At 47.0% G+C, this 115343-nt stretch carries 108 protein-coding genes, 6 tRNA genes, 1 other RNA gene and 1 pseudogene (2 of these 116 only partly in view); 58 read left to right on the top strand and 58 right to left on the bottom strand.

The features are described from left to right. The 5 genes from ACVLR6_RS03890 to sdhC form a co-directional block, all read right to left on the bottom strand. On the bottom strand, window positions 1–1477 hold the 5' portion of the coding sequence (locus tag ACVLR6_RS03890; protein WP_005176258.1) for a 2-oxoglutarate dehydrogenase E1 component. Its footprint begins 1349 nt before the window's first position; only the first 1477 of its 2826 coding nucleotides appear in the window; it begins with the start codon at window positions 1475–1477; the stop codon falls past the left edge of the window. An 817-nt stretch (window positions 1478–2294) separates the two neighbouring features. Beyond that, window positions 2295–3005 (bottom strand): succinate dehydrogenase iron-sulfur subunit, encoded by a 711-nt coding sequence (locus ACVLR6_RS03885; protein ID WP_005176256.1) that lies wholly within the window; start codon window positions 3003–3005, stop codon window positions 2295–2297. Between the two features lie 14 nt (window positions 3006–3019). Next, window positions 3020–4918 carry an FAD-binding protein gene (locus ACVLR6_RS03880; RefSeq protein WP_005176254.1) on the bottom strand — a complete coding sequence of 633 codons (1899 nt, stop codon included), beginning with the start codon at window positions 4916–4918 and terminating at the stop codon, window positions 3020–3022. 12 nt (window positions 4919–4930) lie between these two features. Next, entirely contained in the window at window positions 4931–5296 is a 366-nt protein-coding gene (gene sdhD, locus ACVLR6_RS03875) for a succinate dehydrogenase, hydrophobic membrane anchor protein (RefSeq protein WP_005176252.1), read from the bottom strand. Beyond that, window positions 5296–5694: a succinate dehydrogenase, cytochrome b556 subunit gene (gene sdhC / locus ACVLR6_RS03870; RefSeq protein WP_005176242.1), complete on the bottom strand. Its 399-nt coding sequence runs from the start codon at window positions 5692–5694 to the stop codon at window positions 5296–5298. Before sdhC ends, sdhD begins: the two co-directional genes overlap by 1 nt. A 1020-nt stretch (window positions 5695–6714) precedes the next feature. On the opposite strand from sdhC, the gene gltA reads away from it, so the two are divergent. After that, window positions 6715–7989, top strand: a complete 1275-nt coding sequence (gene gltA / locus ACVLR6_RS03865; protein ID WP_005176240.1) for a citrate synthase — start codon at window positions 6715–6717, stop codon at window positions 7987–7989. Window positions 7990–8108: 119 nt separating this feature from the next. On the opposite strand, the gene ACVLR6_RS03860 is transcribed toward gltA, so the two are convergent. From ACVLR6_RS03860 to ACVLR6_RS03840, 5 genes are all read right to left on the bottom strand, one after another. Then, a complete protein-coding gene (locus tag ACVLR6_RS03860; protein WP_168383302.1) occupies window positions 8109–9563 on the bottom strand; it encodes a flavin-containing monooxygenase in 1455 nt (484 codons plus the stop codon). Window positions 9564–9738: 175 nt separating this feature from the next. Beyond that, window positions 9739–10590 (bottom strand): SDR family NAD(P)-dependent oxidoreductase, encoded by an 852-nt coding sequence (locus tag ACVLR6_RS03855; protein ID WP_034597594.1) that lies wholly within the window; start codon window positions 10588–10590, stop codon window positions 9739–9741. 15 nt (window positions 10591–10605) lie between these two features. Next, window positions 10606–11562 (bottom strand): metal-dependent hydrolase, encoded by a 957-nt coding sequence (locus ACVLR6_RS03850; RefSeq protein ID WP_160243466.1) that lies wholly within the window; start codon window positions 11560–11562, stop codon window positions 10606–10608. 209 nt (window positions 11563–11771) lie between these two features. Continuing rightward, on the bottom strand, window positions 11772–13235 hold the full coding sequence (locus ACVLR6_RS03845; RefSeq protein ID WP_160243467.1) for a VWA domain-containing protein: 1464 nt from the start codon (window positions 13233–13235) through the stop codon (window positions 11772–11774). Then, entirely contained in the window at window positions 13223–14725 is a 1503-nt protein-coding gene (locus ACVLR6_RS03840) for an AAA family ATPase (RefSeq protein WP_160243468.1), read from the bottom strand. The genes ACVLR6_RS03845 and ACVLR6_RS03840 overlap by 13 nt, the downstream gene beginning before the upstream one ends. Before the next feature lie 154 nt (window positions 14726–14879). Here ACVLR6_RS03840 and ACVLR6_RS03835 point away from each other — a divergent pair, with 154 nt between their 5' ends. From ACVLR6_RS03835 to ACVLR6_RS03825, 3 genes are all read left to right on the top strand, one after another. After that, window positions 14880–15380 (top strand): hypothetical protein, encoded by a 501-nt coding sequence (locus ACVLR6_RS03835; RefSeq protein WP_016659914.1) that lies wholly within the window; start codon window positions 14880–14882, stop codon window positions 15378–15380. Between the two features lie 374 nt (window positions 15381–15754). Continuing rightward, the gene (locus ACVLR6_RS03830) at window positions 15755–17380 is read left to right on the top strand and encodes an NAD+ synthase (RefSeq protein WP_005176221.1); all 1626 of its coding nucleotides are present in this window, start codon (window positions 15755–15757) and stop codon (window positions 17378–17380) included. Between the two features lie 253 nt (window positions 17381–17633). Further along, window positions 17634–17906 (top strand): hypothetical protein, encoded by a 273-nt coding sequence (locus ACVLR6_RS03825; RefSeq protein ID WP_016659913.1) that lies wholly within the window; start codon window positions 17634–17636, stop codon window positions 17904–17906. Window positions 17907–18022: 116 nt separating this feature from the next. On the opposite strand, the gene ACVLR6_RS03820 is transcribed toward ACVLR6_RS03825, so the two are convergent. Then, window positions 18023–18099, bottom strand: a tRNA-Met gene (locus ACVLR6_RS03820). 186 nt (window positions 18100–18285) lie between these two features. Here ACVLR6_RS03820 and ACVLR6_RS03815 point away from each other — a divergent pair. Continuing rightward, entirely contained in the window at window positions 18286–18699 is a 414-nt protein-coding gene (locus tag ACVLR6_RS03815) for a hypothetical protein (protein ID WP_228148563.1), read from the top strand. A gap of 41 nt (window positions 18700–18740) precedes the next feature. On the opposite strand, the gene ACVLR6_RS03810 is transcribed toward ACVLR6_RS03815, so the two are convergent. From ACVLR6_RS03810 to coaD, 4 genes are all read right to left on the bottom strand, one after another. Beyond that, a tRNA-Met gene (locus ACVLR6_RS03810) sits at window positions 18741–18817 on the bottom strand. 73 nt (window positions 18818–18890) lie between these two features. Next, an RNA gene (rnpB, locus tag ACVLR6_RS03805) (RNase P RNA component class A) lies at window positions 18891–19269 on the bottom strand. A 27-nt stretch (window positions 19270–19296) separates the two neighbouring features. Then, window positions 19297–19560, bottom strand: coding sequence for a YfhL family 4Fe-4S dicluster ferredoxin (locus ACVLR6_RS03800; protein ID WP_034597403.1), 264 nt, complete (start codon window positions 19558–19560; stop codon window positions 19297–19299). A 1-nt stretch (window position 19561) separates the two neighbouring features. Next, window positions 19562–20053 carry a pantetheine-phosphate adenylyltransferase gene (coaD, locus tag ACVLR6_RS03795; RefSeq protein ID WP_005176208.1) on the bottom strand — a complete coding sequence of 164 codons (492 nt, stop codon included), beginning with the start codon at window positions 20051–20053 and terminating at the stop codon, window positions 19562–19564. Window positions 20054–20234: 181 nt separating this feature from the next. On the opposite strand from coaD, the gene smpB reads away from it, so the two are divergent. After that, complete coding sequence (smpB, locus tag ACVLR6_RS03790) at window positions 20235–20711, top strand: SsrA-binding protein SmpB (protein ID WP_005176206.1); 477 nt, start codon at window positions 20235–20237, stop codon at window positions 20709–20711. An 80-nt stretch (window positions 20712–20791) separates the two neighbouring features. On the opposite strand, the gene ACVLR6_RS03785 is transcribed toward smpB, so the two are convergent. The 3 genes from ACVLR6_RS03785 to rluD all read right to left on the bottom strand — a co-directional run bounded on the left by ACVLR6_RS03785 (window position 20792) and on the right by rluD (window position 23255). After that, window positions 20792–21355 (bottom strand): flavodoxin family protein, encoded by a 564-nt coding sequence (locus ACVLR6_RS03785; RefSeq protein WP_104500249.1) that lies wholly within the window; start codon window positions 21353–21355, stop codon window positions 20792–20794. Window positions 21356–21388: 33 nt separating this feature from the next. Further along, window positions 21389–22138 (bottom strand): peptidoglycan editing factor PgeF, encoded by a 750-nt coding sequence (gene pgeF, locus ACVLR6_RS03780; protein WP_005176194.1) that lies wholly within the window; start codon window positions 22136–22138, stop codon window positions 21389–21391. Between the two features lie 64 nt (window positions 22139–22202). Beyond that, entirely contained in the window at window positions 22203–23255 is a 1053-nt protein-coding gene (gene rluD / locus ACVLR6_RS03775; protein WP_104470400.1) for a 23S rRNA pseudouridine(1911/1915/1917) synthase RluD, read from the bottom strand. A gap of 71 nt (window positions 23256–23326) precedes the next feature. Here rluD and ACVLR6_RS03770 point away from each other — a divergent pair, with 71 nt between their 5' ends. Next, window positions 23327–24310: an outer membrane protein assembly factor BamD gene (locus tag ACVLR6_RS03770; RefSeq protein WP_104488034.1), complete on the top strand. Its 984-nt coding sequence runs from the start codon at window positions 23327–23329 to the stop codon at window positions 24308–24310. Between the two features lie 460 nt (window positions 24311–24770). After that, on the top strand, window positions 24771–26669 hold the full coding sequence (locus ACVLR6_RS03765; protein WP_163146057.1) for a DNA primase: 1899 nt from the start codon (window positions 24771–24773) through the stop codon (window positions 26667–26669). A gap of 36 nt (window positions 26670–26705) precedes the next feature. Here ACVLR6_RS03765 and hemA read toward each other — a convergent pair whose 3' ends face one another. Beyond that, complete coding sequence (gene hemA / locus ACVLR6_RS03760; RefSeq protein ID WP_016659909.1) at window positions 26706–27989, bottom strand: glutamyl-tRNA reductase; 1284 nt, start codon at window positions 27987–27989, stop codon at window positions 26706–26708. A 78-nt stretch (window positions 27990–28067) separates the two neighbouring features. Here hemA and ACVLR6_RS03755 point away from each other — a divergent pair, with 78 nt between their 5' ends. The 11 genes from ACVLR6_RS03755 to panD all read left to right on the top strand — a co-directional run bounded on the left by ACVLR6_RS03755 (window position 28068) and on the right by panD (window position 34149). Further along, entirely contained in the window at window positions 28068–29780 is a 1713-nt protein-coding gene (locus ACVLR6_RS03755; RefSeq protein ID WP_035363052.1) for a tetratricopeptide repeat protein, read from the top strand. Between the two features lie 5 nt (window positions 29781–29785). Then, window positions 29786–30364 (top strand): lipoprotein insertase outer membrane protein LolB, encoded by a 579-nt coding sequence (gene lolB / locus ACVLR6_RS03750; protein WP_168397300.1) that lies wholly within the window; start codon window positions 29786–29788, stop codon window positions 30362–30364. A 12-nt stretch (window positions 30365–30376) separates the two neighbouring features. After that, a complete protein-coding gene (ispE, locus tag ACVLR6_RS03745) occupies window positions 30377–31207 on the top strand; it encodes a 4-(cytidine 5'-diphospho)-2-C-methyl-D-erythritol kinase (RefSeq protein ID WP_005176175.1) in 831 nt (276 codons plus the stop codon). After that, window positions 31206–31280, top strand: a tRNA-Gln gene (locus ACVLR6_RS03740). The genes ispE and ACVLR6_RS03740 overlap by 2 nt, the downstream gene beginning before the upstream one ends. Window positions 31281–31309: 29 nt before the next feature. Further along, window positions 31310–31384, top strand: a tRNA-Gln gene (locus tag ACVLR6_RS03735). A 19-nt stretch (window positions 31385–31403) separates the two neighbouring features. Then, window positions 31404–31478 (top strand) — tRNA-Gln (locus ACVLR6_RS03730). A gap of 91 nt (window positions 31479–31569) precedes the next feature. Next, a tRNA-Gln gene (locus ACVLR6_RS03725) sits at window positions 31570–31644 on the top strand. A 36-nt stretch (window positions 31645–31680) separates the two neighbouring features. After that, window positions 31681–32634, top strand: a complete 954-nt coding sequence (locus ACVLR6_RS03720; RefSeq protein ID WP_005176171.1) for a ribose-phosphate pyrophosphokinase — start codon at window positions 31681–31683, stop codon at window positions 32632–32634. 99 nt (window positions 32635–32733) lie between these two features. Continuing rightward, complete coding sequence (gene rplY / locus ACVLR6_RS03715) at window positions 32734–33030, top strand: 50S ribosomal protein L25 (RefSeq protein ID WP_005176167.1); 297 nt, start codon at window positions 32734–32736, stop codon at window positions 33028–33030. A gap of 19 nt (window positions 33031–33049) precedes the next feature. Then, complete coding sequence (gene pth / locus ACVLR6_RS03710; RefSeq protein ID WP_016659905.1) at window positions 33050–33634, top strand: aminoacyl-tRNA hydrolase; 585 nt, start codon at window positions 33050–33052, stop codon at window positions 33632–33634. A gap of 134 nt (window positions 33635–33768) precedes the next feature. Further along, the gene (panD, locus tag ACVLR6_RS03705; RefSeq protein ID WP_005176160.1) at window positions 33769–34149 is read left to right on the top strand and encodes an aspartate 1-decarboxylase; all 381 of its coding nucleotides are present in this window, start codon (window positions 33769–33771) and stop codon (window positions 34147–34149) included. 76 nt (window positions 34150–34225) lie between these two features. Here the strand turns inward: panD and ACVLR6_RS03700 are convergent, their stop codons facing one another. Then, a complete protein-coding gene (locus ACVLR6_RS03700; protein WP_180056934.1) occupies window positions 34226–34843 on the bottom strand; it encodes a LysE family translocator in 618 nt (205 codons plus the stop codon). Window positions 34844–34892: 49 nt separating this feature from the next. Continuing rightward, the gene (locus tag ACVLR6_RS03695) at window positions 34893–35384 is read right to left on the bottom strand and encodes a DUF1289 domain-containing protein (RefSeq protein ID WP_075174416.1); all 492 of its coding nucleotides are present in this window, start codon (window positions 35382–35384) and stop codon (window positions 34893–34895) included. Between the two features lie 199 nt (window positions 35385–35583). Between ACVLR6_RS03695 and trhO the strand changes: the two genes are divergently transcribed. From trhO to ACVLR6_RS03670, 5 genes are all read left to right on the top strand, one after another. Next, a complete protein-coding gene (gene trhO, locus ACVLR6_RS03690; protein WP_005176153.1) occupies window positions 35584–36516 on the top strand; it encodes an oxygen-dependent tRNA uridine(34) hydroxylase TrhO in 933 nt (310 codons plus the stop codon). A 209-nt stretch (window positions 36517–36725) separates the two neighbouring features. Further along, entirely contained in the window at window positions 36726–37028 is a 303-nt protein-coding gene (locus ACVLR6_RS03685) for a hypothetical protein (protein WP_005176151.1), read from the top strand. A gap of 74 nt (window positions 37029–37102) precedes the next feature. After that, on the top strand, window positions 37103–37717 hold the full coding sequence (locus ACVLR6_RS03680; RefSeq protein WP_005176142.1) for a DedA family protein: 615 nt from the start codon (window positions 37103–37105) through the stop codon (window positions 37715–37717). A 39-nt stretch (window positions 37718–37756) separates the two neighbouring features. Further along, on the top strand, window positions 37757–38164 hold the full coding sequence (locus ACVLR6_RS03675) for an ABZJ_00895 family protein (RefSeq protein ID WP_075167535.1): 408 nt from the start codon (window positions 37757–37759) through the stop codon (window positions 38162–38164). A 282-nt stretch (window positions 38165–38446) separates the two neighbouring features. Beyond that, a complete protein-coding gene (locus ACVLR6_RS03670) occupies window positions 38447–39007 on the top strand; it encodes a glycine zipper domain-containing protein (protein WP_168397297.1) in 561 nt (186 codons plus the stop codon). A 59-nt stretch (window positions 39008–39066) separates the two neighbouring features. Here the strand turns inward: ACVLR6_RS03670 and ACVLR6_RS03665 are convergent, their stop codons facing one another. Both ACVLR6_RS03665 and ACVLR6_RS03660 read right to left on the bottom strand, forming a co-directional pair. Then, a complete protein-coding gene (locus tag ACVLR6_RS03665) occupies window positions 39067–39591 on the bottom strand; it encodes a YecA/YgfB family protein (protein ID WP_045796437.1) in 525 nt (174 codons plus the stop codon). 69 nt (window positions 39592–39660) lie between these two features. Next, window positions 39661–39867, bottom strand: a complete 207-nt coding sequence (locus ACVLR6_RS03660; protein WP_005176134.1) for a PA3496 family putative envelope integrity protein — start codon at window positions 39865–39867, stop codon at window positions 39661–39663. 374 nt (window positions 39868–40241) lie between these two features. On the opposite strand from ACVLR6_RS03660, the gene rpoD reads away from it, so the two are divergent. From rpoD to ACVLR6_RS03630, 6 genes are all read left to right on the top strand, one after another. Next, a complete protein-coding gene (rpoD, locus tag ACVLR6_RS03655) occupies window positions 40242–42134 on the top strand; it encodes an RNA polymerase sigma factor RpoD (RefSeq protein WP_127799634.1) in 1893 nt (630 codons plus the stop codon). Window positions 42135–42233: 99 nt separating this feature from the next. Next, window positions 42234–42521: a YbeD family protein gene (locus ACVLR6_RS03650; protein WP_168384047.1), complete on the top strand. Its 288-nt coding sequence runs from the start codon at window positions 42234–42236 to the stop codon at window positions 42519–42521. A 139-nt stretch (window positions 42522–42660) separates the two neighbouring features. Beyond that, a complete protein-coding gene (lipB, locus tag ACVLR6_RS03645) occupies window positions 42661–43320 on the top strand; it encodes a lipoyl(octanoyl) transferase LipB (RefSeq protein ID WP_005176127.1) in 660 nt (219 codons plus the stop codon). A gap of 81 nt (window positions 43321–43401) precedes the next feature. Then, window positions 43402–43935, top strand: coding sequence for a hypothetical protein (locus tag ACVLR6_RS03640; protein WP_005176124.1), 534 nt, complete (start codon window positions 43402–43404; stop codon window positions 43933–43935). Window position 43936: 1 nt separating this feature from the next. Next, window positions 43937–45121 (top strand): iron-containing alcohol dehydrogenase, encoded by a 1185-nt coding sequence (locus ACVLR6_RS03635; protein ID WP_005176121.1) that lies wholly within the window; start codon window positions 43937–43939, stop codon window positions 45119–45121. A 270-nt stretch (window positions 45122–45391) separates the two neighbouring features. Next, window positions 45392–46789, top strand: coding sequence for an APC family permease (locus ACVLR6_RS03630; RefSeq protein WP_005176119.1), 1398 nt, complete (start codon window positions 45392–45394; stop codon window positions 46787–46789). Between the two features lie 154 nt (window positions 46790–46943). Here ACVLR6_RS03630 and ACVLR6_RS03625 read toward each other — a convergent pair whose 3' ends face one another. The 7 genes from ACVLR6_RS03625 to rplU form a co-directional block, all read right to left on the bottom strand. Continuing rightward, the gene (locus ACVLR6_RS03625; protein WP_005176117.1) at window positions 46944–47423 is read right to left on the bottom strand and encodes a tRNA (cytidine(34)-2'-O)-methyltransferase; all 480 of its coding nucleotides are present in this window, start codon (window positions 47421–47423) and stop codon (window positions 46944–46946) included. Between the two features lie 243 nt (window positions 47424–47666). Continuing rightward, window positions 47667–49049: a siroheme synthase CysG gene (cysG, locus tag ACVLR6_RS03620; RefSeq protein WP_104470407.1), complete on the bottom strand. Its 1383-nt coding sequence runs from the start codon at window positions 49047–49049 to the stop codon at window positions 47667–47669. Between the two features lie 81 nt (window positions 49050–49130). Further along, window positions 49131–50402, bottom strand: coding sequence for a serine--tRNA ligase (gene serS, locus ACVLR6_RS03615; protein WP_016659896.1), 1272 nt, complete (start codon window positions 50400–50402; stop codon window positions 49131–49133). Window positions 50403–50521: 119 nt separating this feature from the next. Further along, entirely contained in the window at window positions 50522–51400 is an 879-nt protein-coding gene (locus tag ACVLR6_RS03610; protein WP_455995861.1) for an RsiV family protein, read from the bottom strand. 582 nt (window positions 51401–51982) lie between these two features. After that, a complete protein-coding gene (lolA, locus tag ACVLR6_RS03605; RefSeq protein ID WP_005176107.1) occupies window positions 51983–52675 on the bottom strand; it encodes an outer membrane lipoprotein chaperone LolA in 693 nt (230 codons plus the stop codon). Window positions 52676–52893: 218 nt separating this feature from the next. Continuing rightward, complete coding sequence (rpmA, locus tag ACVLR6_RS03600; RefSeq protein ID WP_005176106.1) at window positions 52894–53145, bottom strand: 50S ribosomal protein L27; 252 nt, start codon at window positions 53143–53145, stop codon at window positions 52894–52896. Window positions 53146–53164: 19 nt separating this feature from the next. Then, the gene (gene rplU, locus ACVLR6_RS03595) at window positions 53165–53476 is read right to left on the bottom strand and encodes a 50S ribosomal protein L21 (RefSeq protein WP_005176105.1); all 312 of its coding nucleotides are present in this window, start codon (window positions 53474–53476) and stop codon (window positions 53165–53167) included. A 445-nt stretch (window positions 53477–53921) separates the two neighbouring features. Here rplU and sdsA point away from each other — a divergent pair, with 445 nt between their 5' ends. The 6 genes from sdsA to adeK all read left to right on the top strand — a co-directional run bounded on the left by sdsA (window position 53922) and on the right by adeK (window position 63681). Beyond that, window positions 53922–54899, top strand: coding sequence for an All-trans-nonaprenyl-diphosphate synthase (gene sdsA, locus ACVLR6_RS03590; protein WP_104472144.1), 978 nt, complete (start codon window positions 53922–53924; stop codon window positions 54897–54899). 18 nt (window positions 54900–54917) lie between these two features. Then, window positions 54918–56969, top strand: a complete 2052-nt coding sequence (locus ACVLR6_RS03585; RefSeq protein ID WP_160241549.1) for a site-specific recombinase — start codon at window positions 54918–54920, stop codon at window positions 56967–56969. Between the two features lie 152 nt (window positions 56970–57121). Continuing rightward, a complete protein-coding gene (locus ACVLR6_RS03580; protein WP_005176089.1) occupies window positions 57122–57736 on the top strand; it encodes a phosphatase PAP2 family protein in 615 nt (204 codons plus the stop codon). A gap of 29 nt (window positions 57737–57765) precedes the next feature. Then, window positions 57766–59031: an efflux RND transporter periplasmic adaptor subunit gene (locus tag ACVLR6_RS03575; protein WP_005176086.1), complete on the top strand. Its 1266-nt coding sequence runs from the start codon at window positions 57766–57768 to the stop codon at window positions 59029–59031. A gap of 13 nt (window positions 59032–59044) precedes the next feature. Then, window positions 59045–62224 carry an efflux RND transporter permease subunit gene (locus ACVLR6_RS03570; RefSeq protein ID WP_455995858.1) on the top strand — a complete coding sequence of 1060 codons (3180 nt, stop codon included), beginning with the start codon at window positions 59045–59047 and terminating at the stop codon, window positions 62222–62224. After that, window positions 62224–63681, top strand: coding sequence for a multidrug efflux RND transporter AdeIJK outer membrane channel subunit AdeK (gene adeK / locus ACVLR6_RS03565; RefSeq protein ID WP_005176082.1), 1458 nt, complete (start codon window positions 62224–62226; stop codon window positions 63679–63681). The genes ACVLR6_RS03570 and adeK overlap by 1 nt, the downstream gene beginning before the upstream one ends. Window positions 63682–63707: 26 nt before the next feature. Here adeK and ACVLR6_RS03560 read toward each other — a convergent pair whose 3' ends face one another. Beyond that, on the bottom strand, window positions 63708–63980 hold the full coding sequence (locus ACVLR6_RS03560) for a hypothetical protein (protein WP_034597392.1): 273 nt from the start codon (window positions 63978–63980) through the stop codon (window positions 63708–63710). Between the two features lie 3 nt (window positions 63981–63983). Here ACVLR6_RS03560 and ACVLR6_RS03555 point away from each other — a divergent pair, with 3 nt between their 5' ends. Next, window positions 63984–64340: a YbjQ family protein gene (locus ACVLR6_RS03555; protein WP_005176080.1), complete on the top strand. Its 357-nt coding sequence runs from the start codon at window positions 63984–63986 to the stop codon at window positions 64338–64340. A 3-nt stretch (window positions 64341–64343) separates the two neighbouring features. Beyond that, window positions 64344–64778 carry a YbjQ family protein gene (locus ACVLR6_RS03550; RefSeq protein ID WP_455995856.1) on the top strand — a complete coding sequence of 145 codons (435 nt, stop codon included), beginning with the start codon at window positions 64344–64346 and terminating at the stop codon, window positions 64776–64778. A gap of 47 nt (window positions 64779–64825) precedes the next feature. On the opposite strand, the gene ACVLR6_RS03545 is transcribed toward ACVLR6_RS03550, so the two are convergent. Together ACVLR6_RS03545 and ACVLR6_RS03540 are read right to left on the bottom strand one after the other, a co-directional pair. Further along, window positions 64826–65629, bottom strand: a complete 804-nt coding sequence (locus tag ACVLR6_RS03545; RefSeq protein WP_075167550.1) for an SDR family NAD(P)-dependent oxidoreductase — start codon at window positions 65627–65629, stop codon at window positions 64826–64828. A 20-nt stretch (window positions 65630–65649) separates the two neighbouring features. After that, the gene (locus tag ACVLR6_RS03540) at window positions 65650–66345 is read right to left on the bottom strand and encodes a hypothetical protein (RefSeq protein WP_005176074.1); all 696 of its coding nucleotides are present in this window, start codon (window positions 66343–66345) and stop codon (window positions 65650–65652) included. 184 nt (window positions 66346–66529) lie between these two features. Here ACVLR6_RS03540 and ACVLR6_RS03535 point away from each other — a divergent pair, with 184 nt between their 5' ends. Continuing rightward, complete coding sequence (locus tag ACVLR6_RS03535) at window positions 66530–69424, top strand: valine--tRNA ligase (RefSeq protein WP_455995854.1); 2895 nt, start codon at window positions 66530–66532, stop codon at window positions 69422–69424. Between the two features lie 46 nt (window positions 69425–69470). Here ACVLR6_RS03535 and ACVLR6_RS03530 read toward each other — a convergent pair whose 3' ends face one another. From ACVLR6_RS03530 to ACVLR6_RS03510, 5 genes and pseudogenes are all read right to left on the bottom strand, one after another. Beyond that, entirely contained in the window at window positions 69471–70334 is an 864-nt protein-coding gene (locus ACVLR6_RS03530; RefSeq protein WP_455995852.1) for a hypothetical protein, read from the bottom strand. Window positions 70335–70357: 23 nt separating this feature from the next. After that, a complete protein-coding gene (locus ACVLR6_RS03525; protein WP_455995851.1) occupies window positions 70358–70993 on the bottom strand; it encodes a hypothetical protein in 636 nt (211 codons plus the stop codon). Window positions 70994–71195: 202 nt separating this feature from the next. Beyond that, window positions 71196–71522: pseudogene (locus tag ACVLR6_RS03520) on the bottom strand (endonuclease domain-containing protein). Between the two features lie 92 nt (window positions 71523–71614). Further along, a complete protein-coding gene (locus ACVLR6_RS03515) occupies window positions 71615–72799 on the bottom strand; it encodes a molecular chaperone DnaJ (RefSeq protein ID WP_127798727.1) in 1185 nt (394 codons plus the stop codon). A gap of 93 nt (window positions 72800–72892) precedes the next feature. Next, complete coding sequence (locus ACVLR6_RS03510; RefSeq protein ID WP_455995849.1) at window positions 72893–73924, bottom strand: molecular chaperone DnaJ; 1032 nt, start codon at window positions 73922–73924, stop codon at window positions 72893–72895. 255 nt (window positions 73925–74179) lie between these two features. Between ACVLR6_RS03510 and ACVLR6_RS03505 the strand changes: the two genes are divergently transcribed. From ACVLR6_RS03505 to ACVLR6_RS03485, 5 genes are all read left to right on the top strand, one after another. After that, entirely contained in the window at window positions 74180–74857 is a 678-nt protein-coding gene (locus ACVLR6_RS03505; RefSeq protein ID WP_160243482.1) for a DUF421 domain-containing protein, read from the top strand. A gap of 361 nt (window positions 74858–75218) precedes the next feature. Then, window positions 75219–76163 (top strand): transporter substrate-binding domain-containing protein, encoded by a 945-nt coding sequence (locus ACVLR6_RS03500; protein ID WP_016659882.1) that lies wholly within the window; start codon window positions 75219–75221, stop codon window positions 76161–76163. A gap of 63 nt (window positions 76164–76226) precedes the next feature. Further along, window positions 76227–76970: an amino acid ABC transporter permease gene (locus ACVLR6_RS03495; protein ID WP_005176049.1), complete on the top strand. Its 744-nt coding sequence runs from the start codon at window positions 76227–76229 to the stop codon at window positions 76968–76970. Further along, window positions 76970–77653: an ABC transporter permease subunit gene (locus tag ACVLR6_RS03490; protein WP_005176046.1), complete on the top strand. Its 684-nt coding sequence runs from the start codon at window positions 76970–76972 to the stop codon at window positions 77651–77653. Before ACVLR6_RS03495 ends, ACVLR6_RS03490 begins: the two co-directional genes overlap by 1 nt. Window positions 77654–77667: 14 nt before the next feature. Further along, window positions 77668–78393, top strand: a complete 726-nt coding sequence (locus ACVLR6_RS03485) for an amino acid ABC transporter ATP-binding protein (RefSeq protein ID WP_171304276.1) — start codon at window positions 77668–77670, stop codon at window positions 78391–78393. Window positions 78394–78453: 60 nt separating this feature from the next. Here the strand turns inward: ACVLR6_RS03485 and ACVLR6_RS03480 are convergent, their stop codons facing one another. Continuing rightward, window positions 78454–79191, bottom strand: coding sequence for a carbonic anhydrase (locus ACVLR6_RS03480; RefSeq protein WP_104472158.1), 738 nt, complete (start codon window positions 79189–79191; stop codon window positions 78454–78456). Window positions 79192–80110: 919 nt separating this feature from the next. Next, on the bottom strand, window positions 80111–81367 hold the full coding sequence (locus ACVLR6_RS03475; RefSeq protein WP_168391040.1) for an MFS transporter: 1257 nt from the start codon (window positions 81365–81367) through the stop codon (window positions 80111–80113). 154 nt (window positions 81368–81521) lie between these two features. Between ACVLR6_RS03475 and ACVLR6_RS03470 the strand changes: the two genes are divergently transcribed. From ACVLR6_RS03470 to putP, 5 genes are all read left to right on the top strand, one after another. Continuing rightward, window positions 81522–82148, top strand: a complete 627-nt coding sequence (locus ACVLR6_RS03470; RefSeq protein WP_005176034.1) for a 1-acyl-sn-glycerol-3-phosphate acyltransferase — start codon at window positions 81522–81524, stop codon at window positions 82146–82148. A 63-nt stretch (window positions 82149–82211) separates the two neighbouring features. Beyond that, complete coding sequence (locus ACVLR6_RS03465) at window positions 82212–83129, top strand: patatin-like phospholipase family protein (RefSeq protein ID WP_005176032.1); 918 nt, start codon at window positions 82212–82214, stop codon at window positions 83127–83129. Window positions 83130–83239: 110 nt separating this feature from the next. Then, entirely contained in the window at window positions 83240–83719 is a 480-nt protein-coding gene (locus tag ACVLR6_RS03460; protein ID WP_455995846.1) for an NfeD family protein, read from the top strand. A 10-nt stretch (window positions 83720–83729) separates the two neighbouring features. Further along, a complete protein-coding gene (locus ACVLR6_RS03455; RefSeq protein WP_005176027.1) occupies window positions 83730–84584 on the top strand; it encodes an SPFH domain-containing protein in 855 nt (284 codons plus the stop codon). A gap of 205 nt (window positions 84585–84789) precedes the next feature. Further along, complete coding sequence (gene putP, locus ACVLR6_RS03450; RefSeq protein ID WP_180087825.1) at window positions 84790–86283, top strand: sodium/proline symporter PutP; 1494 nt, start codon at window positions 84790–84792, stop codon at window positions 86281–86283. A 207-nt stretch (window positions 86284–86490) separates the two neighbouring features. On the opposite strand, the gene bfmS is transcribed toward putP, so the two are convergent. Further along, the gene (bfmS, locus tag ACVLR6_RS03445) at window positions 86491–88146 is read right to left on the bottom strand and encodes a sensor histidine kinase BfmS (RefSeq protein ID WP_253586878.1); all 1656 of its coding nucleotides are present in this window, start codon (window positions 88144–88146) and stop codon (window positions 86491–86493) included. Between the two features lie 33 nt (window positions 88147–88179). After that, window positions 88180–88896 (bottom strand): response regulator transcription factor BfmR, encoded by a 717-nt coding sequence (gene bfmR / locus ACVLR6_RS03440; RefSeq protein ID WP_168395937.1) that lies wholly within the window; start codon window positions 88894–88896, stop codon window positions 88180–88182. Window positions 88897–89490: 594 nt separating this feature from the next. Here bfmR and ACVLR6_RS03435 point away from each other — a divergent pair. The 3 genes from ACVLR6_RS03435 (at window position 89491) to ACVLR6_RS03425 (ending at window position 94027) form a co-directional block, all read left to right on the top strand. Beyond that, the gene (locus ACVLR6_RS03435; RefSeq protein WP_075167565.1) at window positions 89491–92322 is read left to right on the top strand and encodes a ribonucleoside-diphosphate reductase subunit alpha; all 2832 of its coding nucleotides are present in this window, start codon (window positions 89491–89493) and stop codon (window positions 92320–92322) included. Window positions 92323–92470: 148 nt separating this feature from the next. After that, complete coding sequence (locus ACVLR6_RS03430; protein ID WP_075167566.1) at window positions 92471–92602, top strand: preprotein translocase subunit YajC; 132 nt, start codon at window positions 92471–92473, stop codon at window positions 92600–92602. 141 nt (window positions 92603–92743) lie between these two features. Next, on the top strand, window positions 92744–94027 hold the full coding sequence (locus ACVLR6_RS03425; protein WP_005175999.1) for a ribonucleotide-diphosphate reductase subunit beta: 1284 nt from the start codon (window positions 92744–92746) through the stop codon (window positions 94025–94027). A 148-nt stretch (window positions 94028–94175) separates the two neighbouring features. Here the strand turns inward: ACVLR6_RS03425 and lysM are convergent, their stop codons facing one another. From lysM to ACVLR6_RS03395, 6 genes are all read right to left on the bottom strand, one after another. Further along, window positions 94176–94652: a peptidoglycan-binding protein LysM gene (gene lysM, locus ACVLR6_RS03420; RefSeq protein WP_005175989.1), complete on the bottom strand. Its 477-nt coding sequence runs from the start codon at window positions 94650–94652 to the stop codon at window positions 94176–94178. Window positions 94653–94849: 197 nt separating this feature from the next. Further along, complete coding sequence (gene acpP / locus ACVLR6_RS03415; protein ID WP_001279871.1) at window positions 94850–95086, bottom strand: acyl carrier protein; 237 nt, start codon at window positions 95084–95086, stop codon at window positions 94850–94852. A gap of 83 nt (window positions 95087–95169) precedes the next feature. Continuing rightward, the gene (gene fabG / locus ACVLR6_RS03410) at window positions 95170–95904 is read right to left on the bottom strand and encodes a 3-oxoacyl-ACP reductase FabG (protein WP_045796367.1); all 735 of its coding nucleotides are present in this window, start codon (window positions 95902–95904) and stop codon (window positions 95170–95172) included. Beyond that, a complete protein-coding gene (gene fabD / locus ACVLR6_RS03405) occupies window positions 95901–96878 on the bottom strand; it encodes an ACP S-malonyltransferase (RefSeq protein WP_411684060.1) in 978 nt (325 codons plus the stop codon). Before fabD ends, fabG begins: the two co-directional genes overlap by 4 nt. 192 nt (window positions 96879–97070) lie before the next feature. Beyond that, window positions 97071–97256, bottom strand: coding sequence for a 50S ribosomal protein L32 (rpmF, locus tag ACVLR6_RS03400; protein ID WP_005175977.1), 186 nt, complete (start codon window positions 97254–97256; stop codon window positions 97071–97073). A 76-nt stretch (window positions 97257–97332) separates the two neighbouring features. Continuing rightward, window positions 97333–97890, bottom strand: a complete 558-nt coding sequence (locus ACVLR6_RS03395) for a YceD family protein (RefSeq protein ID WP_005175975.1) — start codon at window positions 97888–97890, stop codon at window positions 97333–97335. Window positions 97891–97987: 97 nt separating this feature from the next. Here ACVLR6_RS03395 and ACVLR6_RS03390 point away from each other — a divergent pair, with 97 nt between their 5' ends. From ACVLR6_RS03390 to rluB, 6 genes are all read left to right on the top strand, one after another. Further along, a complete protein-coding gene (locus tag ACVLR6_RS03390) occupies window positions 97988–98650 on the top strand; it encodes an elongation factor P hydroxylase (RefSeq protein WP_016659870.1) in 663 nt (220 codons plus the stop codon). Window positions 98651–98734: 84 nt separating this feature from the next. Continuing rightward, window positions 98735–99352 (top strand): L-threonylcarbamoyladenylate synthase, encoded by a 618-nt coding sequence (locus ACVLR6_RS03385; protein ID WP_075167569.1) that lies wholly within the window; start codon window positions 98735–98737, stop codon window positions 99350–99352. Window positions 99353–99384: 32 nt separating this feature from the next. Continuing rightward, on the top strand, window positions 99385–99666 hold the full coding sequence (locus ACVLR6_RS03380) for a hypothetical protein (protein WP_168414488.1): 282 nt from the start codon (window positions 99385–99387) through the stop codon (window positions 99664–99666). Between the two features lie 268 nt (window positions 99667–99934). After that, entirely contained in the window at window positions 99935–100729 is a 795-nt protein-coding gene (locus ACVLR6_RS03375) for a segregation and condensation protein A (protein ID WP_016659867.1), read from the top strand. 20 nt (window positions 100730–100749) lie between these two features. Continuing rightward, complete coding sequence (gene scpB, locus ACVLR6_RS03370) at window positions 100750–101316, top strand: SMC-Scp complex subunit ScpB (RefSeq protein WP_370459243.1); 567 nt, start codon at window positions 100750–100752, stop codon at window positions 101314–101316. Window positions 101317–101357: 41 nt separating this feature from the next. Continuing rightward, window positions 101358–102398, top strand: coding sequence for a 23S rRNA pseudouridine(2605) synthase RluB (gene rluB / locus ACVLR6_RS03365; protein ID WP_005175954.1), 1041 nt, complete (start codon window positions 101358–101360; stop codon window positions 102396–102398). A gap of 49 nt (window positions 102399–102447) precedes the next feature. On the opposite strand, the gene bioD is transcribed toward rluB, so the two are convergent. The 10 genes from bioD to ACVLR6_RS03315 all read right to left on the bottom strand — a co-directional run. Next, the gene (gene bioD, locus ACVLR6_RS03360; RefSeq protein WP_455995841.1) at window positions 102448–103089 is read right to left on the bottom strand and encodes a dethiobiotin synthase; all 642 of its coding nucleotides are present in this window, start codon (window positions 103087–103089) and stop codon (window positions 102448–102450) included. Continuing rightward, complete coding sequence (bioC, locus tag ACVLR6_RS03355) at window positions 103089–103892, bottom strand: malonyl-ACP O-methyltransferase BioC (RefSeq protein ID WP_455995839.1); 804 nt, start codon at window positions 103890–103892, stop codon at window positions 103089–103091. The genes bioD and bioC overlap by 1 nt, the downstream gene beginning before the upstream one ends. After that, window positions 103874–105028: an 8-amino-7-oxononanoate synthase gene (locus tag ACVLR6_RS03350; protein ID WP_455995837.1), complete on the bottom strand. Its 1155-nt coding sequence runs from the start codon at window positions 105026–105028 to the stop codon at window positions 103874–103876. Before ACVLR6_RS03350 ends, bioC begins: the two co-directional genes overlap by 19 nt. Next, window positions 105025–106308 carry an adenosylmethionine--8-amino-7-oxononanoate transaminase gene (bioA, locus tag ACVLR6_RS03345; protein WP_016659862.1) on the bottom strand — a complete coding sequence of 428 codons (1284 nt, stop codon included), beginning with the start codon at window positions 106306–106308 and terminating at the stop codon, window positions 105025–105027. Before bioA ends, ACVLR6_RS03350 begins: the two co-directional genes overlap by 4 nt. Before the next feature lie 97 nt (window positions 106309–106405). Then, a complete protein-coding gene (locus ACVLR6_RS03340; protein ID WP_016659861.1) occupies window positions 106406–107125 on the bottom strand; it encodes an alpha/beta fold hydrolase in 720 nt (239 codons plus the stop codon). A 124-nt stretch (window positions 107126–107249) separates the two neighbouring features. Then, window positions 107250–107714: a heteropolymeric bacterioferritin subunit Ftn gene (gene ftn / locus ACVLR6_RS03335; RefSeq protein ID WP_005175934.1), complete on the bottom strand. Its 465-nt coding sequence runs from the start codon at window positions 107712–107714 to the stop codon at window positions 107250–107252. 346 nt (window positions 107715–108060) lie between these two features. Then, on the bottom strand, window positions 108061–110100 hold the full coding sequence (gene ligA, locus ACVLR6_RS03330; protein WP_455995834.1) for an NAD-dependent DNA ligase LigA: 2040 nt from the start codon (window positions 110098–110100) through the stop codon (window positions 108061–108063). A 93-nt stretch (window positions 110101–110193) separates the two neighbouring features. Further along, window positions 110194–111282: a cell division protein ZipA C-terminal FtsZ-binding domain-containing protein gene (locus ACVLR6_RS03325; protein WP_455995832.1), complete on the bottom strand. Its 1089-nt coding sequence runs from the start codon at window positions 111280–111282 to the stop codon at window positions 110194–110196. A 1-nt stretch (window position 111283) separates the two neighbouring features. Continuing rightward, window positions 111284–114736, bottom strand: coding sequence for a chromosome segregation protein SMC (smc, locus tag ACVLR6_RS03320; protein ID WP_455995830.1), 3453 nt, complete (start codon window positions 114734–114736; stop codon window positions 111284–111286). Window positions 114737–114746: 10 nt separating this feature from the next. Then, on the bottom strand, window positions 114747–115343 hold the 3' portion of the coding sequence (locus ACVLR6_RS03315) for a GntR family transcriptional regulator (protein WP_455995828.1). 99 nt of this gene lie beyond the right edge of the window; 597 of the gene's 696 nt are visible here — the last part of the coding sequence; the start codon falls outside the window, past its right edge — the gene reads right to left on this strand; it ends in the stop codon at window positions 114747–114749.

Below are 115343 nucleotides of genomic sequence, written 5' to 3'. Positions count from 1 at the left end.
GTACTAGTTGGTCTGCATACAAAGTACGTGTAGTGGCTTTCTTGTTGATCACCTGATACATCAGTGGCTGGGTTGCAGATGGCTCATCCGCTTCGTTGTGACCACGACGACGGTAACAGAACAGGTCAATCACTACGTCTTTACGGAAAGTATGACGGAAGTCGTGTGCCAATTGCGTTACGAAGATTACTGCTTCAGGATCATCACCATTCACGTGGAATACTGGCGCCTGAACCATTTTCGCGATGTCGGTACAGTATTCTGTAGAACGCGCATCACGTGGATCAGAGGTAGTGAAACCAACCTGGTTGTTAATTACGATGTGCACAGTACCACCCACGGTATAACCGCGTGTTTGTGACATCTGGAAAGTTTCCTGGTTCACGCCCTGACCTGCAAATGCAGCATCACCATGTACGATTAATGGCAATACGTCATCGCCACCAATGTCTTTACGACGTACTTGACGGGCACGTACCGAACCTTCAACCACAGGTCCAACAATTTCAAGGTGCGACGGGTTAAACGCCAATGCCAAGTGAACTTCGCCACCTGGGGTCATTACGTTAGATGAGAAACCTTGGTGGTACTTAACGTCACCCGAACCTTTCTTGTGTAAAGATTTACCTTCGAACTCGCCAAACAGGTCAGCCGGGTTTTTACCCATGATGTTAACCAGCAAGTTCAGACGGCCACGGTGTGGCATACCAATCACGACTTCTTTACAACCAACCGCACCGGCACGTTGAATCAGTTCGTTAACCATTGGAATGAAAGATTCACCACCTTCCACACCAAAGCGTTTTGCACCAACGTATTTATTACCTAAATATTTTTCCAGACCTTCAGCGGCAGTTAAACGCTCAAGGAAGTGTTTTTTCTGTTCTGCATTGAAGCCATACTGACCACGGGCACTCTCAAGACGCTGTTGAATCCAGCGTTTCTCTTTGGTGTCAACAATGTGCATGTACTCTGCACCAATTGAACCGCAGTAAGTTGCTTCCATCGCTTCAACCATTTCACCCAGCGTGGTATCTGTTTTACCAATCGCCAGGTTGCCTGTGTTGAATACGGTATCTAAATCAGATTTGGTTAAACCGTGCGCAGCAAGATCAAGATCTGGCACTTCTTCGCGTTTTGCCAAACCTAGCGGATCTAATTTTGCTTTTTGGTGACCACGATTACGATACGCTGCGATCAGTTGCAGGACGCCTATTTGACGACGTTCATGCTCAGAGCTTACCGCGCTTTGAGCCACAGACTGAATACGATTTGAGTTGCGACCCAATAAAAGGAATTGCTCACGTACATTGCTATGAGGTTGATCACCTTTTGGGAATTTATCGAAGTACACTCTCCAGTCTTCACCAACTGACTCTGGAGACGTTAAATACTGCTCATAAAGTTCTTCAATATACGCTGCACTATCAGCGGAAAGTTCAGTGTCAAGACGCAGAGCGTCAGCAACTTCTTGCATTTGTGGACCCATTTCCTATTGCAAAAACATTTTTCAGGATGCTTTTTAAGCAAAACCCATGATTGATAATGTCAAATTGGTAACATGACATTCGTCCCCATTCGACAACTGTCATGAGGCGTTATCACTACATTAGGACTACCCAATGTGAATAATGAATCATAACGCCCTGATTGGCATCATCACTCATTTTATACTCGGCCAAAACCGAGCAATTTTTTTGCAAATCGACTTAGAAAAATTAATTCGGCAAATTAGCTTTTCTAAATAGGTTTACTCTAATTTCTGGCTTTCTACATCTCTTTAAATGTTGAAAAAATGTACATAAATTCAACCTCAATTTTTAAATATAGAAGTTTATTAATCGTAACATGATCTCCAACTCTCAATTGATTTTTTTGACGTATACCTCCTATAAATTGGCGAAATACAAGAAACATATTTTGCTCTAACATATGGTGCTTTATTTAATAATTAGAAGCAATTAAGACCAAAGTCCAACGGCTTCTTTATTCCATAAAACAAAAGAGAGCACATCTTTCAATCTGCCCTCTTCAACTTGCGTTATATAATAACATCTTGCACCACTTTTTGCAGTCTCATGCCCCATTTCTGGGCGTATTAAAACAAAATACCATCACTCTATTACACTTTTGTAGAGGATTGATTTAAAACTATTCACCTGCACTTTTCATACCCAGTTTGTATGCAGCAATGCATCTCATCAGACCAACCCCACTCAAGTGTTCAATAAAGCAGCATAAAAAAAGCACATCCGGAGATGTGCTTTTTTGAGTTCACCAAACTGGCGTTCAGATTAACCCGCAGTATCCAGAAGCATGTTACGGATGTGACCGATTGCTTTGGTTGGGTTCAGACCTTTCGGACAAACTGACACACAGTTCATGATGCCTTTACAACGGAACAGCGAGAACGGGTCGTCAAGACGCGCCAGACGCTCTTGAGTTGCAGTATCACGTGAATCGATGATGAAGCGGTAAGCATTCAACAGCGCTGAAGGACCCAGGAATTTGTCCGGGTTCCACCAGAATGATGGGCATGAAGTTGAACAGCATGCACATAAAATACATTCATACAGGCCATCTAGGTGCTCACGGTCTTCCTGAGACTGTAAACGCTCTTTTGGTGGCGCAGGCTGGTTGTTGATCAAGAATGGCTGAATCTTGTTGTACTGGTCGTAGAACTGATTCATATCAACAACTAGGTCTTTGATCACTGGCAGACCTGGTAATGGACGAATGGTGATTTCATTTGGTAAATCGTTCAGGTTCCAAAGACACGCCAAACCGTTTTTACCATTGATGTTTACACCATCAGAACCACAAATACCTTCGCGGCAAGAACGACGGAACGTTAAAGTTTCGTCTTGTACTTTCAACGCCAAAAGTGCGTCAAGCAACATACGATGCTTATCAGTCAATTCCAGCTTGAATGTTTGCATGTACGGTGCTTTATCCTTATCAGGATCATAGCGGTAGATATGAAATGTACGAGTACCTCTACTCATCTTGTTTCTCCTGATTAGAATGTACGTGGTTTAGGTGGAATAGCTGCAACAGAAAGCGGCTTGTAACGTACTGGTTTGTACTCAAGACGGTTGTCTGCAGAGAACCACAGAGTGTGCTTCATCCACTCATCATCACGACGACCATAAGAATAAGTCGGGTGATCTGGTGGTAATTCAAAGTCTACAACAGTGTGCGCACCACGACACTCTTTACGCGCAGCAGCAGAAATCAAGGTTGCTTTTGCGACTTCGTATAGGTTTTCAACTTCTAATGCTTCTACACGTGCAGTGTTGAAGACTTTAGATTTGTCTTTCAGGTGGATATTGCGAACACGTGGTTCAAGCGCAAGAATCTGCTTCACACCTTCTTCAAGCAATGCTGAAGTACGGAATACACCTGCGTGATCCTGAACGATGTTACGAATTGCATCCGCAACTTCTTGAGCGTTTTCACCTGAAGTCGATTCGTCAAGTTTACGAATACGGTTCAGCGTGTTTTCAAGTACAGTTGTAGGTAGTGGTTCGTACTCGCCATCGTGCTGTTTAGTTACATACTCAATGATATGTTGACCAGCCGCTTTACCAAATACCACCAGGTCAAGCAGTGAGTTAGTACCTAAACGGTTTGCACCGTGTACAGATACACATGAACATTCACCAATTGCATAGAAACCTTTTACAGGTTTCGCAAAGTCACGACCTTCCGCATTTGTAGAATATGTGTCAGTATCTTTGTCGTAGTTGGCAACCAGTGGAGTCGTTTCACGAGATTCTGGAACAACAACCTGACCATGAATGTTGGTCGGAATACCACCCATTTGGTAATGGATTGTTGGTACAACCGGAATTGGCTCTTTAGTACAGTCAACGTTCGCGAATTTCTTGCCAATCTCGAATACAGATGGCAGACGTTTCATGATCGTGTCAGCACCCAGGTGCGTCATATCCAGCAAGATGTAGTCTTTGTTTGGACCACAACCACGGCCTTCTTTAATTTCCTGGTCCATAGAACGTGATACGAAGTCACGTGGCGCCAAGTCTTTTAAAGTTGGAGCATAACGTTCCATGAACGGTTCGCCAGAATCGTTACGAAGGATACCACCCTCACCACGACAGCCTTCCGTTAACAATACGCCTGCGCCCGCAACACCTGTTGGGTGGAATTGCCAGAATTCCATATCCTGTAATGGAATACCTGCACGAGCAGCCATACCAAGACCGTCACCCGTGTTGATATACGCGTTAGTAGATGCACGGTAAACACGACCTGCACCACCAGTAGCGAATAGCGTCGCTTTGGCTTGGAATACCGCAATTTTACCCGTTTCCTGGTCAATTGCAGTTACACCCAGTACGTCGCCTGCTTCGTTACGGATTAAGTCAAGCGCAATCCATTCAACGAAGAATTGAGTCCCCATTTTCACGTTGCTTTGATAAAGCGTGTGAAGCAGCGCGTGGCCTGTACGGTCAGCAGCAGCACATGCACGTGGCACAGCTTTTTCACCGTAGTTTGCAGAGTGACCACCGAATGGACGCTGGTAAATTGTACCGTCTGCGTTACGGTCAAATGGCATACCCAAGTGTTCTAATTCATAAACCACTTGTGGCGCTTCACGCGTCATGAATTCGATCGCGTCTTGGTCGCCTAACCAGTCAGAACCTTTAACTGTGTCATAGAAGTGGTAGTGCCAGTTATCTTCTTGCATGTTACCAAGAGATGCACCAATACCACCTTGCGCCGCAACCGTGTGCGAACGTGTTGGGAATACTTTGGTCAGTACTGCAACTTTCAAACCCGCTTGAGCAAGTTGGTAAGATGCACGCATACCTGAACCACCACCACCAACGATGACTGCGTCAAAAAATTGGTGTGGAATATTTGAATAATCTTCTTTAGGGTTAATCGCGCCCATGATATCTTCCTATCAATTCGCCCAGAAAATCTGGATTGCCCAGATTGCGTATGCAAAAACAGCAATAATCACTGCTGAAGTCAGCACTAGGCGTAAACCTGAAGCTGAAGGACCCATCTGACGAGTAGTCACGTAATCTGTGAATACCTGCCACATACCAATCCATGCGTGTGCAACAAGAGATAAGACTGCCAATAAAGATAAAATCTTCATTGGTAATGTCATCATAAAGCCGTACCACTGTTCAAAGTTAAATCCGCCATTCAGCAGAATCCAACCAAATACCACAACGGTATAAACAGCAAGAACAACAGCACTTACGCGTTGGATAAACCAGTCGCGAGAACCTGAACCCGTTAAACCTGTAGCACTTTTCATTAGAGAACAATCCATACAAAGGCTGCGAGAATACCAATCGCAGACAAGACTAATGCGATAGTAGCTGCAACACGACCACTTTGCAGTTCCTCTGCAACACCAAGGTCAGCAAGTAAATGCTTGACACCAGCGATGAAGTGATAGATTAATCCGGCTACAAATACCCATACGATAAAGCGGACAAAGAAACCGTTAAAGATTTCCTGTACTTCTGCAAAACCTTCTGGCGAAGACAAAGACTTGTCTAATAACCAAAGAAGTACCGGTACGAGTAAAAATACGATGACACCTGAAAGACGGTGTAAAATTGATGCAATAGCCACAGGTGATTTTAAGTTTACTGATAAAACTTGACCCATGGACAAATTGACAGGTCTGTTGCTTTTCACAGCGGGCATCCTGTAAGTAAAAACTCCATCCGGAGTTTGTTGGAATTAATTCGAAGGAAAGCTGGCATTGCTAGGCATTCGAATGCCTATATTCAAAACGACACTGAATTATAAAACGTCAACTATTAAAATACAAACAACCGCACTGGGCTTTTTGAACAAAAAATCCTTAAATAAGAATCATTAACAAATAGGTAATTTATGAAACACATCAACCGGATACATCTTTAAGGCATCATCTCACTGTTTTTTATTAATTTATTTTATATTTCTGCTATTGGTTTTAGCTATAATTGCAATTTTCACCGGACTGAAATATTTAGACTAAAGCAGCACAGTAAATGTCTAGACACTATATTATTGAATCTTTTCACTTTATCTTTGGGTGCCTGAATATTTTTTCCTTGAATATTTGCTATCAGGCAAACAACATGAAATATTTTCAGCGCCCTGCCCGTGCTTCCCGCTTCAGGCCGGCATTTGGATTTTGAGTCTTGCAAAAGCTGACAGATTGCTCTGACTTTACTTGCAATTTCAGCACATCAGAACAAGTTAACTGGCTGAATGGCTGATTTAATCAGCTATTTTTTAACCAGTTAAACCTAAAAAAATGACAGACTTAGCGCTTTTATTTATGAATAACAAAGCAGCAGCAGAACCGGCAAAGCCCAGCTAAGTTATGAAAAACAGATACATTTCGGAAAGCTTAAAATTCCAGCAGCCTGGCTTTTCAAGAGCTTTTAACGCTAAAAAATTGCTTACAATTAAAGCATTCCTATTATTTTTTTCTGCACCTGTCCGGGAATTTGACTTATTATAGCGCGTCGGTGCTGTGATTTTACTCAGTTTTTCATACGAATATTTTTTGACTAAGCTGCTGTGTCAGCGTCACTTTTTATCCATAAGTATAATTGACAAAATTTCAGTACACACTAATCTTATAGCAAATTTTCGATCCGTCTGATTCGCGCATTAAAAGATTGATACTACGAGTCAGATCAACATTCACCAGGACAGGAGATCTATTGAATGTCTGAAGCAACTGGCAAGAAAGCCGTTTTACAGCTTGATGGCAAAGAAATTGAATTACCAATTTACAGCGGCACATTGGGCCCAGATGTAATTGACGTTAAGGATGTGTTGGCTGCAGGTCACTTTACTTTTGATCCTGGTTTTATGGCGACAGCTTCTTGTGAATCTAAGATCACATTCATTGACGGTAACAAAGGTGTTCTGTTACACCGCGGTTACCCGATTGATCAATTGGCGACTAAAGCTGATTACCTGGAAACTTGCTACCTGTTATTAAACGGCGAGCTTCCAACAGCTGAGCAAAAAGAAGAATTTGACGCGAAAGTTCGTAACCACACCATGGTTCACGACCAAGTTAGCCGCTTCTATAACGGTTTCCGTCGTGATGCGCATCCTATGGCGATCATGGTTGGTGTTGTGGGTGCATTATCTGCGTTCTATCACAACAACCTGGACATCGAAGATGTTAACCACCGTGAAATCACTGCGATCCGTTTAATCGCGAAGATTCCTACTTTAGCGGCTTGGAGCTACAAGTACACTGTGGGTCAACCATTCGTTTACCCACGTAACGACTTAAGCTACGCTGAAAACTTCCTGTACATGATGTTTGCTACGCCTGCAGACCGTGACTACAAAGTGAACCCGATTCTTGCCAAAGCAATGGACCGTATCTTCACTCTTCACGCTGACCACGAGCAAAACGCGTCTACGTCTACAGTACGTTTAGCGGGTTCTACCGGTGCTAACCCTTATGCTTGTATCGCTGCGGGTATCTCTGCACTTTGGGGTCCTGCGCACGGTGGTGCGAACGAAGCAGTTCTTAAGATGCTGGATGAAATCGGCACTGTAGAGAACGTTGCTGGCTTCATGGAAAAAGTGAAGACTAAAGAAGTTAAACTGATGGGCTTCGGTCACCGTGTTTACAAAAACTTCGACCCACGCGCGAAAGTAATGAAAGAGACTTGCGACGAAGTTCTTGGTGCATTAGGTATCAACGATCCACAATTAGCGTTAGCAATGGAACTTGAGCGTATCGCGCTTTCTGACGAATACTTCATCAAGCGTAACCTGTATCCAAACGTAGACTTCTACTCTGGTATCATCCTGAAAGCGATTGGTATTCCGACAGAAATGTTTACTGTGATCTTCGCGCTTGCACGTACAGTTGGTTGGATCAGCCACTGGTTAGAAATGCACAGCGGTCCTTACAAGATCGGTCGTCCTCGTCAGCTTTACACTGGCGAAGTTCAACGCGACATCAACCGTTAATCCGGTTCGCGTTCAACGACGAAAAAACCACCCGTTTGGGTGGTTTTTTTATGGACATTCAAACTAAATGCGCGTTTCGACCAGACCGAGGCAACGCCAATATTCAGCGCAAAAGTACGTTAAGCTACCTGATAATGCTCCAGATCTAGGCGCTGTAAACGTCGCTTTAACTCGGCCAGTGACCACGGCCAGGCGGCAAAGTTGCGACCATTCTGGTCCAGATAATAACTTTGACAGCCGCCACGGTTAAACACAGTTTTCTGCACATGAGTCTGTACTTTGGCATTGTGGTATTTCAGCACATCCGGCTTGATTTCAATGCGCTTTAAGCCCTTGGCTTTCATTTGCAATAAACCACTGACAATATAGTCCAGTTGCGCTTCGGCAATGCCAATAAAGGAATCATAGACCAGAATATTCGGCCCGAGCACCAAAAAGGCATTGGGTAAATGCTGGATACTGGTGCCCAAAAAGGCTTCGGGTGAACTGCTCTGCCACAGCTCGGAAAGTCGTTGGCCTTGGGCATTCTGCACACGGCGACCAATCGGTGGATGTGACACCTCAAAGCCCGTTCCCCAGATAATCACATCGACCTCATGCCGGTCACCATTGGCGGAAATCACCGTATTGCCTTCAATTTCCACCAAGCCATGCGGAATTAAAGTGCTATTCGGGGCCTGCAAGGCCGGATAATAATCATTGGCAAACAGTAAACGCTTACAGCCGACCGAAAAATTGGGGGTAACCGCCTGACGTAAAGCCGGATCTTTGACCTGTAATTTTAACAGCTGCCGGCTGAGTACATTCACGGGCTCCAACAAAGGTGGATGACGCAGGCCAAAATTAATCAGATTCAAAGATTGCGATACCGCACCGCGCCAACGCTGCTGGATGACCGGAAACTTGGCCAGTGTACTTTTCATCACCTGATTCAGAGGCAGATCAGGCTTTGGCAGGACCCACGGCGCTGTACGCTGGAAAATATATAACTCTTTGGCCAGAGGCTGAATTTTCGGAATAAACTGAATGGCCGAGGCGCCGGTGCCAATGACCGCAATGCGTTTACCACGCAGGTCATAGGCATGGTTCCAGCGTGCCGAATGGAACATTTCGCCCTTAAAACTGTCGATGCCTTTAATTTTCGGCAGTTGCGGCTCGGTAATCGGGCCGGTAGAGAAAATCACGGTTCTGGCCCGATATCGCCCTTTGCTGGTGTTGAGCTCCCACATCTGTTCAGTCTCATTCCAGCGTGCATCTTGCAGTTCATTATGAAATTCAATCTTGGCATATAGCTGAAAACGGGTCGCCACATCTTCCAGATAACGCAGGATTTCCGGCTGCTTGGCAAATAAATGACTCCAGCCATGACTTGGCGCAAAGGAAAAAGAATATAAGGCCGAGGGCACATCACAACCACAACCCGGATAGGTATTGTCCCGCCAGGTGCCTCCTACCCGGCCGGCTTTTTCCAGCACCAGATAATCCTGATAGCCAGCCTGATTCAGTTTATAGGCCGCTGCCAGACCGGAAATACCCGCCCCAATAATAATGGTGTCATAGACCCGGCTTGGCATAGTAGTTGATCTACCGCGCTGCTCAGTTGTTTGAGAATTTGGCTGATTGGCCCCTGCTCTTGCTGATGCTGCACTGGCACTTTTGGCTTTTCGACTAGGCTTTTTGAGCACAAGATCGGCCGGCTCAGCGACCGTTTGCAACGTGACTTGATCATCTTGTTTCATTTTTTTCTACTCAGGATTTTTGTACATATTTATTGAATAATGGATAACCCACACCCAGCAGCTTGGTATATAAACGCGGCGCGGCACGCTTGAACCACCAGAACAGTTTGGCATCTGGCTGTGGAATGGTATACAGCTCGCCCCGGTCTAAATTGTTTAAGGTCTGCGCTACCACCTGCTCACAGCTGACAAAGGCATGATGGGTCAGCAAATGATCTGCCAGTCCCGAATAATGCGCAGGCAAACGGCCATTTTTCATGATATTGGTCGGCACCAGCGTTGGGCATAGCACATTGATGCGAATATTGGCGCCACGTAACTCGGCAGACAGGGTTTCAGACAAGGCCAGTACGCTGGACTTGCTGACGTTATAGGCGGTCATTTCCGGCGCTGCGGTATAACCAGCAGCCGAAGCGACATTAATAATCGCACCACCACCCTGCTGTTTCAGTTTCGGTACGAAATAATGACAACCGTGGATCACGCCCCATAAGTTGACCTGCATACACCATTGCCAGTCGGCCAGGCTGACTTCATCAAACTTGCCACCCAGCCCCACACCGGCATTATTGATCAGCAAAGTCACCGGATGACCCAACAGCTGTTCAGACTGTTCAGCCAGTTGCTGCACCTGCTCGGCCACACCCACATCACATTGCAACGCAAAGGCCGCAGTCGCAAACTGGTGTTCAATCTGCTTGGCGGTTGCTTGAGCCGCCGCCAGATTGATATCGGCACAGATCACGCTGCCACCACGCCTGGCCAGTTCCAGCGCAAAACTGCGTCCAATCCCACTGCCTGCACCGGTCACCACCGCATAGGCCTGCTGGCTCAGTCGTACTTTTTTTGCAAATAATCCCATCATCCTTCTTCATCCTTACACTTTGAGCGCCGGGGTAAATTCCTTGACGAAATACGGCGTTAACACCCCGCTTTCCGGATGCAGCAAACGTTCCTTGTAATAGGCTAAAAAGGCCGAAGTATCATGGTCATTCGGATGAAAACCGGGACGCAGATAATCCAGAATATGCGCCCAGCTACTGCCATACACGCCATCTTGCAGACCAAAAATCAGCTTGATGCTACGCGGCAGGTCTTTCCAGTAACTCAGGCTAAACAAATTAGACGGTTTGCGATAAAACGGCACCAGCAGCGAGGCAATGGAAATCAGCACCAGGATGGTGATGAGCGCCGGGAAGAAACCGGCAATGCGCAAGCCATAACTGTTGGATAAAGACTGGAACACATCATAGGCAATGTCTTTGTGTTCCGATTCTTCCAGCATGTGCCACATCCAGATGGCACGCTGCTTTTCATCATGCGACTGGAAGAAAATTTCCTCATGATTCATCATGTACTCGGCCAGCACCGCGGTGAAATGTTCAATGCCAGCCATCAGCGACAGTTTCATCGGCTGTGGCAAACGGTTAAAGCCGTGATCAAAGACAAATCTGGCCCAGGAACGGAACAGCTCAACCGGCAGATCGGCATCCCGAAAGGCATCATTCAGCTCTTCATGCAATCTGGAATGTAGCGCCTCCTGGCCAATTAGGGAGGTGACCCGCTGTTTCAGCACAGGATCATTTAACAGCTCACGATGATAACGCGCGGTATCAATCACCAGATCTTCACCATAGGTCAGGAAAATCGACAGCGAGGCAAAATAGGCACTGGCCAGTTCGGCATTCAAGTAAAATTTGGGATCAATTTCTTCGGCCTTAAAGTCGAATTTCATATGCCGGATTGGGATGGCAGCCGACTGTTTCTCGGCATCAAAAGGTGTCGCGCTGAAAAAATGGCGAACAGGCTGAGGTAAAAACTGAGCAATCTGCATGGCTATTCTCTTTGTTTTGTCCATTTGAGCCAGGTCAAGACACCGTGGTCATCGACCTGAATGAGACCAAAACTAAGCCAGCCCTGCATTGAAACCAGTTGCCAAAATCGTCATAAAATTGGCAAATCGTGACTTTAAAAAATATTGTCTGACAATTTGCTCACACTTTTTTCCGCAGAGCTCATTTCCTTGTCAATTGGGGTCAGCGCCTATTTGGACACTCTGTCACTGCGGTTACTGGGCAGATAACGCACTTTGCGTTCTTTGGACTGATAAATCCACTGATGATCGAACAGGCCCTGATTCAGATGTTCAAAACGGAAGTTACCAATCGCTACCGCATAAAAACCGGTGCCCTGCTGTTTCTGCTGCTCGACTTGGGCCATCAGTTCTGTCGGTAACTGCCCCATGATGAAATCGGACACCACCAGCACATCGGCATTGTGAAAATTTGGCTGGGCCAGCATCGACAGGGCATGTTCGATGGCGGGAATAACATCGGTGCCGCCATGAAAAGACTGGCTAAGAAAGTGAATCAGATCATCCAGCGAATAGCCTTCGAGTAAATTCAGGCTGGTCAGCTGGGTCGAGAAGTTAATTAAATACATCGGGCGTTTGGCTTTCATGGCCTGAATTGCCAGATACAGACTCATGGCTTTGGCAATCAGCTCCGGCTGGCCGTGCATGGAACCGCTGGTGTCCAGACACAAAATCATCGGGCCTTTTTGCCCCAGACGCTTGTGCCGTGCTGTTTGATCCTGAATTACCCGACTGCTGTGCTGACCTTGCAGGTTAAAGCTCATCAGGTTGGATTCAAGATATTTCAGGTCAAATAAAAGCGCCAGATCGGGATCGGCCAGTAAGGCCAGCTCGCTCGGCAGCGCCAGATTCAAATCCTGCGCCAGCTGAATACCGGTAATTTCTTCATGCCAGTGCTGCTCCAGCAATTCCAGCTCCTGCTCTGGCCGATGCTGCTGCACGGCCTGGCGCGGATAATGCGCAGGCTGGGCAGAACCGATTTTCTGGCACAAGGCTTGCAGCTCGCGATCGTCCTGCAAATAGCTGGCCCATTGCTCAAACTGCTGGATATCCTGTGGTTGTAACTGGCCTCTGGAATAGTCAATAAAAATACCGGTTTCGATGCCGGTGGCATCTTTGTATTTGGCCAGTCGCTGCATCTGGCTGAGAAAATCGCGAATCTCATCCAGAAAAGCATCCCGCTGCAAGGCCAGCTGCTCAAATTCCCAATGAGCAATGGCTTCGGTCAGTTTACGTTGCCATTTTTCTGTTAATAACTGTGCCTGTAGCTCGCGCTGTCCGGCAGAGAAAGTAGCGCTTTGAGTCCAAAACGGGCTTAAATCAGGCAGCCCCAGCTGAGCCTGAAAATCCTGATATTGCACCTGCATCTGCTGAAACTCGGCGCTATTGATGGAGGGCTGCGCCAGCCAGTGTTCCAGTTGCTGCTGCACTTCCCTATAAGGATGCTGCTGATCGAGACTGGATTTGGCCTGATAGGCCCAGGCCCGGACTTTATCATCCAGATGCTGACTGACTTTCTGATCATCCAGCCAGTGTTTTAAGGAGGAATCGGCCAGCTCCTGATACAGCTGTCCGGTCAACTGCTCTAACGCTGTACGCTGACGCTGATGCTGCTGCAGGTCTAGCCTTGACATAGCTGTTCCAGCCGCGCGCAGTCTTGCAGTTGCAGCTGATAGCGCTGTAACTGCTGCTGCACATGCTGTTGTAACTGGGCACTGTCGGCGGCGGCAACAAAGACTGAAGCAAAATGTGCTGACTGGGCATCAAAACGCTGCTGTAACAGGGCTAAATCTTCGCTCAGTGCATTTTGTAGCTGGGCAAGCTCTCCCCGCAACTGCTGCACCAACTTTTCATCAATGACACGGCGTGCGCTGCCTTTCGGGTATTTAATATACGGTGTGACCACTTCTTCCAGCCCATAATAGCCGCCTTTTAAGGTACAGACCCGGCCGCCATTAAAGTTACACACGATGCCGCGAATTTCCTCACCGGAAGCATCCACAGCAAAGAAATCCTGTTTGCTGTCCATTTTATTTAATAACAGATACAGCACTTTATCCTGATAATGATGATCCAGGTGAGTCACTGCTCTTAAGTATTCCTTGTCCTGAATCAGATAGCTTTCATAGACATCATCGGTATAGTAAAAGGCGTTCAGCATCTGCTGTTCCAGCTCGTCTTTGCGCTGAATTAGTGACTCCAATTGCAAATCGGCGTGCAAGCCAATCTCCAGAATGGCCTGATCAATCAGCTTGTGCATCTCCGGAATATCTTCCAGCTGATTCCACAGGCAGGATTTCAGGAGATACAAATCACTGACCAAGACCTGTGAGCGGCCATTTAAAAATGCCGCAGCTTTAAGCAGATAAGCCACACGTTGCCAGCGCCGGTCGGAAATATAGACCGACAGGCCATCGACATGCTGCTGTAAATACTGGCGAATCAGATCAATCACCTGTAATACCAAAGCCGGCAGCTCAATTTCATGAATCTGTTCGCGCCATTCGGCCAGCTCGGCCTGGGTAATTTTAAGTGATTCATCAAGCTGTAAATGAGCACTGCCCGGTTTGGCTTGTAGCAGCTGATGAAAATTGCCGGCCTGCTGAATGGGTTCGACCACCAGACGCAAAATAAAACGGTCATACAGCGCATCCAGTCCCTGATTCGGTTCAGGAATTTCATTGGATGCACCAATCAGCACACTTAAGGGCACCTGCTGCAGCTGCTCGCCATTTTTAAAGACTTTTTCATTCACCAAAGTCAGCAAGGTATTTAAAATGGCCGGGCTGGCCTTCCAGATTTCATCCAGAAAAGCAAAATCGGCACAGGGCAGATAATGCTCGGTTTTACGGATATAGTGATCTTCTTTTAGGGCTTTAATTGACACCGGGCCAAAAATTTCTTCGGGTGTACTAAAGCGGTTCATCAAATATTCAAAATAGGCATCGACCTCAAAAGCGGCTGCAACCCGTCTGGAAATCAGGCTTTTGGCCGTGCCCGGCAAGCCGTATAAAAAGGTATGACTGCCAGCCACAGCAGCCAGCAAGGTTTGTGCGATCACCTGTTCACGTTCATACATCTGCTGGGACATTTGCGAAATAAGTGTATGAATACGTGCTTTCATCGAATACCTGAACCTGCGCGAAAAACTGCATTGTAACGGTTTGCGGAAATGAAGAAAAACCGGCAAGCCACCGCAGATGAAATTTTTGCTACAAATTTACCTGCCAGTTTTGTTATAACTGGGAAAATTGAATGGCCCTACCTGATCTTTCACCATGCTGTTACTGAAACTGTTACCGCTACTGCTACGCCTGCTTAAACTGGAGCAGTTTCGCTGCCGGGCTTTAACCCCGGGCGAAATTGCGTTATGCCAGCGCGTGTTCGGGCAGCTGATTGATTACAGCCGGGTCAGCATCATGAATCATCCTTATTTGCCCTGGCAACCGGCGCATATTCTGATGGCGCCGCAAGGTTATATTCATGTGCGTGATCCGCTGTACCGGGAAGATTATAGCCAGGCACCGCTTGCCTTTCAGGCGGTGCTGATTCATGAAATGACACATATTTACCAGCATCAGCAGCAGATTAATGTGCTGCTGAAAGGTGCGCTGCTGCAAACCGCTTTTTATCTGTCTGCCGGGCGGTATAATCCCTACCGTTACCAGCTAATTCCCGGTAAGCCGTTTTTTGCCTACAACATTGAACAGCAAGGCGATATTGCCCGCGATATTTTTTTAAACAAGATTGACAATATTATTCTGCATCCACCGGCCTAAACTGCGCTGCAATAGCGCTTTCATGTTGCAAGCTGCCGGTTTTTTGTGCCATCAGGCCTGATTCACCGAACCCATGCTTTTGTTACTCAAGCTTACTAAATAAAGCATTATGCGCCTTCTCTCACGGCGCGAATTGCCGCTACTATGCAATTATCCTGAATATGCTCTAGCATCTGAATTAATTTAAGATAAAATAAACCCGTCTGATTTTTTGCATTGCAAAATAAGATTTTATCAAGTCGTATGCGTATTACTTTTTATACTTGAGCCAGTCGGCAGTACTTTTTAGTATCAGAATGCACCGCTGCCCGATCACCATAATTACAAGCGGCAGCCCGTGTATTCAAAACCCTATAGGAATAGGACGTAAATTAATGAAATCTTTTAAAATTGCCCTTGCACAGTTCTCTCCATACATTGGCAATCTCGAAGCAAATGCGCAAAAAATGCTTGAACAAGCAAATGAAGCGAAAAAACAACAGGCTGACCTGATCATTTTCCCAGAGCTTTCTCTGATTGGTTATCCAGCAGAAGATTTGCTGTTACGCCCAAGCCTCAAAAAACGCACGCAAAAGGCCTTTGAACAGCTCAGCCAGATTAAAGACATCGTCGTGGTATTTGGTTTTGTCAATGAAACTGAAGATGGCCAGCGTTATAACTCGGCTGCGGTAATGAAAGATGGCCAGATTCTGGGTATTTATAACAAGCAGAATTTACCGAACTACGGCGTGTTTGATGAAAAACGTTATTTTAACGAAGGTCATCAACATCTGGTCTTTGAATACTTGGGGCATAAATTTGGCGTACTGATTTGTGAAGATGTCTGGTCTTTAGCCACTGTACAGCAACTGGCCCAGCTGAATGTAGAAACCGTGCTGGTGCTGAATTCATCGCCATACGAAGTTGGTAAACCACAGCACCGTATTGATACCATGACTGCGCTGGCCAAACAGCTGAATCTGAACCTGGCCTATGTCAATCAGGTTGGTGGTCAGGATGATCTGATCTTTGATGGCACCAGCTTCCTGATCAGCAAAGACGGTGAACTGGCTTTACGTGCGCCAACCTATCAGGAAGGCCTGTTTGTGGTGGAGTATGAAGCCGAACAGCAGCGCTATAAAACGGGCGAACAGGCGGCAGCCCTCGACACCATGGCTGAAATTTATCAGGGTCTGGTGCTGGCAACACGTGACTATGTACAACGTTCAGGTTTCCCAGGCGTGATTCTGGGTTTATCTGGCGGGATTGACTCTGCACTAACCTTGGCCATTGCGGTTGATGCCCTGGGTGCAGACAAAGTACAAGCGGTGATGATGCCGTATACCTATACCGCGCAAATTAGTGTAGAAGATGCTGCACAGCAAGCCAAAACCATGGGTGTGACCTTTGGCATTGCCGAAATTCACTCGATTGTGAACAGCTTTATGCAAACCCTGTATCCATTCTTTGGCAATAGCCCGGTTGATACCACCGAAGAAAACCTGCAGGCCCGTGCCCGCGGTACGTTGCTAATGGGCTTATCCAATAAATTTGGCAACCTGGTCCTGTCGACTGGTAACAAATCTGAACTGTCAGTCGGTTACTGCACCCTGTATGGCGATATGGTTGGTGGTTATGCAGTTCTCAAAGATGTCTACAAAACCATCGTGTTTGAACTGGCCAAATACCGGAACAGTATAAGCGAACAGCCGGTGATTCCGGAGCGTGTAATTAGCCGTCCGCCATCAGCTGAACTGAGCCCGGACCAGAAAGATCAGGACTCTTTGCCACCGTATGATGTGCTAGATGCGATCCTGTATGCCTATATTGAAGAAGACCTGAGCCAGGACGATATTATTGCCAAAGGCTTTGATCAGGCTGTGGTTGAAAAAGTGGTGCGTCTGGTTGACCGCAATGAATACAAACGCCGTCAGGGCGCAATTGGTCCACGCATTACATCACGTTCTTTTAGCCGTGAACGCCGTTATCCATTAGTCAATGGCTGGAAACCGGGCCTATAAGCCCCTGATCTGATCCATCCTAAAAACCTCAAGCCAGTCTTGGGGTTTTTTATTGTCTGCTGGAATGAGGCTACTTAGAATACGCATCTTCCCCTGCCATCTAAACCGATCCTATATTTTTGAGTTCTACGTCATTCAAAAAAACCAATATCAATGAATCGTCTAGGTTGACTAAAAACAGATAGACAACGGTCTATGTTTAACCCTATGTTCAAGATATGCATGAGCTAAAATTGGATGCAATGGATTTCATATGACACTAAGAAATACCCTGCAGACTTTAGAACAGATTTATCATTATTTAACTGAACGTCCGCATTTTCATCGCTATAGCCAGTATGAGCGCCTGAACGCGTTTTTCGCCGAAATCCATGATACAGGCAGTATCGAGTTTGAAGCTGGGCAGTCTTATCTGTTTAAAGGTATATTTAATGGCAAGCCTAAAGTGATTGATGGTTCTAAAGCGCCAGCCCTTGCGCATAAACAGGAATTCTTAAGCTGGGTACAGCAACAGCTGAATTCCTAAGCCAGCATTTTATTCATCGCTGGTATCTAAATTGCGCGGAGAGTTTGCACAACATTTTTTTGGACTTTTTGAACAGACAAAAAAAGAGACCAAGCTGAGAGCTTGGTCTTTTAAAATGGTGGCTATGACGGGACTTGAACCTGTGACCCCCGCATTATGAGTGCGGTGCTCTAACCAACTGAGCTACATAGCCGTAAACTGTGTGCGCATTATCTAAAGTTCGGACTTTATCGTCAAGATATTTATCTACTCAAATGAACACTGTTTAAGCAAAACATGACGTTTTTATTAATTTTTAACCGGATTTGCAATTTTTTACTTGGGTCAAACCCTTTCGCTGACTATGATGAAACTTTCCAGGATCAATCATTTGAACACAATGCAGTTAAAAATATGGATCAGTAGTCTGCTAGTTGCGACATTATCGGGCTGTCAGCTGGTTGCCCCACTCATGGTGGACTATAACGGGGTACGCCGCGATGTCGCAGAATTTATTAATGGTCATCTCTGGTTCACCATTCCGCAAAAACGCATTCTGGTCGAGTATGCCAAAGGCCAGCAGAAGATTTTAACCGCAGATCGCCTAAGTCCTGAAGCACAACAGGCGCTTGCACAGGAACGCTATGAAGGCCGTTATTGTGCTGCACAAAAAATTGCTGTGTCCAAACTGGATCAGGTCGATGAGAAAATTTTTGTCTATGCCGACCAGCAGCAACGCTGGCAACAGATTCAACAGCTACAGCAGACGCTGAAGCTGGATGTGCAGCAGCTCAACTGCGAGCACAGATTTTAAAGACAAAAAAAAAGATCACATAAGGATGTGATCTTTAAAAATGGTGGCTATGACGAGACTTGAACTTGTGACCCCCGCATTATGAGTGCGGTGCTCTAACCAACTGAGCTACATAGCCGTAAACTGTGCGCGCATTATCTGCTGTAATGTTTATAACGTCAAGCCCTTCTACAGGCTAATTGTACAAAATTTGGTGAAGTGAACCGATAAGCCGGGTTCTGTCGAGAACGATCATTCCTCTAGGCGTACAATCACTCATACGCTCAAGCGACCTACCCGAATCCAGTACGGGCCGTACCTCAGGATTCCTATTTGGTCTTGCTTCTGGTGGGGTTTACCATGCCATGAACTGTTACCAGTCATGCGGTGCGCTCTTACCGCACCCTTTCACCCTTACCTTCGATTTCTTCCGAAAAAGAAACCTGAATGAAGGCGGTCTACTCTCTGCTGCACTTTCCGTCGGCTCACGCCGCCCAGGCGTTACCTGGCACCCTGCCCTATGAAGCCCGGACTTTCCTCCCCTGCTTTAGTCACGGAGACCTCCACAGCAGCGATCGTCTGGTTCACTTCGAGGGCGCATCTTAACAAATAAATGCATTAATTGCTCGTGCTTTTTTGATCAATCAGTTTTTGATACTTTTCCAGCAATTGTTCCTGGGTTTCGACATGATGGGGATCATGCGGAATACAGTCCACCGGACAGAATAACTGACACTGCGGTTTATCATGATGCCCGACACATTCGGTACACAGCGCCGGGTTGATTTCATAAATCAGCTCGCCCATGAAAATAGCCTCATTCGGGCACACAGGTTCACAGACATCGCAGTTAATGCATTCATCGGTAATATATAAAGACACGCTACCAACCTTGTTGATGTTTGCGTTCAAAGGCTTCGACCACGGTTTGCGGTACAAACTTGGTCACATCTCCTTTTAAACGCGCAATTTCACGCACCAGCGTGGATGAAATAAACGAATATTGCTCTGATGGCGTTAAAAATACCGCTTCAAAATTGGTATCCAGCTGACGGTTCATATTGGCCAGCTGAAACTCGTATTCAAAGTCAGACACTGCACGTAAACCACGCAGTACCGCCGTGGCCTGCTGTTCGCGGAAGAAATTCACCAGCAGGCCATCAAAGCCGACAAATTCCACATTGGGTAAATGGCTGAGTGAGGTTTTGGCCAGTTCTACCCGCTCATCTAGAGTAAACACCGGATTTTTATGATGACCAATGGCAATTGCGACCACCACTTCATCAAACATTCTGGCCGCCCGTGTTACTAAATCGATATGACCATTGGTGATTGGATCAAAGGTCCCCGGATAAATCACGCGAGTTTTAGACATCCATTTTTACTCTAGTTGGTTTTGTAGAGCCATATTTTAGCAAAAACTTGATTTATTGGTGAATAAACTCGGCCAATTTCACAAAAATCCTGCGATAGTGCTGTAATTCAGCGCTGATTTTGGAATTGTCAGCATGCCTGTGTTTGGGGCACAATAGGCCTAACGTTGGAAGTGACTCATTATGGCGAAAGCAACTGTAGTTAAAAAAAATACCAGTGGCACGATTGCACAGAACAAACGTGCACGCCACGATTATTTTATTGAAGAAAAATTTGAAGCCGGACTGTCCCTGCAAGGCTGGGAAGTCAAGTCTTTGCGTGCCGGTCGTATGAGCCTGACCGAAAGCTATATCACCTTTAAAAATGGTGAAGCCTTCTTATTTGGCGCCCAAATTCAACCTTTACTGTCGGCTTCGACCCATGTGGTGCCTGAAGCGACCCGTACCCGCAAGCTGTTATTGAACCGCAAAGAAATTGCCAAACTGCTCGGTGCGGTGAACCAGAAAGGTTATTCCTGTGTGCCGCTGGTCTGTTACTGGAAAGGTCCACTGGCCAAACTGGAAATTGCCCTGGTGAAAGGGAAACAGCTGCATGATAAACGTGCCACTGAAAAAGACCGCGACTGGCAGCGTGATAAAGCCCGTTTAATGCATAAATAAGCGCGTTTGAACACAAGTGCTTGATGTAAAAATGCCTCCAACATGGGAGGCATGTTTTATTGCATCATTGGAAAGCAAACTTATTTCTGTTTTAAGCCCACCAGATAAGCGCCAAACTTCACCGCTGTTTCCAGGTCACCTTCTGGCGGGGTAACGTCAACGCTGGCATTGTCAGACTGGGTCATTAGGCCCAGAAAGCTCGACATCCGGTTAATATCATGCGGGCTACGGCCAGTCGGCATAAACGGCAAGCCCGACCATAACATGCCATGCTGCATGGCAAATAAATTGATCTGCTGTAACACCGCCAGCTTGTCACCGCTTAAACCACCACCATTGGTAAAGCCTGCGGCAATTTTGCCCTGCCAGCTTCGTGCCAGCCAGCGCTTTGAAGATTGTTCCATAAACTGTTTCAGCGCCGAAGTCAGACTGCCCATATAGGTCGGACAGCCCATGACCAGAATATCGCTCTGATCCAGCACATCCCAATCGACCTCGCTCACTGCCATTAAATGTACTTCAGCTCCGGCTTTTTCGGCGCCCTGCACAATATGCTGTGCCACCTTGGCGGTATGGCCATAGGGACTATGATACACAACACAGACTTTTACTTGCGACACAGATGTTTGATCAGTAACAGACATGGAAACTTTAAAAACCCAATAATTCAGTCAAGTTTAGCATTGATCAGCGATAAAAACGAATGTTGCCATGCGTCCGGTTTTGGCCTGACGACGATAAGAATAATACTCCTCGGCCTGCCGATAGGTACACTGATCACCACCTAAAATGGTGGTTACCCCCTGCTCGGTCAGGATATAGCGGGCAATCGCATATAAATCGGCATAGAATTTTCCGGCCTGTTTCCCTGCCTGAAAGGCGCTGCTTAATGCGGGATATTTCTCACAAAATACCTGCTTTACTTCGGCCCCTACCTCAAAACACGGCTGGCTAATGGCCGCGCCTAACCAGGCCCAGGTCGGTGGGTGCTGCATGGCGGCAATGGTATTTTCAACAATACCCTGTGCCAGACCTTTCCAGCCGGCATGTAAATTGGCCACTTCAGTGCCATCCTGATTGCCCAGCACAATGGGCAGGCAGTCGGCGGTCATCATCATTAAGGCATGGCCTTTGCGCTGCGTGACCAGTCCATCGCCTTCCGGTGCATTAAAATGCAGCTCATCATTTATCACATGACACAAGGTGCTGTGGGTCTGGTTCATCCAGCTGATTGTATTAACACCGTATTCGGCCAGCTGTTCCAGTAACAGCATACGATGCTGCTGCACCCGTTCCGCTGCATCCTGCACATGCAAGGCCAGGTTAAAACCGGCCAGTTCCGGTACTTGCGCTGGCAAGGCCTGCTGATGCTGAATCCGCGTTTGCGCCACATAAACCTGTGCCGGTAATCCCTGAATAAATTGCATCTCAGCTCCTGTGTTCACTTAAAAGCGGCGTTGAGATCATACTTTCTCAACGCCGCAGAACGGTTTAATAGGCAGCGTTTTCGCTACGCAACACATCCACCAGCTGGCTGAAATCTTCCGGCCACGGCGCTTCAAACATCATGTCCTGTTTGGTACGTGGATGCACCAGCCCCAGTTTGGCCGCGTGCAGTGCCTGACGTTTAAAACCGCGCAAGGTTTCATTGAGCAGCTCGGAGGCTCCAGCCGGCACACGCACACGTGGCATATACACCGGATCGCCAATCAGACCATGACCGATATAGCTAAAATGAACCCGGATCTGATGGGTACGGCCGGTTTCCAGACGCGCCTGAACCCGGGTGAAATGCTGGAAACGCTCTTTCACGTTATAGTGGGTCACGGCGTCTTTGCCGCCCGGAAGCACTGTCATTTTGACACGGTCGACCGGATGGCGCTTGATCGGTTCATCAATGGTGCCGCCGGCAATGATATTGCCATATACCACCACGTCATAAATCCGGTACACCGACTTGTTGGCCAGCTGCTTGCTCAGGTCAAACTGTGCCTCCAGATTTTTCGCCACCACCAGCAAACCGCTGGTGTCTTTATCAATACGATGTACCAGCCCGGCACGTGACAATTCTGCCGATTTTGGATAATGGAACAGCAAGGCATTGACCAGTGTGCCGGTAATATTGCCCGCACCAGGATGCACCACCATGCCAACCGGTTTATTAATCACTAAAATATCATCATCTTCATAGACAATATCTAAAGGGATGTTTTCAGGCTGACTGTTGGTCTGTGCTTCAAGTTCAACATTTAAACTTAACAGTTCATTGCCTTCGCACTTGTACTTTGGTTTGACAGTGTTACCATTCACCAACAAATGGCCATCTTTTAGCCACTGCTTCAGTTTTTCACGTGAAAAATCACTCCAGATGAGGGCTGCAACCTGATCGATACGTTGCCCCAGATAGCTTTCATCCAGTTGAAATTGCAACGATAAACGTGTTGCAGTTGGGTCTGAAGTATGATTATCTGCATCCTCAGAATCATCAAGTAAATTGAAGTCAGTTTCAGGGATGTTGGAATTGGAAGATTGTGCTTGAGACATTTGATCATTCAGACAAAAGTGGTTTAATAGCGCAATTGTAGCTCATTGCCCGTAATAACAGAGGAATTTTTATGTCGCTACCACGTTATAAAATTACCATGCTAGCTCTTTCACTTGGCGTTGCATCTGCAATCGTGGGCTGTAGCAGTAATCCAAAAAAAGAAGTGGTCGATACAGGTCCGCAATCTAGCGAACAAGTTTATATTCAAAAAGCAGAACGAGCACTGGAACGCGGGCAATATACCGATGCTATCCAGCATCTTGAAGCATTAGAAACCTATTATCCTACCGGTGAATATGCCCAGCAGGCACAACTTGAGCTGCTGTATGCAAAATTCCAGCAAAAAGATTATGAAGGTGCAGTCGCACTGGCCGACCGTTTTATCCGGATGAACCCGCAGCATCCAAATGCTGACTATGCCTACTATGTGCGCGGCGTGGCCAATATGGAACAGAACTATGATGGTTTAATCCGTTATACCTCGTTAAAACAGGCGCATCGTGATGTCAGCTATTTAAAAGTGGCTTATCAGAACTTTGTCGATTTCATTCGCCGTTATCCATCAAGCACCTATGCTGTGGATGCTGCACAACGTATGCAGTTTATCGGGCAAGAGCTGGCAGAAGCGGAAATGAATGCGGCACGTTTTAATATTAAACGTAAGGCCTGGGTCGCCGCGGTGGAACGTTCACTCTGGGTAATCGAACATTATCCGCAAACCCCACAGATTCCGGAAGCAATTGCCACCGCAGCCTATGGTTATACCCAACTGGGTGACCGTGCCACTGCACAACAGTATATTGACCTGTTAAAACTGAACTATCCAAATCTGGTTAAAGCCGATGGCTCTGTAAACCTGCGTGCTGCACGGAATGAAGGTAGCTGGTTGAACCATGCGACTTTAGGTATTTTTGGTCGTGAAGCACAGGCCACCACCGAACAGCAGCAAAAACTGGCCAACCAGCAGGAAGAACCACGTAGCTGGACCAACCGTTTAAGTTTTGGTTTGCTGGACCGTCCTGAAAAACAGGAAAACAGTGAAGCGGCCGAGTAAACATAATTAACATCCATGACTGTCTTAAATTTGATTTAAACATTCCATTGGATACGCGGATGTGGCAGGGATGCCACACGTTCCCCATCACAACAAGGATGTTGTGTATGGGGAACAAAGACTTTTGCCTACTTTGGGTCTTTCCAAAGTAGGAAATTCTCCATACAAAGCCCTTAACAGGCCGAAGGGAAATAGAGGCCCGACACACTTAAAATAAAATTTGTCTCTTCCTTTTATTGTCCTAACATAAGTACAGCTTTGAAAAATAGCGAGTAAGGATAGAGCTTTTAACCTGTTTTTCAATTTTGCAAAATATAAAGCATACGTTACTATACTTGCCCTTTTATCTTGGCCACTTGCCTGAACACGCAAAACCGGATAGAAAGGAAACAATACACTGTAATCTCTATACCCTGTCGATCTGTTCGACCTACCGCTTAACCGACCCGATAAAAACAGTATGGCTATTCCTCAACACACGATTGATCAGATTCTGGATCGGACCGACATTGTCGATCTGATTGGTCAGCGCGTGAAACTGAAAAAAACCGGGCGGACCTATTCGGGCTGTTGTCCATTTCATCAGGAAAAAACCCCGTCTTTCCACGTTTATCGCGACAAACAGTATTATCACTGCTTTGGCTGTCAGGCCAACGGCAATGCAATTCGCTTTTTAATGGATATCGACAGCCGTAACTTTGTCGATGTCATGAAAGATCTGGCCAGTCAGACCGGTATCGAACTGCCAAAAGACAATCAGGACAGCAAAAAACTGGTCTATAAACGCGAGGCCAAAAAACCGGCGCCACCGGCCAAAACTGCACCCGCGCCAGTAACACCCACACCGACCGAAACTGATCAAGTCCCTGCTGTACATTTTGATCCTTTTGAGCAGTTCCAGCCAGCAGATGATCCCTTTGCCGGTTTTGAACAATATCCGGATTTTGATCAGGAGCCGATCCAGGAAGGCAACCTGTTTGATCTGCTGGAAAATGTGGCGCAGTTTTATGAACAGCAGTTACCGCACAGCCAGTCGGCACAGCAATATTTTCGCCAGCGCGGTTTAAGCGCACAGACCATCCAGTTCTGGCGTTTGGGCTATGCACCGGAAGACTGGCAGCATCTGGAAAAAGCCTTTCCGCAAGATATTGAAGGTTTAAAACTGCTGGGGCTGATTCGTACCAGCGATTCCGGCCGTGATTTTGACCTGCTGCGGGACCGGGTGATTTTCCCGATCCGCGATCACAAAGGGCGTGTGGTCGGTTTTGGTGGCCGTGCGCTCAATGACGAGATCAAGCCGAAATATATCAACTCGCCCGATTCGGAAGTCTTCCACAAAAACCAGCTGTTATATGGCCTATACGAAGGCCGCAAACAGAAAGCCCAGGACTGGCTGATGGTGGAAGGCTATATGGATGTGATTGCGCTGCAGCAATATGGCATTTATGGCGCCGTGGCAACGCTGGGGACTGCCAGTAATACCGAACACCTGAATATTCTGTTTAAGCAGAACTCGCGCATTACCATTGCCTTTGATGGTGATGCCGCAGGTCAGAAAGCAGCGCGACGTACGCTGGAAATTGCCCTGCCCCTGCTGAATGATGGCCGTGAACTGAAGTTTTTTGTACTGCCGGATGATCATGACCCAGACTCGCTGATCCGCCGTGAAGGTATTGAAAATTTCCGCCGCCTGCTCGATCAGGCACCGCTACTGTCTGATTTTGTGTTTGCGCATTTAAGTCAAAACCATGATATCAGCAAGCCCGAAGGCAAAAGTCAGGTGATGGGTGAGTTAAAACAGCTGACCGAACTGTTACCGAAAACCGGCTCTTACCGTTATCTGCTGCAACAGTTTTTCCGCGAGAAGCTCGGCTTTAACCGCAAATGGCAGCCACATACCAATAATGATGCCTCACTCAGCTTTAGCACCAAGGTTGATGCCGAAGAATATGTGGTGGCGATTCTGATCAACCATCCGTATTTATATATTCATTTTGAACCGTTACGCGCACTGATTCCGGCCGATCAGTTACTGGCCAAAATCCTGCAAATCTTTAACGGAATTTTTGATGAATTACCGGATGACCCAGAACTGGCCAAATACTATGTGCTAGGCGCCTGTGCGGCTTATCACTACGAATTACAGCGCATTTTACAGCAGGCCAATGTCGGCGATTACACCACTTCGCCGGAGAAAGCTGACAAGCTGGCCGAAGATTTTTCCATTAAACTGCAATACCATTTCTTACAGCAAAAAATCCGCTCGAAGAAATTTAGCAGTATTGAAGAAATGCGTAATCTGAAACATCAGATTTATCAGATTGATAAAAAACGTTCCCTGACCTTATTGGAAGAATAAGCGGCGTTAAACACCACGCTGAACCATCACAATGGCTTAGCGTTTAGATTTACGCCGTTTGGCACTGACCTGCTGCAGTTCGCTTTGCAGCATTTCAAAGTATTCCGGATCTTCGGCTTTGGCCGCCTGACGCAGCACAATCGAGGTGGGATGCAGCAATTTCTGGGTCAAACGGTAAGAAAATTCCTGTAACACCTGTGCCGCATTTTCACCTTTGGCAATTCGCGCCATCGCCAGTTGCAGTTCTTCCTGACGTAACGTTTCACCCTGCTCACGATAAGCCTGAATGGTACTGCCGGCACTTTTGACCTTTTGCTGGGTTACCAGTTCGGTCGCCAACTGATTCACCATCACCTCGGCTTCTACCGCGGCCTGACGACGCTGTGCCAGATTCTCATCAATCACGCTTTGCAGGTCATCGACACCGTATAAATACACACCATCTAGTGATTCGACTTTCGGGTCGATATCACGCGGGACAGCCAGATCGACCAGCAACATCTGCTGGTAACGACGCTTTTTCAGCGCGGCTTTGACTTCTTTATAGCCAATCACCTGATGCAGGCTGCCGGTACAGCTGGAAATCACATCGGCGCGATGCAAATGTTCTGCCAGCTGTTCAAATTCAATAATTTCAACCTCTACCCGATGGGCAATTTCCTGGGCCAGATTTTCAGCACGGGCACGGGTGCGGTTGCAGATCATGACCTTGGCCACGCCCATTTCCGCCAGATGCTTGGCCACCAGACTGTTCATTTCACCTGCCGCCACCACCAGCACGGTCAGCTTGTCCGGATGGCTAAACACCTGTAGCGCCAACTGTGCTACTGCATAGCCCATGGACACCGCATGACTGCCGACTGCCGTTTCAGAACGCACCCGTTTGGCCGCATAAAAGGCGTATTCAAAAATATGGTTTAAATCTTGCGAAACCGTGTGGGCATCTTTGGCCAAAGATAAGGCCGATTTGACCTGCCCCAGAATTTGCGGTTCACCGAGCATTAGGGAATCGAGGCCGCTGGCAACGCGCATTAAGTGGGTGACAGCCTGCGCATTTTCATAGCGATAAACGTGATTTTGTAGTTGTTTGACATCCAGACCATTTACCTGGGCGAGCCAGCCCAGCACCGTGTCTGCATGGTCAGACATGGCGTACACTTCAGTTCGGTTACATGTAGAAACCACCACCATGTCATTTAACAGGTGGCTCTGGCTTTGTTCGGCAAGTAATTGAGTTAACTTTTCAGGGTTAAAAGCAATTTGCTCACGCAATTCTACAGAGGCGGTTTGATGGTTGACACCCAATGCAAAGAAAGACATATCAGATCATCATTTCGCTAAATTTATGCTATTGTGCAATAACGGTGTCATAAAAAGCATTACTTGGATCAAGAAAAATTGCGTCAAACAACCAGCCGGCTTAGCGGCGCGACAATTAAGCAATATTCTACCACAATCTTACTCGTGGGTAGCATGGCTTCTAGTGCTCATATTAGAGCATCTGGAGATTTTTTCCATGCACCTACAAATCTGAATGCCATAAAACAAAGCATGGTGGCGGAATTTGCCCTCGCCTCAAATGACGTGGCCACCGCCTTACATAACTATACTGTACTGGCAATTAAAAGTAATTCAACCAGTATTAAACAGCGCGCACTGAATATTGCACTGGAACACAATGACTTAAATGCAGCTTTGGACATTGCCACCCACTGGGTGATTCAGGAACCGGAAGATGTTCCAGCCCTGTTTTATCTGGCGCATATTGCTCTGAAAGCGCATGAATATGACCTGGCCGCTGAAACCCTGGACAAGATTCTGGCCATTGATGCCACTGCCGATTTAGAACAGATTCTGGCCGGTATTGCCCCGGAGTCGCCAGAAGATCGTGAGTTTCTGATTCAGGCACTACGCACCAGCAAAGAAAAAGATAATCCCTCAATTCTGATTCTGATTGCCGGTTTAAAAGCCCAGAATGGCCAGTTAGAAGAAGCGCTGGAAACAGTCAACCGGGTGCTACGCAAACGTCCGAAAGTGACCGGTTATATCCTGCTCAAAGCCAGCCTGCTAAGTGCGCTGCAAGACTCGAAAGCTGCCCAGGAATGGTATGCCAAATCCAGCCGCAAACATAAAAACAATCTGGAAGTACGTCTGGCTGAAGCCAAATATCTGTTAAAAACCAATCAGCCGGAATTGGCCCTGACCAAACTGGAAGCGATGCTGGAAAAATGGCCAAAGGAAGATGAAGCCCTGTTTCTGGCTGGTCTGACCAGTATTGACTTGAAGCAGTATGAAAAGGCCGAGAAATATCTGGTCGAGTTGCGTTATTCCAACCAGTATCAAAATGAAGCCTATTACTATCTGGCGGTCAATGCCGAGCGTAAACAGCATTTTGAAACCGCCAAAGCCTATTACCGTCTGGTCGATGGCAGCCTGTATACCGTTTCGCGGCGCAGCATGATCAATATTTATAGCCAGCAAAGCCGCCAGCATGAAGCCTTACGCTTTTTAACCCAGGAACGGGTCAATTATCCACAGCATGCCAGTTTTTTATATCAGGCTCAGGCGGAAATTCTAAAGCGCATGAACAACAAGACTGCCGCCTTAAGACTGCTGGATGAAGCCATCCGCAATTTACCCGATGATCCGGAACTGCTGTATTCAGAAGTGTTGCTGCTAGACCCTTATCAGGACAAAGACAAACTGGATCGTTTACTGAAAAAGCTGTTACAGGTCGAGCCGAACAGTCCGACTTATTTAAATGCCTATGCCTATACCCTGGCGCTGCAAAACCGCCGGCTGGATGAAGCACGCCAGTATGTGGAACAGGCGCTGGAATTTGCTCCGGAACAGGCCTCAATTCTGGATACTTTAGGCCTGATCAGCTATCTGCAAAATGATTTTGACACCTCTGCCCAGGTGCTGGAAAAGGCTTTTGCCTTAAGTGCAACAGTCAAAATTGGGGTCCGTTATGCCAAGGCGCTGTATATGCAGGGCAATTTGACAAAATTTAGTCAAGTTTTACAACAACTCCAACAAAAATATCCAAATGATCCGCAATTAGAACAGCTTCATTCGTTATTGTTACCGCAACACAGCCCTCAGAGTTAATACGCATGCAACTTATTTCCAAACTCAGTCTTAGTCTTGTCACGGTCAGCACCCTGGTGCTGGGTGGTTGTCAGCAGTTCACCCAACCGCAAACACCCGCAAGCCCAATGGTTGAGGCAGAAAATCAGTTTCATCTGCAAGGAAAAATCGGGGTACGCACACCACAGCAGTCAGGCAGCGCCTTTTTTAACTGGCTGCAACAGCAGGAACAGTTTGATATTGAACTAAGCGGCATTTTAGGCGTCGGTAAAACACAGATTTCCGGCCAGCCGGGACAAGTCACACTGAATAGCGCCAAAACCGGCCCTATTCAGGCAGCAACAGCCGAAGAACTGCTGCAGCGGGCCACCGGCTGGCAAGCGCCAATCAGTCATATCATTGACTGGGTGCAGGCACGTCCGGCCACTACACAAGCCAAAGTCGCTTACGATAGCCAGCGTCGTCCAACCCAGTTTCTAGAAGATGGCTGGACCGTTGATTTAAGCTATAACGAACAGGCGCGTTTGCCAAACCGTTTAATTTTAAAGCAAACATTTGAATCCGGTCAGGAGAACCGTATTACAATGGTGATCCAAAACCGTTAATTTTGTGCTGTCATGATTCGTGTTCCCTCACCTGCCAAACTGAACCTGTTTTTGCATATTACTGGCCGCCGTGAAAATGGCTATCATGAACTGCAAAGCATTTTCCAGCTGATCGATCTCTACGACTGGCTTGAATTTGAGCCATTGGATACAGCCGAGATTCAGATCGACGGTTTAAATTCAGTCGATCTGGAACAGAACCTGATTTATCGGGCGGCGCAGATCTTAAAACCTTTTGCCCAAGCGCCGACCGGTTTAAAAATCCGGCTGGACAAACAGATTCCTATGGGTGCCGGACTTGGTGGTGGCTCATCCAATGCCGCCACCACCCTCATTGTGCTGAACCAACTGTGGCAATGTGGACTCAATTCTGAGCAGCTGGCCGATTTAGGGGTGCAACTGGGCGCCGATGTGCCGATTTTTGTCCATGGCCGCAATGCCTGGGCAGAAGGTATTGGTGAACACTTAACATTCATAGACTTAGAACAAAAACAGTACATAGTGCTAAAACCTGACTGTTTTATCAGCACTCAACTGCTTTTTTCACAAAAAACGTTGACAAGAGATACGAAGCCATCTAAATTTTGCGCCTATCAGTTGAAGCCATCTGATTTCGGAAACAACTTTGAGCCACTGGCCAGAGCCTTATATCCTGAAGTCGATGAAGCCATGCAATATCTGGATCAGTTCGGAGTTGCCAAGCTTACAGGTACAGGTGCCTGTGTTTTTATTGAAGTGACTTCAGAAATGAAGATTGATGAGATTCTGGCTCAGGCACCATGTAAAGCTTACCTGGTCCACAGTTTAGCCGAATCACCATTAATTCATTTCAAAGTTGAATAGGGGTATCGCCAAGTGGTAAGGCAGCGGGTTTTGATCCCGCCATCCGTTGGTTCGAATCCAGCTACCCCTGCCATTTTTCACCTGTAGATGTACTGTATTAGTAGGGGTATCGCCAAGTGGTAAGGCAGCGGGTTTTGATCCCGCCATCCGTTGGTTCGAATCCAGCTACCCCTGCCATCTTACAGTCATCAAATTTAGGGGTATCGCCAAGTGGTAAGGCAGCGGGTTTTGATCCCGCCATTCGTTGGTTCGAATCCAGCTACCCCTGCCATTTTCTCGAAAAAGACAGAGCATTGGTTTGCTGTTCTGCTGTTAATTTACCTTGACATCGACCAGCAAAAATATTAAAGTTCTGCCGCATTAGGGGTATCGCCAAGTGGTAAGGCAGCGGGTTTTGATCCCGCCATTCGTTGGTTCGAATCCAGCTACCCCTGCCATCTATTTCCATACATTCCAACCGCCAAGGGTGCTTCATGCCCAATCTTGTCGTTTTTAGTGGAACTGCGCATCCACAATTCGCCCAAAAAGTCGTAAGCCATCTTCACATTCCTTTAGGTGCTGCCTCAGTCGGTCAATTTTCTGACGGTGAAATTGCTGTAGAAATTACCGAGAATGTACGTGGTAAAGACGTTTTCATCGTTCAGCCTACTTGTGCCCCAACCAATGATAACCTGATGGAAATCCTGGTGATGGCAGATGCATTGCGTCGTGCAAGTGCTGGCCGTATCACTGCCGTGATTCCTTATTTCGGTTATGCCCGTCAAGATCGTCGTCCTCGTTCAAGCCGTGTGCCAATTACTGCAAAAGTGGTTGCAGATATGTTGACCACTGTCGGTATTGACCGCGTGGTGATGATTGACCTGCACGCTGACCAGATTCAAGGTTTCTTCGATATTCCTGTAGACAACATTTACGGTACGCCAGCGCTGCTTGCTGACTTACGCCAGCAGTCACACGACAACCTGATGGTGGTTTCACCTGACGTGGGTGGTGTCGTACGTGCCCGTGCTGTTGCCAAGCAAATGGGGGATATCGACCTTGCGATCATTGATAAACGTCGTCAAAAAGCCAATGAATCACAAGTGATGCATTTGATTGGTGATGTGAAAGATCGTGACTGCGTCATCGTGGATGACATGGTCGATACCGCAGGTACCCTGTGTAAAGCAGCAGATGCACTCAAAACTTTTGGTGCGCGTAAAGTGGTTGCTTATGCTACTCACCCGGTGCTGTCTGGTAAAGCGATTGAGAACTTAAAGAATTCTGTGATTGATGAACTGGTTGTTACTGACACCATTCCATTATCAGAAGAAGCTCAAAACCTTGGCAAGATTCGTCAGGTTTCAGTCGCAAGCATGGTTGCTGAAACAATTCGTCGTATTAACAACGAAGAATCTATTAGCGCAATGTTCGATTCTTATCTATAATAGTGCGCTAAATTTTCAAAAGCCCTGCTTTATGCAGGGCTTTCTATCACCAGATCGGTCGCAGGTCTGGTTTATTTAACCTGAAATAGGATGTCTATCATGGCAAACTTCGTATTAAACGCTCAAGCGCGTGAAGCAGCTAACCAAGGGAAAGGTGCGAGCCGCCGCCTTCGTCACGCTGCTCAAGTTCCAGCTATCATTTATGGTGGCGACGCTGAGCCAGTAGCAGTAACTTTAGAACTTCGTGAGCTTGTAAAAGCTTTAGAAAGCAATGCTTTCTTTGAAGAAGTTGTAGAAATCAAAGTAGGCGACAAAGTTGAAAACGTGAAAATCCAAGCGTTACAACGTCACCCTGCTAAAAACACACCAATGCACGCTGACTTCAAACGCGCATAAGTGTTAATGGTGTAAATTAGTGTCAAATATTTCACTGATTGTTGGTTTGGGCAACCCAGGTGCTGAGTATGCCCAAACCCGCCATAATGCAGGCTTCTGGTTTGTTGAACGCCTTGCAGATCAATATGGCATCTCTTTAAAAGCTGATCCGAAATTCAAAGGCATCAGCGGTCGCGGTAATATTGAAGGTCAGGACGTTCGTCTGCTATTACCAACAACCTTTATGAACCGTTCCGGTCAAAGTGTTGTGCCCTTCGCCAAATTCTATCAAATCGCACCTGAAGCCATGCTGATTGCCCATGATGAACTGGATATGAATCCGGGGATTATTCGCCTGAAAACTGGCGGCGGTCATGGTGGTCATAATGGTTTACGTGACATCGTTCCGCACACCGGTCCAAATTTCCACCGTTTACGCATTGGTATTGGTCATCCGGGGTCTAAAGAACGTGTTTCCGGTCATGTGCTCAGCAAAGCCCCAAGCCAGGAACAAGGCTTGATGGATGATGCTCTCAGCCACGCGCTGTCTCGCATGAAATTACTGGTCAATGGCGAGATTCAGCAAGCCATGAACCAGATCAATGCCTATAAACCCAACGAATAACCTAATAATTGTTGAACAATCCTGCTTGCCATCTGGCAAAATTGGGCGCAAAATGCGCTCGTCGGCTGATTCGGTCGCAGTGATTGATTCAACCATAAGATAAAGATCTTAGGTCCACTAAGGAGACGCTAGCCATGCTATCTCGTTTATTAAAATGCAAAATTCACCGTGCTTTCGTGACACATGCGGAACTTCATTATGAAGGTTCATGTGCAATTGATGGCAAACTTATGGATTTAGCTGGCATTCGCGAATACGAAGAAATTCACGTCTGGAACGTGACCAACGGCAAACGCTTTACCACTTATGCGATTCGTGGTGAAGACAATTCAGGCATCATTTCAGTCAATGGTGGCGCAGCACATCAGGCAGATGTCGGCGATATTATCATTATTGCTACTTTCGGTGATTTCACTGAAGTAGAAGCCAATGCGCATAAACCACGTCTGGTATATGCCAACCCGGACAACACCGTGAGCCACACCGCCAACTGTATTCCGGTACAAGTCGCTTAAGACCTAAGATCATCCTACGAAAAAGCCCGTATATTGAATTGCGGGCTTTTTTATGACGTCAATATTCATAGATCATTTAAAACAGATACTGTCCTGCTGTGCTAATCAGGCCATATAGCGCAATCAGAATTAAAAGAGCACCACACAGCGCCAGTACCGGCCGATAACCGCGTGACAGCGTTAAACGGTAAAAACCCAAATACAACAAAGACAAAGTCAGAAAATCCAGTACAATCCAGCTGGCGGTCAGCAAGATTAGACTATCATTAAAATGATCGGTGACCTGAATAAATTGCGGGAAAAAGGCACTAAAAAACAGAATATCTTTCGGATTGGAAATCCCGACCAGAAAACCCTGCCGAAATCCGCCTACAGCGCTGGCCGTCTCCTGTTTCGGTCCGGCCGCTGCCCGGCTTTCCTTGAGAATGTCCACCCCCAAATAGGCAATATAGACACAGCCTAGCAGCTTAATTAAATCCAGCCAGAAGGCCTGAATATTGAAGATGCCTTTTAAAATCAGCACCGAGCAGGCAATTAACAGCAAAGAAGCTAAATTAGTCCCGACAATGGTCTGAAACGCCCGCCGGTAACCACCTTTGAGTCCGGCACCAATCACCAGCATCATCACCGGGCCTGGGGTGGCAATCATGATCACCACCGCCAGACAGTACAACAGATATTCAGCCATATTGATCATCTGTGGTACTCCTGCGCTACTCTTGCTTAAACCTTAGGATGAAAAACTAGTCATCCTCTTCCAGACTGACTTTTAATAAATGCTGGCTAATGCCATCGGCACGTAAAAATGCCAGGTCATAACTCGCAGTCGCCAGTGCCAGTACCCGACGCTCAAACTCCTGCCACAGTGGTTTAACCTGCGCGGCCTGAATACCAAGACCACTGTCATCGGCCAGATGCTTGTTTTTTTCACATAATTTGAGCGCATGATATAACTTGCGGCCTGCGCTGGCATCGGGACGTAAACGCACCCGCTTTGACAGGACAAAATGCTCTACCTGCGGCAAGCGGGCAAATGGCAACATTGGTACCAGAATCTGGTCCAGCTGGGCATCCAGACGCTGCCAGACAGCCGTTTGCTGTTCGGGGGTATAGCCATTCCAGCGTATCACTTCATGATTAAAACGACGACAACCACGACACACTGAATCACCAAATACCGTAGAGCAGCGGCCTGCACACGGGGTCAAAGAGGCGATTCGACGATCCGTACTCAAAATATACTCCAGAAAAGCGCAGTAATGCCGGCCTGAATGCGGCCGTATTACTTTTGGTAAAATCATAGGCGAGGATAGGCATCATAGCCGACTCTATCGCAGATTTAAAACCATATTTCTGTTCTGGATTTCTCGCTATCTGGGCACTTTCACGCTAAAATATGCCCCTCAAATTTTTTATATCACATTGGAGTACTCCATGAACGCTACTGTAGAACAGCTTGCACCTGTAGAACAGCAAGCGACCTCTGGTTGGGTTGTTGCCGCACTTTATCAATTCAAAGAAGTTCAAGATCCTGCAGATCTACAACAACGTCTTTTAGACTTGGTAAACAGCATCAACCTGTGTGGTACTCTCATTGTGGCGGGTGAAGGAATTAATGGTACGGTGGCGGGCGACCGCGAAGCCATTGATCAGGTGCATCAGTTTCTTTTAAACGAAGGCTTTAGCGCGATGGAATATAAAGAGTCGCACAGCGCCGACAAGCCTTTCCGCAAAATGAAAATCAAGCTGAAAAAAGAAATTGTGACTTTGGGTGTAGAGGTCAAACCACGTGATCTGGTCGGCCATTATCTGGACCCGAAAGAATGGAATGAACTAATTGCACGTGATGACGTGATTTTAATTGATACCCGCAATGACTATGAATATAAAGCCGGGACTTTTAAAGGCGCGATTGATCCACAAACTGAAACCTTCCGTGAATTTCCAGACTATGTGAAAAAAGAACTGGAACAGCACAAAGACAAGAAAATTGCCATGTTCTGTACTGGTGGGATTCGCTGTGAAAAATCCACTTCGTTATTGTTACAAGAAGGCTTCCAGGAAGTTTATCATCTGAAAGGCGGTATTTTGAAATACCTCGAAGAAACCCCGGCAGAAGAAAGCCTGTGGGAAGGTGAATGTTTCGTATTTGATGGTCGTACTGCGGTTACGCATGGTGTGGAAGAAGGTCAAAATACCAAGTGTCATGCCTGCGGCTGGCCTTTACTACCAGAAGAAGTGGCAGAACCAAGCTATGAACACGGCGTATCTTGTAAATACTGTATTGATAAAACCACAGAAAAACAGAAAGCCGGCTTCCGTATGCGTCAATCTCAGATTGCAGCGGCAAAACGCAAACGTCTGTAATAATGTAAACCAGTACAAATAATTTTACAAAAAGCCCTATTTATAGGGCTTTTTTTACGTCTATTCACATACCAGAATCAATTCAATACCAAAGCACCCTCTGGTACTAACAGAAGCCAGTCATGCTTAGGCTAAACTCCAAATCACAACAAAAACAATGCAGTTTTATTTTGACGTACAGATTCTCACCCATGGACAAGGATTGACTTATGCAAAGAACGATAACAACACGCTATAAACACCAATTCCGTACTGCCTTACTGCAACGAGCGCATCAGCAGCAAGATCTGCAATTGCACCACCTGAAACAGCAGCTTGAACAGCGTTCACACTTGTTTATTGTGGGGTTTGGCACCGTGCTCGGCGCGATTCTGGCAATGTTTATTGCCTATCACCTTTCCAATATCTGGAGTGGTTACCTGATTGTCGCTGTCTTGCCGCTGCTGGTGGCGTATGGGCTTCGAAAAGTCTATGTGCACACCCTGTCGCATACCGCTGAGGAAGATTTTTAGTTACGTTTCAGCTCTTTACTGAAAAACCAATCCTCTTTAGCATGAAGGTCTAATTTTTAGGCCTTCTTGACTTTATGAACCTGACCGAATGGATTATTTCCATTATGGAACAGCTGGGCTACTTCGGTATTGCCCTGCTTATGTTTCTGGACAACGTATTCCCCCCTATTCCTTCCGAAATTATTATGCCTTCTGCTGGTTATTCGGCCTCACAAGGTGAATTACTGTTTGTTGGTGTCGTGGTTGCCGGCTGTTTCGGTTCGCTACTGGCCGCGGCCTTGCTGTACTGGGTCGGCTATAAATTCGAACATGATGCGATTTTCCGCTTTGTCGACCGCTACGGCAAATACCTGTTCCTAAAATCGGCCGATGTCAAAAAATCACTGGACTGGTTCGAGCAGTATGGACATCGCATTGTCTTTGCCGGACGCATGATTCCGGCGGTACGCTCTTTAATTAGTATTCCCGCCGGCATGAGCCGGATGCCCTTCTGGAAATTCATGTTCTACAGCAGCCTCGGCACCATCATCTGGACCACTTTTCTGGCTGCGGTCGGGTTTTATTTTGGCGAAAATCAGGCGCTGATGCAGAAAATTTTTAGCCAGGTCGGCTATGTCATTATTGCAATTGTGATTGCGATTATCGGCTGGATTCTATACCGTAGGTATATGCGTAAACGCGCTTCGTGATGTGCATTGGCCTGCCTATAGGCCAAACTTGGGGATTCAATGAAACACTATTTGCTGCATTTGGCTGCGGTCTACAGCATTGCGCTGGTCCTGCTGACCATGGTTCTGGTTTATGGTTTAAATCTTGGGGTATTAACCCTTTTTCCAACACTGGTGGTAGTCGCGCTGATCAATGCCAAACATTTTGTGAAACGTGAAAAACGCCTACCGACCTCAGATGAAAGAATTCAGCTGATTTGGGGCAGCAGTGCCGTGGCCATCATTATTGGCAGCCTGTTTATCTTTTTTATGGTGCTGATGAACCCCTATGCAGAGCAGATTATTCAATCGGCTGAGAAAATGGGACTGGCCCTCATGGCAGTGTTGATGCTGTGTATGGTGGCCATCCATGGTGCGGTATTTTATGCCGCCTATGTCTGGTATGCCGCTTATTGCGCCAAACAGTAGTTAGCAATTTCAAACACTAATCAAATATGCTTTAGAAATTCTGTTGTGCAGATGGGTGGCTTCCGGACAGCGCATCTGCATAGAAAATTTAACTGTATGTAAGTAAGCCCTGCTTTTCGTCACCAGAAACCGACATAAGTTATTTATCTTCACGTGAAAGGTGCAATTCTCCTGCCCGCGCCGGGTGCTGTCTGATCTAAGTTAAACCTCAAGAGATCCGCTTGATCTTAATTTTTTGATTCATTTTACTTAGATCATCATCAGACCCAAGAGGATGCAGACATGACGAATCCAGAAATAGAAACCCAGCGCCAGCAGGAACAAAAACGCGAACAGGTCAAACAGCTACCGAAACAGCAGCAGCAACAGCTGAATGCCAACCCGAAAACCGGTGAAACCGGCACCCATCCGGTGGGTACCAGTGTCGGTGCGGTCGGTGGTGCAGCCACAGGTGCCGCAGTCGGGGCCACCACCGGCCCGATTGGCGCAGTGGTCGGAGGTACCATTGGTGCCGTGGTGGGCGGTCTGGTTGGTAAAACCGCTGCAGAAGCCGAAAACCCGACCGAAGGTGATGAAGATATTTACTGGCATGAACACAGCCAGAGCCAGCCTTACTATACCAGCCTGCAAAACACACATCCGGACTTAAGCTATGAGCGCGATTATCAGGCCGCCTACCGGGTCGGTTATGCCCAGCGTTCACGCTATGAACCGGGTACACGCTTTGAAGATGTAGAACCCGATTTACGCAGCGAATGGGAGTCCACCAAGGGCGATACCCGTTTGGCCTGGGAAGATGCCAAACATGCGGTGCGTGATGCCTGGAACCGTATGACCCGCTAATGTAATCCGGCTATAAAAAAACACCTCCGAGGAGGTGTTTTTTATTTATTCGGTTTGCATCAGCTTGGGGTGTGATACATCAAATACAGTTCATTGAGGTTGTCCGGAATTTCTTCCGCCAGCTCATCCATTAACTGACCATTACGACGGAAGCTTTCCATTTGCGGGTCTTCTTCATCAATGCCGCTAAACACCATGATTGGTAAAGTCAGATCTACCAGCTGTTCTTCAAATTCTGGCGTGAACCAGGCTTCTTCATTCAGGAACATGGCATCCACAAAGCCCACACTCCAGTCGCCCAAGCTCGATTCTACATCTGCTTCTTCAATTTCGAATGGAAATTCGATGCCTTCTTCATTGGCCAGGTTTTGACGAATGGATTCGAGCCAGGTTTTCACCTGCGCTACGATTTCTGCCGGCACTTTTTTCTGGTTGCCTTCAAATAGTTCATCCAGCCATTGGTCAAATTGCGGGCCGACTGCAATGGCACACAAAAAACCATGAGTGGCAGCAAAATCTAGACCGTATTCGTTCTGGTCACCATCTAGATATTCACTCAACAGGTCTAAATCTAAAGCACTCATCTTAAATCCAAAAATCGTCTATACAAGGTATAGCATAGCATTTTCCGAAGACTTTACTGAACCCAAATTTCAGTCATCTTCGTCGTCAAAATCATCTTCGTCGAAGTCATAATCAAAATCCTTGAGATCACGCTCCAGTCGACGCTGTGCCAGCAGATCATCAATCAGGCGACGTTTTTCTAACGATTCTTTCGCACTGATTTTACCTGCCGCTTCATCGAAGCTGACATCATCATCACCGTAGTTATCATCTAGTTCAAAATCTGTTGAAGACACTAAAACTACCTCAGAATGAAAAAATGTGAATGGGTTTAGCCGCTATTTATCTGCCTTTGAAAAAGTTGTCAAGTTTTATTTATATTTTTTGTTTTTCCCGACTATTTTTGGCTTGTATTTCGCGCTAAAATTTGTGTATTTATGAAGACCTTATCTGAATAAGTATAGTTTAAAGCATATGACAAGAATATTTCGCGGACAAAACGGATGCCAGACTTGAAAACCGGGCAAGATGCCCCATATTCCTATTCAGTTTTGCTTTCAAACATTTTTATAAAATCATGCTTGATTGATCAAATCAGAAACTTTTACAGCAAATTGTGCTATCATGCACGGTTTTTCACTGCCACAGATTCAACGAAGAGTAAGCAAAGATGAGCGATATGACTTCCCCTACTTCGCAAGTAGCGGCTCTGATTAGCCGAGGCAAAGAGCAAGGTTACCTAACTTATGCCGAGGTTAACGATCATCTCCCAGACTCAATCACGGAAAGCGAACAGATTGAAGACATCATCCAGATGCTTCAGGACGTGGGCATTCCTGTGCATGAACGTGCACCTGAATCTGATGATGCGATGTTCGAAGACACCACAGAAGCTGCAGATGAAGTCGCTGAAGAAGAAGCAGCGGCAGTACTGGCTTCTGTAGAAAATGAGCCTGGCCGTACCACGGACCCTGTGCGTATGTATATGCGTGAAATGGGGACCGTTGAGCTGTTAACGCGAGAAGGCGAAATTAGTATCGCGAAACGTATTGAAGAAGGCATCCGTGATGTGCTGCATTCAATTGCGTACTGGCCAAATGCCGTTGAAGTGGTTCTACAAGAATACAAAGATTATGAAAATGGCGAACGCCGCCTGGCCGATCTGCTTTCAGGTTACTTAGATCCTGAAACCGATGAAGAAATTCCGGAAGTGCTGGAAGATGAAGCCGTGCTCGACGATGAAGAAGAATCGAGCAGCAAGAGCACCAAAACCAAAGATGTCAAACTTGATGACGACGATGAAGAAGAAGAGTCAGAATCGGATGATGATTCTGAAGCGGATTCTGGTCCGGACCCTGAAATTGCCAAAGTACGTTTTGCCGAGCTGACTGAAGCCTGGAAAAACACCAAAGACGTCATTGCAAAGCATGGCCGTAACAGCAAAGAAGCGGAAGCTGCGTTACAGGCTCTGGCCAGCGTGTTCATGATGTTCAAATTTGCGCCGCGCCTGTTTGATATTATTTCAGAAATGATTCGTGGCACGCATGACCAGATTCGTGCAGCAGAACGTGAAGTAATGCGTTATGCAGTACGTCGTGGCCGTATGGACCGTACCCAGTTCCGTACGACTTTCCCGGGTCAGGAATCTAATCCGGCATGGTTAGACGAACAGATTGCCAAAGCTCCTGCAGAGATGAAAGGCTACCTGGAAAAAGTGCGTCCTGACGTACTGGCCTTCCAGCAAAAAATTGCCGACATCGAAAAAGAGTTGGGTCTGAATGTTAAAGACATTAAAGACATTGCCAAACGTATGGCGGTGGGTGAAGCCAAAGCACGTCGCGCCAAGAAAGAAATGGTCGAAGCCAACTTGCGTCTGGTGATCTCGATTGCCAAGAAATACACCAACCGCGGCTTGCAGTTCCTGGATCTGATTCAGGAAGGTAACATCGGTCTGATGAAAGCAGTAGACAAGTTTGAATACCGTCGTGGTTACAAGTTCTCGACTTATGCGACTTGGTGGATTCGTCAGGCGATCACCCGTTCGATTGCCGATCAGGCACGTACCATCCGTATTCCGGTACACATGATTGAAACCATTAACAAGATTAACCGTGTTTCTCGTCAGTTGCTGCAGGAAATGGGCCGCGAACCGACACCGGAAGAACTCGGTGAGCGTCTGGAAATGGACGAAGTGAAGGTACGTAAAGTCCTGAAAATTGCCAAAGAACCGATTTCCATGGAAACGCCAATTGGTGATGATGAAGATTCGCATTTGGGTGACTTCATTGAAGACAGCAACATCACCTCTCCGGTCGATGCTGCAACTTCAGAAGGCTTAAAAGAAGCGACACGTGAAGTGCTGGAAAACCTGACTGAACGTGAAGCCAAAGTCCTGAAAATGCGTTTTGGTATTGATATGCCAACCGATCATACTCTGGAAGAAGTCGGTAAGCAGTTTGATGTGACCCGTGAACGGATCCGTCAGATTGAAGCCAAAGCCTTACGTAAATTACGTCACCCTTCCCGCTCTGAACACCTGCGTTCATTCCTGGAAAACGACTAAGTCAGCAGCGGCTTGAATTGGGATCAATCCATCCCCATTTAAGTAGCAATGCCAAAACGCCTGCGCCTTGCAGGCGTTTTTCAATCTTTTGAGGTAATTATGATTGACCACACTCCCTCTCGTGAATTACAAGAGCATCTTTGGGTTTTTCCGATGGATTACCCGATTAAACTGATTGGTCTGGCCGGTGCAGAGCTGCGTCAAGCGGTGAACGATATTTTCGTGAAACACTTCCCGGACTTTGATGGCGACAAAATGACCGTGACCCCGTCGCGTACCGGTAAATACCACTCGATTACCGCACAGCTGCGTTTCGAGGAGCTGGAACAGGTGCATGCGGTCTATGCCGATTTAGCTGCCTGCCCGCTGATTAAAACCGCGCTTTAAGTTTCAAAAAAACACGCTTCATGCGTGTTTTTTTATGGCGTGCCGTGCAAGCGCAGTAATTTAAAGCAGGCACACTCCTATTCCTATTCTGAATCATTATAATTCACATCAGCAGATTTCATTTTTAAGGACGCAGCCTGTGACCGATGCGCTTCAAAAACCGACCCTCATTATCCGTCAGTATTCGCAATTAACACCGTATCAAGACCGCTTTTTAGAGATGAAGCAGTTGACTGAACAGCGTGATGCCAATACCCCCGATGAGCTCTGGATTTTGCAGCATCATGAGGTGCTGACCCAAGGTCAGGCCGGCAAGGCAGAACATATTCTGATTCCCAGCCATATTCCGGTGGTACAAACCGACCGCGGAGGACAGGTGACCTGGCATGGTCCGGGCCAGCTGGTGGCGTATTTCCTGTTTGACCTGAACCGTTTGGGCTGGAATGTCCGCACGCTGGTATCGTATGCCGAAAACCTGATGATTGCGCTGCTCAAAAAATATGGTATTGAAGCTTATGCCAAAGCAGATGCGCCGGGTGTCTATGTCGCGGAGCGTAAAATTGGCTCATTGGGCTTTAAAATCCGCAAAGGCCGTAGTTACCATGGACTAGCGCTGAATATTGACTGCGATTTAAGCGGTTTTCAAACCATTAACCCCTGTGGGTATGCCGGTCTGGAAATGGTGCGCATTCAGGATTTAGTCCCAGACTATCCATCGTTTGAAACTTTATGCCGAGATATCATTGAAACTTTAGAGCACAGTGGTTACTTTAGTGAGGTTCAAACCATTCAAGCCTAAATGACTTTACTTTTGAATAAGAAATAAATTAGAGTATTTACTCTAAACCCAATAATAGATGTTAACAAAGGGACTCAGCGAGTGATTTCAAGCAAAACCGTGAAGCCCGCTTTGCAACAGGCCTATGTCAAACTCATGATGGATGTGATTGGCAGAGGTCTGGTGATGGCAAGCCAGGTCGATCAAGAAATAAAACAGGAAGTTGCAAAGTTTCCCGCAAATTTTATCCTGTCCATGAAAGTGTTTCCCAATGGACCTGCGTTCATTGCCCGGGTGACTGAAGATCATCAGCTCGAACTGCTGCCTGAACTGGATGGCAAACCCGATCTGGTCATTACCTTCAAGCATCTGACCCATGCCTTTTTGGTGTTCTCGTTTCAGGAAAGTACGGCACAGGCCTTTGCTCATGACCGCATGATTGCCGATGGTGACCTGTCTTATGCCATTCGTCTGGTGCGTTGCCTGAACAAAATGGAAGCCCTGATTTTACCTAAACTGCTGGCAGAGCTGGCTGTCAAACAATACCCATCCGAACTTAGCTTAAAAGAAAAACTCAGCGGAGCTGCCCATATTTACCTGAAAGTGGCTCAGTCCTATTTCCAACGGAGTGCATAACATGGCGAAGCCTTATTACGAATTTTTTTGTCCAGTCAAAGTCATTGCCGGCAATGCCGCACTGGAACACATTCCGTTTGAATTGGTGACTTTAGGCGCGAAACGCCCGCTGATCATTACCGATAAAGGGGTACGTGGTAACAACCTGCTGGCCCCGGTTGAAGCGGCTTTTGAATCAACCGATGCTGAAATTGGCTATATTTTTGATGATGTGCCGCAGGATTCAAGTCTGGACACGGTACGTAAAGCCGCGCAGCTGTATCGTGACCACAACTGTGATGCCATTATTGCAGTGGGTGGTGGTTCGGTGATTGACACCTCCAAAGCTACAAACATTCTGGTGACGGAAGGCGGCGATGACCTGCTGAAATATTCCGGTGCGCACAACCTGCCAAAACCGTTAAAGCCCTTCTTCGTGATTCCGACCACCTCAGGCACCGGTTCAGAAGTCACCATGGTCGCCGTGGTGTCAGATACTGAAAAGAATGTCAAAATGCCATTCGCTTCTTATTACCTGATGCCACATGCCGCGATTCTGGACCCGCGCATGACCCAGACCCTGCCACCGCATTTAACGGCAATGACAGCTATGGATGCCATGACCCATGCGGTTGAAGCTTATAGCTGCATGGCCTCGAATCCGATTTCGGATGCCTATGCCACCGCCGCGATCAAGAAAATCAGCAATAACCTGTTTAAAGTGCTGGATAATCCAAGCGATGCCTATGGCCGTCTGGAACTGGCGCAGGCCTCGACCATGGCTGGTATTGCCTTCTCCAATTCGATGGTGGGTCTGGTACATTCCCTCGGGCATGCCTTAGGTGCAGTGGCTCATCTGCCGCATGGACTGTGCATGAACCTGTTCTTACCCTATGTGCTGGAATACAACAAAGATGTCAATGGCGACAAAATTGCCGAACTGCTGCTGCCATTGGCCGGCCCGGATATTTATGCCCAGACTCCGGCGCATCTGCGTGCCGATAAAGCCATTGCTACCCTGCTGACCATGCGCGACCGTCTGTATGCCATGACCAAATTGCCACGCACCTTGAGTGAAACCGGCAAGGTTACAGAAGCACAGCTGGATGAAGTGGCCGAAAAAGCCCTAAACGATGGCTCGATCATTTACAACCCGAAAGAAGCCAGTCTGGAAGATTTGAAATCTATCTTAAAAAAGGCTTGGTAATTTCCAGCAAATAGGCGAATATAGCCAAAATTTCTAGAAGCCTGATGTTTTTTTAAGCATCAGGCTTTTACTATACCCAAGAAAAAGTTCTTATTTATTCAGATGATTGGCATATTTTCTGCTAAAAATTTCTGAAAAAGTTACTGACAAAAGCAACCATTTTGGAGTAGATTGGCGGACTTTTGTTTTATTGATAGGGGGGATCGTTCGTCTCAAACGATCCTTAGGAACATGACTGATCCTTGATCAACGATTAAGAGGATAACGCCGTTGACAAATATCTCTGGGACTCAATCGGCAGCTAAACTGCAAAAAACGCTAGGGCTCTGGCACATCATTATTATTGGTTTAGCATATATTCAGCCAATGACCTTATTTGACACTTTCGGTTTAGTATCGGAAGAAAGTCATTTTCATGTACCCACCTCGTATATTTTTGCCTTGGTTGCAATCTTGCTGACCTCGTTAAGCTATGGTCACATGATTCGCCGCTACCCATCTTCGGGTTCTGCCTATACTTATGCGCAGAAATCCATTCACCCCAATGTTGGCTTTATGGTGGGCTGGTCATCCTGGCTCGACTACCTGCTGTCGCCAATGGTGAATATTATTCTGGCCGTGATTTATCTGGAAGCGCTGTTCCCGGATGTTAATCATTGGGTCTGGGTCATTGTACTGACCGCGTTTATGACCGGCATCAACCTGCGTGGTGCGCGTTTTGTCGCCAACTTCAACAGTCTGATTGTATTTATCCAGCTTCTGGTCATCGCGATCTTTACCTGGATGGTATTTACCAAACTGCAGGCCGGTTTTAATGCCGATGGCCCGATTAGTGCCGAACAGCGTTATCAGCTCTGGAGCCTGGAACCGTTCTGGAATGAGCTGACCTCAGTCGGTGCGCTGATTACCGGTGCTACCTTACTGTGTTTCTCCTTCACCGGTTTTGACTCCTTAAGCTCGCTGGCAGAAGAAACCAAAGATACCGAAAAGACCCTGCCAAAAGCGATTTTCCTGACTGCGTTAATTGCCGGGATCATCTTTATTGTCAGCACCTACTTCATGCAGATTTACTTCCCGAATGAACCGGGCAGCTACTTCAAAAATATTGCTGAAACTCAGCCAGAAATTCTGATGCTGGTGGGTGGTTCACTGTTCCAGTCCTATGTACTGACCTTTGCAATTGTAACGGTGATGGCTTCGGGTATTTCTGCACATGCTGGTGTATCCCGCTTAATGTACGTGATGGGCCGTGATGGCGTGATTAACAAGAAAATCTTTGGTCATATCAGCCCTCGTAACTTCACACCGTCTTATAACATTCTGATTGTGGGTGCGGTGGCCTTAACTGCGGGCTTTATGGATCTGGATTTCGTGATTTCCCTGATCAGCTTTGGTGCCCTGACTGCATTCAGTTTCGTTAACCTGTCAGTCATTTCACGCTATGCGCTACGTGATGGCCGTACCCGCAATGTTAAAGACATTCTGAACTTTGTGGTGGTGCCGCTTTGTGGTTTTATCGCGGTGTTTGCACTGTGGCTTGAAGTTGATGAAACATCATTGAAATATGGTTTATGGTGGGCAATGGCCGGTATTTTATACCTGGGTTATAAAACCAAAGGCTTTAAACACCCTGCGCCACAACACAATGAATTTGACGATAAACTCTAAGTTTAAGTCATTCAAAAAGGTGCTTCGGCACCTTTTTTGTTTCCACATTTCAGGTCAAGTTTTGACGGCTTGATCCTGCTCACTGAAAAAATAAATAGCGATAAAAAACCAAGATCAGTGATCTTGGTTTTTTTATTCTTCGCGATGATCTGCCCTAGCTTAAAGGCTGAAAACCCTGCTGACGCCAGGCTTCATAGACAATGACCGCTGTGGCATTTGACAGGTTCAGACTACGAGAATTTTCTGCCATCGGCAAACGAATCCAGTGCTCTTGTGGGAACATCAAACGCACATGCTCAGGCAAACCGCGGGTTTCTGGTCCCATCAACAAGGCCACAGGACGGTTTAAATCCGAAGTATGCGGGGTTTCTGTACCCTTGGTGGTTAATGGATACACCGCATCCACGCCTATGCCTTTGCTGGCCAAATTGGCCAGACAGTCTTCAATTGAATCCCACAGTTGCATCCGTGCCCATTCGTGGTAATCCAGACCGGCACGTTTCAGCTTTTTATCATCCAGCTCAAAACCCAGGGGCTTGACCAGATGTAACTGAGCACCGGTATTGGCACAAAGCCGGATAATATTACCGGTATTGGCAGGAATTTCAGGCTCATATAACACAACGTGGATCACTTTTTACTCACTATCTGGTTGATTTAGGCAGTTTAAACTTGATTGATTGAACAGGAGACGCTGTCAAGGCTAAAGCGCTACGCGGTATTGCCCTTTTGCATCTCCGGCTACTATGATTCATCATGGCCACCGCTTTACTCAGGCGCAGCCTTCGCCTTGCGCTCGGGCAACGCAGTGCGTTGCTTTATCCTCTTTACTTAGGCATAGCCTTCGTCTTGCGCTCGGGCAACACGTTGTGTTGCTTTATCCTCGCTCATGCCATTGCAGTTGTTCGCGCAGCTTCACCACTTCACCAATAATGGTCAGAGTGGGTGCCTGAATTTGATGTTCAGTAACTTTAGATGCAATATCCGCCAAAGTCCCGACCACCACTTTCTGCTCCGGTGTGGTGCCTTTAGACACCAAGGCCACTGGCATATCCGGACGCTGGCCATGGGCAATCAGTTTCTGGCAGATTTTTTCCAGTCCCACCAGTCCCATATACAGCACCAGAGTCTGGTTTTCATAGACCAGCTCGCTCCACGGCAGTTCCGGTGAACCTTCTTTTAAATGCCCGGTCAGGAAACGTACGCTTTGCGCATAGTTGCGATGGGTTAAAGGAATACCGGCATAAGCTGAACAGCCCGATGCTGCGGTAATGCCCGGCACCACCTGAAAAGCCACGCCTGCAGCAAACAGCTCTTCAATTTCTTCACCGCCACGGCCAAAAATAAACGGATCACCGCCTTTTAAACGACAAACACGTTTACCTTCCTGCGCATACTTGACTAGCAAGGCATTAATGCCCTCTTGTGGCACAGCATGGTTGGAACGTGCTTTCCCAACATAAATTTTTTCAGCATCACGGCGGCACAATTCCATAATCGGATCGGACACCAGACGATCATAAATCACCACATCGGCCTGCTGCATCAAGCGCAGTGCTTTTAAGGTCAATAGCTCCGGATCACCCGGACCGGCACCGACCAGATACACTTCGCCTTTTGGCGTGGTCCATTCCTGCAAGGCCTGCTCAATCAAACGATTGGCTTCTTGCAGATTGTCATTAAAGACCTGCTCTTTAAGCGGACTGGCATACAGGTTTTCCCAGAAAATCCGGCGTTCATCCGGATTCTGGATTTTGGCCTTAACCGCAGCACGCCATTGACCGGAAAAACTCGCCAGTTTGCCCATGCCATGCGGAATGCTGGTTTCCAATTGGGTGCGAATCTGGCGCGACAACACCGGCGATGCACCATTCGTGGCCACTGAAATCAGCAAAGGCGAACGGTCGACAATGGCCGGCACCATAAAGCGGCAATGTGGCGGATCATCGACACTATTGACCAGCACATTTTCAGCTTCACAAGCCTCAAACACCTGACGGTTGATTGCTGCATCATCGGTGGCGGCAATCACCAAACGATACTGGCGCAGCGGAATTTCAGTATTGAAGGCAGCAGCCTCATAGTGCCCCTGGCTCTGCTGGACCAGTTCCAGTAAAGCGGCATCAATGGCCGGCGCCACCACATCAATAATAGCGCCTGCTTTTTGCAGTAAACCGGCTTTACGGTAGGCAATATGTCCGCCACCGACAATCAGACAGCGTTGCTGTTGCAACTTTAACGAGATTGGAAAAATATCCACACACTACCTCAGTAATTTAGTTCTGATTGTCTTAAGCAAATTTTGTGCACAAATTGGTGCATCCCGTACATCGACCTGAATTTAGTCGATATATTCTGCACCACCCATGTACGGACGTAACACTTCAGGCACTTCAATTGAGCCATCCGCGCGCTGATAGTTCTCCATCACGGCCAATAAGGTGCGTCCAACCGCCAGACCTGAACCATTCAAGGTATGGACAAATTCAGTTTTCTTCTGGTCGGCACGATAACGCGCTTTCATACGACGCGCCTGGAAATCACCCATGTTAGAACACGAAGAAATTTCACGATAGGTATTTTGACTTGGCACCCACACTTCCAGGTCATAGGTTTTGGTCGCACCAAAGCCCATATCACCACCACACAGGATGATTTTACGGTACGGCAAGCCCAGCGCCTGCAAAATGCCTTCTGCATGACCGGTCAACTCTTCCAGTGCCTGCATAGAATCTTCAGGTTTAACGATTTGCACCATTTCTACTTTATCGAACTGGTGCTGACGGATTAAACCACGCGTATCACGGCCATAAGAACCGGCTTCACTGCGGAAACATGGGGTATGCGCAGCATATTTCAGCGGTAAACGGTCGGCATCAATAATTTCGTCACGGACAAAGTTGGTGACTGGCACTTCCGCGGTTGGAATTAAATAGAACTCTTTTTCGCCCTGCAGCTTAAACAGGTCTTCTTCAAATTTTGGTAATTGACCGGTACCACGTAAAGAATCGGCATTGACCAGGTACGGTACATAGGCTTCGGTATAGCCATTTTTCAGGGTATGCGTATCCAGCATAAACTGGGTTAAAGCACGTTGCAGACGCGCCAATGGCCCTTTTAAAACGCTAAAGCGAGAACCGGTCAGCTTGGTCGCGGTTTCAAATTCTAGACCACCCATCCATTCGCCTAAGTCGGTATGATCTTTGATTTCAAAATCAAATTCGCGTGGTGTACCCCAGGTCAGGATTTCCACGTTATCGGCTTCATCTTTACCTTCCGGCACAGATTCATGTGGCAGGTTAGGAATAGTCAGTGATTTGGTTTCAATTTCCGCCTGTAATTCATTTAAAGCCACTTCGGCTGCTTTAATTTCATCACCAATGGCTGACATACGTGCCATGATTTCTGAAGCATCACCACCGGCTTTTTTAATCTGACCGACCTGTTTGGCACCGGCATTACGCTCGGCCTGTAGAGCTTCCGTTTTGGACTGGATTTCTTTACGGCGAGCTTCCAATGATGCCCATTCTTCTACATTGAGTTGCACACCACGTTTTGCCAAGGCTAAATTTACAGCCTCAATATTATTTCTGAGTAATTTCGGGTCGATCATAGCCAATCTTTTGTAAAGAAAAAAACTGGCTATAGTGTAAGCGCTTCGGGTTAAAAAATACAGTAATCCGCTTCACGGCTGGGGCTTATTACAGCAATCTGGCGCAGTTTTTTCACAATTTACTGGGCCGGATACTTCGGCAAACTTGGCAGATATTCAGGTTTAATCAGTTTGTCCACCGCATAATACGGCAGCTCCAGTTCCGGCATGCCTTCTGCATAGGAAGCCAGCTCATACAATGGATAGACAAACACCAGCCCATTGGCGCCATAATAAAAATTGTCACTCAGTCGCAGTTTGTCACGCTGGATGTCGTGCTCATTCAGCCAGTTGTAATTATGGTTAAACAGTTCTTGTACTAGTTTGGCTTCACTATTCGGCAGTAGAATATCCTGCAAGGCCAGACGTTTCTTGCTGTTTAAATCAAAGGTCACAAATTCCTGATGATGCATACCATGCGCCGCCCCGGCCGGATAACTATAGCTTTGCATGCTAAAGGTAGCCAGACGGCCATGCTGGCCAATATAACGTACATAGGTAGAACTCAGGCTAAGACGGTTAGGCTCCTCTGTGCTATTGGCCTCTGATGCTGACGATGCTGACGATGCTGACGATGCTGACGATGCTGACGATGCTGACGATGCTGACGATGCTGACGATGCTGACGATGCTGACGCAGTAGAAGCGGCATCTTCACTAAATGCAATCGGGTCAGCCTTTTTAATCCGCTGCATAAAATACGCATTGATCCACGGCACATTGGTATTGACCGTCTGAATATCGTATTCGGTACAGCCCTCTTCATCACAGCGCTGCTGCTGTTTCAATTCCACCGGCACCACTTTGGCCTGAATCACGGGAATGGCAGCTGCCTGAGTCTGACTTTGCTCGGCCTCCACCTGAGGTGCGGCATCCTGCTTCGGCTGACAGGCGCTTAACATTAATGCCGTGGTCAGTGCGATGGTCGTGGTGAGCAGATTTGATTTCAGATGTTGCATTGCATTTCCCCTATGTTCATGCTGCAATTTTCAGCAGTTTTCACCCCGCAAAGGCGTTGTATACGCTCAATTTAGCTATTTACCACTATATAAAACTCCTGCTGTTCGATCCTAGAGCAGTTCTGTAACCTGCAATAAAAAATGAAAAATCAACCAAAAACCATCCGCAGCGGTACATACCAAAATTTATAATATTCCATTAAAATTCATAATGATAATTTTAAAATAAAATCAAATCCTGACTGCACCCTAATCGTGCATCTGCGGCCCATTCAACGGGAAAAATAAATTATCCCAAGATTTATCCACAGAAATTGTGGATTCTTTCACAGGGCAAAAGCAGACAGATCAGCCGTGATTCTGGTTAACCCTTATTTTTGGTTAATTTTTAACCATTTTCAGGGAGGGCAATTTTTATTGCCATTTCGTGCATGTCCGCATGACCTAAGTCGCTCAATTGACTTTCCGTTCAATCCTACCATTGGACGATTATTCACCTAAAAATAAAGGAGCCATTAAAATGGCTCCTCTATATTTTTGCTTTCACAGATAAAATCTTTTTTAGGAAATGATCATCATCCCTTATTGATCAATAATATCTGTGCCTTTTGGCGGGGTGAAATTAAAGGTCGAGTTGGCAATGTTCGGGTTCACCTTCACATTGTTAAAACGTACATAGGTGGTTTGACCTAAAGAATCTTCCAGAATCATCAGGCTTGGTGCTTTGTTGGCACCGAAACTGATGGTCAGACTCTGGAAAGCCCCTTCATCACTTTTTGGATACAGGGTGTAATAGGTTTTGCCTTTGTTCGGCTGGGTCACCCGGTATGACTGCATAATCTGGTTGGTATTGCCCGACAATAACAGTGCTGGTGTATTGGCAACCTGCTCATCCAGGTTTTGACGCACGGCCTGCTGCAAGTCCGGGTCATAAATCCAGACGGTTTTCCCTGAGGTCACAATGGTCTGTTTGGCCGGACTGGTGGTTTCCCAATAGAATTTACCCGGGCGCGCCACTTTCATTACGCCTTTAAATTCCTGATTCATATGCTGGGCAGTCAGGCCCTTGTTTTTAGGCGCTTTGCCGCTGGTTTTGGTGGTCTGCTCAAAGTTAGCGGTCATACTTTTAATATGACTCAATTGTTTGACCAGATTGGCAGTGGCTTGCTGCTCCGATGCTGCCACAGGCGCAGCATACACAGTCGTACTCATCACTGGTGCCAGCGTTGCAGCACCCAATGCCATAGCACACATGGTTTGACGAAGCATTTTCATAGATTCACCTTTTATTGTTGCATATCGCAATGTATTCATGGACTCATCTTAAACCAAATAAAGTGCCTAAATTTAGAGAAAATAAGAAGTTTTGTATGTTTATTAATATCAAATGTTCTTTTTTATCCATCATCATGAAGATCAGGGTTGCTCTCTTTCCCGATGCGACATGCATAAAAAAACCCACAGAAAACTGTGGGTTTTTGTTCTATTGAATCTTATTCAACAGATACGTAGCGACGGCCAAATTGACCTTTCACTTCGAATTTTACTACGCCGTCAGCAGTAGCAAATAAAGTATGGTCACGGCCCATACCTACATTTGCACCAGCGTGGAATTCTGTACCACGTTGACGAACGATGATGTTACCTGCAGTTACAGTTTGACCACCGTAAACTTTAACACCTAACATCTTAGGATTCGAATCACGACCGTTCTTAGTAGAACCACCGGCTTTTTTAGATGCCATGTCTCATTACTCCTAGTGATTAGCCTGAAATACCAGTAATTTTCAACTCGGTGAACCATTGACGGTGACCTTGTTGCTTACGGTAGTGCTTACGACGACGCATTTTGATGATGCGGATTTTGTCGTGACGGCCATGGCCAACCACTTCTGCAGTTACTTTAGCGCCAGCTACAACTGGAGCACCGATTTGAATGCTATCACCGTTTACAAGCATTAATACGTCATCAAACGTAATAGTTGCGCCAGTTTCAGCTTTCAATAATTCAACTTTAAGGGTTTCACCCTCAACTACACGGTGCTGTTTACCACCGCTTTGGATTACTGCGTACATAATGTACTCCAAACATGCCCGTGTCGTCGTGCCGGTAAAGGGATATACCGATCTTAAAACGAACGCCACTGGGGTTATACAAGGGCAGAGATTTTAAGGGATAACGCTGCAAACAACAAGAGATTTAGCCAAAATATTGCATCAGCCGGCTGTTTATTTTATAAACATGCAACGAAAAGCAACAAAAATGGTCAAAACCCTACATTTTTCATTGATCTAATCAAATTGCTTGTTAGAATCGAAAACGCCAGCATGCTGATGCTATCACCGCTGCCTGTCACCGGGAGGCCATCAGCGCCAGCACGAACAGGAAAGCAGACCATTGCTTCGTACTTCATAACGACAACCACAATGGCCGCACCGCAGATTGCAGATTTCCTGTCCAGACGTTTTTCATTGTTACACTATATCGTTGTTACTTGACACAATTGAGGTTCTCCTTCACATGACCATCGACTTTAAGCAAGATATTCTCGCGCCTGTTGCTTCCGATTTTGCCGCGATGGATCAGTTTATTAATGAAGGCATTACCTCAAAAGTCGCACTGGTTATGGCGGTCAGCAAGCATGTGGTGGAAGCCGGCGGCAAACGTATGCGTCCGATTATGTGCTTACTGGCGGCCAAAGCCTGCGGCGCAGAAGATCTGGAACAGGCGCGCAGACTGGCGGCGATTATTGAAATGCTGCATACCGCAACCCTGGTGCATGATGATGTGGTCGATGAATCCGGCTTGCGTCGTGGTCGTCCAACCGCCAATGCCACCTGGAATAACCAGACCGCCGTATTGGTCGGTGACTTCCTGATTTCACGTGCCTTTGACCTGCTGGTCGATTTAAACAACATGACCTTGCTAAAAGATTTCTCGACCGGTACCTGTGAAATTGCCGAAGGTGAAGTATTGCAATTGCAATCGCAGCATCAGCCGGACACCACCGAACAGACGTATTTAGATATTATTCACGGCAAAACCTCGCGCCTGTTTGAACTGGCCACCGAAGGTGCCGCCATTTTAACCGGCAAGCCGGAATACCGTGAACCGTTACGTGTCTTTGCCGGCCATTTTGGTAATGCCTTCCAGATCATTGACGATATTCTGGATTACACCTCAGATGCCGAAACCCTGGGTAAAAATATCGGCGATGACCTGATGGAAGGTAAACCGACCTTGCCTTTAATTGCCGCCCTGAAAAATACCACAGGTGCGCAACATGAAATTATCCGCCGCAGTATTGCTACGGGTGGAACCTCCGAATTGGCGCAGGTTATCGAGATTGTACAGACCTCTGGTGCACTGGATTATTGCCAGCAGCGTGCCACGGAAGAAACCGAAGCCGCAATTGCGGCCTTAAATGCCTTGCCAGATACAATCTATCGTCAGGCCTTGGTCAATCTGGCCAAGCTGGCCCTGCACCGAATTCAATAAATAGCTTCATCCTTGCCTATGCATATAAAATTTTATGACCTATTCCTGAACATGCAGGATCAGCTGGAAACCACGCCCGCTGATCTTGACGAGCAACTGCTCATTGAGCTGGTCAACCGTATTCGACCAGCCAACACCGAAAATAGCGAAGAAATACAAGAAAAGTTTCAGGCCTTTTTACATGCCCTGCTGATTACGCCCAATGCCGCCAATACCTTACAAAGTTTTGTGCTCTGCTTAATCAGCCAGTACAAACAGACCAGCCTGTATGCCGATACCGGCATCCTGTCTTTAGATGGTTTCTGGAGCCAGCTGTTTCAGCGCCTAGGGGCGCATTTTTTACCGCTGATTAATGATCAGAGCCAGCTGCAAGACTTGCTGCGCCGCATTTTCCATCAGCGCAGCGATAAATACTGGCTGGATGATATTGAAGATCAGCAGTGGCAGCAGCTGTTTCGCCTGCTGAATCAGGGCCATCGTAATCAGGATGATAAAAAACTGATTCGTCAGGAAATCATTAAAGCCATTACCGTGCTGTCCTATCGGGTCAGCGGAATTGGTTTATATCCGGAATTTATTAATGCTCATCCGGAACTGACCGAATACGAATCACCATTTTTAGTGCAGAACCGTGAAATCAACGATTTCATTGTGCAGTATAAAAACCTGCATCAAAGTGCCGACAAATTTGAAGCGGTAATTCCACCGGATGCCTCACAGGCGCTGGTGATGATTGACCAGTGCCGTAACGTCAGCCATAAAATTCGCCGGGCCACCAAACGGATTGGGGTCAGTGTCAGCCTGACCTATTTGCTGTCCTTACTGGAACAGTGTCTGGACCGGATTGAACTGCTGCTAAACCTGATTGTTGAAGAAGATGATGTGCGTTATAGCGCCATGGGCGAGCTACTGGTCGATATTACCACCGCGCTGTATAGCGAACGCAGTGTCCGCTCCCTGCTGGCTACCAACAGTGAATTGATGGCCTTGCAGGTGACTGAAAATGCAAGCAAAACCGGTGAACATTATGTAAGTACCGACAAGGCCGGCTTTCTGGAAATGTATAAATCGGCTGCCGGGGCCGGGGTGATTATTGCCACCATGGCCACCCTTAAGGTGCTGGCGGCACGTTTAACCTTGGCGCCGCTGATGCAGGCCTTTATTAACAGCATGAACTACTCGCTGGGCTTTATGCTGATTCATGTGCTGCACTTTACTGTGGCCACCAAACAGCCGGCGATGACCGCTGCCGCACTGGCTTCGACCGTACAGCATCGCAAAGGCTCGAAAATGGCGCAAATTGCCGAGCTGGCCGCGCTGATTATCAATATTATCCGGACCCAGTTTATTGCCATTCTGGGCAATATCTCAATTGCCATTCCGGTGGCCGCCCTAATTGCCTTTATGTGGGATGCGGCGTTGCATGAGCCTTTAATGAACCATGCCAAAGCCAGCAAAATGCTGCATGACCTGAATCCGTTTACCTCTCTGGCAATTCCACACGCAGCCATTGCCGGTGTGTGTCTGTTTTTATCGGGCCTGATTGCTGGTTACTTCGATAATATGGCGGTGTATCGCAAAGTCGGACCACGGCTACAGGCGCATGCCAAACTGAAAAAATGGATGAGTCAGGAACGGCTGGACCGTTTTGCCGCCTATATTGAACGGAACTTGGGCGCACTGGCCGGTAATTTCCTGTTCGGGGTTATGCTCGGCAGTATGGGCACAATTGGTTATATTCTGGGTCTGCCTTTAGATATCCGGCATATTGCCTTTGCCTCGGCCAACTTTATTCAGGGTTTGATGAACGTCAACGGTAGTCCGGAAATTGGCCTGATTATTGTGTCTTTCCTGGGTGTACTGTTAATTGGCCTGACCAACTTATTTGTCAGCTTTACCCTCACCATTATTGTGGCCCTGCGCGCACGTCGGGTACGTTTTGAACAGTGGAAGCCATTGGCCAAACTGGTCATGACCCATTTCCTGACCCGGCCCAGTGACTTTTTCTGGCCACCGAAGCAACCTGTTGAAGTTGAAGAACAATCTGGCCCGGCCAAGGGTCATCATTAAGGAATTTGTTAATTTATTTTGTCATGTGTTAAAAAGAATTGAAAAAGAAATTAGCATAATTTATACAGGCTTGAAATGAAGTGTACTGGCGAGTACACTTTAATCCATTACCGGACTGCGCTCGGATCAGCTAAACTAACCAGGATTTCGGCATGCCTAATTTTTTGCTTTATCTCGGTGGTTTGTTGTGTTTTTTCAGCGTGTTAATGCTTTATGTTCCAGCGCTCACTGCCCTTGATTCGGCAATTGTAGACTGGTTCAGCCAGCACCGTAACGAGATGTTGAATTCACTAATGACGGGGTTATCTGTCGTTGGTGGCATGCCATTTGTATTATTTTTATCCAGTCTTTGGTGTCTGTATCTGGCCAGGCAGAAGGAATATGCAAATATCGTGCTGGTCAGCATTGGACTGATGGGGAGTTTTGCCACTGCCTGGATACTCAAGTATCTGATTGCAAGAGAGCGCCCGCCAGAAATGTATCATCTGGTCAATAGCTATGGTGCCTCATTTCCCAGCGCACACAGTTTTTATGCCGCAACGCTGGGCTGTCTTGCAATTTATGTGTCAATGCAACATCCCGCACATAAAGCCATTGTAATATGTGCTGTTATGTGGATGTTGCTGATGGGAATTTCAAGAGTGTATCTTGGCGTACATTTTCCCTCAGATGTCCTGTCAGGCTGGAGCATAAGTTTTATCTGGATCACGCTGCTCTATCTGATCTTGATCAAGTACAGCCAGCGCAAACCAATGAATAATTTTTAGATAGATAAAAATCTAATTGAGGTGGAAGAATGATGTCTGCAAAGCTTTGGGCCCCTGCCCTCACTGCTTGCGCATTGGCCACAAGCATCGCGCTTGTGGGTTGTAGCAAAGATCCAAATGATGCGCAGCAAGCTGCAGCCCAGCAGCAAATGCCTCCAACAGAAGTTGGGGTCATTGTTGTACAGCCACAAAGTGTCGAGCAGTCTGTTGAACTTTCCGGCCGTACCACTGCCTTTGAAATTTCTGAAGTTCGCCCGCAAACCAGCGGTGTGGTGCAGAAACGTCTGTTTACCGAAGGCAGCTATGTACGTGAAGGTCAGGCCTTATATGAAATTGATTCACGGACCAACCGTGCATCGGTAGATAGTGCCCGTGCAGCATTGGCACGTCAGCAGGCCAATCTGAACGTTTTACGTGTCAAAGAAGGCCGTTATCGTCAATTGGTGGGCAGCAATGCCATTTCCAAACAGGAATATGATGACATTGTGGCGCAGGTGAAACTGGCAGAAGCAGATGTCGCGGCCACCCGTGCCGAACTGCGCAATGCAGAAATTAACCTGGGTTACTCAACCGTACGTGCGCCAATTTCAGGTCAGACCAACCGTTCTACCGTGACTGCAGGTGCGTTAGTGACTGCCAGCCAGCAGGAACCGCTGGTGACGATTCAGCGTCTGGACCCGATTTATGTGGATATCAACCAGTCAAGTGCTGAACTGCTACGTTTACGCCAGCAACTCAGCAAAGGTGATTTAAACAGCAGCAACAACACCACAGTCAAACTGAAACTGGAAGACGGCAGCTATTATCCGGTTGAAGGCCGTCTGGCATTCTCCGATGCCAGCGTTAATCCGGATACGGGTACCGTGACTTTACGTGCAGTATTCCCGAATCCAAACCATCTGTTATTGCCAGGCATGTTTGCCACTGCACAAATTGTGCAAGGGGTAATTCCAAATGCCGTGCTGATTCCACAAGCTGCCATTACCCGCACCCCAACCGGTCAGGCCATGGCGATGCTGGTCAATGCCAAAGGTGTGGTTGAACCACGTCCAGTGACCACAGCCGGTATTCAGGGTAAAGACTGGATTGTGACTGAAGGTCTGCAAACTGGCGATAAAGTTATTGTAGAAGGTATTGCCAAAGTCAAGCCGGAACAGAAAGTGGTAGCCAAACCATATCAACCGCAAGCTGCCGCGCCACAAGGTGCCCAGCAACCTGCTGCATCAGATAAAGCAAAACAACCAGCAGATCAGGCGGATGCTCAAGCTGAACAAAAAGCTACTTCAAATACATAAGGGGTAGACTTCAATGGCTCAATTTTTTATTCATCGCCCGATTTTTGCATGGGTGATTGCACTGGTGATCATGTTGGCGGGTATTCTAACCCTATCCAATATGCCCATTGCCCAGTATCCGACCATTGCGCCGCCAACGGTCACCATTTCTGCGACTTATCCGGGTGCTTCGGCTGAAACTGTTGAAAATACAGTAACCCAGATTATTGAACAGCAGATGAATGGTCTCGATGGCTTGCGTTATATTTCATCGAACAGTGCCGGTAACGGTTCTGCGTCTATTGCGCTGAACTTTGAACAAGGCGTCGATCCTGACATTGCCCAGGTTCAGGTACAGAACAAATTACAGTCTGCCACTGCCCTGCTGCCGGAAGATGTCCAGCGTCAAGGGGTGAGGGTCACCAAATCAGGCGCCAGCTTCCTGCAAGTTCTGGCCTTCTATTCGCCTGATGGCAGCATGTCAGCAAATGACATCAAAGACTATGTTAACTCCAATATTTCTGAACCCTTAAGCCGTGTGGCGGGGGTCGGTGAGGTTCAGGTGTTTGGTGGTTCCTATGCAATGCGCATCTGGCTGGACCCAGCCAAAATGGCCAGCCTGCAAGTCACCCCAAGTGATATTGCCACAGCCATTCGTACCCAGAATGCCCAGGTCGCTGTCGGTCAGTTAGGTGGTGCACCCGCCATAGAAGGTCAGGTGCTCAACGCAACCGTAACGGCACAAAGCCTGCTGCAAACCCCAGAACAGTTCAGCAATATCTTCCTGAAAAATACTGCTTCAGGTGCACAGGTGCGTCTGGGTGATGTAGCTCGTGTAGAACTCGGTGCAGACAACTATCAGTTTGATTCCAAATTCAACGGCAAACCTGCCGGTGGTGTTGCGATTAAACTGGCAACTGGTGCCAACGCGCTGGATACCGCCCAAGCCGTTGAAGAGCGCTTAAAGCTGTTACGTCCAAACTACCCGCAAGGGATGGTCGATCAGCTGGCCTTTGACACCACACCATTTATTGAATTGTCGATTAAGAGTGTTGTTAAAACCTTAATTGAAGCGATTATTCTGGTATTCCTGGTGATGTTCCTGTTCCTGCAGAACTGGCGCGCCACTATTATTCCAACCATGGCCGTACCGGTGGTGGTCTTGGGGACCTTTGCCGTCATCAACATGTTCGGCTTCTCGATTAACACCCTGACCATGTTTGCGATGGTCCTGGCGATTGGTCTGCTGGTCGATGACGCGATTGTCGTGGTGGAAAACGTGGAACGTGTCATGGTCGAAGAACATCTCGACCCTGTGGCAGCCACTGAAAAGTCAATGAAACAGATTTCTGGCGCGTTAATCGGGATTACCTCGGTGCTGTCTGCGGTATTCGTACCAATGGCATTCTTCGGTGGTACGACCGGGGTAATTTATCGTCAGTTCTCGGTGACCCTGGTCACGGCAATGGTACTGTCGCTGATTGTAGCCTTAACCTTTACCCCTGCCCTGTGTGCGACCATGCTGAAACAGCATGATCCGAACAAGCCAGAAAGCAACGGTCTGTTTGCGCGTTTCTTCCGCTGGTTTAACCGCAGCTTTGACAAGCTGTCGGTGAAATATCAGGGCGGTGTGAACCGTATGACCCACAGCAAGATTTTCTCCGGAATTATTTACGGTGCAGTGCTGGTTGTGATTGTGCTGTTATTCCAGAAACTGCCATCTTCATTCCTGCCGGATGAAGACCAAGGTGTGGTGATGACACTGGTGCAATTGCCACCAAATGCCAGTCTGGAACGGACTGACAAAGTCGTCAGCACCATGACCAACTACTTCCTGGAAAATGAGAAAGAGCATGTCGAGTCTGTGTTTAGTGTGGCCGGCTTCTCCTTCACCGGGGTTGGACAAAACGCAGGTCTGGCCTTCATTAAGCTGAAAGACTGGTCAGAACGTACTTCGCCAGAATCTCAGGTCGGTGCGATTATCCAGCGTGGTATGGCACTGAACATGATTGTTAAAGATGCTTCTTACATCATGCCACTGCAATTGCCTGCCATGCCTGAACTGGGCGTGAGTGCCGGCTTTAACCTGCAGCTGAAAGATGCCAGCGGTCAGGGTCATGAAAAACTGACCATGGCACGTAACATCATTTTAGGTGAAGCAGCCAAAGATCCACGTCTGGCCGGGGTTCGTCCAAATGGTCAGGAAGATACACCACAGTACCGCGTGATTGTGGACCATGCGCAGGCCGGTGCCTTGGGCGTGAGTATTGCTGAAATTAACAGCACCATGGGCATGGCCTGGGGTGGTTCGTACATCAATGACTTTATCGACCGCGGTCGTGTCAAGAAAGTCTATGTTCAGGGTGAAGCAGGCTCACGTATGATGCCGGAAGACCTCAATCAATGGTATGTACGTAATAACCGCGGCGAAATGGTACCATTCTCGGCCTTTGCAACCGGTGAATGGACTTATGGTTCACCACGTTTAGAGCGTTATAACGGCGTATCCTCCATGAACATTCAGGGTACACCAGCGCCTGGCGTCAGCTCGGGTGATGCGATGGTGGCCATGGAAGAAATTATTGCCAAGCTGCCAGACATGGGCTTGCAAGGTTTCGACTATGAATGGACCGGTCTGTCACTGGAAGAACGTGAATCGGGTGATCAGGCACCATTCCTGTATGCCCTGTCATTGTTAATTGTCTTCCTGTGTCTGGCAGCGCTGTATGAAAGCTGGTCAATTCCGTTCTCGGTATTACTGGTCGTACCATTAGGTATTGTCGGTGCCCTGTTCCTGACCTTCAGCGGGATGGTGCTGTTCCAGAACCCGAACCTGTCGAATAACATCTACTTCCAGGTGGCGATTATTGCGGTGATTGGTCTGTCTGCTAAAAACGCGATCCTGATTGTCGAATTCGCCAAAGAGTTGCAGGAAAAAGGTGAAGACCTGTTTGAAGCCACTTTACATGCGGCAAAAATGCGTTTACGTCCAATTATCATGACCACTTTAGCCTTCGGTTTTGGTGTACTGCCGCTGGCCCTGTCTTCAGGTGCAGGTGCAGGTAGCCAGCACTCGGTCGGTTATGGTGTTCTGGGCGGCGTAATCAGTTCGACCTTGTTGGGTATCTTCTTTATCCCGGTATTCTACGTGTGGATTCGAAGTATCTTTAAATACAAACCAAAACAACAAAATCATCAGGAGCATGTATCGTGATGCAAAACTTATGGTCTCTTACAGGCCGTGGTATTGCGGTTTCTGCCCTTGCGCTTGCTTTGACAGCCTGTCAGAGTATGCGCGGGCCAGAGCCGGTTGCTCAGGCGAATATTCCGAGCAGCTATAGCAATGCTTCCGGAAGCTCTGTTGCAGAACAGGGTTATAAAGATTTCTTTGCCGATCAGCGCCTGCTACAGGTGCTGGATCTGGCCTTGACCAATAACCGTGATTTACGTACTGCGGCGCTGAACATCCAGCGTGCCCAGCAACAGTACCAGATTACTGAAAATAACCAGTTACCGACCATTGGCGCCAGTGGCAGCGTGTTACGTCAGGACACCATGAGCAATCAGGGTCGTGGCCCAAGCACCTCCTATAACGTAGGTTTAGGGGTCACCGCCTATGAGCTGGATTTCTGGGGTCGGGTCCGCAGCCTGCGTGACAATGCACTGGATAATTTCCTGGCCACCCAAAGTGCCCGTGATGCCACGCAAATTGCCCTGATTGGTCAGGTGTCTCAGGCCTGGCTCAGCTATTCCTTTGCCAATGCCAACCTGAAACTGGCCGAGCAAACTTTAAAGGCCCAGCTTGAATCGTATAACCTGAACAAAAAACGTTTTGACGTTGGCATCGACAGTGAACTTCCGGTACGTCAGGCGCAAATTTCAGTCGAAACCGCACGTAATGATGTGGCCAACTATAAGACTCAGGTGGCGCAGGCACAGAACCTGCTGAATCTGCTGGTGGGTCAACCGGTTCCGGCCAATCTGCTGCCGGCACAGCGTATTACCCGCATTACCTCCAATACTGCAATTGGTGCCGGCTTACCAAGTGATCTGCTGGTAAACCGTCCCGATGTTCGTGCAGCGGAATACCGTCTGTCTGCCGCAGGTGCCAATATTGCCGCAGCGCGTGCCCGTCTGTTCCCGACCATCAGCCTGACCGGTTCCGCCGGTTATGCCTCGGCCGATTTAAGTGACCTGTTCAAATCAGGTAACTTTGTCTGGTCAATTGGTCCAAGTCTGGATATTCCAATCTTTGACTGGGGCACACGTCAGGCCAATATCCGCATTTCAGAAACCGATCAGCAGATTGCGCTGTCAGATTATGAAAAGTCGATTCAGACCGCTTTCCGTGAAGTGAATGATGCCTTGGCAGTGCGTGAAAATATTGGTGACCGGATTGCCGCACAGCGCCGTCTGGTTGAAGCCACCAATACCACCTATCGTCTGTCGGAAGCCCGTTTCCGTGCCGGCATTGACAGCTATCTAACCGTACTGGATGCACAGCGTGCCTCTTATGCAGCCGAGCAAGGGCTGTTATTGCTGGAACAGGCCAATCTGAACAATCAGGTGGAACTGTATAAAACCTTAGGTGGCGGCCTGAAAGCCAACACTTCAGATCAAGTGACCCAGCAGCCGTCTGTGGCAGAACAACGCCGCGCTGCTCAGCAATAAGATTGTCTGAGTTGCAGCGTCAAGCATCAGGGTGATTTCATTCTTATCGCTTGATAATCAAGCCAGTGAGCCTCGCGCTGACTGGCTTTTTCTTTGCCTGATGATGTGCCTGGATCATCCATTAAATAAAAGTAGCTCGATAGAGTGATGAGCAAAGCAAAGAAATCCTGTTTTGCTTGTAGTGACTCGCCAAAGGACTGGATGCACATCTGCCCGTATAAAACTGTAAAAGAGATGTTTTGATTGCATTTTGCCCGCAGTTTTTCTATCTTCATCAGCAATCTATTGTTATTGGTCATCACATGTTACTGAGTAATTTGGAATCTGTACCCGGACACACCATTCGCCAGCAAATTGATGTGGTATATGGCAGCACGGTACGCAGCAAGCATGTCGGCCGTGACCTGCTGGCCGGACTGAAAAATATTGTCGGTGGTGAGCTGACAGCCTATACCGAACTGCTGGAAGAATCGCGTCAGGAAGCCATGAACCGGATGATCGACAAAGCGCGCAGCATGGGTGCCAATGCCATTGTCGGAATCCGTTTTTCCACCTCCAACATTGCCCAGGGTGCATCTGAACTGTTCGTTTATGGCACGGCGGTGATTGTCGATCCGATCATGCCGAAACTGCCTGATCCCTTCCCTGCGCAGGACTAAGTCATGGATGGATTGCTTCTGCAGCTGCTGATTTTTGCGGTACTGTTTGCCGTTGGCTTCGGTTTTGGCCGCTATAACGAACGCAAGCATTTTCAATATCTGGCCGAACAGGAACAGCGACTGGCCTATATCCAGCTCGACAGCAGCCGCTTTAAAAGCACCGACCTACCCGGCCAACTGGTCAGCAGCAATGTGGTGATTTCACATGATTACTTTAAATATGCAATTGCCAATGTGCAGAATTTACTCGGTGGCCGCCTGACCAGTTATGAAAGTGTGGTGGAACGTGCGCGCCGTGAAGCAATTGTACGCTTAAAGCTGGAAGCCGAGAAAATGGGCGCCACCCAGATTTTAGGCCTGCGTTTAAGCACCACCGAACTGGGGATACAAGGTGGGATGGTGGAAGTGTTTGCCTATGGGACGGCCATCAAAAAATAAGCTGATGGCCTGATCTGTCTTCATCTCGTCAAATGCTCTGGAACGTATTACTTCACCTTCATTTTACGGATCATTTTATAGAGCGTACTTGGCGATAAACGCGACACCCAAACCCCCAGTTTTTCCTTGGCGCCACCAACCACAATATATTCCTCTCCCGCCAGCAAGGCACTGACCGTGGTCTGGGCAAACAGGTCCGGCTCCAGACCATTTTCAATTGCTTCATCCTGATGGCCCTGCGGTTTGCCTTCGCCATTTAAGGCATTAAAGGACACATTGGTTTTGACAAAGCCCGGGAAAATTACCGAAACTTTGACACCCTCTTGCGCCACTTCCGCACGCAAACTGTTGGCCCACATATGAATTGCGGCTTTGGCCGCCGAATAAGAGGCACGGTACTGGGTGCCGAGCAAACCGGCGACACTAGAGACAAAGGCAATCCGTCCCGATTTCTGGGCAATAAAGGTCGGTAACACGGTTTTGGTCAGGAACACCTGCGAGAAATAATCGACTTCCATAATGGCACGTTCTGTCTGCATGGTGGTGTCCTGAATCAGCGCGCGCTGGCTGAGACCGGCATTGTTAATCAGCCAGTCTATCCGGCCTTTGGCCGCTAACACCTGCGCATAAGCATGCCGTACCTGTGATTCATCGGTAATATCGGCACAAACTGACACATGGCGTTCCGGGTTCAGTAAAGTCACGCGCACCTTTTCCAGTTCTTCATAACGGCGTGCGGTCAGAATGACGTCGGCACCTTGCAAGGCACATTCTTTGGCCAAGGCTTTGCCCAATCCGGAAGATGCCCCGGTAATCCACACCACTTTCCCTGTTAAATCCTGCTTGGCCATGAATCTGTCCCTCTATACGTTCATTTGTTGTGATGAATATCAGTGTAACCGCGCTCTGGCTGCGGGTCATTGCCCACAAAGCCCAGAAAATGATTGAAATACTGTTCCGTTATGCGGGTATCAAACTGGGTGCCGAGTTTTTCCAGCCGCTTATAGCCAAGCTGGGTAGTCAGCTGAATCACCCCGGTCAGGGTTTTATCGACCATAAAATTAAACTTCAGCATTTTCTTTGGCTCGCGGACCAGACTGGTCACGCCCTGATCGACAATCTGGGTAAAAGCCCGAAAGGCTGGCTGGATATAGGCACTATTGCCCTGCCGGATTTGTTCGACACAACCCAAGGTTTCTTTAATCAGCACATTATCGACCGGATAGGCCACATAGGCCTGCCCCTCTTTTTCATAGGTTTTCTGTTGCAGATAATTCACCATCGGCACCAGACGGTCATTGCCAAAAAATGACACCGACCATGGCATATATTTTTGCACGGTGTCCATCACCTGCTGCACAATCTTTTCCGATTCACGGTCGGGCGAGCTGCTGGTCCGGGCAATTTCACCAAACACCTGATCGACAATTTCACAGGAAATATGTGACAGCACCTCGCCTAAAGGCTTGGCCAGACTGTGCGGATTACCCTGGTTAAACTGTTGATGTAACTGCTGAAAACGCTGATAGGTAGCTGGGCTTAATTTTAGTGCGATTGAATAGGTCATTGTTGTTCTCGCTTTTTTTCGTCGTTGTTCTGCGAACTTTGCGCATTGTTATTTGCCTACATCATACGACGAGTAAGTGCTGATGCCAATTGCTTAAACAAGCCAATGATTCAGGCTGCCTAAGTCGCCATTTTTTTTGCTACAATAGATGCAATTTTTTATCTACTTTTGATCTGTTCGAACTATGACTGATTCAGCGCAAAATATTGCTACAACTTACGATCCGACCGAGATCGAGAAAAAATGGTACCAAACGTGGGAAGAGCGCGGTTACTTCAAGCCGTCTGAAAAAGGCGAGTCTTTCTGTATCATGATTCCGCCACCAAACGTCACCGGTAGCTTGCACATGGGTCATGGTTTTAACAATGCCATCATGGATGCCTTAACCCGTTATAACCGTATGTCAGGTAAAAATACCTTATGGCAACCGGGGACTGACCACGCCGGTATTGCAACACAAATGGTGGTAGAGCGTCAGCTCGGTGCACAAGGCATTAGCCGTCATGATTTAGGCCGTGAAAAGTTCATTGAAAAAGTATGGGAATGGAAAGAACAATCTGGCGGTAACATTACCCGTCAAATCCGTCGTTTAGGTTCTTCTGTGGACTGGTCACGTGAACGCTTCACCATGGATGAAGGTTTATCCAACGCAGTGAAAGAAGTGTTTGTAAAACTTCACGAAGAAGGTTTGATTTACCGCGGTAAACGCCTGGTCAACTGGGATCCTAAATTACAAACTGCCCTTTCTGACTTAGAAGTTGAGTCTGATAAAGAAGAACAAGGTTCACTTTGGCACTTCAAATATTTCTTTGAAGATAAGTCACTTCGCACGCACGATGGTAAAGATCACATCGTGGTTGCAACCACGCGTCCTGAAACATTGTTGGGTGATACAGCGGTTGCGGTTGCCCTTGATGATGAACGTTATGCGCACTTGGTCGGTCAAAATATCATCCTGCCAATTACTGGTCGTGCGGTTCCAATCGTTAAAGATGAATATGTCGACAAAGAATTCGGTACCGGCTGTGTAAAAATTACCCCTGCGCATGACTTCAATGACTATGAAGTCGGTAAACGCTGCGAATTGCCAATCATCAACATCTTCAACAAAAATGCTGAAGTGTTGGCTGAGTTTGAATACATCGCGAAAGCGGGCGAGCAAATTTCTAAAACCATTCCTGCCCCTGCAGACTACATTGGTTTAGAGCGTTTTGAAGCACGTAAAAAGTTAGTCGAACAAGCAGAAGCTGAAGGCTGGTTAGACCAAATTCAACCATACACCTTGAAACCACCTCGCGGTGACCGTTCAGGTGTCATCGTTGAACCGTTATTGACGGATCAATGGTATGTAAAAATTGCACCGCTTGCGAAACCTGCGATTGAAGCGGTTCAAGACGGTCGTATCAAATTCGTGCCTGAGCAGTACAGCAACATGTACATGGCATGGATGAATAATATTCAAGACTGGTGTATCTCGCGTCAATTGTGGTGGGGTCACCGTATCCCTGCTTGGTACGATGCAGAAGGTAATGTTTACGTGGGTCGTAACGAAGAAGAAGTTCGTGCGAAAAACGGTATTGCCCCTGAAGTTGAATTGAACCAAGACGAAGACGTATTGGATACATGGTTCTCTTCTGGTCTTTGGACATTCTCAACTTTAGGTTGGACAGGTGACGAAGCGAAAGACAAAGAAAACTATTTCTTAAATACTTTCCACCCGACTGATGTGCTTGTCACTGGTTTTGACATTATCTTCTTCTGGGTTGCTCGTATGATCATGCTTACGATGCACTTCATGAAAAATGAAGATGGCACGCCACAAGTACCATTCAAAACTGTGTATGTACACGGTTTGGTACGTGATGGCGAAGGTCAGAAGATGTCTAAATCTAAAGGTAACGTGCTTGACCCATTAGATTTGATTGACGGTGTTGATCTTGAAACTTTAGTACAAAAACGTACCACAGGTTTGATGAACCCGAAACAAGCGGCGAAGATTGAAAAATCGACCCGTAAAGAATTCCCTGAAGGGATTCAATCTTACGGTACAGATGCGGTTCGTTTCACATTCTGTGCGCTTGCCAACACCGGTCGTGACATCAAGTTCGACATGAAGCGTGTTGAAGGTTACCGTAACTTCGCCAACAAAATCTGGAACGCAACCCGTTTCGTAATGATGAACTGCGAAGATCAAGTAATTGGTCAAGACGTTCGTCAAGACCTTTGGGAATTGCCTGAGCAGTGGATTGTCAGCCGTCTACAAAAAGCGGAAGCTGCGGTTCAACAAGCCTTTGCGACCTATCGTTTAGACTTGGCTGCACAAGCGATTTACGAGTTCATTTGGAATGAATACTGTGACTGGTATGTCGAGCTGACGAAACCGGTTCTGAATGACGAAAACGTATCGGTTGAACGTAAAGCTGAAGTGCGTCGTGTTCTTCTTTCTGTGATGGAAGCATCTTTACGTTTAGCACATCCATTGATGCCATACCTTACAGAAGAAATCTGGCAAACACTTGCGCCGAAACTCAACATTTCTGGCGAAACGATTATGCTCGCACAGTACCCTGTTGCTGACCAAGCATTAATTAACGACCAAGCTGAAGCAGATATGCAGTGGCTACAAGGTTTGATTGGTGCGGTACGTAACATCCGTGGTGAGATGGGCTTAGGTAATGCTCGCTTGTTGCCTGTTCTTCTTCAAAACACAACGGATAGCGAGAAAGCGCAAATTGCACGTATTGAACCATTGTTTAAAGCATTGGCAAAAGTTGAAAGCATTACTTTCCTTAGCGATGCTGAACAACCGCCATTGTCTTCATCTTCTGTAGTGGGTCATGTGTCTGTATTTGTTCCAATGAAGGGTTTAATTGATCCTAAAGCGGAATTGGGTCGTCTACAAAAAGACTTAGACAAGGTTCAAAAACAGCATGACCAAATTGCAACTAAACTTGCAAATGAAGGTTTTGTGGCGAAAGCACCTGCGGCTGTGGTTGAAGGCGAGAAAGCCAAACTTGCTGAATTTGCTGATCAGTTAGCGAAGATTAAAGCGAATATGGAGCAAATTGCAGCGCTTTAATGCTGTAGTTTGATTCAAAAAAATCCCCTCTTTTGAGGGGATTTTTTTATTTCTTAACAAAGGATTTTGCCAATCTATTTTCTTTAGTAGCTGATGTAGTGTAGTAACGCTCTTGCAAAGCATAAATAAAGATTCTCAAATCTTCATCATTATTAATGATATATTTACCATTCTCATCTTTTGATAAATCAGCAATCTGCTCAATATAAGTATGCAATTCTGTTTTAATAGCGTCATCGTATGAATTATATTGCGATAAGACTAAAGCAATATGTTTGCTATTTACTATACTAATTTTATTAACATTAAAATCACTAGCAACATTTAAAAGTGGAAGATTCAAGAAAGTCTGTTTTTCTGGATTAGATGCTTCTCTATACAACAGGTTTAAATTATTAAAAACATTATTTAGACGGCTAATATTTTTAAAATACAAGGTATTTGTAGCAATATTATAAAGTGCATCTGGCTCTTCGTTAATGATTACAAAAGGTTTTGTAACCACCTGAGCTTGTTCAGAAAAAGTTAGGATTTTCTTCCCATAAACTTTAGATTTATTAGGAATTCTCTGTAAAACAAACCAATCACTGCCACTTTTCCTATAAACAATATATAGAATTTTTTGGTAATCAGACTCACCGATAGTTGGAAGACTTGTTTTAATTTGACGATTCAATCTTTCTAGCGGATCAGAAATCTTTTCATCTTCATCAGAATCCTCGCTCTCATCAGAATCGTCATCCTTTTTTAAAACATGATAAAACCATTCATCATCTTCAAGAGAGCTTGGATATGTATATGGAACAGCTTTTATGTTATTTGTATCTACTGATGTAAATAGATCAGGGCAATTATCATCAGACAATACAGTATAGAATTTAGAGTTCGCCCTCGCATAAAGACAATTCATAAAGTGAATTCCAATTTTCTCAATTAGCTATTTTTTAAAAGGTAAGTATGATTATTAATCTTAATTAAAGCAACCTCTTGCGTTTTATGTCCATCAGAATTTACAAAGAAATCAGATGCTACCTTTACTTCTTTTTTCGTAATAATCAAAATTCTAGACTTATCCTTGTTATTCACAAAATAAAATTTATATCCTAAAACTAAAAACAATGGATTAAAGTAAAAAAAACGAGTGTTATATAAAATAAATAACATCAAAATAAAAAATAAAATAAAAGATTTTATTGTCGGTAGACTAATAGCTACAAATGAATATCCCAAATACACTGGTAAATAAAAATCATTAGCTTGTTCAAAAACATCTATTTGTTCTTTCTCAAAACTGATTTTATCTAATTTAAAAATTAAGTATTTGATTGATAAATTAGTTAAAAAAACCAATAAAAGCAAAATAATAACATAAGTCACATAAGGGAAAATTAGCTTTAAAAAACTACCATCAATTTTATTAGTTATGAGAAAAGATAAAATTTCGGTATGATTAATATGTAACTTTAACTCATCAATCCATAATTTTTCATGTGAAATAAGAAAAATTAGAACTGCTAGTGCCATTGAAATCATTGTAAGGCATAAATGTACAATATTTCTTACTAACATTTTTTCATCCCTTACTTTAACGTCCTTTAATTATCATATCAAATTAATTATATTACATCTTATCAGAGACATAATTTGTCGCAATAATACTAAAAATATGATTTTATTGATTTTAAATTTAAGATTTCTTACTCTATGAATATTACTCTTACACTGTTGCGAAGCGGTACGTCTCACCCCACAGATAGAAGGAGCATCTCCATTATTCATTTGCTTTTATTTTAAAACACACATTCCACAAATCCTCTAACATCATATCTGTCCGACTCAACACATCATGATTCCAATACCGAACCACCGTTAAACCCAAAGCCTCTAAAAACTTAGTTCGTTCCGCATCATACTCTTCTCTCTCATCAGTTCCATGCTGACTACCGTCCAACTCAATCACCAAACCAATTTCATGACAGTAAAAATCTACAATATAGGGCTGAATCACATGCTGACGACGAAATTTAAGATTCATAAATCGCTTGGCGCGTAGAAGTTACCACATCAGGTCTTCTGCATCGGTGGCAGAGTGGCGCATGGATTTGGCGAAGGCGAATAATCAGCGGGTTAAAGTGCATAAAAAAGCATCGTCAAAATGACGATGCTCTGAATGACAATCAATGCTAAAAATTACTCAAATGACCAACTAAATGCTCTGCTTTTCAGTAAAATTTTTAAGTAATCAAAATCCTTATAATCATTTAAACGCTTTTCATCTCTTAACAGTTTTGCTTGAATATCTGCTAAATCGCGTTGATATTTTTTTATCAAATCAACAGGTTTAAAACGCTGTTTGTAAAAACCAGAGCCGATCCAATCAAATGAATAAATAATATCATCTATTTCAAATTGTAATTTCTCTACTTGCTCTTCCAACAATAAATTATAAGATTTCAAATGCTCATTCGCGATTTTTGTTGCCTGTTCCTGATCACCTTGCGCTGTAAAAACACGCAATTTCAAAAGAGTAAGCAAATCTTTTTCCTCTAATGCAGCATTTGCTTGCTGTAATAATTCGGTTTTTTCAATGCGCTTTTGTTCATCTTGCTCTCGATCAGGGTGAATTAAGGCAGCAATTTTTGAATAAATGCTTTTTAGAGATTGCCCTGCCATTTTTTTCGCTTCTTCAAGCTGTGTTTGCTTCTTTAAAATTTTCTTTTTTTCCTTTTCAGCAAACTTTTGATATTCATCACGCTCATCTTCATTAAGCTGATTTTGAATAAAATTTGCTTCTTCTCGATCTAATTTATCTTTTACTTTTTCCATAAACGCGTCGAGATTATTGAGATCCAAATCAAAGTCAAGCCAAGCTACGGGTACCCCGATTTGGTCTGCTATCATTTCTTTTATGGCTTGTTTTTGCATCATTTCATCAGCATCATGCGCTTGATGCGAATGATCATTTACATGAGAGCTGACTTCTTCAGCATCAGCACTTTCTTCTATCAGCTCATAATGTTGAGCAATGATAAGCGTCAACTCATGTTGTTGTTCAGAAAGATTCGGATTATTAAGCAGCTGACTCGCTAAAATTGAAATTTTTTCATCTAAACGCACTAAATATGTTTTTGCGATTTTATGCGTATTTTTATATTGCCAAAGCGTCTCTAATTGAGCGAACAAAACGTGGTGCCACTGACGATATAAAGGTAATAGCTCATCTCTTGCATCCTCTTGAACTTGTTTTTGCGCTTGTTGCCAGTCCGCCAATACCATTTGTAATTGCTCAATTTTCTCAAGCAATCGATTAAACTTTTTTTGTTGTGCCGATAATTTTTCACTCGTTTGATAAATGCTTAAATCTAAATTGCTCATTCACTGACTTCAATGCTAATCTCAATTTCTGTAATATTTTAGCATAATGAATAGCATACAAACCTTTTGCTTAGTTCAAAAAAACTATATTCTTTACAAAACCCCATGCTCCAACAACATCCCTAGCCCACTCTCTTTCCCCATAAAACTCAGCCGTTGCTTCTCCGCTTTTAACTGATGCTTCACGTTCGACACATCCGCATCAATCTGTTTATACAACTGCTCAATATTGAGCTGCCCTTTGGACTTTTGCACCGCAATTTTGGCTTTATTTGACCATACAAGCGAGTTAATCAATTCCTGCATCTGCTGTTTTAAGGACTGGCTTTGTGCTTCTAACGCCTGTTGGTAAAACTTGAATTGTTCTGTGCTTAAACCTTTGTTTGAACCGTTTTTACTTTGCTCAACTTCAAGCTGAAGTTTCAGTAAAAAGAATAAATCTTCCTGTTCGTATGCTTCATTGGTACGTTGTAAAAGCTCGGTCTTTTCCTCTTTTTTAGCTTCATCGGGCTCACGATCAGGGTGAATGATGGAAGCAATCTTGAGATACACAGTTTTGAGTGATTGATTCACCAGCATTGAAGCCTTAGCTTGTTTTTCTTGCTGACGTTTTAACTTGGCTTGCTCACGTGCTTGTTGGTATTGATCATTATTCCAATCTTCAAATACATCATCGGCTTGGACTGTTTCAGTTTCAGGCTCATCAAAAGTGTCTATATTTTTCTTCTTGTTTTTTTTCTTGCTGTATTCATCTGCCTGCTGATAATAGACATGCATTTTTTCCACTTCATCTAACTGCTTTTGACTCAGCAAATGTGAACCTTGTAGTAACCGCGCTAAAGTTTGGATTTTATCTTCCACCAATGCTGTATTTGATTTCGTGAAACTATAACTACTTAGACCATTCCAAAGTGTCTTCATCTGTTCATACAAAGTGCTATATAACTCACGATACGCAGGCATCAGCGCCTTTTGACTATAGGCACGAATGTCATCTTGGGCATGTTGCCATGCAAGCAATAACTGTTTCTGCTGTTCAATCTCATCAATTAAACGATTCAGCTTCTGATGCTGTGGTGAGACTTCAAGCACCATGTTTGGCATGGTTTTCAGCGCAAAAGGCATAGGGAAGATAAAAGCAAAAGAGAAATTATACCTGATTTATGTGAAAGTATTTTTTGACTCATCTCAGTAAAACCGAAGCAAAGCAAAATCCTGAGCAAATAAGCCTTAACATTACATGGCTTCAGATCAGGTAATTTTTTGAATTAACCAAGTCACTCAAATCATTGCAGTTCATTACGCAACTATAAACATTCAGCCGCCGCAATTCATGCATAGTATCAACAAAGACCAACAGATTATAAAAAGGACATTCACATGGATTGGGCCAGTATTTTTATTCATGACACCACCTGGGCTTTTGCGGCTGAAATTAGCGTGCGAGCCATCCTTATGTTCAGCATGATCATTATTTTTTTACGTCTGACTGGAAAACGTGGTGTGCGCCAGCTGTCAATTTTTGAACTGGCGATTATTCTGTCGCTGGGTTCAATTGCCGGCGACCCGATGTTCACCGAAGATCTGCCGCTGATTCAGGCCCTGCTAATCATGAGCATCGTGATTTTCCTGTATCGTCTGGTGACCTGGTTAATGATGAAATACCAGCCCTTTGAAGATCTGCTGGAAGGCAAGTCGCTGTATATTGTCGAAGATGGCGAGCTGGTCTTAGAAAAGATTAAACGCGGTAAAATGTCGCACGATGAATTCTTTGCCGAAATGCGCCAGCAAGGGGTCGAACATCTGGGACAGGTACGAGTCGGTTTACTCGAAAATGATGGTAAGTTCAGCATCCTGTTTTTCTCCAATGATCAGGTGCGGTACGGTTTACCCCTGTTTCCCAAAGCCTGTCAGGAAATCACCGACGTTAAACCGCATACCCATTACGCCTGCGTATACTGTGGCTATACCGATTTTTTGCAACGTGCCGAGCAGATCTGCCCGCGTTGTGACAGCTGTCACTGGACTGAAGCCATCAATACCTTACGGGTAGATTAATCGCGTGTTTTAAATCTCTGTGCCGGTTCATCCACCTTCGCCCAACCGTTTTATCTCAACTTTGGTCATATCTTGGTCTTTAATGGCCCAAGACTGGCACAGTTCCTGCTGTATTTTATTCATGCTTTTTGCTGTTATTTATCTAAAAAGTGGTTATTTCATAACGATTTATCATTAACAAAACGGTTAAAAATTTCGCTTGAGCAATGCTGGAAATCTCGCTTAAGATGAAGCTATGCCGTTGTGCAGAGATAATTAAAACAATCTCATTTGCTTCATTACCTGATAAATCAGTTCCAGGATTGGAATTGCCATGAATAACAGCAAATGACCAATAATCAATACAAAAGGAGTTTTGTACATGACCTCTAAACGCACCCTCACCTCCCTGTTTTGTGCCAGCGCATTCATGCTTGGCCTCAGTGCTTGTAGTGACAATAAAGCTCCAGCTGATGCCAATAGCAACACCAATGCCGCTGCCTCGAGTTCAGGCACCTTAGAGAAAATCAAAAAGTCCGGCACCATTGTGCTGGGTTATCGCGACTCATCCATTCCCTTCTCCTATATTGCCGATACGCCAAATCAGCCGGTCGGTTATGCGCATGACCTGCAACTGAAAGTGGTGGAAGCGCTAAAACAGAAACTGGAGATGCCAGATCTGAAAATCCGCTATAACCTGGTTACCAGCCAGAACCGGATTCCACTGGTCTCTAACGGGACGGTCGATTTAGAGTGTGGCTCGACCACCAACAATCAGGAACGCCAGCAGCAAGTGGCTTTCTCGGTCGGTTTCTTCCAGGTGGGTTCACGTTTACTGACCGCCAAAGATTCCGGCATTCAGGATTTTGCTGACTTAAAAGGCAAAAAACTGGTCACCACCGCCGGTACCACTTCTGAACGTTATATCCGCCAGCATGAAAAAGAACTCGGTATTGGCGAAATTATTTCAGCCAAAGACCATGCCGAATCCTTCCTGATGCTACAAAGTGGCCGCGCCGCTGCCTTTATGATGGATGATATTCTGCTGGCCGGTGAAAAATCCAAAGCCACCGATCCAGACAAATGGGTGATTGTCGGTACGGCGCCAATTCAGGAAATTTACGGGTGTATGCTGCGTAAAGGCGATACTGAATTTAAACAGGTGGTGGATGATGCCATTAAAGCCACCTATAGCTCGGGTGAAATCAACCAGATGTATAACAAATGGTTCCAGCAGCCAATTCCACCGAAGAACATCAACCTGAACTTTGAAATGTCCGATCAGCTGAAAGACCTGATTGCCAATCCGCACGATCGTGATCAGTAACACTCCAACATAAACCGGCTCAGGTAAACACGGATGCTTTACCTGAGTTTTTGAGGAGGACGTATGAATTATAGTTGGAACTGGGGTGTCCTGTTTCAGTCTACCGGCATTGGCGACAGTACCTATCTGCACTGGATTCTCGCCGGGCTGGGCTGGCTGCTGGTGATTGCCATTGTGGCCTGGAGTATTGCCATGCTACTGGGCAGCATTTTGGGGATTATGCGAACCCTGCCCAGCAAAACCGCCCGCACGATTGGCACCGCCTATGTCACCATTTTTCGTAATGTACCGCTGCTGATCCAGCTGTTTATCTGGTTCTATGTGGTGCCCAATTTCCTGCCAGCGCCCATCAAAAGCTGGTGGATGAATGATCTAGGCGCGCATACTTCAGCGCTGATTTCAGCCAGTATTGGACTGGGACTGTTTACCGCGGCACGGGTCTGTGAACAGGTGCGCACCGGTATTGAAGCCCTGCCACGCGGACAGATCAATGCCGGTTATGCCATGGGTTTTAGTACCGCGCAGTTATATCGCTATGTAATTTTGCCGCAGTCATTTCGCACCATTTTGCCGCCGTTAAGCTCGGAGCTGACCAACTGCGTTAAGAATACCTCAGTCGCCTCTCTGGTCGGGGTGGCTGAAATTATCTCGCAAATGAAAACCATCAGTGAGTACACGCAAAACACCATTGAAATTTATACCATTGTCACCGTTATTTTTATTGTGATTAATATTTGCCTGATTCAGGGCATGAACCTGCTGGAAAAACGTTTACGTGTTCCCGGCCTGATTGCAGGAGAAAAATAATGGAATGGCTCACTGCATTTTTAAATGATTTACAACTGTCCGGGCCAGCGCTATGGCATGGTTTTACCATTACCTTAAAAGTGCTGGTCATGGCGACCATTGGCGGTATTCTAATTGGCACCCTGCTGGCGTTAATGCGCCTGTCTTCTATTCGCGTACTGAATCTGTTTGCACAAGGCTATGTCAATCTGTTCCGCTCGATTCCCTTGCTGCTGGTGCTAATGTGGTTCTATTTTGCGGTACCATTTTTCTACACCGCCCTCACCGGGAATTACCTGACCATTGATACTGCACTGGTGTCGAGTATCGTGGCCTTTATGCTATTTGAGGCGGCCTACTTTTCTGAAATTGTCCGTGCCGGGATTCAGTCCATTCCCAAAGGCCAGACTGCGGCTGCCTATGCGCTGGGCATGACTTATGGCCAGTCGATGCGGCTGATTATCTTACCGCAGGCCTTTCGCAAAATGACCCCGCTGCTGTTACAGCAGACCATCATCCTGTTTCAGGACTCCACCATGGTTTATGCCATTGGCCTGCTGGATTTCTTCCGCACCAATTATGTCCGCGGCGATTTAATGGCGCTGCTGACCCAATATATTCTATTTGCCGGGCTGGTGTATTTTAGCGTGAGTTTAATCGCCACCTATGCAGTGAAAAAACTACAAAGGAGGCTGACGGTATGACCGAACCCAAGATTATGATTGACCTCCAGAATGTCAGCAAATGGTATAAGGATTTTCAGGTCCTGACCGATTGCAGTACCCAGATTCGTCAGGGAGAAGTGGTGGTGGTATGTGGACCATCGGGTTCGGGAAAATCGACCTTGATTAAAACCGTAAATGGTCTGGAACCGTTTCAAAAAGGCCAGATTCTGGTCGATGGGATTTCGATTAGCGACCCGAAAACCAATCTGAACAAACTGCGCAGTCGCGTCGGCATGGTGTTCCAGCATTTCGAGCTGTTTCCGCATTTAAGCATTACCGAAAACCTGACCATCGCCCAGGTCAAGGTACTGGGCCGCTCGGAAGCTGAAGCCAAACAGAAAGGGCTGGCCTATCTGGATCGGGTTGGTTTAAGTTCACAGGCCAACAAGTTTCCGGCGCAACTCTCTGGTGGGCAGCAGCAGCGGGTTGCCATTGCCCGCGCCTTAAGTATGGACCCGATTGCCATGCTGTTTGATGAACCAACCTCGGCGCTGGACCCGGAAATGATTACCGAAGTACTGGACGTGATGGTCGAGCTGGCGCGTGAAGGCATGACCATGATGTGTGTGACTCATGAAATGGGCTTTGCCCGCCAGGTCGCCAACCGGGTGATTTTTATGGATCAGGGCAAGATTGTCGAAGACTGCACCAAAGATGAATTCTTTAATACCCAGCGCGGTGAACGTGCCCAGCAGTTCCTGGATAAAATCCTGCATTAATCCATACGAACACCCTAAATTAAGAAGCAGATCAAACGATCTGCTTTTTTTCATATTCGATTATTCCAGTACCAGACGTGCATTGGTCGGCTGTACCGGCCGGTTATTCGGATGTTCCATCAGCTGTGAAAAAGCCTGAATCTGCTGTCTCGAGGCCTGCTGAATCTGTTTGAAGACAATCCAGCGCACGCCTTCGGTACATGGCGGCGTGGTTAAAGAGCCGTTAAAACGATAATAATCCCGTTGCTCCGGTAAAAATGCCGCGGCTACATCCTGATGGTTTAAAATAATGGCCTCACCGGGTTGCTGCGGTAACTCCTGCCACAGCTGTTTCAGCTTCGGATTTTCCTGACCTTCCTGAAACATAATTGCCAGCACCGCCAGCTCACCGGCAGGTGTAGCATGTACCAGATGCATCTCCATCGCAAAACTTTGCCCCTGAATGGTGTTTTCACTTGGACTATGCAAATGGAACTGCTTGAGTTCAAAGATTTTCTGGTCCAGTTCTAAATGGCTACCCTGCTCAAAATTGACCTGAACCGTGCGCTGGTTATTCACAATGGTTTTGGCCTTGGCCGCATAGTTCAGTTTTAACGGCGGCAACTGTGCCGGTGTGGTCTGGGCAATATTAATGGGCGCCTGATTCATGCCCGCGCAGGCCTGATATTCCGGTTTTAACTGGCTCCATTTATCCGGCGCAGTCTGTGCCGCATAGCTCCAGTCAAAATGACTGCCCTCGGCAGCAAAAGCCATATTCATACTCAAAAGTGCAGTCGCTGCAAAAATACTCCGTTTCATTCTTCAACCTTGAAAACACATCATCAAAAGAGCCTTGATCATCCGTAACCTGCGCCGGCAGGACAAAACCAAATCTTCCAACTGTTTATTGCTTTTGTATCTGATTAAAGCGGTTTTTGAGCGTTATAATTCAGCCTGATGGCCTGATAATGACTTGTTCGATTCTCCGACTTATCAAGTTGTACTGATCAATCACGGCGTTGCCACCCAAACCTACCTTGGTTTTCAGTTCGATGGTGATGCTTTTTTATAAGTCCGGTACTAACAGTTTTCTGGCTGCTGGATCAGCGACTTATAAAACTGATGACACTCTGCTGGAATCAACCGGCAACAACATGAGGCATTGAAGAAATAGATCAGTAATTTTTCTGGCACTATCTGATTTTTTAGCTCAGCTTTAGCATGGAATTTTCGCGGTCTTACTAGGTATGTTAAGTTTTCTACCGGGATGGATTGGCCTTGAATTTTAGCTGCACCAGCATGAAGCATGATTGATGCTGTGATTTGGCCAACGCCACTTGTCATTGGCGAGTTGATCACAGGATTCCTTATAGAACGAAGTGACTCAATCAAACCAGCTGATGAGTATCTTGCTTATTCAAAAGTCAGTCTTTCTGATCAGGAGCTTTGATCTATGAATTGATTGAACAGGAATTCGACAGTCTGCACGTCAGCGCCTGCATCTGTCTTAAATATGTCATAAACAGCCACTACACTGCTTGTCATCGGGATCGCACACCACTCCCTGCCCATATTCAGGGTCAATTCCAAGAAAGTGCCCTCCTCACTGTATAACATCAGCACAGCCACTATTCATTCAGCAAACGGCTGTGGGTCAAGGTGGAAGGCCATTATTTTTTATAAACCAGTTACGACTCCAGCGATTCCCTCCAGGATCGCTTTTTTTCTTTTGAAGGGTTTATTGGTGCTGAACTGCCTCATCTTTGGGCAGGCTTCTGGCCCAGACCAGAATCGGAAGCAGACACAGCAGCGCAATCCCGCTAATCATCATTAAATAGCGTGCATAACCAAGCTGATCGCCCAGTATGCCGCTGAGGCTATACAGCCCACCACTGACAGTAGCCATCAGTGCCACCTGAAAGGTAAAATCGGTGCCGGCCAGCTGTTTGCGGCTATAGTGCATCACCAAAGTGAGCATCACCACCAGCAGCATCGCCGAAATACCATCTTCCAGCGCATTAATCAGATAAATCAGCCACAGTGCTACCGCCTGCTGCTGTTCATACTGATAGGCCAGCCAGCTATAGGCGGCTAAAGCCAGTACTTTCAACACTGAAAACAGCACTAAAGCCCGAGCACGTGACATCACCCTGAGCAATAAGCCTGCCACACCTGCACCCAGTAACGCGGCAAACGCCCCCAGCATGGTCACATAAATACCAATCTGGGAAAAGCTCAGGCCCAAATCGACCATTAACGGTTTGAGTAATGGGCCAGACAGACCATCGGCAATTTTAAAACTGAGCAGCACCCATAACCACAGTGCCAAGCTGCGGCTCTGGCGAAAATAACCCAGATACTGGCGCACGACCTGCCAGGAAAAAGGCGTGGTCTTCTGCGCTGTTTTGGCTGCATGTTGCGGTTCTCGATACAGTAAAATTGGCAAGGTATTTAAAAATACCAGCAGTGCCAGCATCAGAAACGTGGCCTGCCAGTGCAGCCAGTCCAAAGCCCAGAGCATGGCGCCCCCACCAACAATAAAGCCCAGCCGTGAACCAATCACCTGAAAGGTATTGCCCCAGTGCTGCTGCTGGCCAGTTAAAATATTCACCGCCAGTCCATCGGTGGCGATATCCTGCGTGGCCCCAACCAGATTCATCAGCAACAGCCCGACAAAAAAGCCAAACAAATACAGCGGTTCATTCAGGGCCTGAATCGGGATAAATGACAGCCCGATTAACACCACGACACTCAGCAACTGAGTCGGAATAATCCAGGAACGGTAATGGCCCTGAGCGCTGCGGCCAAAGCGATCCACCCACGGCGCCCAGAAAATTTTAATCGACCAGGGCAACATTAACAGGCCAAAACCGCCAATATGCGCCAGCGATACCCCTTGCGCCCGTAAGATCACCGGCAAGGCATGGGTCATAAAGCCCACCGGCAGACCTTGCGCCCAATACAGGGAAAACAGCAACAGATAAAGATTCGGCATAGCAGCGGACATTCCTTTTTATTTCAGGCCAAGCGGATGGCTCCAGGCAAAACTGCTCAAACAAAAGCGTATTTTTGCTCTGCTTCCCCATTGAATAAAGTCGCAATATTTTGTAAAACTTGGCTAAGTTTCAGTAGGATAATACATAAAAACAATGACCAAGCAATTTCCTGTTTTACCTGATCAGGTGCCTGGCCGCGGCAGCGCCCTGAGTCGAGGCTTTTTTAAATCGCTCTTTTTGGCCCAAGGCTGGCAGCTGAAAGGCGAATTTCCAAACCTTCCCAAAGCGGTGGCAATTATATCCCCGCATACCTCCAATATTGATGCCTGGCATGGCTTCGCTGCTTTGCTCGGACTGGGGCTAAAAGTCACCATTTTTGGCAAACATACCCTGTTTAATACACCGTTAAAACCGCTGCTGGAGTGGATTGGGGTGGTGCCGGTAATTCGCCATGCGCCGCAGGGCCATACCCAGCAGATTATTGAAATTATCCGGCAACGTGAACAGATCTGGGTCGGGATGGCGCCGGAAGGCACGCGCAAACAGGCCGAGCAAATTCGCAGCGGTTTCTATCATATTGCCTATGGCGCACAAATTCCGATTGTGATGTTCTCTTTTGATTATGCGCATAAGACCATTCATATTCTTGGTGTGTTTCATCCGACCGGGCATTATGAACAGGATTTAGACGCGATTTATCAGCATTATGAAGGCAAGTTTTCTGCCAAAAATCCGCACTGGCTGGCCAAGCCGTTACAAAAACGCTGGCCCAAAGACTAGCCAAAACCGTATTTTTTTGCTGAGATGTGCGCATATTTTGTTGAATTAATCTCCTATCGAATCATGAAATTACTGCAATTTTCGACAGCCGGCCTGTTATTGCTGGCACTTTCCGGCTGTGATCGGGCGGTACAAACCCCAGTGACTCCAACGCCTATTCAGGCCCGTGAACCGGTGGTGGCCATTGCCCTAGGCGGTGGCGGTGCCAAAGGATTTGCCCATATTGGCGTACTGAAAGTTTTGGAATCACACGGCATTAAACCGAAAATTGTGACCGGCACCAGTGCCGGCAGTTTTGTCGGCAGTCTGTATGCCAGCGGCAAATCACCGTATCAGTTACAGCAACTGGCCCTGAACTTTAAAGAATCCGATATTCGCGATTTAACCCTGAACCGTCAGGGTTTTGTGCTGGGCCAGAAACTGCAGGACTATGTCAATCAGCAGGTGGGTAACAAAGCCATCCAGCAGTTCCCGATTCGTTTTGCTGCGGTCGCTACCCGTCTGGACAATGGCCGTAAAGCCGACTTTATTAAAGGCAATGCCGGTCAGGCGGTACGTGCCTCCTGCAGTATTCCAAATGTGTTTGTGCCGGCGACTATTGGCGGCACCAAATATGTCGATGGCGGCCTGGTCAGCCCGATTCCGGTCAAAACTGCCAAAGATATGGGCGCCGATCTGGTCATTGCGGTGGATATTTCCGCGCGTCCAACCGGTAATACGCCCATGAATATGTGGGGCCTGCTCGATCAGACCATCAACATTATGGGCCAGCAGAGTATTCATGAAGAGCTACGCCAGGCCAATGTGGTGATTCAGCCTAAAGTTGGTCATATTGGCACACTGGATTTAAAAGCCAGCAACCAGACCATTTTAGAAGGTGAAAAAGCTGCCCAGCTGAAAATCCGCGCCATTGAAAAAGCCATCAGCGATTTTAAAAAATCTCCGGCCGCTTTGGCACCACCACCCAAAGCCAAATTTTAACATCGGGGATTTTTTCATATCCAAGTCGGTTGTCATCTGCTACATTGAACAGCATACAGATTGATCTATATCAATGATTCTTTTTACAATCATTCGCGACGAGTCGATGTATGGAATTTGTTCTTGAACCTTGGCACTGGTTTGTTTTAGGCATTTTGCTGATTCTTTCCGAGCTGCTGCTGCCGGCTTTTGCTGCGCTCTGGTTTGGCGTGGGCGCGCTGATGGTGGGCGTTTTATATCTGCTGTTCCCGATGATGGGCACCACCACGCAGCTGGTGATGTGGATCATTTTATCGGTGCTGTGTACCCTGCTCTGGTTTAAATTCATTAAACCGCTGTCGATTGATAAAACCAAAGCCGGCCTGTCACGTGAAGCCACCATCGGCCAGATTGGCATGGTCATCCAGACCAATCTGGAGCATGACGAAGTGAAAGTCCGTTTTCCGATGCCGGTGCTCGGTTCTGATGAATGGAACTGCCGCACTCTGAGTCCGGTGCAGATTGGTGATCGTGTGCGTGTGGTCGATATTCTTGGTAATGATCTGGTTGTGCAGTTGCATAGCCTGCAGAATGACAACGAAAAACAGTGAGTAATATAAAATGAATGCTGGCTCCATTATTGTTTTAGCCCTGCTGGCCTTTGTGGCCATCACCATTTTTAAAGGAGTGCGTATTGTTCCACAAGGCTATAAATGGATTGTGCAACGTTTGGGTAAATACCACACCACCCTAAGTCCGGGTCTGAACTTCGTAATTCCCTATGTCGATGAAGTGGCCTATAAAGTCACCACCAAAGACATTGTGCTGGACATTCCGTCTCAGGAAGTCATCAGCCGCGATAACGCCGTCCTGCTCATGAACGCGGTGGCCTACATTAACCTGACCACGCCAGAAAAAGCGGTGTACGGGATTGAAAACTATTCTTGGGCCATTCAGAACCTGGTACAAACCTCGTTGCGTTCTATTGTCGGTGAAATGGATCTGGATGATGCGCTGTCCTCACGTGACCATATTAAGGCACGTTTAAAAGCCTCGATTTCAGATGATATTGCGGACTGGGGTATTACCCTTAAAACCGTTGAAATTCAAGATATTAAACCATCCAACACAATGCAGTCAGCAATGGAAGAACAGGCGGCAGCAGAACGTCAGCGTCGTGCCACCGTAACCAAAGCCGATGGTGAAAAACAGGCAGCCATTCTGGAAGCCGAAGGCCGTCTTGAAGCTTCACGCCGTGATGCCGAAGCACAAGTGGTGCTGGCCGAAGCTTCGCAACGTGCTATTGAAATGGTCACGACAGCAGTCGGCGATAAAGAAATTCCGGTGGCCTATCTGCTTGGTGAACAATATGTGAAAGCCATGCAGGATATGTCGAAGTCGCCAAATGCCAAGACGGTGGTATTACCGGCCGATATTCTGAATACCATTCGTGGGGTCATGGGCCGACAAAACTAAGCACCTTTTTAGCCAAAAATAGACAGCCTGGATGCTGTCTATTTTTATTGCCTGAAAGAAAAATCAGTATTTCATGCAAAATTATGGTTAAATTTCGCCTTCATTTTTTGAATCTTGCAGGACTTGTGAGTATCCATCAAGAATTTGCATGGAACGCATTGAGGCCATAAGTCCTTTACTGTCCAACATACTATATGGATACCGTATGAGCTCCCTAAATCCGACCTTAATCACCTTTCTGTTTTATATTGTCGCCATGATCGCGATTGGTCTGATGGCCTATCGCGCAACCACCAACTTTTCAGACTATATTCTGGGTGGCCGCCGTTTAGGCAGCTTTGTCACGGCCCTGTCTGCTGGCGCATCGGATATGAGTGGCTGGTTATTGATGGGTTTACCGGGAGCAATTTATCTGTCCGGTTTATCTGAGGTGTGGATTGCCATTGGTCTGATTATTGGTGCCTGGCTGAACTGGTTACTGGTTGCGGGCCGCTTACGGGTACATACCGAAGTGCAGCACAATGCCCTGACCTTACCGGATTATTTCTCCAATCGCTTTAATGACCAGAAAAAAGTGCTGCGTATTGTATCCGCCTTTGTGATTCTGATTTTCTTTGCGATTTACTGTGCCTCTGGCATGGTGGCCGGTGCGCGCTTGTTCGAAAGTATGTTTGAAATGTCGTATAGCACGGCCTTATGGATCAGTGCCATTGCCACCATCAGCTATGTTTTTATTGGCGGCTTCTTGGCGGTGTCCTGGACAGACACCATTCAGGCTGGCCTGATGATCTTTGCCTTAATCCTGACGCCTATTGTCACCCTGCTGACCTTTTCTGATTTATCTCAAGTGACGCTGGCACTGGAAGCTGCGCGTCCGCAAGCCATGAATCTGGTCGGTGATTTAAGTATTGTTGCGATTATCTCGTTACTGGCCTGGGGCCTGGGTTATTTCGGTCAGCCCCACATTCTGGTGCGCTTCATGGCGGCAGATTCGGTGAAGTCAATTCCAAATGCACGCCGTATTGGCATGACCTGGATGATCCTGTGTTTAGGTGGTGCGGTGGCGGCCGGTTTCTTTGGTATTGCCTACTTCCAGCAACATCCGGAACTGGCCGGGGTGGTGAATGCCAACCCTGAAACCGTGTTTATGGAGCTGACCAAAATCCTGTTTAACCCGTGGGTGGCTGGTATTGTACTGGCGGCAATTCTGGCTGCGGTGATGAGTACCCTAAGCTGTCAGCTGCTGGTGTGTTCAAGTACTCTGACTGAAGACTTTTATAAATCGTTCCTGCGAAAATCTGCCTCACAAAAAGAGCTGGTCTGGGTTGGCCGTTTAATGGTATTACTGATTGCCCTGCTGGCAATATGGATGGCCGGTAATCCTGAGTCGAAAGTGCTGGGCCTGGTGGCTTATGCATGGGCTGGTTTTGGTGCCGCCTTTGGTCCACTGATTATTTTGTCTTTATTCTGGAAACGCATGACTTTAAATGGCGCACTCGCCGGCATGATCGTGGGTGCGTTGATGGTGATTCTCTGGAAAAATGTCTGGGGCGATACCGGTATCTATGAAATTATTCCGGGCTTTGTCTGCTCGTTCATTGCCATTATTGTGGTGAGCTTGCTGGGCAAAGCGCCAAGCAGCAGCATTACTGAGCGTTTTGATGAAGCAGACCGCTTGTACAAAGAACAGACTCAATAATTGCTCCATGCAAAAACAAAATAGCCAGTGACATCACTGGCTATTTTTTTAGCAACTTAATTGATCAATTCAAAGACTGGACAGTAAGAGAGTACGCGGACCATTTTGGATGGTGACAATGGCTGATAACCTCTGCCCCAACCATCCCACCAAAGAACAGCAAACGCCCCTTGCTGCTGTTCTTTAGCTGAATCTTTGAAGCAGCGTTTAAGATTCCAGCCCTTCTTTATTGCCCTGCTTTTTACGCGACTTGCTAAAGCGCTGCGCCGGCCAGGACATAATAAAACGTGCACCGCCCAAAGTGGTGCTCTGATCCACCTCAATCTTGCCGCCAAACCAGTAGGCAATCCGGCTAACAATCGACAGGCCCAGACCATACCCCCCAGAGGCACGGGTACGGCTATCATCTAAACGGGCAAAGGCTTCAAATACGCGGCTCCGGTCTTCTTCTGGAATGCCCGGCCCATCATCTTCCACACAGACATAAGCCACGCCTTGTGCAGTCACGCCACCGCTGACCAGTACCTTGTGGTCACAATAACGCACCGCATTCCCGACCAAGTTCTGCACCACGCGGTGTAAATAACGGCGCTCGGCATCAATTTCCAGACTGGTCGACATGGTTTGCAGCTGGATGTCCTTACCGGTTTTCAGCGCATTAGTTTCATTGACCACCTGATCCAATACATCAAACAGCACCACTTTTTCAATTTCTAACGATGGCATGCCCTGCTCCAGTTTGGCATAGGTCATGATCTCGTCAATCAGGGTATTCAGCGCTTCAATGTCTTTATCAATCATGTCCAGCTGCTGAATCCGGTATTCATAATCATCTTCTTCGGCCAGCATTTCCATCCCAAAACGAATCCGCGCCACCGGGGTACGCAGTTCATGCGATACCGCGCGCATCAGCTCGCGCTGGGCTTCAATCAGACGCTGGATATGATCGGACATGCTGTTATAGCTGGAGGCCAGACTGGCCATTTCATCTGAACCATCAATGGGTAAACGCAGGTTTAAATCGCCGGTTTTCATACGGTTCAGGGCGAAATTTACTTCACGGATTTTGCGCTGCATCGGCAGAATCAGGCCATAAATGCCCAGACTCAGAATAAACAGACTTAGCAAGGTAATCCCGGCCGCCAGCTGGAATGGCATCCAGTTAAACAGCGGGACCGGACCAAGTACCAGCACCTCGGATGGTGAATTCGGCATTGGTGAAATAATGGAGATGGTGGTGCCACGTACGCTGGCATTATCCCGATACAGGATAATGCTGTGGTCCAGCCTTAAACGGCCAATTTGCTCGGAGTCGAGCGGTAAATCAGCAATGTTCTGAATGTCGATAGGATAAGAAAACTGATCCTGGATACGGGCCAGATACTCTTTTTCCTGTCCCGGGAAATAGACCAGATAATCCAGAATAAAGATCGGCAATGCCTTCATTTGCCGTTCGGTAATTTCATCGGCCTTGATATACAGATAGTGTTCCGGGTCATTTTTCAGACCCATAATAATATAGGCTGTGGTCGTTTCTGCATCGTAACGTACCGCAGCCTTACGCTCTTTAATCCGTTTCAGTTCGGCCCGTGACAGCTCGACCTTATCGGCAGCAATATAATAGATAGGCAGTTCCAGCAAATCTGAGGCATCTGAAATCCAGTCCTGCTTTTGCTGCTCATTGGGTTGTCGCGCCACCCCTTCACTAATGATATAAGCCATACCATCGGTCAGGGATTCACGATATTCTTGCGCGCGCTGATAGTTAATGATCTGAACCAGCAGATAGCCAAACACGGCCACCAATGCCACCAGAATCACCAATCCTGCATAAATCCGCAAGAATATGCTGTGTTTGAACACGAAAAACCGTCCTATCTCAGATACGCGCGACGATTATATACCATTCGTTTCTTTGACGAATAAGTATCCTTTGCTGCGTACAGTTTTAATACGCTTTGGATTTTCCGGGTCATCGCCAATTTTTGGACGGATGCGCGAAATACGCACGTCAATTGAACGGTCCTGACCGTCATATTCAATCCCGCGCAGGCGCTCGAAAATATCTTCACGTGACAGGATACGGCCAGCATTCGAAGCCAGTAACCAGAGCAGGTCATATTCTGCGCTGGTGAAATCGACCAGTTCACCATTCAAGGTTACTGAGCGGCCACCATTGTCGATGACCAGGTCATCAAATTCGATACGCTGTGCCACTTCATCTTCAGGGGCTTTGTCAGTACGGCGCAGCAAGGCACGAATACGCGCCAGCAGAACACGTGGCTGAACCGGCTTGGCGACATAGTCATCTGCACCCATTTCCAGACCCAGAACCTGGTCCATATCTTCGGTACGTGCAGTGAGCATCAGAATCGGTTGATGATAATGTGGACGAATCTCGCGGCAAATGGTCAAACCGTCTGCACCCGGCAGCATTACATCCAGCACCACTAAATCTGGCTGCTCCGCGATAATACGGCGGATGGCACGGTTCCCATCTGGCTCAACACCCACTTCCAGTCCGTTACGGATCAGGTATTCCTGGGTTAAACGTGCCAGACGCTCATCATCTTCAACAATTAAAATTTTTGGTAACTTTTCTTCTTGGCTCATGAACTGCCCCTTTATTTGATTAAACGTATTCTATCCTTTTAAAATCCGGGAGATACGTCGAAATATATTCTGCAATATACACACGTTTACATTGTAAACAAGATGCTATTCACTAAACTGATACATCAAAGTAGCTTTTTGTTATATTTTTATTAATTATTGAATTCCTTATACTTTTCTCTTTTTAACTGAATTCCATGAATTCAACAACATAAATCTTTTTAAAATGTACAATTTTTTTGCAGCTTTTGGCCATTGATCAGAATGTGACTGACTGTTCAAAGAGATTTTTAGTTATCCACAAGTTTATCTATAAGCAGATTATACCGGCTTTGTTATGCTATGCCCTTGTCCGATAAGGCTTATAGCCGAATGGACAAATCGGGGATTTTTTGCAAAAGATTTTATCCAAAAAACGCCAAAAATTTTAAAGAAAAGTCAATATTGATCTACCCTAAAATTTCCCGTATCTTGTGTTCAATTCAATTTTAAACCACTAAGTCTTGTGTTTATTCCTCAAACACTGTGGCCTATTTTTTGCCCGGTTCAATGGTCTATAAACATAACAATAGATGACAATGGAGCTATGCTGACATGAGCGTAATCACATCCACACCCGGTCAACTTCAGGTGATTAAACGCACCGGTGAAGTGGCCCCTTTCGATGCAGAAAAAATCTCTGTAGCGATTGGTAAAGCTTTCCTGGCGGTTGAAGGTCAGCAAAGCGCCGATTCCAGCCGTATTCATGACCGTATCGAACAACTGACTGAAATGGTTCTGAACACGTTTAAGCGTCGTTTACCATCAGGCGGCACCATTCACATTGAAGAAATTCAGGACCAGGTTGAGCTTGCGCTTATGCGTACAGGCGAACAGAAAGTTGCTCGTGCTTATGTCATCTATCGCGAACAACGTTCTGAAGCACGTAAGCAGATGGGTGCCAACCATCACCCGACCTTACAGATCACTGACAGCCAGGGCCAGTTAAAGCCACTGGATTTAAGTGCATTGACAGCAACCGTCACCACTGCAGCTGAAGGTCTTGAAGGCATTGATGTTCAGGCCATTGTCGATGAAACCGTGAAAAACCTGTACAACGGCGTAAAAGAGTCAGACATCTCAACCACCATGATGATGGCGACGCGTACCCGTATTGAACAGGAACCAAACTATACTTACGTTACTGCGCGCCTGCTGTGTAATGACTTAGTGGCAACAGGCCTGGAGTTCCTGGGTCTACCAGTAGAAACCCCTGAAGGCGAAGCTCTGGAAACCTTCCTGAAAAAAGGTATCGAGCTGGAGCTGCTGTCAGAAGACCTGCTGAACTTTGATCTGGCAAAACTGGCCGCTGCCATTCAGCCAGAACGTTCTAACCAGTTTACGTATCTTGGTTTACAGACGTTATTCGACCGTTACTTCATCCATAAAGATGGTATCCGTTTCGAATTGCCACAATTGTTCTTCATGCGCGTTTCTATGGGTCTGGCGCTGAACGAAGACAACAAAGAAGAACGTGCAATTGAGTTCTATAACTTGTTGTCGAGCTTCGACTACATGGCTTCTACGCCTACCCTGTTTAACTCAGGTACGCTACGTCCGCAGTTATCTAGCTGTTACCTCACCACCATTGGTGATGACCTGTACGATATTTATGGCGCAATGCGTGATAACGCAATGCTGTCTAAATGGGCAGGCGGTTTAGGTAATGACTGGACTCCAGTTCGTGCCCTGAACTCTTACATCAAAGGGACCAACGGTAAATCACAAGGTGTGGTACCATTCCTGAAAGTCGCAAACGATACTGCGGTTGCGGTGAACCAGGGTGGTAAGCGTAAAGGTGCGGTCTGTGCCTATCTTGAAACCTGGCACTTAGATATTGAAGAATTCCTGGAACTGCGTAAGAACACCGGTGATGACCGTCGTCGTACCCATGACATGAACACAGCCAACTGGGTTCCTGACTTATTCATGCAACGTGTGTTTGAAGATGCAGAATGGACCCTGTTCACGCCATCTGAAACACCAGACCTGCATGATCTGACTGGCCAGGCCTTCACTGAGCGCTATACGCATTACGAAGCGGTGGCGAAAGAACAGAACCTGCTGCACAAGAAAGTACGTGCCAAAGACTTATGGCGCAAAATGCTGTCGATGCTGTTCGAAACCGGCCACCCGTGGATTACATTCAAAGACGTATGTAACCTGCGTTCACCACAACAACACGTGGGCGTGGTGCACTCATCTAACCTGTGTACAGAAATTACCCTGAACACCAGCAAAGATGAAATCGCGGTCTGTAACCTGGGTTCAATTAACCTGGTACAGCACGTTCAAGGCGGCAAACTGGATCATGAAAAACTGGCACGTACCATCAAAACTGCGGTACGTATGCTCGACAACGTGATCGACATCAACTACTACGCGGTACCACAGGCGAAAAACTCGAACCTGCGTCACCGTCCGGTAGGTATGGGGATCATGGGCTTCCAAGATGCACTGTACGAAATGGGTATTGCCTATGGTTCTGATGCAGCAGTTGATTTTGCTGATGAATCAATGGAAGTGATTTCTTACTACGCAATTCAAACTTCAAGTGATCTGGCGGTTGAGCGTGGCACCTATGAAACCTTCAAAGGTTCATTATGGGATCAGGGTATTTTACCAATCGACTCTTTAGAGCTGGTAGCGAAAACCCGTCCTGAGCGCATGTTTGAAGTTGATCGTACCCAACGTCTGGACTGGGACACTTTACGTGCCAAAGTTCAAAAAGACGGTATGCGTAACTCGAACGTGATGGCCATTGCACCAACAGCAACTATTTCTAACATCTGTGGCGTGTCTCAATCGATTGAGCCAACCTTCCAGAACCTGTATGTGAAATCGAACCTGTCTGGTGAGTTCACTGTGATCAACCCTTACCTGGTACGTGCATTGAAAGAACGCGGCCTATGGGATGCGGTAATGGTCAACGACCTGAAACACTTCGAAGGTTCAGTACAAAAGATTTCGCGTATTCCTGAAGAGCTGAAAGCCATCTTCGCGACTGCGTTTGAAGTTGAGCCACGCTGGATTGTGGATGCTGCGTCACGTCGTCAGAAATGGATTGATCAGGCACAGTCACTGAACCTTTACATCTCTGGTGCAAATGGTAAAAAACTGGACATCACTTATAAGATGGCTTGGTTACGTGGTCTGAAAACGACGTATTATCTACGTGCTTTAGGTGCAACATCGGCTGAGAAATCAACCATTAACACGGGCGCACTGAATGCAGTAAAACCAACTACAGTTGCGGCGCCGGTTGCAGCAGTGGCACAGGAAACTGCACCTGCAGCAGCTCCAGCAGCGGAAGAAGGTTTTGAACAGGCGGCACCAGTGCCAATGGCATGTTCAATTGACAACCCGGATTGTGAGGCTTGTCAGTAAGCTTCGCTTGATAAAAGTCCCCCTAAATCCCCCTTTTCCAAAGGGGGACTTCCCAAAATCAGATTCGATATGCGGGAAGCCCGTTCTTTATTAAAGGAGGGGTTTGGGGCGGATTCCAAAGTATTTGAAAATAACACAGGAAAAGACCATGCCTCCTATGACTCATAACTATATGTTAGGACTCGCGGTTCTGGTCTTTTCCTTTATTTTCTTTTACACGCCGATGGTCTATGCCTTTTTGGCCATTCGCAAACAGAAGCGAAAGCAAAATAAGTCTTGAGGATCGTGTTCTACGTACATTTTTAGAACAAGCATCGGCAAAACTTAATTTTGCTTTCACAAATTAAGCGTATAGTAAGACATCTCCCCTTCGTCGTGAGATGTCCAATAAAAGATATAAAGCAACGAAGAGAGAATTGATATGTCTATCCTAAGTTGGGACGATTTCGAAGATGATTCGCAAAAACCGGCTGCTCCTGAACACCAGCCTACGCCCGTCGAACCGCAAAAAGCGGCTAATCCGCAAGTGGTACCTGCTGCAGAGCAACCACAGACGCATGTGGCAGCTGCACAACCCGCTGCAACCCCTCGAAGCGGATCAGCAAATTCAACCGATTCGCTGGCAAGAGCATCTGCTTCCCTAGAACAGCTTGACGTGGCGCCTGGCCTGGAAGAGCTGGAAATGGGTGCAGGACGTGTACAGGTTGATGACAAACGTATGATCAACTGCCGCGCTGACTTAAACCAGCTGGTGCCGTTCAAATACGAATGGGCTTGGCAAAAATATCTGGATGGTTGTGCCAACCACTGGATGCCACAAGAAATCAACATGAACCACGACATCGCGTTGTGGAAGTCTGAAAATGGCTTGACTGAAGATGAACGTACCATCGTGATGCGTTCACTGGGCTTCTTCTCAACTGCTGACTCACTAGTGGCCAATAACCTGGTTCTGGCGATCTACCGTCACATCACTAACCCGGAATGCCGTCAGTACATCTTGCGTCAATCGTTTGAAGAAGCGATTCACACGCATGCTTATCAGTACTGTATCGAATCTTTAGGCATGGATGAAGGCGAAGTCTTCAACATGTACCGTGAAGTACCATCAGTCGCACGTAAAGCAGCTTGGGGCCTGAAATACACCCAATCTTTAAGCGACCCGACTTTCAAAACCGGTACGCCTGAAAACGACCAGATTTTGCTGCGTAACCTGATTGCATTCTACTGCGTACTTGAAGGTATTTTCTTCTACTGCGGTTTCACGCAAATCCTGTCAATGGGCCGTCGTAACAAGATGAATGGTGTGGCGGAACAGTTCCAGTACATCTTGCGTGATGAATCAATGCACTTGAACTTCGGTATCGACATGATCAACCAGATCAAGATCGAGAACCCGCACTTGTGGACCGCTGAGTTCCAGCAAGAAGTGATTCAAATGATTCTTGAAGGCACCATGCTTGAGATTGAATATGCGCGTGACACTATGCCACGTGGCGTATTGGGCATGAACGCTGGCATGATGGAAGAATATCTGAAGTTCATCTGTAACCGCCGTTTAAGCCAGTTGGGCTTACCTGAGCAGTTTAGCGGTGTGACCAACCCGTTTGCCTGGATGTCTGAGATGATGGACCTGCGTAAAGAGAAGAATTTCTTCGAGACGCGTGTAACGGATTATCAGACGGGCGGTGCGTTGAGCTGGTAAAAGTTTATGATTAAACCCTCCGAAGAGGGTTTAATTTTTTCAGCACTATAAATAAGCTGAATTCATCTGCGAATAAAAAATATAAATTCGCACCCTCTTGAATACAAAAAAGACGCGATACGCGTCTTTTTATAAAAATTCTGAATCTTTAAGCCGGAATACGTAACACCTGTCCAGGGAAAATATCATCCGCATCTTTTAACAAAGGACGGTTGGCTTCAAAGATTTTATTATACTGATTAGCATCACCATAAAATTCTTTTGAGATTTTAGACAGGGTATCGCCTGATTTAACTGTATAGAATTTACTTTCTGGTTCTGGCGTTGCCACAGTCATCTGATCATCCACTTGCGCGACATGATCAATATTTCCCACCGCTAGTACAATTTTCTCACGATCGGCCTGGCTTTGTACCTGCCCTTTAATCGTGGCTAAATCGGTCTTGCCATTGTAGTTCACAGAAAGGCCCGTAATTGGTAAGCCTAAAGATTTAATATGTCCCAATAATTTATTGGCCATTTCCTGTGCAGACGGTTCTGCTGGCGCCGCCGGTGCTGCCGGTTGTTGCTCTGCCGGGGCAGTGTTTTTCTTACCAATACCTTTTACAAAATCAAAAAGTCCCATTGTTATTCTCCAGCTTTTATTTGATGCAATTGATTTTTATCAATCATTTGGAATTGCGTGCTTTCTTTTTATAACGAAAAAATACACAGGAGAGCGTTGCGCTTGGTTAGATAAAAGTAAGCTTATGTAATTTCGGCCGGCCATAAAAAAACCACCCAAAAGGGTGGCTTTTCTTAGCATCTGCTAAAAATCTTTAATTAACCAAGTTTTTTAGTCACATAGTCAATTGCAGATTGAACAGTTGTAATTTCGTTTGAATCTTCATCAGGAATTGTGATGTCGAAATCATTTTCGAAAGACATTACAAGTTCAACCAGGTCCAGAGAGTCTGCACCTAAGTCATCCATGAAAGATGCTTCGTTTTTAATCTCTTCAGCTTTAAGACCAAGTTGTTCAGCAACCGCTTGTTTAACGCGTTGTTCGATATCGCTCACAGGAATTCTCCTCATTGCTTGTGGCGTTTTTAATGCCGTTAGTTTAATTGAATCTATAAGTTTTTGAAAGTTTATACATGAGCTTAATTCATGTATAAACCACCATTTACATGTAACACTGTACCAGTGATGTAACTTGCTTTGTCAGAAGCCAAGAAACTCACTGCATTGGCGATATCTTGTGGATCACCTAAACGGTTTAATGCCACTTGCTCACTCATTTTTTTGCGAATTTCTTCACTTAACTGTTCGGTCATTTCTGTTGCAATAAAACCGGGTGCAACAGAGTTAACCGTAATTTGACGGCTGCCCATTTCCTTGGCCAGGCTGCGGCTAAATGCCTCAATCCCTGCTTTGGCCGCAGAGTAGTTGGCCTGTCCCGGATTGGCAAAGTGTGCCACCACTGAACTAATATTAATAATGCGACCGAAACGCGCTTTGGTCATGCCTTTCAGTACACGTTTAGACAAACGGTAAACGGCTTTCAGATGAATGTTGAGGATATCATCCCAGTCATCTTCAGACATACGCAGTAACAAATTATCTTTGGTAATACCGGCATTGTTCACCAAGACCAGTACCGGACCATAGTTTTGTTCGATGTCCGAAATGAGCGCATCAATTGCCTCGCCATTACGAACATCCAGGACTTTACCCGCACCCTGTTCACCAAAGCCTGTGCTTAGTTTTTCTGCACCTGCTTCAGAAGTTGCTGTCCCAACCACAAAATAACCGTCTTGAATAAGCTGCTGAGCGATGGCTGCACCAATCCCTCGGCTTGCACCTGTCACCAATGCGACTTTGCGTTCTTGTGTCATGCAATTTTCCCTTCAGCCACTAAAATGGCATTTAAGGCATCCTCCAGACGACTGTTACTGTCAATCGGGAATGCTTTTTCTATGTGAGGTAAGCGTTTTGCAAGGTTCGCCAATACGTTCCCTGGACCACATTCAACAATGTACTGAATGCCCTGGTCTTGCAGGTACTGCATGGTGTTTGTCCATTGCACAGACTGATACAATTGAGCAGTCAAAGCCTGACGCAATTGAGCAACATCAGTTGCTACAGCTGCGCCCACATTTTGTATTACAGGAATGCTTGGTAGCTCAATGGCAGTTTGTTCCAAAGCTTGTGCGAACTGTTCTGCAGCCGGTTTCATCAGTGAACAGTGCGATGGCACTGACACCGGAAGCGCAATGGCTTTGGCTGAATTTTCTTTGGCGAGTGCGATGACTGCATCTACCGCTGCTTTATCGCCAGCAACTACCACCTGACCTTGGGCATTGTAGTTGGCTGCTTCAACAGAACCGGCACCTTGTGCGGTAGCTTGCGCACACAGTTCAATCACTTTGGCATCTTCCAGCCCCAAAATGGCCGCCATAGCGCCCTGGCCTTGTGGCACAGCCGACTGCATGAGTTTGCCACGCAAATTCACCAGCTTTACGGCATCACCCAGTGATAACGCACCAGCCGCTACCAGCGCGCTGTATTCGCCCAGAGAGTGGCCAGCCAGATATTTGGGTGCTACACCACCCAGCTCCAGCCAGACACGCCACAATGCAATACTGGCGGTCAATAAAACCGGCTGGGTAAATTCTGTTTGATCTAAACCCTCACCACTTTGCGCAATGTGCCATAAATCAAAACCGATTGCGGCCGATGCTTCCGCAAAAGTTTCACGCACACCAGCAAACTGTTCTGCAAGTTCTGCCAGCATGCCGACTTTTTGTGAACCTTGTCCAGGAAACACAAATGCAGTTTTTGTCGCTTGCTCGAATCGTGTAGCAGACATATAAAAATCCTTTCGTGTAGAGCTGTTTTAAACAGGGTACGCCCCTTCAACAGTTCTTTTTTATGTAAGCTGATCGTTGGTGCGAAAATTTAACACTATTTTTCGGGTGAAGTAATTGCGAAAAACAACAAAAAAAGGGAGCTTACGCTCCCATTTTTTCCACTAAGCTTGACGCTTAATGCTTGTCAACAATTATTCAGCATCAGCTGCTTTAGCGAATAATTGACGACCACGGTAGATACCATCTTTAGATACGTGGTGACGACGATGAGTTTCACCAGTAGCTTGGTCTACAGTTAATGCATTCTCGGTTAAAGCGTCATGTGAACGGCGCATGTCACGGCGAGAGCGACTTTTACGGTTTTGCTGAACGGCCATGATGGCTCCTTACAAAGATCGAAAAAATGGATCAGAACAAATTCAGTTGTCTTAACGCAAAATTATAACATAATTTTTAGTTAAGTTTACCCTTCAAACTTGCCAAAACATCAAACGGATTATCCCGTTTTTCTTCGACATCGTTCTGAACGGCAGGTTGATGCTTGTGTTCGCAAGCGTCATGCTTAGGCGACAAAGGCAGCAACAATAACAGTTCATCTTCTATAAGTGCGAGTAAATCAGCCGTCGCCGGTGAATCATAATCACCTTTGCTGGTTGCTTCACTTTCACCCAGAACAATGAAATCAGCATCCTCATCCAAGCGCTCTATCAGTGACTCATCATCTACAAGCGCTAAATGGAAGTCTAAAACAAGGTCAATTTCCACGGTATCCAGACAGCGCTGGCATTCCATTGGAACTTGTGTTTCAACGTGACCATCTAGCCATGCAATGCGATGATAGGCATCCATTGATAGCTTACAGTCTATGTTAATCAATTGATCATCAATTGATCCAACAGCTTCACGAGCAATACGAGCAAAGCGAGACAATGGCAGGGTACCTGACCATGTAAAGCCCTGTTCAGCCCATTTAAACGGCTCAATCTGTGCCGGAAAGGTATTTGCTGACATAATTAAGGCGGCAATTCTACAAATTCATCAGTACTCTGTCAAAGATTAAGATACAATTTTGTACTTATTTAGACAGACCAATTGGGTAAATTAAGTCATGCATCTGTTGCAGCCGCAAACAGAAGTGAATGTTTCATCACTCGTTAGCACACTTTCAACGCTCGATTCTGACATTTCACCTGACCAAGTGCAACTCTCGGACTGGTTGAAATTATCGACAGAATCAGAATACGTCGATTGGCTCATCTTACACTTTAATCACTGGTTTTCCCACCACAATGTCAACCTGGTGCGTGGTGATTTTGAACCGGAGTATTTTCCCGCCACCGCAGACACCCCTGCTCGCATCCAGTTTGCGCATGGTTTCTTTAACAGTGCCCTGCATGAAATCAGTCACTGGACCATTGCCGGTGAGGAACGCCGTAAACAGCCCGATTTAGGCTACTGGTATGCCCCCGATGGCCGCACGGCTGAGCAGCAGGCCCTGTTTGAGCAGGTCGAAATCAAGCCGCAAGCCATTGAATGGATGTTTGCCACTGCATTTGGACGCAAATTCCGGGTTTCTTTAGATAACCTGACCGGTGAAGGCGGCGATGGTGCCTGCTTTAAAGACAATGTCTATGCCCAGGTGCAGCGTTATTTTCGTGGTGAAGCCAAACTGCCACGCGATGCCAAACGCTTTATTGACTGTATCTGTTTATGTACCCGGCATGGCAAAAGCTTACATAGCGATGAATTTGCAAGAGAAATGCTTGATTAAATTACATAAATCAACGCTCTGGATACACAGAGCTTTGTACAATGGTCTGAAAAGCGAATCATCATCAGATCAGGAGAAAAGAATATGCTGCATTTAAGAGTTCATCCTGAAAATCCTCAGCCCCGTTTAATTAGCCAGGCAGTAGAACGGATTCGTGCCGGCGATGTGGTGGTCTATCCTACCGATGCAGCCTATGCCATTGGCTGCCAGATCGGGAATAAAGCAGCCATGGAACGGATTGCCCAGATTCGTGGTCTTAGCCCTAAACATCAATATGCAATTTTATGTTGTGACCTGTCCGATATTGCCACTTATGCCAAGGTCGATAATGCCATGTATCGCCTGCTAAAAAACAATACCCCGGCAGTAACCACTTTTATTTTACCGGCCACCAGTGAAGTGCCGCGCCGTCTGATGCACCCGAAAAAGAAAACCATTGGCCTGCGTATTCCGAGCAATCCGGTTTGCCAAATGTTACTGAAAGAGCTGGATGAACCGCTCTTGACCTCCACCCTGATTTTACCGGGGCAGGATGATCCACTGGATGATCCTTATGATATTGAAATGCAGCTTGGTAAACGTATTGATGTATTTATTGATAGTGGCCTGGGGACTTTAACCACCACCAGTATTGTCGATTTATCTGGTGACCAGCCAGAAATTATCCGTCGTGGTATTGGTGATGTAAGCGCGTTTGAATAACAGCGCTCAGCGCCATCTCAGGAGGAAACGGTATGGATTTATTTTATCTGTTGCTCAACCTTCGCGAGTTTCCCAAAAGCCAGCTAATCTATGCGACCCAACCCTGGTCTCTGGAAGCTGAGGCTCTGCTGCTGGATGCAATGCCAAACCCGGCTGTCGTGTTCTCTATCGAACAACAGGCATATCATCTGCTGTCGAGTGTTGAAGAGGCCTATATCCTGTCCTTAAGATTAGGCCACCAGAACCTGTGCAGCCGTGAAATGTGTCAGCAACTGCTGGAACAGCTTGAGCAGTCCGCTTTATCACGTGTTTGATCTGAGGTGAGTTTTTCTTGCTAAAACCCTTATCTGTATGCGCTTTTAGGCCATATCTTCTACTGTATTGAACGTGATTTTTCCTGCTTTTTCGCTGCAGAATTGCCATCTACTTTTGCTTTTTTTCGCTTTTAGTCATTTGGGTAATTTATTTCATGGTCAATTTCCATTAAACTACGCGCAATTAACTCCATGCTTTCTTTTCGATGTGAGATCGAATGTAAAGCTCTTTTCATGCCTTTGAAAATTCGCGTGGCCTAAAACTGTAATGAATCAATCTGTGCATCCTGCTATGGACCAAGTCCCGCACATCCGCGTTTTGGATGAGTGGCAAGAGACGATTCCTGAGGATTTATATATTCCTCCTGCAGCATTTGAAATTCTGTTAGAGCATTTCGAAGGCCCGCTCGACTTTCTGATTTACCTGATTCAAAAAAACGGCTTTGACCTGCTACAGGTTGATATCGCACCGATTGCCTCTCAGTATTTGGCTTATATGGATGCGATGAAATCCCTGAATATTGAGCTGACCGCAGATTATATGGTGATGGCTGCCCTGCTGGCCGATTTAAAATCGCGTTTGCTGCTGCCGAAACCCAAAGCCATCAGCGAGCTGGAAAAAGATCCGAAGCAGGAACTGATTGACCGGCTGGAAAATTATTTACGGATTAAACAGGCGGCTGAACGTCTGGGGCAAATGCCGGTGTTAGAGCGTGATACCTTTAATACCCATGTCAGCCTGGGCCAAGTGGCGTATAGTAATGAGGGTCATGAGGCCAGCCTGTTACGTGATGCGCTATTTTGTGTATTTAACCGCCCCGAACCAGTGATTCACCAAATTCAGCAGGAACCGGTGTTACTGGAAGAACGGATTGCCTATATTGAAGCAAAGCTGCAAAGCGGTGAAGTGCTAGCGTTTGCCGAGCTGCTCAAGCCGAGCCAGGGCCGTATGGGCATGGTGGTAACGTTTATGGCGATTCTGGAACTGACCCGTCAGCAAAAAGTGGCAATTGTTGCCAGTGGTGTCGAAGCACCGCTGGCCATTCAGGGAGCACAGGCCTAATGTCAGAGCAAACCCTTAACATGTCCAGTGATGAACAGCATCATGAAGTGCTGATGCAGCTAGAAGCCATTATTTTTGCCAGTGATGCACCGGTATCGCTGGCACGTCTGAAAGAAGCATTTCAGGCACGCTATAGTAAGGCAGAATTAAAAGTCTTTTTACAACAACTGGCCATGCTGCAACATGGCCGGTCTATTGAACTGGTTGAAACTGCGCAAGGTTTCCGTTTTCAGGTACGGGCCAAATATCGTACCCTGATTGCACAGGCCTGGCCGGAACGACCAACCCGTTTATCCCCGTCTTTACTCGAAACACTGGCTGTGATTGCTTACCATCAACCGGTGACCCGAGCAGATATTGAACAGATTCGCGGAGTATCAAACAACAGTCAGATTCTCAGAACGTTGTTTGACTGGAACTGGATTAAGGAATCCGGTTTCCGGGAACTCCCTGGAAGACCCGCGTTGTTAGTCACAACGCCACAATTTTTAAATGCATTTGGCCTGACCTCTGTCGGTCAATTGCCTCCCCTGCAGGATGCCAAGGAAGCTTTCATGCACCTCGATGCCCAGGCACCGAGATCGTGAATAGGTGAACTGTTGATGATAATTTCTAAGGTTATGCTGTCATGAGTGAAAAATTGCAAAAGGTACTGGCACGCGTTGGTTTGGGTTCTCGCCGTTATATGGAAGAAGTCATTGCCGCTGGTCGTGTAAGTGTCAATGGCCAAGTGGCCCAGGTGGGTGAGCGTATTGAACCAGGCGATGAGCTTCGTATCGATGGTCGTAAAGTCAGCTTCCAGATTGAAGATGAAATCCGTCGCCGTGTGCTGATTTACTACAAACCGGAAGGTGAAATCTGTTCACGTAACGATCCGGAACAACGCCCGACCGTATTTGATCATTTACCATCAATCGCCAATGATCGCTGGGTCATGGTCGGCCGTCTGGATATCAACTCGACCGGTCTGTTACTGTTCACCAATGATGGCGAACTGGCAAACCGCCTGATGCATCCATCCAATGAAATTGAGCGTGAATATGCGGTCCGTGTAATGGGTGAAGTCACGCCACAAATCCGTAACAACATGCTGCGTGGTGTGGTACTGGATGATGGCCCGGCCAAGTTTGAATCCTTCTCTGAAATTGGTGGTGATGGTATCAACCGCTGGTATCAGGTGGTGGTAAAAGAAGGTCGTAACCGCGAAGTACGTCGTATTTTCGAATCTCAGGGCTTAAAAGTTAGCCGCCTGCTACGTACCCGTTATGGTACCGTGATTCTGCCACGTGAACTGCGTACTGGCCGCTGGATGGAACTGGACAAGAATGACATCGACAACCTGACCAAAGCGGTTGAGCTGAAACCACGTCAGGGAACCGGTCTGTACGGTATGGCTAAACGCCGTAATGAACGTATGCAGGAAAAACCGATGGCAGCGCGTCGCGGTGGTTTCTTGCGTCAGCAGCGCCGTGACAATGAAGCAGCGCCAACGTCTTCAACCCGCGGCCCGCGTGATGATAACTTTGGCAATCGCGAACGTCGTGAAAACCAGAATGGCACACACTTTGCCCGTCGTGATAACCCAAATGGCAACAGCTTTGGCCGTCAAGAGCGTGATGAACATGCGCCACGCAAACCATTTGGCAACAAAAGCTTTAGAAAGTTTTAAGCTGCCCAGCAAAAAGCCACTCAATTGAGTGGCTTTTTTTATCACGGTTTTAATCTAGAACCGGAATCTCAATCCATTTTGCCTCTGGAAAATGCCGGGCCAAATAGGTTTTTAAATACTCAGCAGTATCTTTAGAAATCAGCGGATCTTGTGATTCATCTTGCAGGTTATAGGCCAGCGCATACAGCGATAGCCCTCGTGCCTTCAACGCTTCCAGACTTAATAAGGTATGGTTAATGCTACCCAGACGTCCTGAACTGACCAGAATCACCGGATACTGCTGCTCGGCAATATAATCAATCGTTAACATTTCCGTGGTGAGCGGCACCATCAGGCCACCAGCGCCTTCCAGTAGTACCACATCAAAACGCGCTGCCAGTTGCTCTGTCGCCTGGCGGATGTTATTGAAATCAATCTCACGGCCATCAATTTTGGTGGCCAGATGCGGCGATGCCGGATAAGTGAAAATCTCGGGCATGGTCAGTTTGCTGTCATCTTCAGGCAACCAGCCACAGCCCATCATCTCCCGATGCTGCTGGATATCTTCCGAAATATCAGTATTGCCAGTCTGAATCAGCTTTTGGGTAATGGTTCGCTGCCCTTCAGCATTCCATGCCTTGGCCAGATAACCGGTGGTATAGGTTTTGCCAATTCCGGTATCAATTCCACTGACAAAATAGATCTGTGCCATTAGCCTGTGCTCCGTGCAATACAATAAATCGGATGATAACTGAGTAAATATTCCTGCTGGCCGGCCACATTCAGCCGGGAAAACTGCCGATAGGCCTGATAAAACTGCTGCAAACTGTGTTTGGTCCAGCGGTGCCCGGAAGCGGTACCCGTGACCCCGGTAGCTTTTAAATGCTGCAATACCTGACGTGGATGTTCAAAAGCCAGGGTTTTGACAGTTTCAGACAAATACACAATTTCGAAGCCTTGTGACTCCAGACAGCGGCGCAGTTCCAGCAGGCTGAAATAATCCAGCCCCTGCCCGGTCAGGGCTTTAATTTCCTTGAGATTGTCCGGACCAAAACTAGAAAAACATAAATAACCCGAAGGCTTTAAAGCATGGGCGATTTTGGCAAACAGCTGCTGCAGATTCTGCATCCATTGCAAGGCTGAACTCGAAATCAGCACATCCAGCTGTTCTGGAAAAGCAATCTGCTCGGCATCCCCAATCCACCATTCGGTTCGGGAGGTAGAAAACGGTTGCTGCTGGACTTCTGGATACAGATCATTAAGCAGCAACTGCTGCACCTGAAAGTGCTGCTCCAGCGCACGGGTTAAAGCCCCCGTACCACAGCCAATTTCAAACACCCGTCCCAGTGTCCGGCTCGGCAAATGCGACTGCATTAACCGAACCAGTTGCTGGCAAATCTGCTGCTGAATCACCGCATGCTGCAAATAGCTGTGATGTGCCTGGGCAAAACGCCGCGCCACTTGCGACTTATTTACAGACATCGCTGACTTGTCCATCATAACAGCGCCACGCATTGCGCCAGCTCACTGGACTGAATCTGCGCGGTCAGGCAAATCCGCAGCCGTGAACTGTTTTGCGGTACGGTCGGCGGACGTACCGGCATGATATAAAACCCAGCCTGCTGTAGCTGCTGTGCCTTTTGTACGGCTTTTTCCGATTCGCCCAGAATTACCGGCACAATCTGCGAGGTCGATGGACAGGCATAGCCTTTGGCTTCAACCTGCACTTTTAATTCCTGGCTGATCTGCTGTAAATGCTGGCGCTGGGCTTGCATCTGCAACATCTTCTGGAACATAAACCGGGTCCAGGCCATATTCAGCGGCGGCTGCGCGGTACTGAAAATCAACGGGCGCATGCGGTTAATTAAATAGTCACGGATCAACGGATGGCTAATCAGATATCCACCGACTGATGCCAAGGCCTTGCCAAAAGTCCCCACCAGAAAATCAATCTGCTCCAGCACCGCATACTGCTCTGCACAGCCCAGCCCCCGCTCTCCACGTACGCCAATAGCATGTGCTTCATCAACATACAGCATCACTTTCGGATAACGCTGCTTTAACTGCACCAGTGCCGCCAGATCGGTTTCATCACCATCCATACTAAAAATGGATTCGGTCACGACTATAATCCGTTCAATTTGCGCATCGTCATGATACTGTTCCAGCAGCCGGGCCAGATGCGCCAGATCATTATGCCGGTAGCGCACCGCCTTGGCAGAAGATAAACGGATACCATCAATCATGCTAGCATGGACCAACTTGTCGGCCAGAATCAGGGTTTTACTGTCGGCCAGTGCCGGTAAAATCCCGATATTCATATGGTAGCCACTGTTAAACAGCAAGGCGGCACGGCCAAAGGCCTGACTCAGACTCGTTTCCAGCTGCTCATATTCCGGGAAGTTCCCGGTCAGCAAACGCGACGATGAGGCGCTCATACGGCGCTCGGTGACAGGAGTTAAATCAAAAAATTCTTCACGCAAGCTGACATCGCTGGCCAGCCCCAGATAATCATTACTGGACAGATTCAGCATGCGCTGCCCGTGAATCTGAATCATGCGGCCATGTTGCAGATTGGACTGAAACTGGCGCAAATTGGCAGTGCGTTTTAACTGTTCCAGCTGCTGGGCATAATGGTCGAGCAAACTCATGCGGCATTCTCCTGCATCTGGCGGACCACCTCGGTCAACTGGGTCAGCAAGTAGTGCAGTTCATCTGCTGAAATCACATACGGCGGCATCACATAAACCAGTTTGCCAAATGGCCTCACCCAAATGCCCCGCTGTACAAACTGCTGCTGCAGGCTTTGCATATCGACTGGCGTAGTCAGTTCAACCACCCCAATTGCGCCCAGCACCCGCACATCCTGTACATGGCTCAGCTGAGCCAGTGGCGTTAAAGCCTGTTTCAATTGCTGTTCAATCTGCTGAATCTTGGCCTGCCAGTCCTGTGCCAGCAAGACTTGAGTACTTTTCAGTGCCACCGCACAAGCCAGCGGATTGGCCATAAAAGTCGGGCCATGCATAAACACGCCAGCTTCCCCCTGACTGATGGTGTCTGCCACCTGCTTGCTGGTTAAAGTTGCCGACAGGGTCATATAACCACCCGTCAGTCCTTTGCCAATACACATGATATCCGGCTCGACTCCGGCATGTTCCCAAGCAAATAACTTGCCGGTACGACCAAAGCCGGTGGCAATTTCATCAAAAATCAGCAGCAGACCATACTGCTCGCATAAACGCTTGGCCTGACGCAAATATTCAGGATGATAAAAGCGCATACCGCCCGCGCCCTGTACAATCGGCTCTAGAATCAGTGCGGCCAGTGTATGCTGATGCTGGGCCAAAGCCTGCTCCAGATCGGCAATATCATCTGGGTTCCAGTCTTCATCAAAGCGGGTTTGTGGTGCCTGTACAAATAAGCGATTCGGCAGACTTGAACCAAAAATCTGATGCATGCCAGTGACCGGATCGCAGACCGACATCGCATTCCAGGTATCGCCATGGTAGCCGGAACGCGGAGTAATAAAATTGGTTTTTTGTGGCTGGCCTTGCGCAGTCCAGTACTGCACCGCCATTTTTAACGCGACTTCAACCGCCACTGAACCGGAATCGGCATAGAAAATCTTATCCAGACTCGGTGGAGTAATTTGCAGCAGTAATTTGCCCAGCTCAATGGCCGGATCATGGGTCAGACCGCCAAACATGATATGTGACATCTGCTGTAACTGGTCGGTCACAGCCTGATTCAGTTCAGGATGGTTATAGCCATGAATAGCACACCACCACGATGACATGCCATCAATCAGACAGCGGCCATCTGCGAGTTCAATGGTCGCACCATAAGCCCGCTTTACCTTGAAGGTCGGCAGCGGCTGGGTCATGGAAGTATAAGGATGCCAAAGATGTTGCTGGTCAAATAAATCGGTCATCCCGGACTCCCTGTCTGGTTTAAAATCTGCATGAGCTCGATCTTACTCCCGCCACACAGAAAAAGAAATTGCGGGAATTATCATTTCCGCTGAAGGGTCAGGAGAGTTGCTTTAAATAGTCAATAATTTTCTGTGTAACCACATCTGTTTCAAACAACGGGATGCCATGCGAGCCAGAAATCACTTCCACCTGAAGATTTGTTGCAGCTAAATTCTGTAAATCTTCTGCAACTTGGCAAGGAACCAGCTGATCTTCATGTGCCAGCAAATGATATTGTGGAGCCGGATAATTTTTTAAGATGGTCACCAGATTAAGCTGTTCCAGCAAAGCTAATCCCTGTTTTAACAAGGTTAGAGATTGCGGCTGGATTAAACTTTGTAATTTCTGTAAATCCTGCCGGCTCTGGGCACTACCCTGACAGACCAGATAACCAAAACGTTTTAAGGTCGCGGCCGCATCTTTGGCAAAGCCCTGTTTAAACTGCTGAAAAGTCTCGGGAACCATCCCGTGGGGCCACGCGTCTTGCGCAACAAAACACGGATTCGAAGCCAAAGTAATGAGCGCTTGCGGCGCCTGTCCGGATTGCGCCAGTGCATCGGCCAGTAAGGTTGCCAGCTGCCCACCCAGAGACCAGCCCATCAGCACACTATAGCCTTTGGCCCGTTCCAGCTGCTGCTGGAACTGTACCGGATCCGCCGCATTAAAAATGTTCAGGACATCGACCTGAATGCCGTGTTGCATTAGGCTATGTTGTACAGGCTGTAACAGGCCGGTTCCTCCGCCCCATCCGGTGATCAAAAGTATACGCTGCTGCATTGTGCTGTCCTTGTTTCCATCTAGTCGCAGTATAGTAAAAATAGCGACGCCTGCACTGCATCAAAATCGCCAAATCTTGGCCATAAAAAAACCCGGCCAGTGCCGGGTCAATGTTGGGTTGGGCTTACATTTGCGATTGAATGTAGTTCTGCAAACCAATGAGTTCAATTAAACGCAACTGTTTTTCCAGCCAGTAAGTATGGTCTTCTTCGGTATCTGACATTTGCTGACGCAGCATGTCACGGGTGATGTAATCGCCCTTGTCTTCTGCCAGCTTAACACCTTGGGCCAGTTTTTCACGTACCTCATACTCTAGCTTTAAATCGGCTTTTAAGCAGGATAGTACGTCGGTACCGACGTCAATATCATCACGCTGCATATTCGGAGTGCCTTCAAGGAACAGTACCCGGCGAATCAGGGCATCGGCATGTTGTGATTCTTCCTGCATCTCATGGTCGATGCGTTCATAAATCTTGCTCAGGCCCCAATCTTCATACATACGCGAGTGAATCAGGTATTGATCACGAGCAGCCAGTTCGCCACCGATCAACATATTTAAATAGTCTACGACTTCTGGATTGCCACGCATTTTCATTACTCCCTTACGAATACGCTCATTATGGCGAAAGCCAAGCCAAGTTGCAAAAGATAATTTGTGTAAATATATGATTTTTATATAATTAAAATGAGAAGCATGTGCATTTACAGTTCTGGATTCAAACTTTTCCACATAAAAAAGAATTGCTTGCTCACATTTGTCTGATTTTTCTGCAACCCAAACACACAAAGCGGCAAATTTAGAATTTTGTAACTATCAAAAACGGTTCTTATTTCTGCAGTTTTTACGATTTTACTGCTGTGCTTTCTCTGTTTTGACCTATCACCAGATTCAGGCAGCAACCACTCAATCTAGAGAGCGGTTGCCTGCTGTTCTGTTAGCCCTGGGTCTGGCCATATTCAGCCATCAGGCTCAGAAACTGATCTTCATTCATGACCGGAATACCAAGTTTCTCCGCCTTCTCCAGTTTGGAACCGGCTTTTTCACCCGCCACCAGACACTTGGTTTTACTGGAGACACTGCCACTTACCCGGGCGCCGAGCGCCTGTAGCATTTGAGTGGCTTCATCACGGCCCATTTTGCTTAAAGTACCGGTAATGACCCAGCTTTCACCATTTAAAGGCTGACGGGTCGGCGCCAGCGGTGCATCCCAGTGAATACCGGCCGCCAGTAAACGGTCCAGCACTTCCAGGTTATGCGGTGCCTGGAAAAAGTCCAGAATCCATTCTGCGGTAATATCGCCGACATCCGGGGTTTTCTTGAGCGCCTCCAGATTGGCAACACGTAAGGCATCCAGCGTCTGGAAGGTATTGGCCAGCATCCGCGCGGTGGTTTCGCCGACACCTCGAATCCCCAAGGCATAAATAAAGGCGCCCAGCGTGGTTTTTTTACTGCGTTCAATTGCATCGAGCAGGTTTTGTACCGACTTCTCGCCCATCTTTTCAATATTGAGCAAGGCCTCACGATGTTCATGCAGATGGTAAATGTCCGAAACATCTTTGAGCAGATTCAGATGCAGTAATGATTCTACCCAGCGATCACCCAGACCTTCAATATCCATGGCCTTACGCGAAACAAAGTGACGGATGGCCTCAATCCGCTGCGCTGCACAGTACAGGCCACCGGAACAGCGTGCCAACGCTTCGCCTTCCGGCATCACCACCGGCGAATCACACACCGGACAGCAGGCAGGTAGCTGTACGGTTTCAGCCTCCGCCGGACGAAATTCCGGCCAGACTTTTTCAACTTTCGGAATCACATCACCGCTGCGATAGACACTGACCGTATCGCCAATCCGCACATCTAGACGATGGATTTCACCAATATTGTGCAAGGTGACATTAGATACCGTCACCCCACCCACTGCCACCGGATTCAGGCGTGCCACCGGGGTCAAAGTACCGGTACGGCCCACCTGCCAATGAATATTTTCAACTGTTGTCAGCGCGGCGACTGCCGGGAATTTATAAGCAGTGGCCCAGCGCGGTTCGCGGCTTAAAAAGCCAAGCTGCTGCTGCTGTTTCAGGTCATTGACTTTAATTACCATGCCGTCAATTTCAACACTCAGCTGCGAGCGTTCCTGATTGATCTGCTCATAGACTTCTTGCACGGCCTGAATGCTGTCACAAACAAAATGACGCTCACCCACAGCAAAACCAAGCTGATGTAACCAGTCCAGGCTTTCGGACATGGTGTTCAGGCCATGATGCGGCACGCACTGGGCAATGCCATAGGCATAAAACGCCAGTGGACGTGAGGCCGCAATTTTCGGATCCAGCTGGCGCAAGCTGCCGGCCGCAGCATTACGCGGATTGGCAAAGGTCTTTTCGCCTTTGGCCAGATTAGCGGCATTGAGTTTTTCAAAACCCGATTTGGGCATCAGCACTTCACCGCGCACTTCCAGAAACTCCGGAATGCTGTACTCCGCTGAAGATAAGATTTTCGGCAGGTTGCGAATGGTTTTAACATTGTGAGTAATATCTTCACCGGTTTCGCCATCGCCGCGGGTCACGCCGCGCACCAGCACGCCATTGGCATACCACAAGGAAATCGCCAGCCCATCAAATTTCAGCTCGACATCATATTGAATGGTCTGGTTGCGTAAACGCTCTTCGGCGCGGCGGGCAAAGGCAAACAATTCATCCTGGTTAAATACGTTACCCAGAGACAGCATTGGTACCGCATGGGTGACGCTTTCAAATTTGCTTAAAGGCTGCCCGCCAACTTTATTGGTTGGGGTATCGGCCTGAATCAGATCGGGATATTGTTGTTCTAAGGCTTTGAGTTGATGAAACAGCTGATCATATTCACTGTCTGCAATAATGGGCTGATCCAAGACATAATAGGCATGATTATGCTGGGCTAAAATCTGGATCAATTGGCGCATTTGCACCACCACATCTGCATGTTGAGTCATATGTTCACCATAAAAAAGGGCGGTGATCCCGCCCTTAAAAAATTTTGTCGCTTGGCCGTATTATAGAAACCGGAGGCTGTGGTTTCAATTCTATTATGCCAGCGAAGCCTGACCTGCGCGATAATCAATCGCCTGATGACGCCAGTGTTCGCGTAATTGCGGGGTTAATTCCAGATGGTTCTGGTCATATACAGTGCCATCAATTTCACGGGCAATCAGACCGGAAATGCTGATCATGGTATCAAAGGCATTTTGCACATCGCTATGTGGCAGGGCCAGGAAAAAGGCCAGACCTTTAACCTGTTCATTCGACAGGGTTTCCAGATCAAAACCGTCGGCACCATTGTCGGTAATTTGCAGCACCGAGAACAGCAGTTTGGAACCATCTTCGTTATAACGGTGGAAGCAGGACATTTCACCAAAGCGCAGACCGTATTTAAGCAGCACTTTAAGGGTTTTCTCCCCCGATAAAATCCGGCGTTCCGGGAAAATATTCAGGGCAATAAATGATTCTGCAGTGGCCAGGGCGCTTTCATCATCTACCAGTTGCTGTTCATGCAGATGCGCATCCAGAATACTGCTTTCTTCTTCAAATTCACGAATATCGGCTTTTTCAATCTGGCTGTTGAGGCTAAATTCAGCTGGCACAGTTTCCGTTTTTTCGGTATCTACCCCAGCTTGAGTCTGTTCAGTCGATGCCGATTCAGGTGCAGATTCAGCAGCATGAGCTACAGCAGTCACGGCAGCGGTAGTAGATGCATCAGTCTGGGTGGTTTCGGTAGAAGCCTGTTCTGCCAGATTTTCTGCCTTTGCTTCTACCTCATTTTTGGCTGCAGGTTCAGCATCTACAGATGCTACGGCCTGCGCTTCAGTTTTCGCCTGCGCTGTTTCGTTCGGCTCAGTCAGCTGCGTTTCAGTCATGGCCTGTGGCTCAATTTTGCTGTTTGGCTCGACGGCAGCAAGATCGGCATCGCCTAACGTTGGTTCTACGCGCTGGGCCGGTTCAGTCTGCAACTGATGACGGACATGACGCGGAATGATCGGCTGCTGGCTATCGGCATTGACCTGCAGCTCGGAGTCCAGCGAAGGTGCTGCATCGGCCGGTTTTTTCAGGATCATTCTTAAACCGAAACCCATAATAATGAGCGCGATAATAATCCCAATGATTGTGGTGATTTCCATGTTATGCCTCCGCGACTAGACCGTATTCTGTAGCATCTTCTAGATTTACGCTGACTAATTTTGATGTTCCCGGTTCAGGCATAGTAACACCTAATAAATCGGTTGCCATCGTCATTGCCAGCTTGTTATGTGTGATATATATAAATTGCACCTGTTCGGACAGTTCCTGGACCAGGTTACAGAAACGTCCGACATTGGCATCATCCAGCGGTGCATCGACTTCATCCAGCACACAAAACGGCGCCGGATTTAAACGGAAAATGGCAAAGACCAGTGCCAGTGCGGTCAGTGCTTTTTCTCCACCCGACAACAGCGCCAGTGAGCTGTTGCGTTTACCCGGTGGTCTTGCCATTAGTTTTACACCCGATTGCCAGTCATCTTCAAGACTTAAACTGGCTTCACCACCATTAAACACTTTGGGAAACAGCGCCTGCAGTTCAGTATTAATCTGGTCAAAGGTGGTCATAAACAGCTTGCGCGTTTCCTGATCAATACTTTTCATGGCCGCCTGTAACTGGGCCACGGTTTTTTCCAGATCTTCAATCTGATGGCTCAGCTCGGCATAACGGGCTGAAACTTCTTCATATTCTTCTGAAGCCGCCAGATTCACCGCACCCAATTTATCAAACTGCGCCTGGGCTTTTTCTAGCTGCTGCTGATGGGCCGTTACATCAATCTTCAGCCCCGGAATCAGCTCGCTGTTTAAGGCTTTCAGCTGTTCGGAATAATGCTGCAAGTCAGATTTGGCCGCTTGCCAAGCCAGACGTTTTTCTTCCAGCTGGCTACGCAGTTTTTCATCCTGCTGCTGCTGTTGATGGCGCTGCTCGGTCAGCTGCTGCTGTTTGCTCTGAATCTGGTTCAGTTCCAGCTGCCATTCATTCCAGGTCTGTTGCAGTTTTTCCGTCTGCTGCTGCTGCTCGGCAAACTGGCTGGCTAGTGCCGGCAATTCCAGCTGCACCGGATCGACAAACTTTTTCGCCTGCTCCATTTGTGCTGCAATCTGCTGATGCTGGGTCTTTAAAAAACCACCATCTTTTTCCAGCAATTCCAGCTGCTGTGTGGCCTGCACCGACTGGCGTCTTAACAGTTCCAGTTCCTGTTGCTGTTGCTGATATAGCTGCTGCGCCTGCTCCAGTTGTGCCGTTAATTCTTCCAGCTGGAATTGCAGGGTTTTATAGTTTGGCAGCGCCTGTTCCAACTTGAGACTCAGCGCATGCAGATCAATTTCCAGATCATCTTTTTGCATGGCATCTTCTTCCAGCTGCTCCTCCAGTTGCTGCAGCTGATGCTGTAATTGCTGCTTCTGCACGGCAAAGGCCTGCGCGGCGCTCTGGATTTTGGCAATCTGCAGATCCAGTGCCTGCAATGCCTGCTGCTGCTGTTTCAGCTGCGCCTGTTGTTCATGAAGCTGTTGCTGCAGCTGCTGGCACTGCTGTTGGCTGATGTTAAAGTCCTGTTCGGCCTGTTGCAACTCGGCCTGTTTCTGACTCAGTAGCCCATCAATTTCTTCCAGACGGATGCGATGGCTTAAAGCCCCCTGCGCCGATTGTGAGGCTTCATCAAACAGTAAACCAATTACCCAGTCCGGCCCGACCTGATAGCCATCTAGGGTTAGAATGCTCTGCCCGGCCTGTAACTTTGGCTGTAATTGCAATGCCTGCGCTAAATCATCAGCCAGTGCCACCTGTTGCCATAAAGAAGAAGATGGCGATTCAATCCAGTCCGCCAGACAGCTTAAATTTGCCAGCTGAATCGGTGCGTGCTGGGCAGCAGGTTTTAACTGACGCGCCAGACTGTCCTGAAAGTTGTCATCTGCCTCGAGCATCTGTGCATTCAGCCATTTGGCCAGAAACTTCTCAATTAATGCCGCATGCGGTTTGGCAGCATCGTTCAGGGTTAGCACCTGCATTAAGGCGGTGTGCTGTAACTGCTGTTTGGGGCTGTTTTTAATCAGTAGCTGATTCAGGTTTTTCTGCTCGGCCTGGAGCACCTGAATTTCCGATTTCAGTTCAGTACTGCTATTTTTATGCTGATTCAGCAGGCTGTGCGCCTGTTGCAACTGCTGCTGTTGCGCCTGAATCTGCTGCTCCAGCTCGGCCAGCTGCTGGCTTAACTGGGCTTTGTCCTGGCTCAGCTGCTCGACTTCATCTTGCTGGGCCTGACTTTGCAGCGAGCTGCTCTGCTGCTGCAAGGTGTCTTTTTGCTGTTCAATCCGGCTGATATTTTTTAGCAGCTGTTCACTTTGGGCCAGCATTTGCAGTTTTTGCTGCTGCTGTTTTTCCACCTGCGCCTTAATCTGCTCAAACTGCTGCTGCACCTGTTGCTGCTGGGCTTTGAGCTGCTGCACAGCCTGTGCCTGCTCTTGCGTGCTTTGCTCGGCCTGTTGCAGCTGCTCAGTATACTGTTCCTGCTGGCTGAGTACTGTTTCTAGCTGCAGATCAATCAGCTGCAGACGTTCTTTGGTCTGGGCTTTCTGTTCCTGCAACTGAGCCAGCGTACTGCTGTTTTGCTGGACCAGCGACTGTTTCTGCTCCAGGGTCATTTTCAGCTCAGCCAGTTTCTTTTCAGCCTGCTGCCATTCATTCTGTAATGGTGTTGATTGCTGAATCAGACGCTGGAACAGCTCACTGGTATTGCCCAAATCATGTTCCAGCGTGCTTAGCTCGGAACGGGTCAGCTTGAACTGTTCGCCCAGTTCGGTCATCTGCACAGTATATTCCTGCTGCAAACGGCTGCTCTGCTCGCACTGGAACGATAAAATTTCAATTTTGATGCTGCGAATCTGGCTTTCTAAAGTCTTGTACTGCAGCGCAGTTTCCGACTGGCGTTTTAGGGTTTTGAGCTGGCCTTTCAGTTCACTGGCAATATCTTCCAGCCGCGATAAATTCTGGCTGGTATGGTCCAGATGCAGCATAGTTTCACGGCGACGGGCCTGATAACGCGATACCCCGGCCGCTTCTTCAATAAATACCCGCATCTCTTCCGGTTTGGCATCGACCAGACGGTTAATCATGCCCTGTTCGATAATGGCATAGGAGCGCGGCCCCAGACCGGTGCCAAGGAAAATATCGGTAATATCACGGCGCCGGCATTTGGTGCCATTTAAAAAATATTCTGACTTGCCATCGCGGTTGACCTGACGGCGCACCGCCAGTTCGGTATAGGCGTTATACGCGCCACCCAGCTTGCCATAGGTATTGTCAAAGCGCAGTTCGACACTGGCCATGCCCACCGGTTTACGCTTGGCGGTCCCAGTAAAAATCACATCCTGCATGCTGCCGCCACGCAGCTGACGCGCGCTGGATTCACCCATGACCCAGCGAATGGCATCAATCACATTGGACTTGCCACAGCCATTGGGGCCGACCACGGCCGTCCGGTTGGCTTTAAAATGTAAGGTGGTACTATCGGCAAAAGATTTAAAGCCGGAAAGTTTTAAGCTGCTTAAACGCATAATGTCCCGATTAACGGCGTGAGCGGCGTGCCCAGGCCAGTTCAATTTGTTTCATACGGGTCAGAGATTCCAACACCAGATTGCGCAAGTGTCGACAAAAATCATCCATAAATAAAGAGGCTTGTTGTGATTTTCGGATTAAAATTGCATCAATTACCAGTTTAAATAGATCAAACGATTCCTGTAACTCCCGACGTGACGTATTCAGGGTTAAAAAATAGCTGCGCCGTAACGACGGCAGCAACTCTTGATAGAATTTCATCAGGTACAGATTGGCCACCATATCCTGCTGCTGGGCCAGGGTTTGGAAAATTAGGTCATAAAATTTTTCGGTATGACCCTGCCGGTATTCGGCCTCAATCTGCTCCATCAGCTTTTGCAGCTGTTCAATTTCATGATGACGCCAGGTTTCCGCAATGCGCTGTACAATCTGCCCCAGCAGCAGACTGCAGGTATCAAACAGGGCGCGCACCTGCTGGGCCGACATTTCCAATACAATCGCGCCGCGCCGCGGAAAAATTTCAATCAGATGGGTGCGTTCCAACAGCAGCAGTGCCTCACGCACCGAACCGCGACTGACATCCAGCTCTTTGGCAATACGCAGTTC

It is taken from the genome of Acinetobacter sp. T63 (genome assembly GCF_053852345.1).
The sequence above is the reverse complement of the archived record's forward strand: the minus strand, read 5'-3'. Positions and strand labels throughout refer to the sequence as shown.

Excerpts from the sequence above, each read along its gene's own strand:
- ACVLR6_RS03885 (WP_005176256.1), bottom strand. The coding sequence starts at position 3,005 with ATGAGTAGAGGTACTCGTACATTTCATATCTACCGCTATGATCCTGAT.
- ACVLR6_RS03880 (WP_005176254.1), bottom strand. The coding sequence starts at position 4,918 with ATGGGCGCGATTAACCCTAAAGAAGATTATTCAAATATTCCACACCAA.
- sdhD (WP_005176252.1), bottom strand. The coding sequence starts at position 5,296 with ATGAAAAGTGCTACAGGTTTAACGGGTTCAGGTTCTCGCGACTGGTTT.
- sdhC (WP_005176242.1), bottom strand. The coding sequence starts at position 5,694 with ATGCCCGCTGTGAAAAGCAACAGACCTGTCAATTTGTCCATGGGTCAA.
- gltA (WP_005176240.1), top strand. The coding sequence starts at position 6,715 with ATGTCTGAAGCAACTGGCAAGAAAGCCGTTTTACAGCTTGATGGCAAA.
- ACVLR6_RS03860 (WP_168383302.1), bottom strand. The coding sequence starts at position 9,563 with ATGCCAAGCCGGGTCTATGACACCATTATTATTGGGGCGGGTATTTCC.
- ACVLR6_RS03855 (WP_034597594.1), bottom strand. The coding sequence starts at position 10,590 with ATGGGATTATTTGCAAAAAAAGTACGACTGAGCCAGCAGGCCTATGCG.
- ACVLR6_RS03850 (WP_160243466.1), bottom strand. The coding sequence starts at position 11,562 with ATGCAGATTGCTCAGTTTTTACCTCAGCCTGTTCGCCATTTTTTCAGC.
- ACVLR6_RS03845 (WP_160243467.1), bottom strand. The coding sequence starts at position 13,235 with ATGTCAAGGCTAGACCTGCAGCAGCATCAGCGTCAGCGTACAGCGTTA.
- ACVLR6_RS03840 (WP_160243468.1), bottom strand. The coding sequence starts at position 14,725 with ATGAAAGCACGTATTCATACACTTATTTCGCAAATGTCCCAGCAGATG.
- ACVLR6_RS03835 (WP_016659914.1), top strand. The coding sequence starts at position 14,880 with ATGCTGTTACTGAAACTGTTACCGCTACTGCTACGCCTGCTTAAACTG.
- ACVLR6_RS03830 (WP_005176221.1), top strand. The coding sequence starts at position 15,755 with ATGAAATCTTTTAAAATTGCCCTTGCACAGTTCTCTCCATACATTGGC.
- ACVLR6_RS03825 (WP_016659913.1), top strand. The coding sequence starts at position 17,634 with ATGACACTAAGAAATACCCTGCAGACTTTAGAACAGATTTATCATTAT.
- ACVLR6_RS03815 (WP_228148563.1), top strand. The coding sequence starts at position 18,286 with ATGCAGTTAAAAATATGGATCAGTAGTCTGCTAGTTGCGACATTATCG.
- coaD (WP_005176208.1), bottom strand. The coding sequence starts at position 20,053 with ATGTCTAAAACTCGCGTGATTTATCCGGGGACCTTTGATCCAATCACC.
- smpB (WP_005176206.1), top strand. The coding sequence starts at position 20,235 with ATGGCGAAAGCAACTGTAGTTAAAAAAAATACCAGTGGCACGATTGCA.
- ACVLR6_RS03785 (WP_104500249.1), bottom strand. The coding sequence starts at position 21,355 with ATGTCTGTTACTGATCAAACATCTGTGTCGCAAGTAAAAGTCTGTGTT.
- pgeF (WP_005176194.1), bottom strand. The coding sequence starts at position 22,138 with ATGCAATTTATTCAGGGATTACCGGCACAGGTTTATGTGGCGCAAACG.
- rluD (WP_104470400.1), bottom strand. The coding sequence starts at position 23,255 with ATGTCTCAAGCACAATCTTCCAATTCCAACATCCCTGAAACTGACTTC.
- ACVLR6_RS03770 (WP_104488034.1), top strand. The coding sequence starts at position 23,327 with ATGTCGCTACCACGTTATAAAATTACCATGCTAGCTCTTTCACTTGGC.
- ACVLR6_RS03765 (WP_163146057.1), top strand. The coding sequence starts at position 24,771 with ATGGCTATTCCTCAACACACGATTGATCAGATTCTGGATCGGACCGAC.
- hemA (WP_016659909.1), bottom strand. The coding sequence starts at position 27,989 with ATGTCTTTCTTTGCATTGGGTGTCAACCATCAAACCGCCTCTGTAGAA.
- lolB (WP_168397300.1), top strand. The coding sequence starts at position 29,786 with ATGCAACTTATTTCCAAACTCAGTCTTAGTCTTGTCACGGTCAGCACC.
- ispE (WP_005176175.1), top strand. The coding sequence starts at position 30,377 with ATGATTCGTGTTCCCTCACCTGCCAAACTGAACCTGTTTTTGCATATT.
- ACVLR6_RS03720 (WP_005176171.1), top strand. The coding sequence starts at position 31,681 with ATGCCCAATCTTGTCGTTTTTAGTGGAACTGCGCATCCACAATTCGCC.
- rplY (WP_005176167.1), top strand. The coding sequence starts at position 32,734 with ATGGCAAACTTCGTATTAAACGCTCAAGCGCGTGAAGCAGCTAACCAA.
- panD (WP_005176160.1), top strand. The coding sequence starts at position 33,769 with ATGCTATCTCGTTTATTAAAATGCAAAATTCACCGTGCTTTCGTGACA.
- trhO (WP_005176153.1), top strand. The coding sequence starts at position 35,584 with ATGAACGCTACTGTAGAACAGCTTGCACCTGTAGAACAGCAAGCGACC.
- ACVLR6_RS03685 (WP_005176151.1), top strand. The coding sequence starts at position 36,726 with ATGCAAAGAACGATAACAACACGCTATAAACACCAATTCCGTACTGCC.
- ACVLR6_RS03680 (WP_005176142.1), top strand. The coding sequence starts at position 37,103 with ATGAACCTGACCGAATGGATTATTTCCATTATGGAACAGCTGGGCTAC.
- ACVLR6_RS03675 (WP_075167535.1), top strand. The coding sequence starts at position 37,757 with ATGAAACACTATTTGCTGCATTTGGCTGCGGTCTACAGCATTGCGCTG.
- ACVLR6_RS03670 (WP_168397297.1), top strand. The coding sequence starts at position 38,447 with ATGACGAATCCAGAAATAGAAACCCAGCGCCAGCAGGAACAAAAACGC.
- ACVLR6_RS03665 (WP_045796437.1), bottom strand. The coding sequence starts at position 39,591 with ATGAGTGCTTTAGATTTAGACCTGTTGAGTGAATATCTAGATGGTGAC.
- rpoD (WP_127799634.1), top strand. The coding sequence starts at position 40,242 with ATGAGCGATATGACTTCCCCTACTTCGCAAGTAGCGGCTCTGATTAGC.
- ACVLR6_RS03650 (WP_168384047.1), top strand. The coding sequence starts at position 42,234 with ATGATTGACCACACTCCCTCTCGTGAATTACAAGAGCATCTTTGGGTT.
- ACVLR6_RS03635 (WP_005176121.1), top strand. The coding sequence starts at position 43,937 with ATGGCGAAGCCTTATTACGAATTTTTTTGTCCAGTCAAAGTCATTGCC.
- serS (WP_016659896.1), bottom strand. The coding sequence starts at position 50,402 with ATGATCGACCCGAAATTACTCAGAAATAATATTGAGGCTGTAAATTTA.
- ACVLR6_RS03610 (WP_455995861.1), bottom strand. The coding sequence starts at position 51,400 with ATGCAACATCTGAAATCAAATCTGCTCACCACGACCATCGCACTGACC.
- lolA (WP_005176107.1), bottom strand. The coding sequence starts at position 52,675 with ATGAAAATGCTTCGTCAAACCATGTGTGCTATGGCATTGGGTGCTGCA.
- rpmA (WP_005176106.1), bottom strand. The coding sequence starts at position 53,145 with ATGGCATCTAAAAAAGCCGGTGGTTCTACTAAGAACGGTCGTGATTCG.
- rplU (WP_005176105.1), bottom strand. The coding sequence starts at position 53,476 with ATGTACGCAGTAATCCAAAGCGGTGGTAAACAGCACCGTGTAGTTGAG.
- sdsA (WP_104472144.1), top strand. The coding sequence starts at position 53,922 with ATGACCATCGACTTTAAGCAAGATATTCTCGCGCCTGTTGCTTCCGAT.
- ACVLR6_RS03585 (WP_160241549.1), top strand. The coding sequence starts at position 54,918 with ATGCATATAAAATTTTATGACCTATTCCTGAACATGCAGGATCAGCTG.
- ACVLR6_RS03580 (WP_005176089.1), top strand. The coding sequence starts at position 57,122 with ATGCCTAATTTTTTGCTTTATCTCGGTGGTTTGTTGTGTTTTTTCAGC.
- ACVLR6_RS03575 (WP_005176086.1), top strand. The coding sequence starts at position 57,766 with ATGATGTCTGCAAAGCTTTGGGCCCCTGCCCTCACTGCTTGCGCATTG.
- ACVLR6_RS03570 (WP_455995858.1), top strand. The coding sequence starts at position 59,045 with ATGGCTCAATTTTTTATTCATCGCCCGATTTTTGCATGGGTGATTGCA.
- adeK (WP_005176082.1), top strand. The coding sequence starts at position 62,224 with ATGCAAAACTTATGGTCTCTTACAGGCCGTGGTATTGCGGTTTCTGCC.
- ACVLR6_RS03560 (WP_034597392.1), bottom strand. The coding sequence starts at position 63,980 with ATGACCAATAACAATAGATTGCTGATGAAGATAGAAAAACTGCGGGCA.
- ACVLR6_RS03555 (WP_005176080.1), top strand. The coding sequence starts at position 63,984 with ATGTTACTGAGTAATTTGGAATCTGTACCCGGACACACCATTCGCCAG.
- ACVLR6_RS03550 (WP_455995856.1), top strand. The coding sequence starts at position 64,344 with ATGGATGGATTGCTTCTGCAGCTGCTGATTTTTGCGGTACTGTTTGCC.
- ACVLR6_RS03545 (WP_075167550.1), bottom strand. The coding sequence starts at position 65,629 with ATGGCCAAGCAGGATTTAACAGGGAAAGTGGTGTGGATTACCGGGGCA.
- ACVLR6_RS03540 (WP_005176074.1), bottom strand. The coding sequence starts at position 66,345 with ATGACCTATTCAATCGCACTAAAATTAAGCCCAGCTACCTATCAGCGT.
- ACVLR6_RS03535 (WP_455995854.1), top strand. The coding sequence starts at position 66,530 with ATGACTGATTCAGCGCAAAATATTGCTACAACTTACGATCCGACCGAG.
- ACVLR6_RS03530 (WP_455995852.1), bottom strand. The coding sequence starts at position 70,334 with ATGAATTGTCTTTATGCGAGGGCGAACTCTAAATTCTATACTGTATTG.
- ACVLR6_RS03525 (WP_455995851.1), bottom strand. The coding sequence starts at position 70,993 with ATGTTAGTAAGAAATATTGTACATTTATGCCTTACAATGATTTCAATG.
- ACVLR6_RS03515 (WP_127798727.1), bottom strand. The coding sequence starts at position 72,799 with ATGAGCAATTTAGATTTAAGCATTTATCAAACGAGTGAAAAATTATCG.
- ACVLR6_RS03510 (WP_455995849.1), bottom strand. The coding sequence starts at position 73,924 with ATGCCTTTTGCGCTGAAAACCATGCCAAACATGGTGCTTGAAGTCTCA.
- ACVLR6_RS03505 (WP_160243482.1), top strand. The coding sequence starts at position 74,180 with ATGGATTGGGCCAGTATTTTTATTCATGACACCACCTGGGCTTTTGCG.
- ACVLR6_RS03500 (WP_016659882.1), top strand. The coding sequence starts at position 75,219 with ATGACCTCTAAACGCACCCTCACCTCCCTGTTTTGTGCCAGCGCATTC.
- ACVLR6_RS03495 (WP_005176049.1), top strand. The coding sequence starts at position 76,227 with ATGAATTATAGTTGGAACTGGGGTGTCCTGTTTCAGTCTACCGGCATT.
- ACVLR6_RS03490 (WP_005176046.1), top strand. The coding sequence starts at position 76,970 with ATGGAATGGCTCACTGCATTTTTAAATGATTTACAACTGTCCGGGCCA.
- ACVLR6_RS03485 (WP_171304276.1), top strand. The coding sequence starts at position 77,668 with ATGATTGACCTCCAGAATGTCAGCAAATGGTATAAGGATTTTCAGGTC.
- ACVLR6_RS03480 (WP_104472158.1), bottom strand. The coding sequence starts at position 79,191 with ATGAAACGGAGTATTTTTGCAGCGACTGCACTTTTGAGTATGAATATG.
- ACVLR6_RS03475 (WP_168391040.1), bottom strand. The coding sequence starts at position 81,367 with ATGCCGAATCTTTATCTGTTGCTGTTTTCCCTGTATTGGGCGCAAGGT.
- ACVLR6_RS03470 (WP_005176034.1), top strand. The coding sequence starts at position 81,522 with ATGACCAAGCAATTTCCTGTTTTACCTGATCAGGTGCCTGGCCGCGGC.
- ACVLR6_RS03465 (WP_005176032.1), top strand. The coding sequence starts at position 82,212 with ATGAAATTACTGCAATTTTCGACAGCCGGCCTGTTATTGCTGGCACTT.
- ACVLR6_RS03460 (WP_455995846.1), top strand. The coding sequence starts at position 83,240 with ATGGAATTTGTTCTTGAACCTTGGCACTGGTTTGTTTTAGGCATTTTG.
- ACVLR6_RS03455 (WP_005176027.1), top strand. The coding sequence starts at position 83,730 with ATGAATGCTGGCTCCATTATTGTTTTAGCCCTGCTGGCCTTTGTGGCC.
- putP (WP_180087825.1), top strand. The coding sequence starts at position 84,790 with ATGAGCTCCCTAAATCCGACCTTAATCACCTTTCTGTTTTATATTGTC.
- bfmR (WP_168395937.1), bottom strand. The coding sequence starts at position 88,896 with ATGAGCCAAGAAGAAAAGTTACCAAAAATTTTAATTGTTGAAGATGAT.
- ACVLR6_RS03435 (WP_075167565.1), top strand. The coding sequence starts at position 89,491 with ATGAGCGTAATCACATCCACACCCGGTCAACTTCAGGTGATTAAACGC.
- ACVLR6_RS03430 (WP_075167566.1), top strand. The coding sequence starts at position 92,471 with ATGCCTCCTATGACTCATAACTATATGTTAGGACTCGCGGTTCTGGTC.
- ACVLR6_RS03425 (WP_005175999.1), top strand. The coding sequence starts at position 92,744 with ATGTCTATCCTAAGTTGGGACGATTTCGAAGATGATTCGCAAAAACCG.
- lysM (WP_005175989.1), bottom strand. The coding sequence starts at position 94,652 with ATGGGACTTTTTGATTTTGTAAAAGGTATTGGTAAGAAAAACACTGCC.
- fabG (WP_045796367.1), bottom strand. The coding sequence starts at position 95,904 with ATGACACAAGAACGCAAAGTCGCATTGGTGACAGGTGCAAGCCGAGGG.
- fabD (WP_411684060.1), bottom strand. The coding sequence starts at position 96,878 with ATGTCTGCTACACGATTCGAGCAAGCGACAAAAACTGCATTTGTGTTT.
- rpmF (WP_005175977.1), bottom strand. The coding sequence starts at position 97,256 with ATGGCCGTTCAGCAAAACCGTAAAAGTCGCTCTCGCCGTGACATGCGC.
- ACVLR6_RS03395 (WP_005175975.1), bottom strand. The coding sequence starts at position 97,890 with ATGTCAGCAAATACCTTTCCGGCACAGATTGAGCCGTTTAAATGGGCT.
- ACVLR6_RS03390 (WP_016659870.1), top strand. The coding sequence starts at position 97,988 with ATGCATCTGTTGCAGCCGCAAACAGAAGTGAATGTTTCATCACTCGTT.
- ACVLR6_RS03385 (WP_075167569.1), top strand. The coding sequence starts at position 98,735 with ATGCTGCATTTAAGAGTTCATCCTGAAAATCCTCAGCCCCGTTTAATT.
- ACVLR6_RS03380 (WP_168414488.1), top strand. The coding sequence starts at position 99,385 with ATGGATTTATTTTATCTGTTGCTCAACCTTCGCGAGTTTCCCAAAAGC.
- ACVLR6_RS03375 (WP_016659867.1), top strand. The coding sequence starts at position 99,935 with ATGAATCAATCTGTGCATCCTGCTATGGACCAAGTCCCGCACATCCGC.
- scpB (WP_370459243.1), top strand. The coding sequence starts at position 100,750 with ATGTCCAGTGATGAACAGCATCATGAAGTGCTGATGCAGCTAGAAGCC.
- rluB (WP_005175954.1), top strand. The coding sequence starts at position 101,358 with ATGAGTGAAAAATTGCAAAAGGTACTGGCACGCGTTGGTTTGGGTTCT.
- bioD (WP_455995841.1), bottom strand. The coding sequence starts at position 103,089 with ATGGCACAGATCTATTTTGTCAGTGGAATTGATACCGGAATTGGCAAA.
- bioC (WP_455995839.1), bottom strand. The coding sequence starts at position 103,892 with ATGCGTGGCGCTGTTATGATGGACAAGTCAGCGATGTCTGTAAATAAG.
- ACVLR6_RS03350 (WP_455995837.1), bottom strand. The coding sequence starts at position 105,028 with ATGAGTTTGCTCGACCATTATGCCCAGCAGCTGGAACAGTTAAAACGC.
- bioA (WP_016659862.1), bottom strand. The coding sequence starts at position 106,308 with ATGACCGATTTATTTGACCAGCAACATCTTTGGCATCCTTATACTTCC.
- ACVLR6_RS03340 (WP_016659861.1), bottom strand. The coding sequence starts at position 107,125 with ATGCAGCAGCGTATACTTTTGATCACCGGATGGGGCGGAGGAACCGGC.
- ftn (WP_005175934.1), bottom strand. The coding sequence starts at position 107,714 with ATGCGTGGCAATCCAGAAGTCGTAGACTATTTAAATATGTTGATCGGT.
- ligA (WP_455995834.1), bottom strand. The coding sequence starts at position 110,100 with ATGACTCAACATGCAGATGTGGTGGTGCAAATGCGCCAATTGATCCAG.
- ACVLR6_RS03325 (WP_455995832.1), bottom strand. The coding sequence starts at position 111,282 with ATGGAAATCACCACAATCATTGGGATTATTATCGCGCTCATTATTATG.
- smc (WP_455995830.1), bottom strand. The coding sequence starts at position 114,736 with ATGCGTTTAAGCAGCTTAAAACTTTCCGGCTTTAAATCTTTTGCCGAT.